The organism is Paenibacillus sp. V4I7, from assembly GCF_030817275.1.
In the GTDB taxonomy this organism is placed as follows: domain Bacteria; phylum Bacillota; class Bacilli; order Paenibacillales; family NBRC-103111; genus Paenibacillus_E.
Genome location: NZ_JAUSZD010000002.1, coordinates 6,990,001 through 7,105,343, shown reverse-complemented (window position 1 = coordinate 7,105,343; position 115,343 = coordinate 6,990,001). Strand labels below are relative to the sequence as shown.

The window sequence follows — 115,343 nt, the reverse complement described above, 5'->3', positions numbered from 1 at the left end:
TCCGACTTGATGTCACCGCGGTTGGCGGCGATGAGAGTAGGGACTGGCGAATACTGATCCTTCGAAATTAATTCTTTACTGACGATCGTACCATTTTCTCTTTTGATCCGATACGTCTCTACCTTGTAGCCGACCTTGCCTGTGCTGATGGGGCGGGTAACGCCGGGTTTCAGGCTGGGATTCTGCAAGTATTTAACCGGTGGTTGAATTGTTTCTACAATGTTGGAATTGATGTCATAGGTAATAGAAGGCGACATATGCCCGAAAAGCTTCACGGTGACGGCTTGTTCTGTTGTTATAGTTCGTATCAATAGATAGGCATCTGTGTTGTTGCGGAATTTGAAATTAATAAAGCCACTGGCGAAAGTTGCATCTTGGCCGAGCGTAACATAGCTAACAGGGAGAGAATGATTGCGCCGCTCAACAATGTCGAGACCGCTCCGTAAGACAGCATTGTAAAGCGTTGTCGAAACTTGGCAAATGCCACCTCCAATGCCTGGCACGAGCTTGCCGTTTAGGATGACGGGTGCTTCCTTATAGCCGAATTGGGCTTCGGTTTGTTCAATAATCTTACTATAGTCGAATGTCTCTCCCGGCGCCATTAGCAAGTCCTGAATAGAGGCGGCTGTGGAGCGTATATTGTGAATTCTCCCTTCACCTGATGGGGGGAATGAGGTCGTAAATTCCGAGATTTTGCGATCGATGCCCTGACGCTTCAATGTTTCCATCGTAACCGCGGGACCCTGCTCATATAAAGGCAAGGACAGTGTGATAGGAGCAGCATTGTGAATATAGCCAATGGATGGGGCAATTTCTTTCAAATGTTCAAGCAAATGGGCCGTATCAATTCTAAGCACTTTGCGTTCGGGCTCGAAAGCTAGTATATCTTCATTGGTTACAATGCGTTTTGCGGCAACCGGCTGAAGGTTATAGAGGTCCTTCCAAGCTTCTTTGACTACGGTGTTTAGCTGCGCTTGATTGACAGTGACCTCGAGCGGTATATCCGCGTGACGCAGGGTCCAGCGGGCTTTTATACGCTCTATCGGAGAGCCTCCGAACAGCTGCCCAAGTGAACGAGCTAGGGTTTCCTTTTGATACTGAACGCCTAGCTGTCCAAGCGCCAGTTGTTTATTCGGAATGTTCGGACGGGAGGATTGCAATTGAACGGGATAGGATGAGAGCAGCTGTAGGCGCTGTTCGTATTCTTGTTGAAATTTATCATAGGGCATTCCTCCAACCCTCCAGCCAGCAACTGTGAAATCTGCAGGGAATGTAGGCTGAGAACCATAGACGTATAGAGCAATGCTAAATGCACTTAGCATGCCTACGACGATAGACGTATAGAAGATAACTTTTCTAATTTGGCGTGACATGTATAGCGGCTCCTTTACATACGAATGATTTCGGGCTTGTACTTAATATAGGGATCTTTGAGCGGAGCTTAAAGTCTCTCTGCTTATAGGGATCTTTGAGCGGAGCTTAAAGTCTCTCTACTTAATATGTATCATCCTTTCAACCAATTTATTACTAAATCCTTATTCGGCTTAAATGTGTACAAATAATGATATAATGACGGTAATCTACAGGAATTTCAGAGCTATTTTAGAAGGAATTTCAGCTTTTGTGTCGAATGGATAAAAGCTAACTATACAGCAGAGAGACTTTGAGCTCCGCTCAAAGATCCCAAAGCAGAGAGACTTTGCTACGCAAAGATCCATATATTAGGATGTGATATTGTGATCGAAATGCAGGACGTATGGAAAACGTACTCCAACGGCACTCATGCATTGCGAGGGATTAATGTAAAAGTGGACAGCAACGAGTTCGTATATGTTGTTGGACCTTCCGGCGCAGGTAAATCTACATTTATGAAGTTGATGTATAGAGAAGAGAGGCCGACCAAGGGGCAAATCTTCGTGAATGGTTTTAATTTGGAAAAGCTGAAACAGCGTAAGATTCCTTACGTGCGTCGTAATATTGGCGTTATTTTCCAGGATTATCGACTGCTTCCTAAGCTTAATATTTTTGAAAATGTGGCTTTCGCTATGGAAGTTATCGAGGCACCTAAGAAGCAGATTAAGAAACGCACAATGGAAGTGCTTGAGCTTGTTAAGTTGAAGGATAAAGCGAATTCGCTGCCCTCTCAGCTTTCTGGAGGCGAGCAGCAGCGGGTAGCGATTGCCCGGGCAATAATTAACAACCCAGCTGTCATTATCGCCGATGAACCGACAGGAAATCTCGATCCTGAGACTTCCTGGGGAATCATGAAATTGATGGAGGAAATTAACTTCCGGGGTACCACCATAGTCATGGCTACGCATAATAAGGAAATCGTAAATACGATGCGTAAACGAGTCATTGCGATTGAGCATGGACTCATTGCTCGTGACCAGGTACGGGGGGAATACGGTTATGAAGATTAGTACGGTTTCTCGTCATTTGCGAGAAGGTACGAAGAATGTCGTTCGGAATGGTTGGATGACGTTCGCGTCGATTAGTTCGATAGCCATTTCGTTATTTATTTTAGGTATTTTCGTCCTTATTACACTTAATGTGAATGATATTGCAGGTCAGATTGAGAAACAGGTTGAGATTAATGTATATCTGGAAGTTAACACTTCGCAGGATCAAATTACTGCGCTCGAATCTCAAATCCAAGCTATTCATGAGGTAAAAACTATTAAGTTTGTTTCGAAAGAAGAGGGCCTTATTTATTTAAGGCAAAAGCTTGGTGAGAGCGGTAAAGCTTTATTAGATGGATTTGAAGGAGAAAATAATCCGCTAAACGATGCGTTTACCATCGAAGTCGATGACCCTCGCAATGTGGCCGTCGTTGCTGATCAAATCAGCGCGCTTAACATCGGCAAAGATCCAAAGCCTATCTACAAGGTGAATTATGGCAAAGGTACGGTTGAAGCCCTATTTAAGGTGACACAAATTGTTCGTTGGGTCGGGATTGGTATTGTTATTTTACTTTCATTTACCGCTGTGTTCCTGATCGCGAATACGATCAAAATTACGATTTTGGCCAGACGCAAAGAAATATCAATTATGAAACTGGTGGGTGCGACGAATTCCTTTATTCGTTGGCCGTTCTTTATAGAAGGTGCTCTGCTTGGATTCATCGGCTCTGTAGTCCCGACAGCTATTATTTTAGGTGGGTACTGGAAGCTGCTTAACACAAGTTCACTGAACTTGAATCTGCTTATGGTTGAATTAACACCTTTCGGGGATATTGCTCCTACGATGATGGCTTTGTTGTTAGGTATTGGGATGGTAATCGGAATCTGGGGGTCCCTAATCTCAGTCCGCAAATTCCTCAGAGTTTAAGGAGGCTTTAAAGCCGACTTTGTCCACATCAGAATGATAGATCCTAATAGCGCTAAAGCGTAAAGGAGGGATTCTGATTGGCGAATAAACCTACCACTAAACGCGGTCGCTCATCTTCGAATGACTTCGATATAGGTTTATCTCATAACGATGTATTTCTGGAAGCTTATTCGGCGTCGAATCTTGAACGAAAATGGGGTAGTCCGGTAATCATGTAGCTTTGCTACACTCCGTTCCTCCTACTCCCATTTTCGTCCAACCTTCTCGGTTCTGAAAGTCGGCTTTAGAAGCTTTTATTTTTATTTTTTCATTTTCAAAGATTCATAGATTAGGAATTTAAGAGATTCAAAGTATAAAAGATTTAAGAAGTTCCAGGTTTTGATGATGGGGAGGCTACGTGCTTGAAGAAGAAGATTCTACCTATGGTGTTGACTCTTGGGATTGCGGCTTCATTGGCGGTTCCTTATGCGGGGTATGCCGCTTCAACAACGGAAAAGATCGATCAGCAGTTGACTCAGCTCAAGAAAATGAAGGCGCAAGCGCAGCAGAAGGCGAATGACGCCCAGAATCAAATAACGAAGGTCCATAACGAGAAGGACCAGGCGACGAAGGATATGAACACGCTTGTCAATCAGGTCAATGAGGCTAGCAAGAAGCTCACGAAGCTGAATGAAGAAATCGACCAAGTGTCGGATACATTAGCAGAGAACGCTAAACAATTGGATGAAGCGGAAGCTCGTGTGGAGTCTCGTGATCAAATGCTGAAATCTCGAGTGCGCTTAATGTATATGAACGGTTTTGTTTCGTACATGGATGTGCTGCTTAGCGCGACCAGTTTTTCTGATTTCTTGAACCGTATTGAAGCTTTGAAATCTATTGTTAATCAAGATAAAGAGATATTAGTGGCAAATAAGAAAGATAAAGAAACGGTTGCTCAGAAGAAGATAGATACAGAAGAGCAGCTTGAGAAGGTTAAGGCGCTTTACGCTGATGCCGACGCCCTTAGGGACGATCTGCAAGCGAAAGAGAAGGCCAAGGAAGTTAAGATTGCTTCCCTTACGAAGCAAGAGAAGGTGCTAGAGGATATTTCAGAAGAAAGCGATAGACAGATTACACAATTAGCGAAGCAAGAGGCAGATTTACAGGCGAAGAAACGGGCAGCTAGTAAAGCGAAGTCGCCTTTCACTTATTCCGGTGGGAAACTGGGTTACCCATTGGCCTCTCAAGCGCCGCTCACATCCGATTTCACGAATAGAATCAATCCAGTTACAGGCAGATCAGAGAGCCATAAAGGTATTGATTTGGGAGCTCCCAAGGGAACGGGCATTCTCGCAGCTGAGAACGGCTCAGTCATCTATGCTTCATGGATGAACGGATATGGGAATTGCATCATCGTGGATCATGGGAATGGGTTATGGACGTTATATGGACATATTATGAATGATGGGATCTATGTCAAAGTTGGCGATTTGGTGAAACGCGGACAGAAGATTGCCGGTGTTGGCTCGACTGGTCAATCGACAGGGAACCATTTGCATTTTGAAGTAAGGAAGAATGAAGTTCCAACTGATCCTAAACCATTCTTACGATAGGGGAACTTGGTTATAAAACGGGAATAGCTTGTCATATACTACAAACAGGCGAACCCAAATGGGTTTTAGGAAAAAGGTGGTGAAACGCGCTTTGCAATTCAAAGGACGCACGGTCATAGTATTTGTTTTGTTAGCCATGTTTGCAAGCAGTATCGTGACACTGACGATTGTGGATTCATCCTTTTCTTGGGGGCGGAAAGAGCAGCCAGCGGGCAGTACGACCGCATCCACTGCCACTTCTTCCGGACTTTCGAGTAAGGATTTGAGCAAAATCGCTACAACGTTTCAATTGATCGAGAGCAAGTATTTGCAGCAGCCGGATCATGATAAGCTGGTCAACGGTGCAATCAATGGCATGTTGGAATCTCTGGAAGATCCGTTTACCGTGTATATGGATCAGAAGGAAGCGAAGCAGTTCGATGAGAGCATTACGTCCTCTTTTCAAGGGATAGGGGCAGAGGTTTCGATTGAGGAAGGTAAATTCGTAATCGTGTCTCCCATCAAGGGCTCTCCTGCTGAGAAAGCTGGTATTCAATCCAAAGACGTGATTGTCTCGGTCAACGGAGAGAAGTTGGACGGGCTTACACTCAACCAAGCGGTCATGAAAATCCGCGGCCCTAAAGGAACGCAGGCGAAGCTCGATTTACTTCGTCAAGGTGCCGGTGATCCGGTACAAGTCATCGTGGTCAGGGATAATATTGACGTTGAAACGGTTTATGGCGAAATGCTGCAGGACCAAATCGGGAAGATTGAGATTCGCCAATTCTCCTCGAATACAGCCGTCCGTTTCGCTGAAGAGCTGAAAAGCCTTGAAGCCAAAGGGATGAAAGGGCTAGTTATCGACGTGCGTAATGACCCAGGCGGTCTTTTGAACGTGGTCGTCGACATCGTGAATCCTTTCGTCAAGAGCGGCAAGCCGATCGTCCAGGTCGAGAATCGGGATGGGAAGCGGGAGCCGACACCTTCAACAGGCTCAGGCAAGAACTATCCGGTTACAGTGCTTGTGAACAAGGGTAGTGCGAGTGCTTCGGAGATACTGGCAGGAGCCTTCCAAGAAGCGGTTGGCAGTAAAATTGTTGGTGAAACCTCCTATGGGAAAGGAACCGTACAGGTTACTTTTGAGAAGGAAATGGGTGACGGCAGCAATATCAAAATGACGGTGTACAAATGGTTAACCCCGAACGGCAACTGGATTCACAAAACAGGGATCCAGCCGGATATCCCAGTTGAGCAGCCGGCTTATTTCAAAGCAGCTCCGCTGTCTAAGAAAAGTGTGCTTAAACAGGATATGACAAGCGATGATGTGAAGAATCTACAGCTGATGTTATCAGGCCTTGGTTTTAACCCTGAGCGTTCGGATGGTTATTTCAATGATAAGACAGTTACAGCTGTTAAAGCATTCCAAAGAACTAACGGTTTACCAATGACTGGCGAGGTAGATACGGAAACAGCGGCTAAAATCGAAAAATCAATTTTGGAGCAAATCCGTGAGCCGAAGAATGATTTGCAGTTGAAGGCAGCAATTGGGCAAATCCAAAAGCAAATCGGGAAATAATAAGGATCAGATATTGGAAATTCGTCAAGATGGGCAGGAGATAAGCTCTAATAGTCGAATTAGTGTAGGAAGGTTGCTACGGCTGCCTTCCTATTTCTTTTTCATCAAGGAGCCCAGATTCGTATGGATGTATTGATTCAACTCTTGGACAGACTGCTGCAGGCTGTAGGGCAGTTGTTTGCGAATCCTTTTTACTATATAGGTATTCTATTTATCGTGCTGCATTATCGGAAGCAGATTCAGATGGAGCGTAAGCTGTTTCACACGCGCTTGCATTCTTTATTGAATGAGACATGGCGAACCGTACTTTGGGGTTGGCTAGGCGGTATCAGTGCCTCCGTACTTATGCTCTTCGTAGGTGTTAATATTCAAGCGAGCACGGTCATTCTGTTATGGGTCCTATCGATTATCCTAGTGATGATGCGCGTTAGATTCTTGTGTTTGGCTTATGCAGTAGGTATTTTGGGAATCGCGCAAGTGATTCTTTCGTGGATACCGAACGCAGCCAGCCTCCAGGAGAGGGTTCCGGTTCTGGACATTGTAGTTGGCGCGGATATTCCTTCCTTGCTGGTCATTGTCGCCGTACTTCATCTTCTAGAAGCGATGCTCGTCGGCTTTCAAGGAGCACGCATGGCAACACCGCTGTTCCTTGAAGGAAGGCGAGGGCAAATTATCGGCGGGCAACAGCTGCAAGGCTTCTGGCCTGTCCCTTTATTCTTGCTCGTTCCTATGACAGGAGGAAGTATACAAGGTCTTCCATGGGAAACGCTGTTTGGTTCGAACCTCGCATCAGGATGGACATTTCTTGCCTTTCCGGCAATGATTGGCTTTACGGAGCTTACGATATCGAAGCTTCCCCGCAAACAAGCCCGTTTCAGTTCAAGCTTGCTCTACTTATATGGCATCATCCTATTAGTCACAGCGATTGCTGCTCATTTTTGGCCGCCGATTCTGCTTGTAGGAGCCGCATTAAGCATTGCTTTACATGAAGGATTGATTCGGTATAACCGATGGGTGGAAGATAAGCTGGTGCCGTTCTACGTTCACTCAGAGCGAGGTCTTATGGTGCTGTCGGTAGTGCCAAACAGTCCTGCCCACGAGCTAGGTATTCAAACGGGCGAACTCATTCACAAGGTGAACGGTCACAAAATCAAGACTAAAACCGATCTGCACGTTGCCATGGGGCTGAATTCCGCCTTCTGCAGGCTGGAGGTGCTGAATGAGCAGGGTGAGGTGCGTTTCTTGCAGCGAGCGATTTACTCTGGCGATCATCATCAATTAGGTATTATTTTAGCTCCGGATCAGGATGCATTGTACTTCCTAGAGCAAAGACCCTTGCATTTGTTTTCCTATTTGCGAAATAAACTGACCGGCTTGTTATCCAATGATTCGACGAAATCTATGTAATTTCAAGAAAAAGACCCTATTCTCTCGTTTGAAAGAGGAAGGGTCTTTGCTTATTTAACAGTTGTTGTTGGAGAAAGCCCATCACGCAGAACAATGATTTCAACGCGGCGATTTTTGCTGCGGTTCTCATCGCTGGTGTTGGCTACTTTTGGCATCGTATCGGCATAAGCAGTAGCTATAAATTTATGGTTATCCAGTTTGGCCGTATCGCTAAAATAGCGAAGCACCGAAAGGGAACGGGCGAATGATAATCCCCAATTATCTTTGAAAGGAGAACCAGTAGCTAGAGGCAAGTTGTCAGTATGACCTTCAATACTCACCTTGCTGTTCAGTGTAGGGAAAAATGAAGCAAGCTTCTGTAGAATAGGAAAGGAGGCCGCTTTCAGGTCCGCTTTTCCTAGGTCGAATAGGAATAAGTCATTAAGGGTGATAGCCACACCGCGTTCTGTATCGCTAGCGGACACTTGTGCATCCAGATTCTGATCCTTAATATAAGCTTGGACTTGTTTTAAAAGATCTTGAAGTTCCTTTTCGCGCTTCTCTTTTTCATTATCTTCAGGCTTTGTTTTATCTTTCTCTTCTTTCTGATCGTCTTGGCTCTGATTCTGGTTCTGCGGTGTCTGGGCATCGCCTTGCTTCGGGGTCATTTGACCGCTGACGCCAAAGCCTTTATCCAATACCGAGTCGGCTTTCTGGAATTGCATGTTTAAGGCTTGAGCTAGAACGGAATACTTTTGAACATCGACTTTACTCATTGCATACATAATAATGAAGAAAACGAGCAGAAGGGTGATTAAATCAGCGTAAGTAATGAGCCATCTCTCATGATTGACATGTTCCTCGTGCTTCTTACCTCTCCGCGCCATTATCGACATCCTCCTCTACGACTTTCTTCGTTGGTTTATCGTGGAGGAAGGAATTCAGTTTTTTCTTAATTAACTGTGGATTTTCACCAGCTTGAAGGGCGAGAATTCCTTCTAACATCAATTCCATTTCGGAAACCATTTCTTTGCCGCGAACCTTAATTTTATTAGCAATCGGAAGATAGACTAAGTTGGCGCTCATAACACCGTATAAGGTAGCTGTGAAAGCAACGGCAATGGCAGGTCCGAGACTGGAGGGATCGTCGAGATTACCGAGAACGTGAATGAGACCCATAACGGTACCGATAATGCCCATGGTTGGTGCATAGCCGCCTCCGGCTTCGAAAACCTTTGACATATTATCAACCTGGTGCTCAATTGCGTCCATCTCAAGCTCTAGAATTTGTCTAGTCAGCTCGGGATCAGTTCCATCCACCACCATAAGCAAGCCATCTTTTAGGAACGGATTTGTATGCTCTTGTGCGCGTTGCTCAAGGGCTAGTACTCCTTCTCGACGAGCGATCGAAGCCATATCCACAAGTTCATCAATCGTTGCCCTCGGATCTCTTTTTACTTCTTTGAAGGCAATGCCTAGAGCTTTAGGGATTTTGGCTAAAATAGAGAGCGGGAAGCTGATGGCTACTGCACCAAAGGTTCCGCCGAAAACGATTAGCATGGCACTCGGGATGATCAATGAACTAATATGACCGCCATCCCACATGTACCCGCCGACTAAACCTACAAGACCCAATACTAATCCTAAAACTGTTGTCAAATCCATGACTGTACCACTCCTAATTAGCATAAAAAGAATAGGAACCTTAAAGCAACCAGATAAATTCGTTGGGGCCTCTCTCCATAAAATTTATACGGCCGTAACAGATATTGCCGTTTGCATCCATGATTCAAAAAGGGTATAATGGAAAAACCAGAACAAACATTCTTATGATGGATGATTTTAGAGATTCCTTCATATTTGTGCAAAATAAGTTCCATAAACTTCTATATCGGAAATAGCATAAGGAAAGTTAATAGGATAAAAGTTCGATTTATTTCGATAAGTGTAGGTGATTATTGATGAGTGAACTAGAAATAAGTTCCAAGAAGTTTGAACTAGTATCGGATTTTTCTCCACAAGGCGATCAGCCTAAAGCGATTGAGGAAATTGTTCAAAGTATTCAAGCGGGTAATAAGCATCAGACGCTCTTAGGTGCGACGGGAACGGGAAAAACGTTCACAGCGGCGCAAGTTATTGCCAAGTTGAACCGTCCTACCCTGATTATTGCGCATAACAAAACGTTAGCCGCACAGTTGTGCAGTGAATTTAAAGAATTTTTCCCTCATAATGCCGTCTCCTACTTCGTTAGTTACTATGATTACTACCAACCAGAAGCCTACATTGCCTCCTCTGACACTTACATCGAGAAAGATTCCAGCATCAATGAAGAGATTGATAAGCTTCGTCACTCAGCGACAAGCTCGTTATTTGAACGCCGTGATGTTATTGTCGTTGCGAGCGTATCGTGTATTTACGGCTTGGGTTCGCCAATTGAATATGGGAATATGCTGCTTTCTTTACGTGTAGGTATGGAGAAATCGCGCAATGAGATTTTACACAAGCTCGTGGATATTCAATATCAGCGGAATGATATGAATTTTGTCCGCGGGACGTTTCGCGTGCGTGGAGATGTTGTTGAGATTTTTCCAGCGTCCCATGGCGAACAAGCGGTGAGAGTTGAATTGTTTGGTGACGAAATCGAACGGATAACGGAAATTAACGTGCTTACCGGCGAGATTATCGGCGAACGCGAGCATATTGCTATCTTCCCGGCGTCTCACTTTGTGACGCACGAAGATACGATGAAACGCGCGCTTGTGAATATTGAGCGTGAGCTTGAGGAACGTCTTGCCGAGCTCAAAGAGCAAGGGAAGCTACTCGAAGCACAGAGGCTGGAACAGCGGACGCGTTACGATATGGAAATGATGCAAGAGATGGGCTTTTGCAATGGTATTGAGAATTACTCAGGACCGCTGACTTTCCGCGAGCGAGGGGCTACGCCTTATACGCTTTTGGATTATTTCCCGGACGACATGCTTTTCATGGTTGATGAGTCTCATGTGACTTTGCCGCAAATTCGCGCGATGTACAATGGAGATAGGGCGAGGAAAGAAGTATTAGTTGACCACGGTTTCCGTTTGCCATCTGCACTCGATAACCGTCCTCTACGCTTTGAAGAGTTCGAGGAGAAAGTCAGCCAAATTTTATATATATCAGCAACACCTGGACCTTACGAGTTAGAACATTGTCCGGAAATGACGCAGCAAATTATTCGTCCTACGGGGCTATTGGATCCTATTATTGAGGTAAGACCAACCAAGGGACAAATCGATGATTTAATAGCCGAAATTCATGATCGAATTCGTAAAGATGAGCGCGTGCTCGTTACTACCTTAACGAAAAAGATGTCGGAGGATTTAACCGACTACTTTAAGGAAATCGGTATTAAGGTTCGGTACTTGCACTCGGATATCAAGACATTTGAGCGTATGCAGATTTTACGTGATTTGCGGTTGGGGACTTTCCATGTTCTTGTGGGGATTAACCTCCTTAGGGAAGGACTTGATTTACCTGAGGTTTCGTTGGTCGCTATTCTAGATGCGGACAAAGAAGGGTTCCTACGCTCGGAACGATCGCTGATTCAAACCATAGGCCGTGCGGCGAGAAATTCAGACGGTCGCGTCATTATGTATGGAGATAGAATTACGGATTCCATGCAGAAGGCGATCTATGAGACGAGTCGCCGCAGAAGTCTTCAAGAAGCACATAATGAGAAACTGGGGATCACGCCGCAGACGATTGCCAAGAAAATTCGCGATGTCATCGAAGCTACGAAAGTAGCTGAACAGAAAGCGGATTATCTGGCCGATGTGAAGGGTGCGAAGATGTCGAAGAAAGATCGCGCATCGCTGATCGAGCGTTTGGAAGGCGAGATGAAAGAGGCTGCGAAGAACCTACAGTTTGAACGAGCCGCGCAGCTGCGTGATGCTATTATGGAAATGAAAGCTGACGCCTAGAAGTGGCATCAGCTTCACATAGGAGAGGAAGGGTACTGTGTCTAGAGATCAAATCGTCATTAAAGGAGCTAGAGCTCATAATCTGAAAAATATCGATGTCACGATTCCACGTGATAAGTTTGTTGTTCTTACAGGCTTAAGTGGATCAGGGAAATCGTCGCTTGCCTTTGATACGATTTATGCGGAGGGGCAGCGTAGATATGTTGAATCTCTATCTGCCTATGCCAGACAATTTCTAGGGCAAATGGATAAGCCGGATGTAGATTCGATTGAAGGTCTATCACCGGCTATTTCCATTGATCAGAAGACAACAAGTCGCAATCCGCGTTCCACGGTTGGGACAGTAACGGAGATTTACGACTATTTGCGCTTACTATATGCTCGAATTGGACGTCCGCATTGTCCGACCCATGGCATTGAGATTACATCGCAAACCGTAGAACAAATGGTGGATCGCATTATGGAGTATCCGGAACGAACGAAGCTCCAGATTCTAGCTCCCCTTATTTCAGGACGCAAAGGCGAACATACGAAGCTGCTTGCTGATATTCAAAAGCAGGGATTCGTTAGGGTGCGTGTCAACGGTGAGACGGTCGACCTCGCTGAGAAGATAGAACTCGACAAAAATAAAAAGCACACGATCGAGGTCGTTGTTGACCGTATCGTGATCAAAGAGGATGTTCAAACTCGCCTTGCGGATTCCCTGGAGACAGCGCTCAAGTTGGCAAATGGCCGGGTAATTGTCGATATTATTGACAAAGAAGAGCTGCTCTTTAGCCAGAACCTAGCCTGTCCGGAGTGCGGCTTCAGTGTTGAAGAATTAGCGCCGAGAATGTTTTCGTTTAACAGTCCTTTTGGCGCTTGTCCCGATTGTGATGGACTAGGCAGTCAAATGATTGTTGATCCTGATTTACTTGTTCCAGATATGAAGCTAACGATTGAAGAGGGAGCGTTCGAAGCATGGGCCGGCAGCACTTCCAACTATTATCCGCAGTTCCTTGCGGCGGTTTGCGAACATTATTCCATCCCGCGCAATGTGCCTGTTTCTGAGATCAGCAGTGATCAGATGAAGGTTATCCTTTATGGAACAGGCGGGGAGAAGATTCGCTTCCGCTACGAGAATGATATGGGAGCGAGCAAGGAAGCGCTAGTTCCTTTCGAGGGTATCATTCGCAACTTAGAACGCCGATTCAAAGATACGTTTTCTGAGGGAATCAGGGAGCACATTCAGACATATATGAGCACGAAGCCTTGTCCGAAGTGTAAAGGACAGCGTCTGAAGCCAGAAACGTTAGCTGTGACGATCAATGGCAAAAACATTGCTCATGCAACTTCCCTTTCGATTGGTGACGCTGAGGAATGGTTCAAAGGGCTGGACTTGAATGAACGTGAGCTGACGATTTCCAATTTGATTCTCAAAGAAATCAGATCGCGCCTAGGGTTCCTAGTCAACGTAGGTCTTGATTACTTAACGATGCATCGTGCTGCAGGTACATTATCGGGTGGAGAAGCTCAGCGGATACGCTTGGCTACTCAGATCGGTTCTAGTTTGATGGGTGTCCTTTATATTTTGGATGAGCCTAGCATAGGACTGCATCAGAGAGATAATACGCGTTTGATTCAGACGCTCGAACATATGCGTGATCTTGGTAACACGTTAATCGTCGTGGAACATGATGAAGATACAATGATGGCTGCCGATTACATTATCGATATCGGTCCTGGTGCCGGTATTCATGGCGGACAAGTCATTGCGCAAGGTACGCCTTCAGAGTTGATGAAAGACGAAAACTCGCTTACAGGGCAATACCTCAGCGGCAAACGGTTTATTCCTATTCCAGCAGCGAGACGCAAGCCGAATGGGAAATGGATCGAGGTCAAAGGCGCCAAAGAAAATAACTTGCGCAACGTCTCGGCTAAAGTGCCACTCGGTGTATTCACCTGTGTAACAGGGGTATCTGGTTCAGGCAAAAGTACGTTGATTAACGAGATTTTGTTCAAAACCTTGTCGCGTGATTTAAACGGAGCTAAGGTGCGTCCAGGTGAGCACAAGGAGATTGTAGGCCTTGAACACATTGATAAAGTCATCGATATTGACCAATCACCGATTGGTCGTACGCCGCGCTCGAATCCAGCGACGTATACCGGTGTATTTGACGATATCCGTGATGTTTATGCGAATACGAACGAAGCCAAGGTTCGCGGTTACAAGAAGGGACGCTTCAGCTTTAACGTGAAAGGCGGCCGCTGTGAGGCTTGTCGTGGAGATGGCATCATCAAGATCGAGATGCACTTCTTACCAGACGTGTACGTGCCTTGTGAAGTCTGTAAAGGCAAGCGATATAACCGTGAGACGATGGAAGTGAAGTACAAAGGCAAGAGCATTTCCGAAGTGTTAGAGATGACGATTGAGGACGGCTGTGAGTTCTTCAAGAACTTGCCGCGTATTCATCGTAAGCTGACGACACTTTTGGATGTTGGACTGGGCTACATGACCCTCGGCCAGCCAGCGACTACGCTGTCCGGCGGCGAAGCCCAGCGTGTGAAGCTCGCAGCGGAGCTGTACCGCCGCAGCACAGGCAAGACGATCTACATCCTGGATGAGCCCACTACGGGGCTCCACATCCACGATATCGATCGTCTGCTGAAGGTTCTTCACCGTCTCGTTGAGAACGGTGAAACCGTGCTTGTCATCGAGCATAACCTCGATGTGATCAAGACGGCGGACCACGTCATCGATCTAGGCCCCGAGGGCGGTACCCGCGGAGGACTGATCGTGGCTGCCGGTACGCCGGAGGATGTCGTGAAGGTGGCCGGGTCCTACACCGGCCAGTACTTGAAACCGATCCTTGAAAGGGATCGGGAGCGCTCTGAGAACTACACAAAGCGTCTTGAAGTGCTAGAAGAATCAGTAGGCTAGTAAGTTACCCGAATAAGCTTGGCTCACGATACAAGAGATCGTGACGCCAAGCTTATTTTGTTCTTTTGTCACAATTCCGACTAACAAACGTTTAATTTTGTTAATACTTAATTGAATGATACAAGCTTCGACAATTTAACCCTCTATCCCAATGAAGGAGAAAAGACCTATAATTAGGTTATAAGTTGCATACGAAAATATCCCTCTTACTAACTATCCATGATCGAGGATATAAGCAGTTCTAATCTATCTACTTTATGGAGGCTTGTTATGAAACCGACGTTAGAGTTACAACAGATTGTTTCTGCTTTAGGTATTGATCCTTTTCGATTCTTAGCTTGGCAGGAAAAAGAATTAGCAGAAAAACTACAAAACGCATATATCGAGGAGCATAAAGAATTCGACCCCGTGTACGGACTAGTCGTTTAAGTGCAAATCTATGAAAACATAGAACCCGAAATGTCCCTTGATAGGGATTTCGGGTTTATTTTTTGTAGCTTGTGTATTAAGTTAAGCATTGAATCTTGGCATACCCAGAGTTATAAATAGTCGAAGAGATGGACATTTTATACTTACGAGGCAGGTTTGAGAAATCCCGGTTCATCATGAAACAATCATTGATTTGATGTTAGGGCTCTAATGAACCCATCCATTAACGGCCTTGTTATGTGGTCAAGCCCTGTAAAAGGTGACAAACTTGTTACACATCAGTGTAATCACTTGCATCTAGTGCTCAATCAAGCTAACATAGAATTAAAATAGCAGGACGTGTGCCTTGCACCGAGTTACTATAAGGAGGTTTCACCATGTTATTAGCGGAAGCAGCAGCAACAACAAGTACGTATACAAGCTTTGATATTTATGTTTTGATCTTCACGGTGATCATCGCCATTGCTTTCATCAGAGAGTTGATCAACCCTAGAAGAAATGTGTTTGCTCTAGGATTTGCGGGGGTTTCCTTGCTCGTATTCGGCTTCATGGATTACATAATGATCACCGGCTGGTAATCTGAGCAAAACAAGATAAAAGCCCACAGGACCAAGATCGTAAGATCATAGGCGCCTGCGGGCTTTTTTGTTTTATTTAAAGCGAATGCTTATACCCACCACATTTCACCAAGAGGTTCCTTGATGAGGACTTGTTGAAGATTTTGCACTGCTTTGGAGAATCCTTCTTCAACGGACATCAAACCGTCTTCGTGCTCGATGCTCACTACATAGTCATAACCAACAAGGCGCAGAGCGCTAATGATGTCAGCCCAAACCTTCATATCGTGACCATAACCAACGGAACGGAACTGCCAAGCGCGGTCAAGCATGTTGGCATAGGATTGCATGTCCGTTACACCATAGCGGTTTACATTGTTAACATCAAGCGATGTATCTTTAGCGTGGAAATGGTGAATCGCTCCGGCACGGCCAAGAATTTGCACAGCTTGAACAGGATCGATACCTTGCCACCACATGTGACTCGGGTCAAGATTCGCTCCGATTGCATCGCCTGCTGCTTCACGCAGTCGAAGGAGAGTTGCTGGCGTATGTACGGAGAAACCACCGTGCAGCTCCAGTCCTATTTTAATATTACGGTCGGAAGCGTACTTGCCTGTCTCTGTCCAGTAAGGAATAATTTTGTTCCCCCACTGCCAGTCCAGAATCTCTTGGAAATCGTTCGGCCAAGGCGCTACCGGCCAGTTCGGATACTTCGCATCCTCGTGGTCGCCAGGACAGCCAGAGAACGTATTAACTACAGGTACCTCTAGGCGTTCAGCAAGATCAATCGTTTGTATAATAGCATCATGAAACTCTTTAGCAATGTGTTTTTGCGGGTGCAGCGGGTTCCCGTGAGCGCTAAGTGCGCTGATTGTCAAACCGCGGGATTCCACCGCATGTTTAAATGCTTTTAGTTTCCCTGCGTCTGCGAGAAGTTCGCTTGGGTTGCAATGCGCTGTACCGGGATAGCCCCCTGTACCAATTTCAACAGCATCCAAGCCTTTCGCAGCAATGTAATCCAACGCTTCCTCGAAAGGTTTTCCACCGAACAGAACCATAAAAACGCCTAACTTCATTAGGTACACCTCCATAAATGGTAAACAACCACACAAATTATACCACTATCACCCAGTAAAATGAAGCAAGCCTTTATAGATTCGAAGTACCGTCTCATAATTGGAGCTGTAGATAATAACCGAGAACGTAACCAACGCTTGTGTCACGAAACAACGGAAGTAGAAATAGGTTTTGGATACTTTCTTTTTGTTAACGGTAGTGATTTTAAATATATTTTCGATGGCCAGAATGATCCCATGGTAGAGCCCGTAAAAGAAATAAAGCCATGTGAAACCATGCCATAGACCAATTAAGACCATAATCAGAACGGACAAGCTGGAGGCTACCCAACGGGATGGAGCAGTACGGGAGAAGAACATGAAGATATGATCTCGGAAAAAATCACCTAACGTCGCGTGCCAATTCCGCCAAAACTGCGTCATGGAAGGCGAGAAGAGTGGACGCTTGAAGTTCTCAGGCATCGTATAGCCCATCAATCGCCCAAAGCCGATCGCCATATCGGAATAACCAGAGAAATCGAAGTAAATGAGTGCGTAGAACCAGATCAATAGAAATAACGACTGATGAGTGTGTAGATCCTGCTTTAGCACTTGATCGAAAATGCTGGTCATCCAGGTGACGACAACGATTTTTTTAAACAATCCTAAAATGATCCGTTTCACACTGTCTTCGAAGAGCGCAGCGTCTACGCTGTAAGGCTTTTTGCTATCGGCCATGAAATCACGGAATTTTAAAATCGGCCCCGATGTAAAAGTTGGAATGAATAGCAGGTAATTCGCGTAATCTATGGCTGGAACTTGACCTTCTTTACCGAAGAAATATGCGAAATAATAAGCATCGATCACTTTAAGAACGTTATAAATGAGGCCTAAATAGATGATAGCATCGAATAAAGGATTGTGAAAAATGTCCATGACGAAAAGCCGGACACCGAGAAATACACCGACAACATTAGCGGCAATCGCGAAAATAAAGGTCGCTTTACGCCATAATGTCGTTCGGCATAGATAAACAAAGCCAGCATAATTAATGACCGTAAAAGCAGCATAGAAAATGAGCAGCTTCTCGCTGAACAGCAGCAGAAAGCAGAGGCTGAAAATAATCATCAGAATGCGTTTGTTATTAGCCCACTTGCGGGTGAGCATCAGAACGGCAACCATGCCAATCATAGCGATAATTGCGTTCATGTGCATATAAAACATAGCTATAGAACTCCTCGCTTCGAAAGCTTGATCGGAATCAACTTAGACATCTGGCCGATTTAGAAATGCTAGAATTTCTCGTAAATAAACAAGCCCTTGCCGGTAAAATAAATGAAAACCAAGTACAACATCACGAGGTAGATCAAGACTTCGATGGTTTTCCTAAGGATTTTAACCATGTGTCAACCTCCTTCGTAAATAGCGGTGCGCCCTCTTCGCGGTTCAAATGAACAAGGTCATGGAAATAGCGTGGATCGTATTTGTGCAGCAAATCCAGCGTAGGCACATTCGCAGCTTGCAGTTGGCGGTTTGCTTCTTGCATCAAGGAGGCGACATAAGGCGGATCCGCATAGCCTTTGTTCCACGGCATCCAAATCACTCGCAGAGGAAGTTGATGTTTATTCGCATACTGGATAACCCACTGCAGAGCATCCAAATTTGCCTGAAAATCCTTCAATGTCATGGCACCGAAGCGTTTGTCATAATCGGTCCATTTCGTCTTTAGGAAAGCATCGTCTTTGTGCCCGGGGTAAAGCTCTTTATCAATCCAACGTGGTTCGTAGGCAAGGCTGCCTTTACGCAAAGTACGAGCAAACTCTTCACCGGAGTCTCGGAAATAGTCGCGGTAGGTATAAACATAAGGCTGGTACCATGGTTTGAACCATTGGTAAGTTGGATCTGTTTCAAGTGAGTCCAGCATGGTGTGAACATCAATGCCAATCACAAGCTCATCCTTTACCTGGTAAAGGTTATTCGATAGGATGGCTTTCAGGTCGGTTAGCTTTCCATAGGAAAGTCCCATCTCAACCAAATGGGCTTCGGATTTCTCTTCGATATACGCACCGGTAACGGACGAATTACCGAAGAAAACCGGACCCGATTGGGACCAGCCGTGGTGGTAGAGCGTTTTGGTAAAGTCGTTTTTGTAAAAACGGCGGGAGCTAACCATCGGGTTCCACCAGGAAATGAGCAGGTCGGAGACGACGATTGCCAGCAGCAGGCCGAGTACGAAGCTATTTTTTTTGAGAAATGCAGCTACTTTCAACGGTATCACTCATTATCTTTGTATAGGATGGACGCTTCATAACGTTTGGCTTGCCATAGAGAACGCATGAAGCATTAGTTGGCCCACAGCTGACAAGGAACTGTATATCGTACAGCTAATGTCGGCGTGTGGGCCATGTGATGTTACTTTGATGAACTGACAAAGCACTTACAGCGCCTTCTCCTGCCAAGCATGGTACTGCTCACGGAATGTGGCTGGCCACTGCTGCTCGTCGAGACCGTACTGCGCTAAGAATGCGAACGCCCAGCGTTCGATTCCAAAGCCTACACAGCCTGTAACGGCGTTGCGCTTGCCCATTTTAATATTAAAAGCATTCCCAAACGTGTTGCTATGGAAATTTACAGAGGAACAGGCGATTGACTTCTTCACATGAGGAATGCTCAAGCGCAGCTCATACTTCATCTCTTGATTGCGTTGGAAGGACGCTTTCACTTGGAAATCGTTTGTGAAGAACGGGTCGTTGGCAATCTCCATCATACTGTCCACGTTCCATTCAACGGCAAGCTCTTTAAGATATTCGATCGATTTCAGGCGATTTTCTTTGACGAAATCTGGTTTGCCGACGAAAATAATTTCGCGCATCGAGAAGTCGAGCAGACGACCGAAATCGGTGTGGTTTTTGGACTCGAAGCGATGGCATTTCGCAATGGCTGTAACGACGATGCCGTCACCCTCAAGCGTTTCATTCTCTAGGCCTTCATAGCAGTGATAACAAGTAGATGGATTCATCATGAAGTTCGGCTTCACCATATTGTTATCAAGCGCGAGCGGCTGCTCTTGGCTCCAACCGCCAGCTTCGCGGATCGATTGGGAGAAAGACTCAATGACATCGAGATCTTCACGTAGATGAGTCACGAAATGAATGTGCTCCGGGAAAGAAGTGAAGTGATTCGTTTTATTCAAAGTATGACTATGAATAACAGCAGGATATGACTCTTCCTGCATGCCTTCGAACCGCTTGGCGATCTTCGTAACGAAAGAGTAATCAAAGAAACGCATTAAGCTGGAGAAAGGCTCACGGAAAATAAAAAGACCGGGCTCCAACACTTTGATTGCTTTACGCTCTACAAGCTCAGCGATTATATCGCCTTCGTAAGGGGTATCGACTTTATGCTCGAAAAGAATGTTTTCCTTGAAGCCGAAATCGCCGTGGGAGAAACGTTCAATGAGACGCTGAACCCGCTCGGTAATACCTTCGTTTCCATTGGGAGAGTTATGCGTAATGATGATGTGACCATCCACAAGGGCAATATCCTGAATATGCTCATCGGCAAAGGCGGACGCGTATTTGACTTGTCCATGCTGACTTTCAGCCAGGCCTTCTAAAGAAATTTTACATGTCAACATGAGTGGGTTACCTCGCAGTCTTCTTGGAAATAAAATCGGCAATTTCGCTTACCGTGTTCATGGAGTACAGCATTAAATCTTGATTCGTTACTTGGATACTGTACGTTTTCTCAATATGGGCGATAAGCGCTGTGGCACCGATGGAGTCAATGAACCCATAATCAAACAGATGAACATCAACATCAAAATCATCGTCATCCTCAGCAATTTCATAACGCTCGCGAATATGCTGTTCAAGCTGCGCTGCTAATTCTTCATTAGACATGTTGGAAAGCCTCCTGGTTAAAGTAAAAGTGGTAAAGGAACGTTTAGATCACTTTGAAGTGAAAGAAAGTGTCGTCAAATCACCGTATCGGGTGATGGTGTACATATGTGTTTGGGCGTCATGCTCGATTTTGACCTCGGATGATTCGTCGAAACGCAGCTCTGTAGGACTGAATACCTTCACTTGCTGCAGACCTGCTGATTTCAGGATTAATTGATGAGTGTTTCCTTGCTGGGTTAGCTCAAAAGGAATATTAGAACGAACGACATGAAACTTCTCCTTGGTCGCTCCAATACCGATGGAGGATGGCTTAGCCAAACCTAGATAAAATCGGTTATCAATTGTCGTGTAAATATCCGAATCACTTTGTAGGGAGTATAGGGCAAGTTTTTCACCCTTTTCGATGACAACACCCAGTGTCGCAGCATACTCACCAGCCAAGCTTGGCACCTTGTCGGTATTCGGTGTCAAAGTGGCATGAAAGTGTGGACTGCCGCCAGCTAATCGATCTTTGAGCTTGTCCCATAAATATGAGGCCCATGACTGACTGATACGAACCTCGCTTTTCATAGCGGTTAAGAATGACTTCGCCATCTGTGTTTCGGTCATAAAATTATAATCATGCTTCATACGAAGTTTATTAAAGTAGTCAGCAAAATTGGTTAAATCGGCAACCAAAGATGGTACGGGAAAATGGTACTCGATGTGTTCGAAATAATCAATCGGCATATCCAATTTAACCATCGATTCGAAAACATCTGTCGTCGCATAGTCTCCTGTTCGCAGCACCGGCGTCGGTGTATGAATCAGCATCGTATGATCCGTATTCCCTTGTTTATCCTGTAGTAGGAAGGGAAGCGACCAAATCTCTTCCGGGCGTGGAATAACGGGCGAATCGGGTGATAAGAATCCGAAATTGTACCATAATCCTTGCTGCTGTTCATTTTCCAGTGTTTGCTGGTGATCTATGTTATTGATGCGCCACGTGTGTTGGTTCGTTCCAAGGTGCAGCCAAGGGATGCCGAGCTTATCGAATGCTTTCTTGTGAAGGGAAAGCTCAGTGCGCTCCTGCTCAGCACTTTTGAAATTATGCACAAACACGTGCGGATCGATTTGTAAATGATTGTCACGCGCGTATTGGATGAACTCCTTCAATTCCGCTTGATAAGGAAACTGCGGGTCGTCGATCGAAACGGGGGACCCGAATTCGATACCGCCGACGACCAGGTCGTCTTTACCGTCGTGATTAAGATCTATCCAAAGCGGGACGGAGTAGTGGCCTGCAACCAAGGCGTGATCGCCGACTTGGTTCAGGGTTGCGCCCTGTAGGGGACCCTGTGGCGTCCAAGCGCCATTATCAGAGCCTTGGAGATACACTTGCAGGTCCCCGTCGCTGCTGCCGACCACGATATCGAGTCGGCCGTCGCCGTTGATGTCACGCACGGATGGTGCGGCGTGCGTAGATTTATTTGGCAGCGGGAACAGAGCGCTGCCCTGAGCTTCTAGCTCAAGGCCCACTGCGCTGCGGCCTTTGTAGAGCCATACTTGTCCATCGGCTCCGCCTAGGACAAGGTCGAGCTTGCCGTCGCCATCGACGTCGGCGACGCTCGGCGCTGCAGGCCCTCCGGGCAGCTGCAGCGCCTTCCCGCCCGCGAGCAGCGCCGCGGGCTTCGTGAACCTGCCGCTAGCGAGCTGCGGCAGAAGCAGCACGGCCCCGGACTCGTCGGAAACGACGAGGTCCGTGCGGCCAGCCCCGTTCACGTCTGCGGCGTGAACGGCACTGTAAGGGCCAAGCTGGAGCGGCAAGCCGGACTCCAGCAACAGCTTCATCGGCGCGCCGAACGTGTCCGGCAGCGCCAAGCCGTCAGGCGGCGGCTCACTCGTGTAGGCCGCCGCGTCAACGCCTTGATTCGTGTACACATACACGAATCCATCCGAACTGCCGACGACGAGGTCCGTGCGGCCGTCGCCGTTCATATCCGCGGCTGCCGGGTACGCGCGGTAAGGCAGCTCAATCGCGCTCGACAGATCGCGATACTGCGGAAACAAAGCCTGCCGCAGGGGCTTGCCGGCAGCCATCACGTGCAGTCCGCTCGCGTATCCCGAGCCGGGCAGCTCACCGACGAACTTCGGCTGCGCGTTCGTCCCCGTGTTAAGCTGTACCGTCACGCTCTCATGCCACTGCCCCCAGTAGAAGGCGTTGCGGACAAGTGTAAACGATGGAATCTCGTTATATTCCTTCAGCTTCTCCGCCCAAGCGATGCCATCCTTTTGCCCAATTGCCGGCATCGCCTCAAAATGATTCTGAAAGGCCATCGCGGGCCTTCCGTAAGGTCCAAGCATTTTTTTCACACTGTAACCAAGTGTTTCTTTCGATACATAAGCCAGTAGTTCACTGCGATACTGCATGTTCGCTGCAGCAAAAGCAAAGTTAAAGTAAGGCTCAATCGGTAACGTTTTTCTATTGAAATAAGTTGTTCCCGGAACTCGTTTCATTGCTGCTTGGTACTTTGCAGCCAGCTGAGAGAAGCCTAGGTTCGGGTCCATGCCGCTCATCATGTCGTAGCCTGTTAGGAAGTACCGGTTAGGCAGAAAGTTACTGCTGATCAGCACGGTACCTTTTCCAACGCGGTTCTGCATAACAAGTGAAACAGGCATCTTCGACTCCATTGGTTTATTCATTGCCACAATCGTTTGACCTGTGGAGGGATCGAAACCGAATCCGAGGTTAAAACCAGGTAGATCGTCCATTGTATTATGCTTAAGATAGCTTTGCGTAAATAATTGAAAGGTTTGTTGAATGCCCTGAAGATTAACTGGCACTTGCGGGTAGCTGAGAGACAGTGAATCCCCTGATAAGAAAGGCGAGCCAAATTTGTTCAGTGGTACCTTTTTTAAATCAACAATTCTGGCAGCTCCAAGAAAATCCAGCGGAAACCGGTCAGCAAACTCATTTTCCACTAATAAATGCCCGCCCTGCTTCACGAATGTTACGAGTTTCGAAGCTTGTTCCGTCCACCCGGCATCTTGCGCAAGGGCAGGATCCAGATAAATTGCATCGTACTTACGAAGCTGGCTCGTTGATAAAGAAGGCAGGTTTTGTTTATCAATGTGAACGCCTGCTTGCAAGGTTTGCTGAAAATTTCCATAGGCTGCCGCATCATAAAGATCCCCGCTTGTTGCATAGAGGAGCTTGGTTTCATCTGCTTTTGGCAAAAATAAAAGAAGGACAATGAGTAATAGGCTACTGATGACGCCTAGTCCGATCAATAACTTAAGAACACGAATTTTCGACAAAACCAAAGGTATCCCTCAATTGCTAAAAAGGTTACTATCCTTGACATTATAGCATTCATAGGAAACTTTGTTAACTTCTAAAGGGTTTCTGTTTGAGGAGGAAACGTTTGGTAACGAGGTTGTGACTGTCGGATATTGGCTAAGTTTGTAATTACCCCCCGCCCTAGATTCCTACCTATCATTTCTGTTACACTAAAGAGAAGACTTTGAGGACGATCCGAGGATCTATTATTGAAAGGATTTGCTGCCATGCGTACGATACGCAGAGAAGATATAGAATTGTTAGCCCCTGCGGGGGATTGGGATTGTTTGAGAGCAGCTGTTGCCAATGGGGCGGATGCCGTATTTTTTGGTGTGGAGAAATTTAATGCTAGAGCACGTGCGCATAACTTTACGATGGCTGAACTGCCGGATATTATGTCGTTCCTTCATTTATATGGGGTAAAAGGCTTTCTTACTTTCAACATCCTCGTATTTGAGGAAGAACTGAATGATGCGAAGCAATTGATTGATGCATGTGTCGACGCTGGTGTGGATGCAGTCATTGTACAGGATCTTGGTCTGGTTAAAATGATACGTCAGATCTCTCCGGATTTCCCGATTCACGGATCCACACAGATGACGATTACATCGCCTGAGGCGGTTGAATTTACGAAGCCGTTCGATATTGAACGCGTTGTTTTAGGGCGCGAAAATAACTTGAAGCAGATTAAGCAAATCGGCGATCAAGCGAAGCTTCCGATGGAAGTATTCGTGCATGGTGCGCTTTGCGTATCTTATTCCGGTCAGTGTCTGACTTCTGAAATGTGGGGCGGACGTTCAGCTAACCGCGGAGAATGCGCACAAGCATGCCGCTTGCCGTATGATTTGATGGTCGATGGCGTGCAAAAGCCGATGGGCGATGTCACGTATTTGCTGTCGCCAAAGGATTTGGCAGCGATAGAGATCGTGCCGGAGCTAATTGAAGCCGGCGTACGCTCTTTCAAAATTGAAGGACGTCTGAAGACTCCTGAATATGTGGCCAATGTCGTGAGCAAGTATCGCCGTGCGATTGACCGTTATTTCGATGGGGAGGATGCTCGTCCGACCAAAGAAGAGGTTCGTGAGCTTCAACAAAGCTTCTCGCGTGGATTTACAGTTGGTTTCTTGAATGGAACCAACAATAAGCAGCTTGTCGACGGCACGTTTCCGAAGAGCCGCGGGGTTTTCGTGGGCCGCATCAAGCAGATTTTGCGCGATGGCGTGATCTGTGAGCTGGAGGCGCCGCTCAAGCGCGGCGACGGGCTTGTTTTCGACGCCGGGGATCCGACGAAGAAGGAAGAAGGCGGGCGCATCTACGATTTGCGCCGCAAGGGAGAGAAGCTCGAAGGTGAAGCCGAGGGCGGACTCATCGAGATCATTATGGGACGCAATGATGTGGAGCTGGGCCGTCTGCATGTCGGGGACCGCATCTGGAAGACGAATGATCCACAGCTGGACAAGCGCCTGCGCCAGACGTTTGAGACCGACAAGCCTTACCGGACTTTCCCAGTAAGCGTGAAGGTCAGCGGTATAGAAGGTGAGCCGCTCAAGAGCTGGTGGACGGATATCCAAGGCGGACATACCGTCTTCGTACAATCCGAGCTTCCGCTGGTTCGCGCGGAGAAAAGACCAATGGACGAGCAGCTCTTTACAGAGCAGTTCGGACGCCTTGGCGGTACGATTTATGCGCTCAGTCAGCTGGATGTGCAGCTGACCGGCGAGCTGATCGTGCCGATGCGAGAACTTAACAGCATGCGCCGCATGGCTGTGGAGCTGATGGAAGACGAGCGGCAGAAACCACCGGTTTACATGAAGCGTGAAATCGGCGTGTATGACGATGTGATTCAGTCAGCTGCTGAGTCAGCTATCGCCAATGCTGCCGCGAATACTCCTGCCCTTTCCCTAGCGGAACGCAAGGCTGTGGAGCTTACTGCACTTTGCCGTAACTTGGATCAGGTGAAGGCCGTGCTTGAGACCACGGAAATCGAGTTTATTTACGCGGATTTCGAATTTATTAAGCAGTTCCCTGCGGCCGTGGAAGCCGTTCGTGCAGCCGGGCGCAAAATTGCCTTGGTGACACCGCGTATTCATATGCCTGGGGAAACGGGCTATTTTAACCATATATTAAAGCTTAATCCGGATGCGGTATTGATCCGCAATACGGGCGCAGCCTACTTTTTCTTGAAGCATCGGTTGGAAAATCCGGACGCGCCGAAACCGCAGTTAATCGGGGATTTCTCGCTCAATGTGGCCAACCACAAAACGGCTGCCTTGTTCCTAGAAGCGGGCCTATCGAAGATTACGCCTTCGTACGATTTGAACATTCAGCAAATGGTCGATTTGCTTCGCCGCGCTGAGACCTCGAAGCTTGAGGTTGTTATCCATCAGCACATGCCGATGTTCCATACGGAGCACTGCGTGTACTGTACGTTCCTGAGCGAGGGCACTGACTTTACAAACTGCGGTCGTCCTTGTGAGGATCACAGCGTTTCTTTGCAAGACCGTGTCGGTATGTCCCATCCGGTTCGTGTTGATGAAGGCTGCCGTAATACGGTGTATAACGCGGTGGATCAATCTGGTGCTGAGTACTTGAGTCATTTCATGGATTTAGGCATCCGTTCCTTCCGTGTGGAGTTCCTGGAAGAGACGCCTGACAAGGTGCGCGAAATTCTCGACTTGTACCGTCGCGCGATTGATGGTGAGATTAGCGGTACGCAAGTATGGCGTTCGTTGAAAGCGACGAACCAATTAGGTGTTACTCGCGGTCAGCTGGTGAAGTAGAAGATCTATAGTGTGAAAAAACAGACTCAGTGCCGCATAGGCACTGGGTTTTTGTTGTTTTCTGGAAGAAAAGGAAAGGCGGGCTCTTAAATGTTTCCTTCATTTGTTGTCACTTGTTTGATGTCCTGAATAATATGTTTAGAGCTAATGCCTAAGCCTAAAGGACATAAGAAGAAAGGATGACGATAGATAACAATGAAAAGGACATATAAGTTCAACGAGATCGCTGGTAGAATCGGAAAAACGCGAGAAGTTGTAAGGGGATGGTCAAATTATTATCGCGAATTTCTTCCAACTAAAGCTTTTGGCGGATCCCAAAGGTACACAGAAGAAGCCATCGAAATTTTTGAGATCATTTCCAAGTTGAGTGATGCCAATAAACCGCCTAGATTTATAAAAGAACATTTACAGGAAATGCGTCAGAAAGCAATTATCGCTCTCAATGATGAAAAGCCATTACCTCCTACATCTACTAATGTTCCTGACTCCAATTTACCTCTTTCCGTAGACAACGCAATCTTACCTTCAGTTATGAACAACTCCAGCTTGCAATTAAGTAAAGAAACAATGGAATTAAGTAGCAAGGTACAGCTCCTTACGCAAAAAATAAAAGCGAATAAATTCCCAAGAAATTTAAAGGACCATTTAGATGACCTGAATCAAAAGGTTGGAATATCGTCTACAGCAGGTGGCAGGCTTTTGTCACCTATGATGGATCACTCAAACTCTCAGTTCGTTCAATTAAGTAATGAAGTCGCGGAACTTAGCAACATCATCCATACGCTCAAGCAAAAGGTTATCGAAGTTTCGAACGTTACTGAAGAAGTAACGGAACTGCGAAACGTGATCCAAATCCTCACCCAACATATAACTGATTTGTTCGAACAGGACATTAGAAGTGAAGTTGCTACTACGCTAGAATTACTACACAGACAAATTGAGGGTGTATTTGTAGAAGTAATAGGGCTGAAGAATGTGATCCAAACCGTTCAGCAAAAGGTAACTGAAGCTTCGGGGCAAGATCTCAAAGGTGAAATACTTACTGCCACAACGGAGTTACTGAACCAACGATTTGAAGGCGTTTCGGAAGATGTAAAGAATCTGCGAAATGAGATTCATCTCAAAGCACAAAAGGTAACGGAACTGCAAAACGTGATCCAAACCGTTCAGCAAAAGGTAATGGAAGCTTCGGAGCAAGATCTCAAAGGTGAAATACTTACTGCCACAACGGAGTTACTGAACCAACGCTATGAAGGCGTTTCGGAGGATGTAAAGAATCTGCAAAATGAGATTCATCTCAAAGCACAAAAGGTAACGGAACTGCAAAACGTGATCCAAACGGTTCAGCAAAAGGTAACTGAAGCTTCGGAGCAAGATCTCAAAGGTGAAATACTTACTGCCACAACGGAGTTACTGAACCAACGATTTGAAGGCGTTTCGGAAGATGTAAAGAATCTGCGAAATGAGATTCATCTCAAAGCACAAAAGGTAACGGAACTGCAAAACGTGATCCAAACCGTTCAGCAAAAGGTAACGGAAGTTTCGGAGCAAGATCCCACGCAAAAGGTAAGTGAAAGGTTGGAACAAGAAATCCGAAGTGAAATGCTTGCTACTGCTGAATCACTAAACAAACGATATGATGACATATCTCAACAATTGACATCACAGCAACGACTACTTGAAAAAATCTCTAAAATGTTAGGCTTTTAGGCTATCATTTAATCCTCAACATGATGCCAATAAATAGAACTCCCTAGCAGCTAAGGAGTTCTATTTATTATTTACATTTCAGCCTTCTCGTTTGTTCACAATTTAGACACAATATTTTAATCTATTTTTCAGATTTGCTTAAGGTTGGTTTATTGTTCCACGGGTATAGTGATGATGGTTATATGAACGATTAGAAATGGGGGATCTTGGATGCTTGAGGTCAAACAAGTCAGCAAGCTGTACGAAAATGATCGCGGCGTACACAACATCGATTTCTCGATGCAGCGCGGTGAGATCGTCGGCTTCTTAGGGCCGAACGGTGCTGGCAAAACAACGACGATGCGCATGATTACGGGTTATTTAAACCCTACGCATGGTCAAATATGGGTAGATGGTCACTCCATGGCTGATAACCCGAAGAAAGCACGCCGCAAAATCGGTTATTTACCCGAAACGCCACCTCTCTATCCAGAGATGACGGTGCAAGCTTATTTACGATTTATCGCAAATCTTCGCGATGTGCCAGCACGGGAGCAGAAGCTGCGTGTCGGCGAAGCGATCGACAAGCTAGGTCTGCAAGGCCGCGAGAAGCAAATCATCCGCTCCTTGTCTAAGGGCTACAAGCAGCGCTTGGGCCTCGCGCAAGCGATTCTGCACCAACCGGATCTGCTTATCCTGGACGAGCCCACGTCTGGCCTCGATCCGAAGCAGATCATCGAGATTCGCCAGCTGATTCATGAGCTGGGCGAGAACCACACAGTGCTGCTGAGCACGCACATTCTCCCGGAAATTAACGCGATTTGCAATCGCGTTCTCATTATTAACCAAGGCCGCGTCGTTCTCGACGAGCGCCCTGAGCATCTCGGCCGCACGATGGGCGAGACATTCGAGGTATCGCTCGAGGTCAAGGGACCTCGCGAGCGGATCTTGACCGAGCTGCGCAGCCTAGAGGCGGTCGCAGAAGTGAAAGAAGTCGACGCGCCGAGCGACGCTGCAACTATCGCTGCCCCGGCTGCGCAGGATGTGTTCATTACCGACGATGCATCGAAAGAAGCAGCAACCACAGAACCACCAGCAGCAGCCGAAACTGTGAAGCTGCTAGTCACCTCTGCGGATCGCTCCGATATCCGCGAGGCGATGTTCTTCCGCCTGGCAGGCGCAGGCTATCCGATCCTCGAAATGAAGCGGGAAAGCCTCAGCTTAGAGGATATCTTCCTCAAGTTGACGACGGATGAACCTGTCGAAGCCGAAGGCACTCCGAAGGAGGAGGTAGACACCGATGCGTAGAATCTGGGCCATTTGCTCGAAAGAGCTGCAAATGTATTTCTTTTCGCCCGTTGCTTACGTGGCATTCGCTTTCTATGTGCTGTTATCGAGCTTTTTCTTCTACATCAACTTCGTTAACGGCCAGCCACCGATTGTGGATGCGCGTTCCGTTGTTGGAAACACCACATTCGTGTATCTGTTTATCATCCCGCTTTTAACGATGCGTCTCATCGCAGATGAGTTCCGTCAAGGCACCGACGAGCTGCTTCTGACTTCACCTGCGGGTATTGGCGAGATCGTGATGGGTAAATATTTATCCGCTTTTATTGTACAAGTGGGGCTAGTGGGGATCAGCTTGATCTACCCGCTCATAATGTCTGCCTTCGGAACGCTGGATAAGCCTGTTATGTGGTTGTCTTATCTAAGTATGTTCCTATTAGGCTGCGCGATGATGGCCATTGGCTTGTTCGCTTCCAGTTTATCCAACAATCAGATGGTTGCCGGTATTTCAGGCTTTGTTATTTTGCTTATGTTATGGCTGCTCGACTGGGTAAGCGGCGGTATGACAGGCAAGCTGAAGGATTATGTCGGTCAATTCTCATTGACGAGCCATCTGACGAACTTGCAAAAAGGCGTCCTGCATGGCGGAGACATCCTCTTTTACATCACATTAACAGCAGTGTTCCTCGTTCTTTGCATACAAGTCCTTGAAAGAAAGCGCTGGAGGTGAGCGGGATGAATAAGTGGATACGGGGAACTAATGCGACTGTTTTATCGATCGCCGTTATCGGCATTTTCATCATTTTGACCATCTTCCTTCACTCGCTGAAAGGCTTTCAGGTCGATTTGACGAAAAATAAGAGCTTTACGCTCTCCGAGCAAACAGTTGCCACACTCAAAAACTTAAATCAAGATATTCACATCGTTGCCTTTACGAATAGTGGGGACAACAACGATTTTGTGACGCGACAAGTCACCGATATGGTGACCGAATATAAGAAGCAAAGCGGCAAGATTACGTATGATGAGTACGATATGCTGAAACAGCCTTCGATGGCCAAGCAGTATGGTGTCGATCAAGGCGGAACGATTATTTTTGAAATGGGTTCTAAAAAGCAGAATATCAATTTCTATGAATTGTTTGTCGGCCAACAGGATGGTTCCTACACGTTCTCAGGGGAAGAGAAGTTTACCCAGGCCATTAAGAGCCTCACGTCGACAGAGAAGCACACGGTTTATCTGCTTTCGGGCCATCAGGAATATCCATTGAATGCCATGACTATATTGAAAAGCAGTTTGGAAGCCGCTAATTATGTCGTGAAGGACCTTAATCTATTCGTTGAGGGTAAAATACCGGACGATGCGCAGATGCTCCTGCTGCTTGGACCGCAAAATGATCTGAACGACAAAGAAGCTGAGCTGATTCAGGCTTATTTGAAAGATAAAGGCAAGATTTATATGGCATTAGGCTTTAATAAAGATATGGCGACCAAGTGGAAAAATATCGATGCCATCATGAAAACATACGGTATCCAAGATCAACATGCGATCGCGATTGAAGCGAAACAAACTTCGCTCTACGATCCGCTGACGATTATTCCGGAGTACGGCTCTCATGAGATTACCGACAAGCTGTCCAGCAATAATTTGATTACGATGTTGTCGCTGGCGGTTAGTTTGAATGCCGATGAAAGTGCACCGGACTATACGCAGTCCTTGCTTCTGAAAACAACGGACAAAGCGTATGGCGAAACGGATATTAACTTGCTTGCACAATCCAAAACAAAGCAGGATACGACAGATGTCAAAGGACCGCTTAACCTTGGCTACGCGATTTCGGGTAAGGATAACAAGCCTAAAGCCGTTATTCTAGGGGGATCGACGTTCGTACTGGATGAAGATATTCAGAATCAAGGTAATAAGGATTTTGCTCTGAACAGTATCGGCTGGCTGCAGGAACAGAAGGATCAGATTACGATCCGTCCGCGTCAAGGGGATGCCTTCCAACAAGCGATGATTACGCCTAGCCAAGCGAATACTATTTTCCTCGTAACGATCGTGTTCTTACCGCTCTTGTTCCTAGTGATTGGCGGCTTGATTTGGTGGAGGAGGAGACGAGGATGAAACGGTTTATTCCTACGATTCTGTTAGTCGTTATTTGTATCGGCGGTTTTTGGTACGCTTTGAGCAAAGACTTCTTTCAAGAGAAAAAAGATGAACCGAAATCGCTCATCACACTCAAGCAAGAAGAAGTGCAATCCATTCATGTAAAAACAGAGGTACAGCAGATCGAATTAGCCCGGAGCGGCAGCGGATGGGAGATGAAAAGCCCGGCAGCAGCGCCGATCAATACGAATCAAGTGGGTTCGTGGTTGGATGCTCTCGGTCTGGTGACATCAACGAAACTAGTTGAAGATCAGGTAAGTAATCTAGCCAACTATGGGTTGGATAAGCCGCTTGGAACTTATGAAGTAACGTTAAAAGACGGCTCGAAGAAGGGACTGCTGGTGGGTACGGCTCTTCCTATTGAAGGCTTCTCCTATGTTCAGGTGGAGGGATCTCCTGCTGTGTATCAGGTGAGTGATCAGTCGCTCTCTGCGCTCAGCAAAGAACCGGTAGACTTTGCCGATGCCAGCCCAGTCCAATTTGAAAACGACAAGGTGCAGAGCGTGAAGCTGACGTGGAAAGGTCAGACTTGGACGCTTACCAAGACAGACAAAGACAAGGTGGCTGCTGAGGCGAGCTGGAAGCTCGGTGATAAAGAGCTGAAAGGCGCGGAGGCGAATCCGCTGCTGGATGAGCTAATCTTCCTGCACAGCGCTGAACTTCCACAGCCGGCGGCTCAGAAGCCAACTGCGGGCGGTGAGCTCAAAGTGGAACTTGGATTGTCTGTAGATGGCAAAGAGGTCACAGAGATCTATGAAGGCAAGCTAAGCCAAGATCAAGTCTGGTTGGCGAAGCAAGGCGGACAGTGGGCGTATCTGCTTACTGCTGCAGATATACAGAAATTGGCGGATGCCTATGCCGGGAAACCGGCTCAGCCTGCCTCTTAACAAGGAAAACTGCTCTCTACAGCAAACATGCTGTGTTGGGGCAGTTTTTTTCGTTAACTTTTTTTTCCAATGATACATAAAACGGAATAATTTGGGAAACCTACAAAAAAGGAACGGAAAGGAGGTAACATTCACATGTACAGCAATCAAGGGAACCAAAACATCTCCACCAAAGAGCTTTTATATCTAGCGGATACGCTGAAAAATGAGGATTTGATAGCGAAGCTATGTGTACAAGGAGCAGTGAATAGCCAAAGTCAGTCCCTGAAACAAACCTTGTCTCATCTTTCTCAGGAGCGTATGCAAAACATTAGCATTCTCATCAACACCCTTCAGCAGCAATCAGGCATTACCCATTAATTCGTACATAATAGGAGGTGCAAGAAGCATGTATCAGCAAAACCCGTATCAACAACAACAGCAGCAACAGTCTCATCAGCAGCAAGTACAATTAAAAGACGAGGACCTTGCAAACTTTGTATTAAACGAGTTGAAACGCAGTGCTCGTGAATATACGACTGCAGCTTTGGAGGCCGCTAATCCCCAGATCAGGCAGGCCTTCCAGTCGTTGCTGCAAAAGACACTGCAGGATCAAGCTGCTGTATTTCAGGAAATCCAGAAGCTTGGTCAATATGAGATTCAAGCTGCTCCTCAGCAACAAATTCAACAAGAGCTGCAGAAACAAAGCCAGGTCGCAGCTCAGTTGCAGTCCTTTGTACAACAAAATTTGAGTCAAACCAACACGGCTAGCTATCAGCAGCAAGACCAGATGGCTATCGCCCAGCAACAACAACATCCGCAGCAGAGTCAACAACAGAACCAGATTGCTGCTTTATATCAAACACAGACACCTATCCAACCCATGATTAGTGCCTCTCAATATCCTAATGCGGTGCATAATAATCAAGGACAAGGTTATTCAACCCATACACAGTCTTCGCCAAACCAAACAAGTCAACAGCAAGCCTATATTAGTAACCAGCAAGGACAAAATTTTCAAGATCAGAATTATGGACAAACCGGCTACGGTCAATCGCAGAGTTACGCCGCATCATCCGGATATAGCGCATCTGAAAATGCTGGCAGTACTGGCATTACAAGCAAATCAGCAAGTTCTACCAACGCTTCCCGCAGTCAAACAGGTGCCCATACCTCGACGGCAGGAGAAAGCTCTTATCTAAGTAAACAACAACATGAGGGAAGTAGATATAGCTTCTAATTCGCATTGTTCCCTCAAGACCAAGACGTCCTAGCTTCTAGCTAAAGGGCGTCTTTTTTTTATCCAATATCCCATCACTCCAAAAATAAGTTTTATTTATTTTGTCCCACTTTTCTCATAATCATGGTATGGAACCAGCTTGTCACACATATATAAGGAACATAGGATGTCCAAACTTATGGGAAAAGGGTGCAAACACTGATGAGAAAAACGTGGATTTACGGCGCAGCTACTTTAGTTGTTTTAGGAGCATTAACAACAGCATGCGGTTCCAAAGAGGAAGTTGTTAGCAGCGGTGCAGCAGGCTTGAAAGACCCTAAGGCAGCGACTACAGTGGCCCAAGGGAACACGGAAAGCAGTGTGAAGACGGTAGCCTCGGGCGCCAAGCCAACCCTCGATGCCGAATATAAAGTAGATGGCAGAAACGTTACGATCACGTATCAGACAAGTAATTTCCAGATAGCGGATCATATGGATCAGAAAGCCGTACAGGGTGAAGGACATTTACATTTGTACGTGGACGGTAAGCAGAAAGCGATGATTGGTAAAACGGGTCCGTTAACCCTAACGAATCTAGCGGCAGGTAAACATGAGATCAGACTCGAGCTTCAGCAAAATGATCATAAGGATATCAATGTAGAGAAAATTCTTAATATTGAAGTAAAATAACTAGGAACATTTGTGCGTATTTAGCCAGAAATTAGGCTTGGGCGTAGATCAGATAACATTATGTACATATTCCTTGAAAAGGCGGGCGCTTAGCCCGTCTTTTGTCATTTGACACACCCGAATACGTAGCATAGACTGTTGATAGTATGGCAGTATTGCCGCCTAATCGGAGGGAAACAATTGATCGTCGATATACGTAAGTGGAAGCATGTTTTTAAGCTTGACCCAGATCGGGACATCTCAGATGAAGCGCTCGATCGGCTTTGCCAGTCTGGGACCGATGCAATCATGGTAGGTGGCTCAACGGGGGTAACCTTCGATAACACAGTTGACCTTCTATCTCGAATTCGTCAATATGAAGTGCCCTGTGTACTTGAGATTTCCAATCATGAGGCTATCGTTCCAGGATTCGATTTATTCTTAATTCCGGTTGTGGTGAATGCGGATGATCCGAAATGGATCGTTGGGCAGCATCATGAGGCGTTGAAGGAATATGGCACTTTGCTTAATTGGGACGAGATTATAGCCGAAGGCTATATTATTCTGAATAGCGAAGCTACAGCGGCGAAGTTAACATCGGCTCGTACGAACTTGGATGTCAAAGATGTTGCGGCGTATGCTCGCATGGCGGACAAGCTTTTTCACATGTCTATTGTTTACTTGGAATATAGCGGTGTGTTTGGTGATATGGAGCTGGTAAGGCGGACGCGACAAGTGCTGGAGAATGCCCGTTTATTCTATGGCGGAGGCATTGACAGCCTAGATAAAGCGCAGCAAGCAGCAGAGGTCGCAGATACCATCGTCGTCGGTAACATTATTTATAGTGATCTGGAGCAGGCGCTTCAGACCGTGAACTTTGATAGAACAGGAAGGTAACTTATGAACGAGACAGTCAATATTTTAGATGCGATAAAAAGGTTGAATCCCGAGCAGCGCAAAGCAGTTGAAGCTGTCGACGGCCCACTTCTGATTATGGCTGGAGCGGGAAGCGGGAAGACACGAGTGCTGACGCATCGTATTGCGTACTTGATCGGCACGCGCAAAGCGGCGCCATGGAGCATTTTGGCCCTTACATTTACGAATAAAGCGGCACGTGAGATGCAGGACCGCGTTGGCAAGCTGGTTGGCGGCAGTGGGAATGATATTTGGGTTTCCACGTTTCACTCCATGTGTGTGCGTATGCTGCGCAGAGATATTTCACGTATCGGCTTCACCTCGAATTTTACCATTCTAGATTCCGGTGATCAGTTATCCGTCATCAAAACGTGCTGCAAAGAACTGAACATTGATACCAAGAAATTCGAACCTAAGACCTTTCAAGCGGCCATTTCTACAGCCAAAAATGAACTCATCTCTCCTAAACAATTTGAAGATAAAATCGGTGACTACTTCGACGGATTGACCTCGAAAATCTATACGCTTTATCAGAAGAAGCTTAGAAGCAACAACTCCCTGGATTTTGATGATTTAATTATGGCAACCATTCATTTGTTTAATGAAGTTCCAGAGGTTCTGGATTTTTATCAAAATAAATTTCAATATATCCATGTCGATGAGTATCAGGATACGAACCGAGCGCAGTATATGCTCTGTCAAATGATTGCGGCCAAACATCAGCGCATTTGCGTTGTGGGAGATAGTGATCAGTCCATTTACCGTTGGCGTGGAGCTGACATTTCTAATATCCTTAATTTTGAAAAAGATTATCCGAATGCCACAGCTATCCTATTGGAGCAAAATTATCGCTCCACCTCTAATATTTTGCAGGCTGCCAATAAGGTCATTGCCAATAATACGGGCCGTAAGCCCAAAAACCTATGGACGGATAAAGAGGGCGGCGTAAGGATTAAGCTGTACCAAGCTGATTCCGAGCACGAAGAAGGTTATTTCGTTACAAGTGAAATTAATAAAAATAAATCGAATGGTAAAAAGTTTGGTCATCACGCCATTTTGTACCGGACGAACGCACAATCTCGGGTGATTGAGGAAATTCTCATTAAATCCGATATCCAATATACCATCGTTGGCGGCGTAAAGTTCTACGATCGGAAAGAGATCAAGGATATTTTGGCGTATCTGCGCCTCATCTCCAATCCGGACGACGATATCAGCTTGAGTCGAATCGTGAACGTGCCGAAGCGGGGTATTGGTGACACCTCAATGGACAGAGTGGCCGATATGGCGGGACGAAGAGGTATTTCACTCTATGCCATGCTGGAGGAAGTCGATTCATTGGAGATCACGACGAAGGCTAAGCACGCTTTAGCAGATTTCCGCGAAATGATTGATAACCTGAACCGTATGGTTGAATACTTATCTGTAACTGAACTGACGGAGAAAATACTGGAGATGTCGCAGTACCGTCTGGAGATGCAGCGCGAGAATACGATTGAATCCAAGGCACGTCTCGAAAATATTGAGGAGTTCCTGTCCGTGACGATGGACTTCGAGAAACGTAACGAGGACAAGTCCCTGATTTCGTTCCTGACCGATTTGGCGCTTATCGCCGATATCGATACGCTGGATAAAGAAAAAAGCGAGGAAGAGCAAGACGCCGTTGTGCTCATGACGATGCACAGCGCCAAAGGTCTAGAGTTCCCGGTTGTGTTCATCATCGGGATGGAAGAAGGCGTCTTCCCGCACAGCCGTGCTTTCGCCGATAACGAAGAGCTCGAAGAGGAGCGCCGTTTGGCCTATGTCGGCATCACGCGCGCCGAGCAAGAGCTTTTCCTTACGTGCGCCCGTATGCGCACGCTCTTCGGTCGCACCGCGGCGAACGCCCCATCGAGATTCCTTCAGGAGATTCCGAAGGAACTCCTAGAGAATGTCTCGATGGGCGGCTCCATCGGTGGAGGCTTCTCGCGAGCTGGCCGCACTAGCTCCAGCTCGTGGGGCAGCAGTGGGAGCAGCGCCACTGCCTCACAAGCGGGCCGCGGCTCCGCCGGCTCGTCCGCCTGGGGCACGCCGTCCTCCTTCGGACGGCCTAGTACAGGCGCGGCTGCGCCAAGCCCTGCAGCCGGGGCGAAGCCGGCTGCGTTCCGGGCTCCGCAGCCTGCCGCAGGCGGCGCGATGCCGGATTACAAAGCCAGCGACAAAGTGTCGCATGGCAAGTGGGGCATCGGCACCGTCGTGTCAGTGAAAGGCTCGGGTGATGACACCGAGCTGCAAATTGCTTTCCCGGCGCCTGTTGGCTTGAAGCGCCTGCTCGCGAAGTTCGCTCCTATTACGAAAGAATAGGAGCCGCTTTGCGCCTTATTTGCCGCACCAACCCTATTTCCCATTAGAGAGGAAGAGCCCGTAATGACAGATGCCATCGCGGCAATGAAAACCCTCATCCAAGAAATCAACAAGCACAACCATAACTACTACACGCTCGATGAACCGGCGATTTCCGACGCCGAGTGGGATGCTTTATACAATAAATTGACCGCGCTAGAGAAGGAGACGGGGATTACCCTGCCTTCTTCTCCAACCCAGCGCGTGGGCGGCGACATTCTTAAGGGTTTCGATCCACACAAGCATCTGGCTCGACTCTGGAGTTTGGACAAGGCGCAAAATGCCGAGGACCTGCAGACTTGGCACACACGTGTGCTGAAGCTAATTGCAGATTACAACAGCAAGAATCCAGAGAACCCGTTGCCAGACCCGACATATGTGGTGGAATTAAAGTTCGACGGGCTCACGCTGAACCTTACCTACAAGCAAGGAGAGCTTGTTCAAGCCTCCACGCGAGGAAACGGTACGGTTGGTGAGGGGATTTTAGCCCAAATCAAGACGATCAAGTCCATCCCGCTGGAAATCCCGTACACGGAGGGAACCATTGAAGTGCAAGGTGAGGGTATGATGTTCCTCTCCGTTCTTGAGGCGTACAATCAGACTGCGACGGATCCACTCAAAAATGCCCGCAACGCAGCAGCCGGAGCATTGCGCAATCTCAATCCCAAAGTGACGGCAGAGCGTAAGCTGAACGCTTTCTTCTATAATGTGGGTTACTCCGACGAGATCCAATTCGATAATCATTTCGACATGGTTCAGTTTCTTCGTGACAACCATTTTAAAGTAAGCAACCGCACACGGTATTTCAGCACGATTGAAGAAGTAAGCGCAGAGCTGGAGCAGATTGCCGAAGAGCGCCTTGGCTTTGATTTTCTGATTGACGGAAGTGTCATCAAGATTACGGACATGCGTACAAGAGAAGTGCTCGGCTACACCGAGAAATTCCCCCGTTGGGCGATTGCTTATAAGTTCGAAGCCGAAGAAGCGACAACAATCCTGCAAAGTGTATCTTGGGAAGTTGGCCGTACTGGCAAAATCACACCATTAGCCCGCGTTGAAGCCGTGGATCTCGCTGGCGTAACCGTACAGAACTGCACGCTCAATAATGTCGGTGACATCGAGCGTAAAAATCTCAAACACGCCTTAGGCAGCCTCGTCTACATCCGTCGCTCCAATGACGTTATTCCTGAGATTCTCGGCAAAGTAACCGAGGAGAATGATGGCGAGGAGATTGTAGCTCCGACGCATTGTCCTTCCTGCGGCAGTGAGCTTGAGATGCGTGGTGCGCATCTGTTCTGTTTGAACCGTCTCGGATGCAGTCCGCAGCTGGTTGGACGTATGGCGCATTTTGCTTCGCGCGATGCGATGGATATTGAATTTTTCAGCGAAATGACGGCTTCACAGCTGCATCAAGAGCTGGATGTCCGCGATCCTGCGGATCTGTACACGCTACAATTCGAGGACCTCGTCAAGCTCGATCGCTTTGGTGAGAAGAAGGCCCGCAATCTGCTTGATGCCCTAGAAAAAAGCAAATCGCGCGATCTAGCTTCGTTCCTTTATGCCCTAGGCATTCCTAACTCGGGTAAAACCACGACAAAGGTTCTGGCAGACTACTATCGCAGCTTAACGAAGATTATGGCGGCTACGCCTGAGGAGCTAATCGGGCTTCCCGATGTAGGTGGAATAGTGGCTGAGAGTATTTATTCATTCTTCCGTGACCCTGTGATGGTGTCCAGTATTGAGCGTATGCTCGCTGCAGGTGTCAACCCAATAGCTGAAGAACCGGCGGTTGTTTTGGCTAGCCCTGACAATCCGTTCTTTGGTAAAACCGTCGTCCTCACAGGTACGCTATCCACCATGGGTCGTGACGAATGTGCCAAGAAGCTGGAAGCGCTAGGGGCTAAGATTACCGGCAGCGTTTCTAAGAAAACGGACATCGTGATCGCAGGGGAAAGCGCCGGAAGCAAGCTGGCGAAAGCGCAAGAACTTGGAATTAGGATCATTGAGGATGAACAGGAGCTTTTGCAGCTTTTAGGTGAAGGCTAAATGACAAATAAGGGGACTGTGCCATGCCGAATAAACTTCATATCGTGAATGGAGACGCATTTGGAGATAAGCTGCGTGTTTCGGGTATCGATGGAGACATAATGGTGTGGCGTGAGTCATTATATGAAGGACCTATCGGCATGCAAATGTCTGATAGTGTCCTTTTATCTATAAGGGCGGCCTATATGAATCTCCAACATGGCATTCCTGAGGAATTGTTCAAGTCCATTACCCTACAGCAGGAAAAAGCGATGGACAGACTCGCTGAGGATATAGACGAAATTGTCCTGTGGTTTGAGCATGATTTATATGACCAATTGATGCTTTGTTACTTGCTGTCGAGATTATTCGCTCTTCCTAATCCATCCTTAAAACTATCTTTGTTAAGTATCAATCAGTTTCCTGGCGTTGAGTTCTTTCATGGATTAGGACAATTAAACGTGGATCAAATTACTCAGCTGCACGACAAGTGGTTGCCTGTTAATGAAGACCAACTTCTTTTGGCCTGCAAAGTCTGGACAGCCTACTCAGCTTCTGAGCCCATTCTTATGGCGACTTTATTGGAAGAGGATCTATCTGCACTGCCTTTTCTTCAAAAGGCTCTACAGGCCAATTCAGAACGCTATCCATCCTCTCAAAATGGCTTGTCAGCCAACCAGCAGCTTATTCTGGAGCTGATAGGGGAGGAGGAAATGCCGATTCTGTCATTGTTTAAACGTGTAAGCCAAACGGCCAGTCATTACGGCCTCGGTGATTTGCAATTCTGGGCTATTGTTGATAGTATCCGCAAATGTGAGATTCCGCTGGTCCGTCTTGCCGGAGGGGACAAGCTGCCAGTTTACGGCGAACCGCTACCGCCTCATTTTGAAGAATGGCGATTGCAAAGGTCGGATACGGGAAAGCTAGTTCATGCAGGTGAGCAGGATCATATATACCTGAATGGCATGAATGATTGGATTGGTGGCGTTCATCTGCTTGGAAAAAAGGGGTTATGGCGCCGAAACGCTGCAACCACAGGGTTTTTGAAGATGTAAGATAATGGATGCATAAAGTTGCTTGCAATTCGTTTTGAAACCTGATAATATATGTTCTTGTCACCGCAACAAGCGATGCATTAACGCTTTAAACGGTAACGCATTAAAGCTCCTTGAAAACTGAACAAATGAATGAAGTAAATCAGCAAATTCAGTCACGTAAGTGACTACAATTGAGATTGCAAAATCTCGCTAGCAAGTCAATGAGCATTTCAGCTTTCAGATAGTTTTACTATTATGGAGAGTTTGATCCTGGCTCAGGACGAACGCTGGCGGCGTGCCTAATACATGCAAGTCGAGCGGACTTATCCTTCGGGATAAGTTAGCGGCGGACGGGTGAGTAACACGTAGGTAACCTGCCTATAAGATCGGGATAACTATCGGAAACGATAGCTAAGACCGGATAATTGGTTTTCTCGCATGAGAGAATCATGAAACACGGAGCAATCTGTGGCTTATAGATGGGCCTGCGGCGCATTAGCTAGTTGGTAGGGTAACGGCCTACCAAGGCGACGATGCGTAGCCGACCTGAGAGGGTGAACGGCCACACTGGGACTGAGACACGGCCCAGACTCCTACGGGAGGCAGCAGTAGGGAATCTTCCGCAATGGACGCAAGTCTGACGGAGCAACGCCGCGTGAGTGATGAAGGTTTTCGGATCGTAAAGCTCTGTTGCCCTAGACGAACAGCAAGAGGAGTAACTGCCTTTTGTGTGACGGTATAGGAGAAGAAAGCCCCGGCTAACTACGTGCCAGCAGCCGCGGTAATACGTAGGGGGCAAGCGTTGTCCGGAATTATTGGGCGTAAAGCGCGCGCAGGCGGTCAATTAAGTTGGGTGTTTAAGCCCGGGGCTCAACCCCGGTTCGCATCCAAAACTGGTTGACTTGAGTGTAGGAGAGGAAAGTGGAATTCCACGTGTAGCGGTGAAATGCGTAGAGATGTGGAGGAACACCAGTGGCGAAGGCGACTTTCTGGCCTATAACTGACGCTGAGGCGCGAAAGCGTGGGGAGCAAACAGGATTAGATACCCTGGTAGTCCACGCCGTAAACGATGCATACTAGGTGTTGGGGATTCGATTCCTCGGTGCCGAAGTTAACACAGTAAGTATGCCGCCTGGGGAGTACGCTCGCAAGAGTGAAACTCAAAGGAATTGACGGGGACCCGCACAAGCAGTGGAGTATGTGGTTTAATTCGAAGCAACGCGAAGAACCTTACCAGGTCTTGACATCCCGATGTAACGCCTAGAGATAGGCGCCCTCTTCGGAGCATTGGAGACAGGTGGTGCATGGTTGTCGTCAGCTCGTGTCGTGAGATGTTGGGTTAAGTCCCGCAACGAGCGCAACCCTTGATCTTAGTTGCCAGCACTTTGGGTGGGCACTCTAAGATGACTGCCGGTGACAAACCGGAGGAAGGTGGGGATGACGTCAAATCATCATGCCCCTTATGACCTGGGCTACACACGTACTACAATGGTCGGTACAACGGGAAGCGAAGCCGCGAGGTGGAGCCAATCCTTATAAGCCGATCTCAGTTCGGATTGCAGGCTGCAACTCGCCTGCATGAAGTCGGAATTGCTAGTAATCGCGGATCAGCATGCCGCGGTGAATACGTTCCCGGGTCTTGTACACACCGCCCGTCACACCACGAGAGTTTACAACACCCGAAGTCGGTGGGGTAACCCGCAAGGGAGCCAGCCGCCGAAGGTGGGGTAGATGATTGGGGTGAAGTCGTAACAAGGTAGCCGTATCGGAAGGTGCGGCTGGATCACCTCCTTTCTATGGAGACTCGGATCTGATAGATCCAGTCAAGTGATATATAGGGATCTTTGATCGTAGATCAAAGTCTCACATATTGCACAAATCGCTGATTACTCATTTCATTTGTTCAGTTTTGATGGAGCTTGTACACTTTATTTGAAGTGTATCTCATCAATATGGGGCCATAGCTCAGCTGGGAGAGCGCCTGCCTTGCAAGCAGGAGGTCAGCGGTTCGATCCCGCTTGGCTCCACCATTAATCTAATGCATACTTCCGCCGCCGATAAGGCGGTGTTGTTGACACTAGGCTAATGAAAACCAAACCATCTATATAACTTATGATTCGTCTCGTTAACTGGTAATTATTGATTGTTGCCGATGATGAGATGGCATGATAAGATATATTTCCTGCCGCTGAGAGGCGAAGGAAAAACATTTGTTCCTTGAAAACTAGATAACGAAACAAAACGTAAAGTAAGAACTTAGGTTGTGTTAACCTTCGGGTTGCACAAAAATCTTTAACTCTTTCCAATAGGAGAGACTTTTGCTTAGCGCAAAAGATCCCTATAAATGGTTAAGCTAGAAAGAGCACACGGAGGATGCCTAGGCACTAGGAGCCGAAGAAGGACGTGGCGAACGACGAAATGCCTCGGGGAGCCGTAAGCAGGCTTTGATCCGGGGATGTCCGAATGGGGGAACCCAGCTGTGGTAATGCGCAGTTACTCTATTGTGAATACATAGCAATAGTAGAGGCATACCCAGGGAACTGAAACATCTAAGTACCTGGAGGAAAAGAAAACAAAAGTGATTCCGTCAGTAGCGGCGAGCGAAAGCGGAATAGCCCAAACCAAGGAGCTTGCTCCTTGGGGTTGTAGGACCTCGTTATGGGGTTAGTTCGGTAGGCGAAGTGATCTGGAAAGGTCCGGCATAGAAGGTAAAAGCCCTGTAGCCAAAATCGAACGAAACCCCTAGAGGTATCCTGAGTACGGCGGGTCACGTGAAACCCCGTCGGAATCCGGCAGGACCATCTGCCAAGGCTAAATACTCCCTAGTGACCGATAGTGAAGCAGTACCGTGAGGGAAAGGTGAAAAGCACCGCGGAAGCGGAGTGAAAAAGAACCTGAAACCGTGTGCTTACAAGAAGTCAGAGCCCTCTATATGGGTGATGGCGTGCCTTTTGTAGAATGAACCGGCGAGTTACGTTCCCGTGCGAGGTTAAGTTGAAAAGACGGAGCCGCAGCGAAAGCGAGTCTGAATAGGGCGCTTTAGTACGTGGACGTAGACCCGAAACCGTGTGATCTACCCCTGTCCAGGGTGAAGGTGAGGTAACACTCACTGGAGGCCCGAACCCACGCATGTTGAAAAATGCGGGGATGAGGTGGGGGTAGCGGAGAAATTCCAATCGAACTCGGAGATAGCTGGTTCTCCCCGAAATAGCTTTAGGGCTAGCCTCGGATGTTGAGTTGTGGAGGTAAAGCACTGATTGGGTGCGGGGCCCGCCAAGGGTTACCAAGTCCAGTCAAACTCTGAATGCCACAAACTTAAATCCGGGAGTCAGACAGTGAGTGCTAAGATCCATTGTCAAAAGGGAAACAGCCCAGACCATCAGCTAAGGTCCCCAAGTGTGTGTTAAGTGGGAAAGGATGTGGAGTTGCACAGACAACCAGGATGTTGGCTTAGAAGCAGCCACCATTGAAAGAGTGCGTAATAGCTCACTGGTCGAGTGACTCTGCGCCGAAAATGTAACGGGGCTAAACACGCCACCGAAGCTATGGCTTGCACGTATGTGCATGGGTAGGGGAGCGTTGTATGTACGTTGAATTCTGACCGTAAGGACAGGTGGAGCGCATACAAGTGAGAATGCCGGTATAAGTAACGAAAAGATCAGTGAGAATCTGATCCGCCGAAAACCTAAGGGTTCCTGAGGAAGGCTCGTCCGCTCAGGGTAAGTCGGGACCTAAGGCGAGGCCGAAAGGCGTAGTCGATGGACAACAGGTGGAAATTCCTGTACCACCGTAGCCGTTATGAGCGATGGAGTGACGCAGAAGGATAGTGACGCGAGCTGATGGATGCTCGTCCAAGCAGTGAGGCTGATGTGTAGGCAAATCCGCACATCGTAAGGCTGGGCTGTGATGGGGAGGGAAATTTAAGTACCGAAGGTCATGAGTTCACACTGCCAAGAAAAGCTTCTAGCCAGGCGAAGGTGCCCGTACCGCAAACCGACACAGGTGGGTGAGAAGAGAATTCTAAGGCGCGCGGAAGAACTCTCGTTAAGGAACTCGGCAAAATGACCCCGTAACTTCGGGAGAAGGGGTGCCTCGGTAGGGTGAATAGCCCGAGGGGGCCGCAGTGAAAAGGCCCAAGCGACTGTTTAGCAAAAACACAGGTCTGTGCGAAGCCGCAAGGCGAAGTATACGGGCTGACGCCTGCCCGGTGCTGGAAGGTTAAGAGGAGTGGTTAGGGCGCAAGCCCGAAGCTATGAATTGAAGCCCCAGTAAACGGCGGCCGTAACTATAACGGTCCTAAGGTAGCGAAATTCCTTGTCAGGTAAATTCTGACCCGCACGAATGGCGTAACGACTTGGGCGCTGTCTCAACGAGAGATCCGGTGAAATTTTAATACCTGTGAAGATGCAGGTTACCCGCGACAAGACGGAAAGACCCCATGGAGCTTTACTGCAGCTTGATATTGGACTTTGGTACGATCTGTACAGGATAGGTGGGAGCCTTTGAAGCCTGAGCGCCAGCTTGGGTGGAGGCATCGTTGGGATACCACCCTGATCGTATCGGAGTTCTAACCTGGTACCGTGATCCGGTATGGGGACAGTGTCAGGTGGGCAGTTTGACTGGGGCGGTCGCCTCCTAAAATGTAACGGAGGCGTTTAAAGGTTCCCTCAGAATGGTTGGAAATCATTCGCAGAGTGCAAAGGCATAAGGGAGCTTGACTGCGAGACCTACAAGTCGAGCAGGGACGAAAGTCGGACTTAGTGATCCGGTGGTACCGAATGGAAGGGCCATCGCTCAACGGATAAAAGCTACCCTGGGGATAACAGGCTTATCTCCCCCAAGAGTCCACATCGACGGGGAGGTTTGGCACCTCGATGTCGGCTCATCGCATCCTGGGGCTGAAGTAGGTCCCAAGGGTTGGGCTGTTCGCCCATTAAAGCGGTACGCGAGCTGGGTTCAGAACGTCGTGAGACAGTTCGGTCCCTATCTGTCGCGGGCGTAGGAAATTTGAGAGGAGCTGTCCTTAGTACGAGAGGACCGGGATGGACGTACCGCTGGTGTACCAGTTGTCTCGCCAGAGGCATCGCTGGGTAGCTATGTACGGAGGGGATAAGCGCTGAAAGCATCTAAGCGCGAAGCCCCCCTCAAGATGAGATTTCCCAGTATGTAAGACCCCTTGTAGACGACGAGGTTGATAGGTTCGAGGTGGAAGTGCAGCAATGCATGCAGCTGACGAATACTAATCGGTCGAGGGCTTAACCAAAAAGCTGACTAAGCAGCTAGCACCTACGTCTAACGTAGCCATGCACATGATAACTTTACGCAAGTTTCGTATCTAGTTTTCAGGGTGCAAGACAGCCTGAACAATGTTTTCGATGTTTCCTGGCAGAAGCATCCCGTTTGGTGATGATGGCGGAGGGGACCCACGCGTTCCCATCTCGAACACGACCGTTAAGCCCTCCAGCGTCGATGGTACTTGAACCGCAGGGTTCTGGGAGAGTAGAACGTTGCCAAGCAAAAGATAAAGCCTTTTTGAGAGAAATCTCAAGAAGGCTTTTTTATGTGCGCCCAGCATGGGCGCTATCTCTAGGGTTCAAGTCCCGAATGGTGAAGGCAGTAGTAGCCATAGCTTAAGGCAAGGGTGTCCATCGCGAGGTGGAATCTGAAGGAAGCCGGCGGCAAATCTCCGGTCTGAGGAACACGAACTTCATATAAGGCTAATGTACGTTGGATGAGACTGCATAACAAGTTAGAATCCTTACTGCCAAAGGCGTACGAGAGTAAATGAAGCAGATAGATGGAGAGGAAGATAGCGCTCTTACCTGGGGAGATCTGTACGGAACGCGGAGCAATCTCCATAACCCTACTTGTGAAAGTAGGCTGAGCGTACAGAAGTCAGCAGAAGCCATAGTACGCTTCGGTTGCAACACGAAGCGGAAGGGCTGAACATGAAGTTGGTATTTGTACATCAAGGCGTTCAGGATGAGTGATGAAAGCAGAAAATCTGAAAGGACCTGACTGGAGAAGGAAACGGTGAATCCCGTGTGGGGCTTCGGCAGGGCATAATTCATCTTGGCACAAGAGGAAGGTACAAATCACGTAAGGAGTTGTAGAAATGCTAGAACATTTGCTGTCACGGGAAAATCTCCTTGAAGCATTAAAACGTGTGGAGGCGAACAAAGGAAGCCACGGCGTAGATGGTATGTCCGTAAAATCCTTACGAGAACACATCAAACAAAACTGGCAGACCATACGGCAAGCGATAGAAGAAGGAACCTACCAACCTAGCCCCGTGCGTCGGGTCGAAATCCCGAAACCCAGCGGCGGAGATGTGAGGTTGTTAGGTGTACCTACCGTAACAGATCGAATGCTTCAGCAAGCCATCGCCCAGGTGTTAACACCACTGTTTGATCCACAGTTTTCCGAGCACAGCTATGGATTTCGTCCTAAAAGGCGAGGACATGATGCAGTAAGGAAAGCTAGAGAATTCATGAAAGAAGGATATCGTTTCGTAGTCGATCTGGATCTGGAGAAATTCTTTGACCGCGTCAATCATGACCGACTCATGATGAAGATTTCGGAGAAAGTAAAGGACAAGAAAGTTCTTCTGCTTATCCGCAAATACCTTCAATCGGGCGTGATGGAGGACGGAATGGTTAAACCGACATCAGAAGGAACGCCACAGGGCGGTCCGCTCAGTCCGTTACTATCCAACATCGTACTGGACGAACTGGACAAAGAACTAGAGAAGCGTGGACACCGATTCGTCCGCTATGCGGACGACTGCAACCTCTACGTGAAAACGAAAAGAGCAGGCGAGCGAGTAAAGGCATCCGTAACCCGATTCATCGAGACAAGGCTGAAACTCAAGGTAAACCAAGCTAAAAGCGCGGTGGACCGACCATGGAAACGGAAGTTTCTCGGATTTAGTTTCAGCGTGAACAAAGAGCCGAAGGTGAGGATTGCCAAGCAATCCCTACAAAAAGCGGAGGCTAAGATTCGAGAGATAACGTCTCGAAGAAAGTCGATGAAGATGGAAGAGCGAATCAAGGAACTGAACCAATACCTTATCGGATGGTGCGGGTACTTCTCGCTTGCGGATACGCCAATCGTCTTTCAAAGATTGGACTCATGGATTCGAAGAAGGCTACGAATGTGCCTTTGGAAGCAATGGAAGTTACCAAAGACCAAAGTAAAAAGGCTGTTATCTCTAGGAACTCCTAAAGATAAGGCCTTTGAATGGGGGAATACCCGTAAAGGGTACTGGCGTATTGCAAGTAGCCCAATTCTACAACGAGCATTGGATAACCAATATTGGAAGACCAATGGTTTGAATAGCCTGTTGGACAGATACAACTCTTTACGGAATATTTCATGAACCGCCGTATACCGAACGGTATGTACGGTGGTGTGAGAGGTCGGGGGCTAGCCGCCCCCTCCTACTCGATTGTTGATTTTATTGAATTGTACGTAAATGCATGATTATTGGCTTGTGTTGTGTTGTGTTGTGTTTTCGATTTTTGGTTTAAAGTAGATGTATGGTTTAGTCTTTCCTTGCCTTTAAAAGTTGTACACCGTACAATAATTTCGTTGATTTTATACCTACTATCTACTAAGTTGTTTATGTTGTATGTTGTACAACAATTTTAGCCGTATTTCAGGCTATGCTATGGAGCTAATTTTGATAATAATGTTGTATTTTTTTACACCATTTTCTTAGATAACACAGATAGCTTGCTTAAATGTTGTATAACCTACAACTTTGCCTGCATGGAACAAAACCTTATAGCCGCAAAAGTTATTTTGGGTGACACTCTTGCCTAAGATGACGAGTAAGTTGATTCATTCGTCCTTTGAACAAGCAAACAACAACAAATAAGAGCCAAAGGCTCTTATTTGCATTTTAATAACAACTACTGCATGTAGCAGGAGGTGTCCTTATCTGTGATCTTAATCAGCCCAGCTTTGCGGTACGGGCGAAACCGGAAAAGCATCCACAGTCGCGGCATGAGCATCCAGAAGTGAAAAATTGTGAGATGGATTAACCATTTGTCGGGTATCCATGGATAAAGAAGTGTAATCATAGCAAGGCCAATCCAAAATAAAGTAAGCTGTATTCTGGATACCAGTCGAATGGAGGCATTTCCTTCTGGTAAGAATCCACACCAAAAAACACCCCAACGGTAAGACCAGCCCCTCATTGCCATTCCAATTGTAAACTGAAAATAGATCCGGATGAGCAAAGAATGGAAGATAAGAAGAAGCGGATAGCTAACTAAGAGCGGCAGCCAGTTCGAAGGGTCAAATTTGTAAAAGACCGTTAGTAGCAGCAGCATAAAATAAACAATTATTTTATACAAGGAATGATATATTCGCTTCATTAAAGTATAGCTATAAATGGTAGATTGTTTGGAGAGATTTGGTTCCTGTTTAGTTGACATGCTGATGACCTCCGCAAGGCGGTTAACCTGATATAAGACTATATCGGCACATGCCTTCCAAAATATGAGCGTTTAGCTAGTTTAGGAGAATTGTGAATCGGAGATACTAATAGTAAAAGATCGTGGGGTGATCATATGGAGGAGATCCGAACAGGGGTATGTATGATCTGCGAACAGCAGCGGATTGGCGGAATTCATATTATAATGGCTTTTATCTGCGATGAGTGCAGCAGTGAAATGGTCAAAACGAATGTAAGTGATCAGAAATATCCGTTTTTTGTGAAGCAGATGAAGAAAGCATTTTATATGGGCAATTCGAAACAATATATGAACTAATGGGAGAAGCTTCTTATGGAAGCTTTTTTGTTTTTTTAGCGTCAATCCACTACTATAAGGGTATAAAATAGAAAGCTCAAGGAGTCGTGTCAACATGAGCAGCCAGCATTCAAAACAGTTACGTGCGCCGCTTTTTGAAGCAATTGTCGCCCATCACGATAAAAACCCTGCAAGTTTCCATGTACCTGGTCATAAATCCGGCCAAGGCTTGTTAGATGAAGGGACAAGCTTCTTAAAGACGGTAATGTCTATTGATTATACAGAAATTACGGGTCTAGATGATTTACACCATGCAGAGGGTGTCATTAGTGAGGCCGAGCAGCTAGCGGCGGATTGCTTTGGAGCTGAGGAAACGTATTTTCTGATAGGTGGGAGTACGGTTGGTAATTTGGCCCTGATTTCAGCCGTATGTGAGAAAGATGATATTATTCTTGTGCAGAGGAATGTACATAAATCGGTCATACATGGGCTTATGCTAGCCGGTGCCAAGGCAGTTTTCATAGCTCCTGGTATTCATACGGAAACAGGTGTGGCCACAAGTTTATATATTGAAGATGTAAAGCAAGCATTAGTGCTGTATCCGGAGGCTAAGGGGCTTTTCCTAACAAACCCGAATTACTACGGCATGGGTGTCAATCTCAAGCCTTTCGCGGAATTGATGCATGCACATGGGAAGCTGCTGCTCGTGGATGAAGCGCATGGTGCGCATTATGGATTCCATGATGAGGTGCCGGATTCCGCTTTATCACAAGGGGCTGATGCGGTGGTACAATCCACGCACAAGATGCTAACGGCAATGACCATGGGGGCTATGCTGCATGTCCAAGGGCCGCGGATAGACCGAAGGGCTATCCAACTGCTGCTTGCTATGCTGCAGAGCTCAAGCCCCTCTTATCCTATAATGGCTTCACTAGATTTGGCAAGAAAGAGGATGCATATCGAAGGCAGGGACTGGCTAGAACAGGGACTTGCTGTTGTAAAAGAGTTCAGGTCGCTTCTTGATGGGCTTACCTCATTCGGTTATCACCCAAGAGAGCTTCCGGGGAATGAGAGTCAAGAGGGTCAAACTGCAGATCCGTTTAAAATGGCCATCTATGATGTGACGAATACGTTATCTGGCACCGAACTCAAAGAGAGGCTAGAAGCTCAAGGCTGCTTTGTCGAAATGACGGACGGGCGTCAAGTACTTCTTGTATTCACCCCTGCTTCAACCAGAGTGGATATGTTAAGAGTTGTCGAAGCATTAACTAACATTTGTTTGGACGTTCCCGTACAAAAGAAGGAACTTCAAGCGCCTATCTCGAATATACTTAAATTACCCTACTATACATCAATCTCTTCTCCAGTTGCTTTTGAGATAAGAGATATCTCCAAAGCATCACGAGCAGAGGGGTCGTTTAGTCAGGTTAGTGTTCAGGAGTCAGTCGGGAAGCGTTCTGCGGATATGGTAATCCCTTATCCACCGGGAATTCCCTATTTATACCCTGGCGAAATCATCTCGGCTTCCGTGGCCGAAGCCTTATTGCAATTGGCTGCAAACGGAATCAAGTTTCAAGGAACAGAATTTGGGCAGACACAAAAGCTAAAGATATACACATAAACCATTATATGATCTGGTAAAGCAGCATGCAGGAGGAAGCGTGAACGGAATATTTATAACGTTTGAAGGGCCGGACGGCGCTGGGAAAACTACACAGCTTAAGAAATTGGCTGAGGAGCTTAAGAAACAAGGACATGATGTCCTCGTAACGAGAGAACCGGGCGGAACGGCAATCAGTGATCAAATCCGCAGTATTATTCTTGACCCTGTGAATAAGGAGATGGTGGATCAAGCGGAAGTATTGCTTTATGCAGCATCGAGAGCACAGCATGTACATCAGTTAATTCTTCCAGCACTCGCAGCTGGCAGAATTGTACTATGTGATCGTTTCATTGATGCAAGTGTCGCTTATCAGGCTTACGGGCTTGGCGTAGATGTAGATATGGTTAAAGCCATCTCGCGTTATGCCAGTTCAGGATTACAGGCTACCCGAACATACATCTTAGATGTGCCAGTAGAAGTAAGCTTGGCAAGACTTCACCATAGAGCATCGGGCACAGGCGTGAATGCCCAGCAGTTGGATCGCATTGAACAGAAAAATGTAGATTATCATAGCCGGGTTCGGGAAGGTTTTCATCAGATTGCAGCTGATCATCCTGAACGAATACGAGTTGTTAATGCAAACCGTAACGAAGAGGAGATTGCAATAGAGATAAGGACGGATTGTAATCGTTTGCTCGAGGAACATATTTCCGGCTAAAGCAAAAAATCCATTCTTAGTTTATAATAAAAAGGAGGAATCACCCATGAAACTAGTCGTAGCCGTTGTACAAGATAAGGACAGTAACCGTCTCTCAAATGCTTTAATTAAAGAAGGGTTTCGCGCTACGAAGCTGGCAAGTACCGGTGGATTTTTACGTGCGGGAAACACGACTTTTATGATTGGTACGGAAGATGAGAGGGTGCAAGAAGTCATGCAGGTCATTCGCACCAATTGCAAAATTCGGGAACAGCTTGTTACACCGGTTTCTCCAATGGGAGGAACGACGGATTCTTATATTCCATTTCCAGTGGAAGTTCAAGTGGGTGGAGCCGCAGTTTTCGTATTGCCAGTAGAGCGCTTCGAGCATTACTAGGTTCAATCAGACATACACAAGGATGGATGCGTCTTGAAAATTAATCCGGGGTGGCAGCCCATCGGTAAGAACGTCAAAGTGAATGAGAACGTCCCGCCGCCACAGATGGCCCCCCGGAATTTCTCTGACATTATGCAGCAGCAGGATGAGAAATTTACGCAGGAGCAATTATCCAAGATGGTGCAGCAAATTACGCTGCAAGGCGATCGTCTGTCGCGGGCAATGACGGTGAGAGAACTTCTGCAATACAAGCTACTGATTAAGCAGTTTTTAGAGGAAACCGCTCGCCGTGGTGTCAATTTAAGAGATACGAAGGGTTGGGATCGTCGCGGCCGTTCGAAACGATATAAGCTTTTGGAAGAAATCGATCTAGAGCTGCTTTCCTTAGCAGATGAATTGCTAGAAAATGAGCAGGGTCGAATCGAAATTTTGCACAAAATCGGAGAAATCCGAGGGATGCTGATTAACTTGTTATTTTAAAATATAAGAAAATAGTTGTTTCACGCTATATATATTTCTGGGTAAACGCACTCGTCCTGGAAGGACAGTGTAGCCGTTTATCCTCGGGATGGAGCGTATTTCTAATGTCCTTTCAAGCCATACCGGGTCAAACAGCGGCTAAGCAGCTTCTGCAGAACGGGCTGCGGCAAGACAAGCTGTCTCACGCCTATATTTTTAGTGGGCCAGTAGGAACTGGACGCTCGGAGATGGCCATTGCTTTGGCTAAAGCTATCTACTGCCAGCACGGGATCGATGAGGCATGTGGTGAATGTTTGGAATGCCGTAAGGTCGAGCATCGTAATCATCCGGATCTACATATGGTTACGCCAGATGGAGCTTCGATTAAGATCGAGCAGATTCGTGAGCTGCAAAAGGAGTTTGCTTACCGTGCCACAGCCTCCGGAACTAAAATTTATATCCTGTATCATGCAGATAAAATGACGGTGCAGGCTGCTAATAGCTTGTTGAAGTTTCTAGAAGAGCCGACCTCACGTGTGGTCGCGATTCTCATTACAGAGAATGGCAATGCCCTGCTGCCAACGATTCAATCGAGGGCACAGTGGATTAATTTCACGCCAATGCCGCGTGAGCAAATGGTCTTGACGCTTTTACAAGAGGGTCATCCTGCGTCGCTTGTGCAGCCCGCCACACATTTAACGGCAGGATTGCAAGCAGCTAGGGATTTAATTGCTGCGAATTGGTTTGCAGAAATGAGAACCGTAGTGTTACAATTAGCTAAGGAGACGCTCACACGTTTTCCTACTTCAATGATTACGGTACAGCAACGGATTGTAAAAACGGAGCTAGCGGATCATATGTCGAGTCTTTTCGATTTATTGATTCTCTGGTTTAAAGATATGGTGCAGTTGCGCCTGGAGCGCAAAGATAAGCTTGTTTATAATGATCAGCTGGACTGGATGAACTCCCTCGCGTTCAGCCGGGATGTCTCAGTATGGGTGCGTATGATGGAGCAAGCCGTAGATCTACAAAAACGACTGCGTTTCAACGCCAATTCTCAGCTGGTTATAGAGAAAATGCTCGTGGAGATGCAGGGGGTGTAAGATGTATTCGGTAGTTGGTGTCCGCTTCAAGAAAGCGGGTAAAATATATTATTTTGATCCGATTGATTTGCCAATTGAGAAAGAAAGTGCCGTAATTGTTGAAACCGCTCGCGGAGTTGAATACGGCAAGGTTGTCGTTGGAAAGAAGATTGTCAAAGAAAATGACGTCGTTCTTCCTCTCAAAAAGGTGATTCGCATTGCGGATGACTCAGATGCTGATTTAGTTGAAGAAAATAAGAAAGCAGCCAAAGATGCGTTCCAAACGTGTCACGAGAAAATTAAAGACCATAGTCTTAAGATGAAGCTCGTAGACGTAGAGTATACCTTTGATCGTAATAAAATTATTTTTTATTTTACGGCTGAAGGGCGCGTTGATTTCCGCGAACTCGTGAAGGATTTGGCGAGTATTTTCCGGACCAGAATTGAACTGCGTCAAATTGGCGTACGGGATGAAGCGAAGATGCTTGGAGGTATAGGTCCGTGTGGGCGAATTCTATGCTGTTCCTCGTTCTTAGGTGATTTCGAACCCGTATCCATTAAGATGGCGAAAGACCAGAACTTGTCACTTAACCCAACGAAAATTTCGGGATTATGCGGACGGTTAATGTGTTGTTTGAAATATGAACATGATAACTACGAGAGCGCGAAGGATTCACTGCCAACTGTAGGTAGACAAGTAATCACTTCTTTTGGGAATGGTAAAGTACTTGGATTGAATATCAAAGAACGTACAGCTAAGGTTCAATTGTTTGACCTTGGTAAAGCACTTGATTTACCTTTCGATGATGTAGTTGAACAAGAGTAGAGGCATAGTATCCAAGGAGGCGCTGGCCAGTAAGCATGCATGGCACTAGAGGTGAAAGCGTGGATAAACAAGATATTTTTGGACAAATAGATGGGATCGAAGAACGAATGGGTGCCACTTATGCCGAGTTGGGTGCCTTAAAGAAACAAATTATTAACCTCATCGAAGAAAATAAGAGATTAAGCATAGAAAATCAGCAGCTCCGCAAACTGATCCGACAAGAGGAAACAATTGTCGAGCAGCCTGTAGGAGAGGCGGAGGAACCACTTCCGTTACCTGGAGCAGGTTATGATAATTTGACTCGCTTGTATAATGAAGGTTTTCATATTTGCAATGTATATTATGGACACCTTCGGACCGAGGGAGATTGTTTGTTTTGCTTATCCTTTTTAAATAAATAAGTGATTTTGACCGTAGGGGTGTATGCCTTACGGTTTTTTTCCATAATAAGCAGACCCGAAAGGAAATGACGGAGAATACGTATGAAGCAAGTACAGTTACGACCTACCGAACGAATTGATGATTTATTGACGTATGATTTGAAAATAATTCAAAGTGATGAAGTGTTCAGCTTTTCACTAGATGCCGTCCTGCTAGGCCGGTTCTGCAGTGTGGCTCCCAAGGGGCGCATGATTGATTTATGTACTGGCAATGGGGTCGTCCCCCTGCTCTTAACAACGCGGACACGCGCTGAGATTTGGGGTGTTGAAATTCAAGAGCGGCTCGCGGATATGGCGGTTCGCAATGCAGAGATTAATGGATTAGAGGACCAGTTACATATGCTCCAGGGGGATCTGAAGAACATTCACGAAACCTTAGGTCATGGCCAATTTGATGCCGTAACGGTGAACCCTCCCTATCTGCCTGTGCCTAACGGTGAGCAGAACGCCAATGAGCATTTCGCTGCGGCTCGTCATGAAATATATTGCAACTTGGAAGATGTCATTGCGGCGAGCGCAAAGCTGGTGAAGGCTGGCGGTAAGGTGGCGATGGTCCACAGGGCTACGCGTTTAATCGATATCTGCTGCTTAATGAGGCAATATCGTCTTGAACCGAAACGCATTCGCTATGTGCACGCACGTGCTGGGGAAGAAGCAATGATGGTGTTGATCGAGGGAATGAAGGATGGAAAGCCAGAGATCCGTACCTTACCGCCGCTTATTGTTTATGATGAGAATCAAGAGTACAGTAAAGAACTGAAAGAAATTTACTACGGGGGCAGAAGCTCCTTAGAGTTTTCGTAAGAAATCTAGCTACGTAAGCATAATCTTAGAATTTTCGTAGAAAAAAATAACAACATATGCGTAAGTATTATTTAATTATCGTAACTTCGTAAGATAATCATAAAAAGTGAAGAGGGAACTAACAGTGAGCTTGAATGTGCAAAAGAGCTATCGCGAGGATGGAAGCGGCGTTGGCACGCTATACCTGGTTGCCACACCGATAGGCAACCTAGAAGATATGACCTTCCGTGCGATTCGCACCCTGAAGGAAGTGAGCATGATTGCCGCTGAGGACACGCGGCAAACACGCAAACTGCTGACGCACTTCGAGGTCGCTACGCGACTCGTCAGCTATCACGAACACAACAAGCAAGCAAGCGGACCCGAACTCGTCCGCTTGCTGCTTGAAGGGCAGAGCATCGCGCTAGTCAGCGATGCAGGGCTGCCGGCCATCTCCGATCCAGGTTATGACCTGGTGAGGATGGCCGTAGAGCAGAGCGTGCCGGTGGTGCCTATCCCCGGCGCGAATGCGGCCCTGTCGGCGCTGATTGCATCAGGCTTGCCGACAGAGCGTTTCGCCTTCGTCGGGTTTCTCCCCCGGGAGAAAAAGGATCAGACGAAGGTGCTTGAAGGGCTGCAGCATGCGCAGGATACGCTGCTGTTCTATGAATCGCCGCACCGTGTAGAGAAAACACTTACCCGCATGGCGGAAGTGTGGGGGGTGGAGCGCCGGGTATGTCTCGCCCGCGAGCTGACGAAGCGGTACGAGGAGTTCCTGCGGGGTACTATCGCAGAGTGCCTCGCGCACTTAGAGCAGTACCCGCCTCAGGGCGAGTACTGCGTGATCGCCGAAGGCGCCTCGGAGAAGGCAGTCCGCGAAGCAGCTGATGGCTGGTGGGAGGCGATGACGCTAGGGGAGCATGTTGAGCACTACGAGCAAAGCGGAAGTGATCGTAAGGATGCACTGAAGTTGGTCGCGAGCGATCGTGGGCTTTCCAAGCGCGATGTTTACAATGCACTGCTCGAGCGCTAAAGCCGCGGGAAGTGCAGCGTTCCCGCCACACTCTCCGTTATATCATTCTCCGGACAAAAAAAGATCTCTAATTCGTGGCCGAAGCCAACAAATTAGAGATTAAAGGAGATATGAAAAAGGTTAGAATTACCAATAGGATAAGTGCTACTTCTATTATATACTACTTTTCTTATTTTGTCACAGGTGTTGGCATTTCTGCTAAACAAATATGACAAACAATTTTTCCTTTGAAGTAAGATACGTTTTCAGCATTACCACAGAAGATACAAGCAGGCTCATATTTCTTCAACATGATGCGCTCGCCATCTACATAAATCTCCAAAGCGTCTTTTTCACCAATACCCAATGTGCGGCGCAACTCGATTGGAATAACAACGCGACCCAATTCGTCAACTTTTCTTACAATTCCCGTAGATTTCATCATATATATAAACCCCTTTCGATTTTATCAAAAATTTATCAATATCGTCATGTTTCGACATATCTTCTTGCTTTATGATACCAACGATTCCCAAAATAGTCAACCATATTTTCGACTATTAAAGTAAGTTATTCAAAAAAAATTTAAATGTAGTTTCTGTTTAAAATATCAGAAAAACCAAGCAGAATAAGGAGATGTAAGGAATATATTACGTGTGTCTTCCTAAAAAAGTTTAAAATTACGAAGATAAAGGTTAGCCTAGTAAGACTGATAAATTGGAATTTGCAATTCGACATAATGCGACAAACGTGTCGAAGTAACGAAGAGAACTGTCGAAATAATTTAAATTTGCTAAAGAGAGAGGTTGTGAATGGATGAAGGAAGAGAAGGTTTTTAAAGATCCGGTTCATAAATATATTTATGTGCAGGACAATACGATTTGGGATTTAATTAATACGCGAGAGTTTCAGAGATTGCGCCGCATAAGGCAATTAGGCACCTCTTATTTAACTTTTCATGGTGCTGAGCATAGTAGATTCTCTCATTCACTCGGTGTGTATGAAATCACTCGGAAAATCATTTCACAATTCGAACGCAATCACTATGAGGATTGGCCACAAGAGGAACGTTTACTCTGCCTTTGTGCGGCATTGCTACATGATCTTGGTCACGGACCCTTCTCGCATTCCATTGAAAAAGCTTTTGGAACGAGACATGAAGATTGGTCGTGCAGAATTGTCCTTGGAGATACCGATGTGAACAAAGTCCTCAGTCGAGTGTCACCTGATTTTCCGAAAAAAGTGGCGGGCGTTATTTGTAAATCGTATAGTGAAGAAATTGTGGTTAGTCTTGTATCGAGTCAGTTGGATGCAGATCGTATGGATTATTTGCTGCGTGACGCCTATTTCACTGGTGTAAATTACGGCACATTCGATCTGGAGCGAATACTTCGTGTTATTAGGCCCTATAAGGGGCACATTGTTGTTAAGGAAAGCGGCATGCATGCTGTAGAAGACTATTTAATGTCCCGTTATCAAATGTACTGGCAGGTATATTTCCATCCTGTGACACGCAGTGCGGAAATTTTGCTGCACAAGATTTTTGCGCGTGCTAAACATTTATACGAAGAAAATTATTCGTTTGGATTTATGGTTGAGCCTATTTTGCATCTGATTCAGAATAAAATTACGTTGGAAGATTATTTACTATTGGATGAGTCTGTTATGCAGACGATGCTAGCTTTCTGGAGTAATGAGAAAGATCCTATTTTAGGCGATATGTGTAAACGGTTTTTGGACCGTAAGTTGTACAAATACAGCACCTTTGATGAATCTAGTCAACGTCAGATTAAGCTGATGGAAAAAGTGATGGCTGAGGTCGGATTCGACCCTACCTATTACATGGAAATTGATTTTCCATCGAATCAATCCTATGACGTGTACAGACCGGGTGAAACAGATGACAATTTGCCAATTTTTCTGCTGGATCATAAGGAGACATTAACGGAAATTACTCATCGATCTGAGATTGTGCAGTCCATCAGCGGATTCCAAATGGGTAAGCATCATGTTTATTATCCAGAAGAGCTGTTGGAACGCTTGAACGCAACCAATTATCCTGATTTATGGGCACTGCTAGGTGAGCAAGATTAACAAGATAAGCTAGAAAATAAGTGCAATAGAATATTTCAATTTAAGGGAGAACATAAATGCTAACGGATTCACACACACATTTAAATGCTGAACAATTTAATGAAGATCAAGATGAAGTGATAGAACGAGCGCTGGACGCCGGGGTGACAAGAATAGTAAATGTAGGCTTCAACCGGGAGACCATACCCAGTTCGATTGCCCTCGCTGAGAGGTACGATTTCATCTATTCTACGGTAGGGTGGCATCCTGTTGATGCTATTGATATGATGCCTGGGGACTTGGAATGGATTGAAGAGTTGTGCAAGCATGAGAAAGTTGTTGCCATCGGAGAAATTGGACTAGATTACTACTGGGATAAGTCGCCGAAGGATGTACAGCAGCGGGTATTTCGGGAGCAAATTCGTCTAGCGCGTAAATTGGGGATGCCCATTGTCATACATAATCGAGATGCCCATCAAGATATTTTGCATATTTTAAAAGAAGAGAAGGCCGAGGAAGTGGGGGGAATCATGCACTGCTTTTCAGGAAGCTGGGAGACGGCGAAGCAGTGTCTGGATATGAATTTTCATATTTCTTTTGGAGGTCCAGTTACGTTTAAGAACGCTAAGCAACCGAAGGAAGTGCTGGCGAAAGTTCCGTTAGATCGTTTATTAATTGAGACCGATGCTCCCTACCTGACCCCCCATCCTTTCCGCGGCAAGCGCAATGAAACCGGCTATGTTCGCTTGGTAGCTGAGACAGCCGCGGAAATTCGGGGGTTGACTTTGGAGGAAATAGCGGAAATAACAACGAACAATGCCATTCGATTGTTAGGTCTCAAGTAAAGCGTTTTTCTCGAACTTGCGACGAAGCACAATGCCGCAGCTGAAAGAGATGAAGATGAGACTGATTAGTGGAACGAGTAGATAGATTGGTGAAGAGCGAATCATAAGAGGAATTGTCAAGATACATAGCTCTAGAAGCAAGACAGACCAAATAATAAAGGCCAGCGAACCGGCTTTTGAATTCTGATTGAGCGGGTACATCTCCAGCCAGAACGTATAGCGATGGGCGCGCTCGAGAGACGATAACTGAACAAGGGAAATTAGAAGAGAAATCATGAAGATTAAACTCCTTGCAGTACCGCTGCTTGAAACGGCTATAGCTAGTACCCCTAACAAGGTGATACGCAGTACGATCGCGAACAGCTCCGTACGCAGCAATGTCTTCATATATAGGTACAAAAAGGTTGCATCTTGTCTAAAAGGTATGAACCGTGTCAGCCCGCTGATCCAACTTCGGCGGGCTATTCGCGTTCCCATTTGAGGCACATCGACGAACCAGCTGAAAAAGGCATAAAGCCGAGCTTGCTGCTGATTTTCCTTGGTGATCAAGTAGTCCCAACCGATGACGTATTTAGATACAAAATAAACGGCTGCTATCCATAAGAAAATAAGAAGCAGCGCAGCGCAACTTGCCCATAAAATGCTGGTTAGAAATTGCAGTGAAATGAGAGCGGTTGTTGCAATCCATCGAAAGCTAACCGAAGCTAATCTGGTGCGCTCATGGGCAAAGCGACTTTCCTGCCAACTCGCTAATAAATTAGCTATCTTTAATAGAAGAAGTAGTGCGAGCATCAGTAAGAAATGCTGCTCTGAAGCGCCGAGGCAGTGGTGATAAAGCGGCCATAAAATCACCCAGGCGATAAATGTCCAAAAAGCTTGCAGTGTCAAACTGTACATGAATCCACTTCGGAAATAAGCGCCCATTTGATGTTCGATCCGTAACAAAAACATGCGGTCTGCTTTCCTTACCAAGGTACGAATAGGGCTTGAAGATAGCAGAGGAACGAGCAGCAAAAGCACGATCCACAGATAGGGATAATCTGTCGGAAGACGCTGTAGTATTTTTGCATAATAATAGGAAGAAATGATGACAAGAAATAACACGAGACCGATGAAATTACTACGCGCTGCGTATTGCCAATAGCCCATGGATTCCTTCATATAATGTTCGAATCTTTGCTGCCATAAGGCACGGGTGTTGATATCCATATTGCTCATAAAGAGTCCCCTTGTACAAGCTTATAGAAAATGTCGTCTAGTGACGCTCCAGGGAGTTCGGTTTGCCCGCGTAATTCGACTAAATCACCCTGAGCAACCATACGACCTCGATGAAGGACAACGTAATTATCGCAATATTTTTCAATGGTTGACAAAATATGCGATGAGATGAGGAATGATGCTCCTTTATGTTTCATTTTCACCATTAATTCGAGTAATGAACGGATCGCTAATGGGTCGAGGCCGAGAAAGGGTTCATCGATAATATATAACGAGGGTTCGATCAGAAATGCGTTCATAATCATGACTTTCTGTTTCATTCCTTTGGATAAATGACTGGCGAAGCTGTTCAGCTTGTCCTTCATTTGAAACTGCTCCAAAAGGGAGCTGGATCGAGCCAAATAGTCGTCCTTCGACAAGCCGTAGGCCATAGCGGTTAGCTCAAGGTGTTCGCGGATCGTAAGCTCTTCGTAGAGCTCGGGGCTTTCGGGTACATAAGCGTATGTAGCACGATAGGACAAAGGATTTTCAGCTAAAGTCAGACCGTTAATTCGAATGGATCCTTTTTGCGGTTGAAGAAGGCCGAGAATGTTTTTGATCGTCGTACTTTTACCCGCGCCATTAAGTCCGATCAGACCCATCATTTCACCTTGACGGATAGAAAAGGTTAGGTCATGAAGAACGGGTTTTTTTGGTAAATATCCCCCATATAAAGAGTCAACTTGTAGAATGGAGCCCATCTCATTGCCTCCCTGATTAGCAAATTATTGGTATTTATGAATCACTTTCCTATACGAACATTATAAACAAATTTGTAATTTAAGCCTAGTTTTGGGGTGAAAAGTTGAAAAGAGTTAGTATACGTACGTTAAAGTGAGATATAAGTAGAAATAGAGCTATTTAATTGTTCATTTAAGCGAATTTTAGTCGATTTAGCCCTTTTTAGTAGGTGTTAATCCCTTTACAGGTTAAGATTAACAGCGTAATATACTTTTCATAATAACTTAATAACCAATTTGCCATTTTTCCATTCGCTGAGTTCCATTTATGGGAACGGGGGAACCACTGTAAGCTGAAGAAGCGTGCTTCTTGAGTGAACAGAGTGAGTAACAGGGGTGAATCTTTGAGTATACTTCGTATGCTCTTAGTAGGGCGACTCTCACGTCCGAATCCGTCAGCTAACCTCGTAAGCGTAAGAGAGGTAACGATTGTCGTGCGTGCTATTTGTGTATTTTACTATACAAACTAAGCCAGCGAGAAGAGTCCTCTTCTTGCTGGCTTTTTGTCTTCATAAAGGGCTATACACATTTCGGACGACTAATATTTGCCCGGAATTCATATGAATGTTGAATAGGCAAACTGGTGTGGGACGACCAGAAGGCAGCGGTTTAGCACCGTACTGCTGATGGCGAACACGTTAAGTTAAACTAAAAAACCTTAGTCGCGTCAAATCTAATCATGCTGTAACCTGGCGGCGAGGCTTTGAAGGAGGACCGAAGAAGTGGGCAGTATCTCTATTAGCGAGACCCATGTAAAACGATCATCCAGCATGTCCTTCGCATTGCGATGGAAGCATGAAAACTTGCGTTTGATTTTAAGCTTAGCCATAATTTCAATCGCAATGACTTTCATGTTTTTGGTGTTGTTGTACGGTACGGCTACCAAGAGCGTATCCGTGGTTGTGAATGGACAAGAAACCGTTGTGCATACGAAGCAATGGGTCCTGCAACGCCTACTGGATGAACAAGCCATAAAGATTGGTGAACACGATGAAATTTCTACTGCGCCAACGACAACAATCAAGGGTGGAGACAAAATTGTCATCGAACATGCCTCACCGATTCAATTGACTGCTGATGGAAAGACCACCACTGTTTACACAACTGCAAGAACGGTAGAAAGTGCATTGCAACGTTTACATATTGCACTTGGGGAGCACGATCGTTTAACTCCCGAACCGACAGCCTCTCTGAGCTCGGGCGATGAAATCAAAATCGTTCGTGTAAAAAAAGAGACGGAGGAAGTAACTGAGCCGATTGCGTTCGATACGGAAAAGAAGAGCGACGCATCGCTACTCAAAGGCAAAGAGCAAGTCGTCCAAGAAGGTAAAGAGGGCGTACTCTTGAAGAAGAAAGAAAAGACTTTCGAAGATGGTGTTTTAGTCGCGGAAGCAGTTGTGGGTGAAGAAGTACAAACAGAAAGTATTAATAAAGTTGTGTCCGTAGGTACGAAAAACCCTGTGGTTGTTCTCTCGTCTTCATCACCTAGTGTGGATGAGGTTTCGAAGAACGGTGTTACCTTTGGTTATAAACAAATCCTGAAGAATGTGAAGTTAACTGCGTATTCAGCAGGCGTTGCATCCACAGGTAAATCCGAAGGATCACCTGGTTACGGTAAAACCTATACAGGGACTACGGTGTCAGAAGGCAGAACGATTGCTGTTGATCCAAAAGTCATCCCGCTCGGATGGTGGGTATTCATCGAGGGCATTGGCTTCCGCCGTGCTGAAGATATTGGCAGCGGTGTGAAAGGTCAAATGATTGATGTCTACTTTGAAGATCATGGTTATGCCAATAAATTCGGGACGAAGCAAGGGTACACCGTGTATGTGGTAGGACCGAAAAAGCCGTCTGAAAATTAACGTGTAAACGTCTGTTTCAGAGGGAAGAATGTCATATATACGTTGCCAGGTGACGACCTGGGCGAAAGAAGAGGGGACCCCTCTTCTTTTTCTGCGTACTGGGAAGGGAACCGCTTATGATAAAAGAAGTGATTGTCGTCGAAGGCAAAGACGATACAGCTGCTATTCGCCGAGCGGTAGAGGCGGATACGATTGAAACAGGCGGCTCTGCGATCGGACAAGCGGTGCTAAAGCGTATTGCACTTGCGCAGCAGCGCAGAGGCGTTATTATATTCACGGATCCAGATCACGCAGGTGAACGGATTCGGAAGATTGTAGCAGCCAAGGTGCCTGGCTGCAAGCATGCCTTCATTACGCAGGAGCAGGCGGAGTATAAGGGTGATATTGGCGTCGAGAATGCGACGCCTGAGACGATCCGTCAGGCTCTTCAGAGCCTTCGCACGGAATATGATGGTGCGGTTTCACAGCTGACCATGGAGGATCTTATGGCCGCAGGGTTGATTGTTCATGTTGAGGCGGCTTCTCGCCGGCTGATTGTGGGTAAAGCGTTAGGGATTGGCTATTGCAATGGCAAGCAGTTTTATAAGCGCTGTGCGATGTTTCAAATCTCTCGTGAGGAATTTGAGGCGGCTTTGGAGCATTTGGAAGCTGATAAGTAGAATGGCTATTTTTCTCTATTCGTACAGACGGGAATTGAGCAGCAATTGTTGCACTTCTTGCAACAACTTCCAACTGAAAATATGTATTCATTCAGCAAGCTCTCATGAGCTTACATGACTATGCATGTAGAAATAAATTGCATGAGATTTGGGCAGAGTTTATTAAGTAATTGAATGATAATGAAGAATGTGAAATCCAGAACCTATAGATAATGAGGTCTATATCATGAATGTACCCAACAATGAAGTGATTGTAACAGCCGATGACGTGGCTACACCGAGTAAAACGAAACAAATTATTAAGAGAAATGGTCTGGTGCTCAAGAAGAGCTTGGGTCAGAACTTTCTGATTGACCAAAATATCCTAAGCAAGATTGTCATGGCGGCAGAGCTCGGGCCGAACAAGGCTGTGCTTGAGATCGGCCCTGGCATTGGGGCGCTCACGCAGCAGTTGGCCAAGCTCGCTGGCCGCGTCTTGGCCGTCGAGATCGATCAGCGTCTGCTGCCCATCCTGGACGAGACGCTAGAGCCTTATCCCCACGCTACTGTCGTCCATGGGGACATCTTGAAGACTGACCTGCCAGAACTATTCCGGCAGCACTTCGAGGGCATGGACGGCGTCAGTGTCGTCGCCAACCTGCCCTACTACATCACGACGCCGATCATCATGAAGCTTCTCGAAGAGAAGCTTCCCTTGGAGAATATCGTCGTGATGATTCAAAAAGAGGTGGCCGACCGCATGGCGGCTCGCCCGGGCACCAAAGATTACGGCAGCCTCAGCATTGCCGTGCAGTTCCACTGCGAGCCGGAGCTTGTCACGATCGTACCGCGCACCGTCTTCGTGCCGCAGCCGAATGTCGACTCCGCCGTGATCCGGCTGCGTGTGCGCAAAACCCCGCCGGTCGAGGTGGCGGACGTGGACTTCTTCTTCGCCGTCGTTGGGGCGTCCTTCGTCCAGCGGCGCAAAACCCTTTACAATAACCTAGCTGCGCGGTTCTTCACTAAGGAAAACAAGCCTGAGCTGGAAGCGCTGCTGCTCAGCATTAACATAGAGCCTTCGCGTCGCGGCGAAACGCTCAGTATGGAAGAGTTCGCGCGCTTGTCGTCTGCTCTTCGCGCGCACGGCTGCAAATAACCCGCACCAAATGCCTAGTCTCGCCATAGGATACCCCATAGGAGGGGATTTGTGCGATGAGGCAAGGAGACTTTGTAACCCGTAAATCCTATGGCGGAGACGTCATGTTTAAGATTGAGCGCATAGAGCAGCTGAAGGCTATCCTGCGAGGGGTAGATTATAGGCTGCTTGCGGATGCGCCGTTAGTTGATTTAACCATTTCAAATCCGACAGATGTTATGGATCATCCGCGATCGAGTTCACCCCGAATTTCGGGAATCACTCCGGCGTCTGGCGGTATCCCAGGTGCAGCTGCAGGAGAAGAACCAACTCTCTATAAACCATAAACAAAATACCAATAAAACCTACTTCGAAGTGCCTGGCAAAGTGCTGCACTTAGACGGCGATCCTACTTACTTACGTAAAAGTATGCAGATCTATGGAGAATTGCGTGTACCTGCCGAGGGGTTTTATATTCCTGAAGCACAAATGGCGGATGCTCTTCATAGGCTGCTTCCACAAATTAAGCCGGACATTGTTGTCATTACCGGTCATGACGGAATACTTAAACAACGTAAAGGTGGAGGTCCGAGCAATCTGACCAGCTATAAGAATTCACAAAACTTCGTGAATGCTGTTCAGATCGCTAGGCAATATGAGCGTAATCGGGACTCCATGATTATTGTGGCTGGTGCTTGTCAGTCTCATTTTGAGGCCTTACTGCGAGCTGGAGCTAATTTTGCGAGTTCTCCTGCTCGTATCCTCATTCATGCCTTAGATCCGCTTTGTATCGCTGCTAAGTTGTCGTATACTTCCGTGAAGGATACCATATCCATGCTTGATATCGTTGATTTGACGGTGACAGGTTTGGATGGATTAGGTGGGGTAGAGACGAAAGGTAGCTATCGCATGGGAGTTCCGGGTATTAAACATACGGAAGATCATGTTTAAATATTCCTATAGTACATGTAAAAACAACATGAATCGACAAAACATATGGTATACAATATCAACACTTACCTATCATTCGACTCCTTGGAGGGGGCTGACTGGGTAAGTGTTCTTTTTTTAGTGGAAAAGTGTGAATAATTTGCGAACTTTGGAGACAACCTGTAAGAGAGGGATTTCGAAAATTCAGCAAAAATGCCGTTGACAACAGGAATGTGGTGCTGATATAATATTTGACCGCGTTTGACATGCCTGTCTGAATGAGTTATAATTAACTAGGAAAGAGGTGGTAGTTGACAATGGCAAAAAATGCGCTGTTGGAGATCAAACGCAGTTTGGAGCCCCACGTTGGGCAGAAGATCATGTTAAGAGCGAATGGTGGCCGTCGAAAGACTGTCGAGCGTTCTGGTGTTTTAGAAGAAACCTACCCTTCTGTGTTTATTGTGAAATTAGATCAAGAATCCCACGCCTTTAAACGAGTGTCGTACAGCTACGCCGATATCCTTACCGAATCCGTTGAAGTTACCGTATGTAATGACGATGGACAGGTTCGTATCACCTACATCCAACATTAGCTTAATGCATTCCTATATGAGCAGACCCAGAGGGTCTGTTTTTGCATTTGAATGGACCTCATCCGGTTGGGCATACTATAGCAAAACTCTAAGGAGGTTCCAAATATGAGTCGCAGAAGAGGAATCATGTCAGAAAGCTTTAAATATGAATTAGCCAAGGATCTAGGGTTTTATGATGTGGTGCAACGTGAGGGCTGGGAGGGCATCCGAACGAAGGATGCAGGGAACATGGTGAAGAGAGCGATCCAAATTGCTCAGGAACAGCTGGTGAAACAGTATAACCCTGCGGCTTCCACAATCAACCAGACGCAATCAACGTACAGTCAGCAAAGTAACATTCAACCTAACTATAGTCAGCCTAACTTCAATCAAACTAACTACAGTCAAGCTGCTTCCAATCCGTCTAGCTACACTCCGTCGAATTTTAATCAGTCCACCTATCAAACTGTATCTTCCCAACAACCCTATTCACAGCCTCAAACGAGCTTTAATCAGAACGTATACAGTGGAACGCAGCAAACACAATCTTCCTATACACCTGCTGCCTACACGTCGAATACGACCAATGTAAATACCTATAGACCTTCTAATCCAATACAACCTAATGCGGCGGGTTTAAATCAAATAATTGCGGGATGGAAGCAAGCAACGCAAGCGGAACAGCGTCCCTTCTAAAGCTAAAGCGAATGCTTTAGCTTTTTTTTTGCGCTTTTGTTATAATATTTTAACGGCAAACGAGCAAAAGAAGGTGATCTGATGAAAATTTTTGAAAAAGCACCGGCTAAAATCAATTTATCCCTTGATGTTTTACATAAAAGATCAGACGGTTACCATGAAGTTGAGATGGTCATGACGATGGTAGATCTAGCAGATCGGATCGAAATGCAGGAGCTTTCGCGGGACACCATCATCATTTCCAGTCAGGCGGGTTATATTCCGCTCGATGAGAAGAACCTAGCCTTTCAGGCGGCACGCCTTATCAAGGATCGATACGACGTCAAACAGGGCGTGTACATCCATTTGGACAAGCAGATCCCCGTAGCGGCAGGTCTAGCAGGGGGCAGCAGCGATGCGGCAGCGACGCTTAGAGGTTTGAATCGGCTTTGGGACTTAAACATCCCTATGGAAGAGCTGCAGGTGCTTGGAGCGGAGCTTGGCTCGGATGTACCTTTCTGCGTAACGGGAGGGACGGCTGTCGCTAGAGGACGTGGAGAGAAGCTGGAACCGATCGTCTCGCCGCCTCAGTGCTGGGTCGTACTTGCGAAACCGCCTATCAATGTGTCCACATCGGAGATTTACGGGAAGCTGAATGCTCGGGAGATTAAGAATCATCCTTCGACGGAAGGTGTGCTAAACGCGATTCGGGAGAAGCGATTCGATCAGCTTTGCGGAAGCCTCGGCAATGTGCTTGAGGAAGTGACGCTGGACCTTTATCCTGAGGTGAGACATCTCAAAGAATGCATGCAGAGGCTTGGTGCGGATGGTGTATTGATGTCGGGCAGCGGACCGACGGTATTCGGTCTCGTATCCAAGGAAGCGAAGGTACCCCGGATTTATAACGGGCTGCGTGGATTTTGTAAGGATGTTTACGCAGTGCGGATGTTGACGTAGATGAAGTAGACGGTTGCAGGGCCCGCGAAGGGCTCTTTTTCATTGAATAGAGGGTGAACTATGGATCCATCCATTCCCATATGCCGTGTTAGATTGATGTTAAGTTCATGTTAATATAATTTTCATGAGAAGCTTGAATAAATACGTATAAAAATGGTATATTTTCATTATAATATTCGGATTTTTGGGGGTAGTGCGATGAAAAAGTTGAAAAGGAGCGCTAGGCTGGTGGAAATGACGCAATATTTGTTATTCCGCCCCCATTCGTTAATCCCTTTAACGACTTTTGCCGAGCGTTACAACTCTGCTAAATCCTCCATTAGTGAAGATTTAGCGATCATCAAGGAAGTATTTGAAGAAGAAGGACTAGGCGAGCTGAATACGCTTGCGGGGGCTGCCGGAGGTGTGAAATTTTCACCAAAGGTGCCTAAGGAAGTATCACTGAAATTTATACAGAACCTTTGTTTACAACTGCAGCAGCCAGAACGGATTCTTCCAGGCGGTTATTTGTATATGTCAGATATTATGGGGCAGCCCCAATATTTGAATGAAATTGGCAAGACGTTTGCATCCGCTTTCGCCGGTCGTGATATTGATGTGATTATGACGGTAGAAACGAAAGGCATTCCACTCGCTTATGCAACGGCAACTTATATGAATCTGCCTGTTGTGATTGTCCGCAGGGACAGTCGAGTGACGGAAGGTTCAGCGGTTAGCATCAACTATGTTTCAGGTTCCAATAAGCGGATCCAGACGATGTCACTCGCAAGGCGTGCTTTGAAAGAAGAGTCAAAGGTGCTTATCATTGATGATTTCATGCATGTTGGCGGTACCATCCACGGCATGATGGATTTGTTAGCGGAATTCAAAGCCTCAGTTCAAGGGGTTGGTGTATTCATGGAGTCTTGTGAGGTTGAAGAGCATTTGGTTGATCACTACGTATCGCTTGCTCGTTTATACGGCGTAGATTCCAAGACGAAACAAATCACCGTAGAGCCTGGGAACTATTTTGACAGTAAAAAAGGAGAATCGTAAAACGATGGAACTTATTTCAACAACAGCAGCACCAGCTGCTATCGGACCTTACTCGCAAGCGGTAAAGCTAGGTAACCTTCTCTTTACTTCTGGACAAATTCCACTTGGCCAGGATGGACAGATTGTAGAGGGTGGAATCAAGGAACAAACCCATCAAGTGTTCGCGAATTTGAAGGGTGTGCTTGAAGCAGCAGGTTCATCGTTTGATCAAGTTGTGAAAGCAACGGTTTTTTTGAAGGATATGAATCAGTTTGCAGAGCTGAATGAAATTTATGGATCGTACTTCGGAGATCATAAACCGGCTAGATCCACTGTCGAAGTGGCCAGATTACCACGTGATGTTTTTGTCGAAATTGAGTTAATTGCTGTGATTTCTGTCGAAATTTAACAGTAACATTAAGATTGTATAAAATTATCGAAAATTTCAAAAAAAGAAGAAGGAATTTGCACGACGATGTGGAATATTACACCCAAGTCTCAGAGATGGAAAAAGGTGGTGAACACAAGTGCAAATTACAGATGTAAGACTCCGCCGGGTCAACTCCGAGGGGAGGATGAAGGCGATTGCTTCCATTACCATTGACAACGAGTTCGTCGTTCATGACATACGTGTCATCGACGGTAATAATGGGATGTTCGTGGCTATGCCAAGCAAACGAACACCGGATGGTGAATTCCGTGATATCGCTCATCCGATTTCTTCCACAACACGTGAGAAAATTCAAGCGGCGGTATTGGCTGAATATGATCGCGCGGCTGTAGAAGAAGAGGTAATTGAAGAAGGCGCATAATTCAGATTATTGAGAGAGCCCTTGGGCTCTCTTTTCTTTTGGGTGGTATTGATGCTATATTTGGTTGAAGAACTCATCGATTATACATATAGTAGTGTGTAACTATTTATATTAAAGGGGTTGGATGTTAGTTGAAACTCATGGGGATTGTACTAGCCGCAGGACAAGGAAAACGCATGAAATCGAAGCTGTACAAGGTGCTTCATCCGGTTGTAGGTAAGCCAATGGTGGAACACGTTGTAGACACGCTGCAGCATATAGAAGTAACAAAGACACTCGTCATTGTTGGATTCGGGGCGGAAGCCGTAAAGGGACATCTGGGAGATCGAGTGGAGTACGCTTTACAGGAACAACAGTTGGGAACAGGGCATGCAGTTCTTCAAGCGAAGGATGCTCTTGGCGAAGAGGAAGGGATGACCGTTGTCATTTGCGGCGATACACCGCTGATTTCGGAAGCCACCTTGATGAGCACCATTGAGCTGCATGAACGGTCTGGAGCGTCTGCGACAATTCTGACAGCCAAACTCGATGAACCGCATGGATATGGACGTATTATTCGCGGTGAAGACGGCCGAGTAGCAAGGATTGTTGAGCAGAAGGACTGCAGCAGTGAAGAGGCAGCTGTTCAAGAGATCAACACAGGCACTTATATTTTCGATAATCAAAAACTATTCAAGGCCCTAGCATCGGTTACGAACAATAATACGCAAAATGAATACTATTTGACGGATGTCATTGGGATTATGACAAGTGGTGGAGAAGTTGTTCAAGGCTACTGCATGGAGGACAGCGCAGAGTCGATCGGTGTGAACGATCGCGTGGCACTGGCTGAAGCAGAGCGATTGTTTAAAGCGCGTATTAACCGTGGGCACATGCTGAACGGGGTTACGATTATAGATCCGTCTAATACGTATATTGAAAAAGATGTTACCATCGGTATGGATACCGTACTGCTGCCGGGTACTATTTTGCGGGGGCGCACCGTTATTGGGGAACAATGCACCATTGGACCGCAAACGGAAATTATCGACTCGACGATTAGGGATGAGGTTACGATTAAACAATCCGTCCTTCAGGATGCCTATGTGGATAATGAGGCTAGTGTGGGGCCGTTTGCTTATTTGAGACCTGGCGCTAATATTGGGAAGCAAGTGAAAATTGGCGACTTTGTTGAGATTAAGAACGCGACGCTTGGTGAGGGGTCGAAAGTTTCTCATTTAAGCTATGTAGGGGATGCGGTCGTTGGAACGAATGTAAACATCGGCTGCGGCGCCATAACCGTGAACTATGACGGATTCAATAAGAGTTTAACGGAAATTGGCGATGATGCTTTTGTGGGCAGTAATGTGAATTTGATTGCTCCTGTGAAAATTGGCAAGGGCGCTTATGTTGTTGCAGGTTCTACGATTACACATTCCGTTGATGATGGGGATCTAGCTATTGCCCGTGAGAGACAATCCAACAAGCCTGGCTATGCGGATAAAATTAGATCGCGAGCAAAAGCGAAGAAGGAAAATAAACAGAACAAAGAGTAAATTCACGGACTAGAAACGGTAAATCTCACTTTGTGAGGATGGAATTGGATGGAACTTCTTGAGGTTGGGTAGGCTATGAATTAGCTGTTACCTACTTGGCATTGCTTATTAATCGAGCGTGCTGAGCAAAACTCTTAGGAGGTTCTTTTTCTTATGGCATTTTCATTAAAAGCGGAATCCCGCAAAGAAACAACGAAATCAGATATTAAACAACTGCGTATCCAAGGTAGAATACCTGCCGTTGTATATGGCCAAAAGGTGGGCTCTGCGGTCATTACGGTTGATCAGAAAGAATTACTAGCGCTGCTGCGCCAAAATCCTCATGCTATTATTGATCTGGATATGCCAGACGGCAGTGGCAAGCAACCAGTGATGATCAACGAGATCCAGCGGGACAAACTAAAACGAGAGCGGCTGCTCCATGTCGATTTTCATCAAATTAATATGGATGAGCCTGTTAAAACGATTGTCAGCTTGGAATTTATCGGTGAAGCAGAAGGGGCCAAAGAAGGCGGCATTGTGCAGATACAAATGCATGAGCTGGAGATTCGGTGCCTGCCCAATCAGATACCAAGTTCAATCAAGGTGGACATTTCGAACGTAGGGCTTGGTGATAACTTACTTGTAAACCAACTCTCAGTACCTGCCGGGATTGAAGTGAAGTCTGACTCTAATGATTTGATTCTCACCGTTCTTTCGCCTCAGAAAGAGACTGGTGAAGAAGAGCCGGCTAATAATGAAGAGAAGGTTGGACAAGCGGAAACCTCGAACGAGGCTGCGACTGAAGGACAGCCGGTTTAGATCCAAACGAACGACAAGGAACCCTCAACAATATGTAGAGGGTATCCTTAATTACTGCGATGTAAGCGCTTAATATCCGGGGCGTGAAAGAAAAACGTGAGTATTTCGATTGTAGAATGTATTATTTACTTTGATAAAATACAAGGTATAGATTTCAATGAAGCCTATATCCTTATGTACATTTTGATAGTATACTTGGACGGGAATACAGGATTCAGCATGATCTTGAAAATGAATATCGGTTGTAAGCTGTTGACCATTTAAATACATATGACTGATTCACCCACAGCTTTAAATTTGATGGTTCGTTTTTCATATAGGTAAACAATAACCTTTAGATGATGGTTCCGCAAAGGATTTTTTAGTTTAACTTTAGGAGGATTTAGAAGAAGATGAAATGTTTTATTGGACTGGGTAATCCGGGAAAACAATATGAGATGAATCGACACAATGTTGGTTTCATGGCCATTGACCGTTTTGCTGCCAAATGGGGTATTACTTCTTTTCAAAATAAAGGTAAAGGGCTTCTGGGTGAAGGGGTAGTGAATAGTACGAAGGTATATTTACTTAAACCGATGACTTATATGAATCTTTCGGGCGAATCCATGCGAGCGTTCTTGGACTTTTATAAAGCAAAACTGGAAGACGTTACGATTGTTTATGATGATATGGATACACCATTCGGTCAAATTAGACTCCGGTATCAAGGGAGCCCTGGTGGTCACAATGGGATTAAATCCATTATTCAACACGCTGGAACGCAAAGCTTTAACCGAATTCGAGTGGGTGTGAACAGGCCTGCGCCTGGCTATAATATCGCTGATTATGTCTTATCTAACTTTTCCAAAGACGAGATGAAGTCGATAGATGAGGTACTGGACCTCACCTGCGAAGCCATGCTGTTCAGTCTGAGTGAATCATTCGAAAAGACGATGGCGAAGTTTAATAAATAAGTGAAGCCATCCACTTCAGACTCATTGTATGCAAATTGACTATTCGAAAATGACAATGGCACATTCGGCTAATTTCTCCGGAGAATGGTCATACTAGGATGTAATCGAATAGTCGAAGGAGGCATACATATATGATTAAGTATATTTGCAGACATTGTCATACCTTTGTTGGGGAAATTAATGAGAATTCGATCACGGAGCAGCAGTTAGGCTTCCATTTCTTGACCCCCGATGAGCGTAGAGATATAATATCGTATAACACGAATGGAGATGTTACGGTAAGGGTCGTTTGTGACTACTGTCGTGAGGCGTTAGAAGCAAACCCAGAATTGTCCCTGCTGGCAAGTCCGTTGCAGTAAAATTGATGAAGATAAAGAGTTAATAGCCGAGGCAAGTGTGCCGAGGCTTCTTTTTGTGAGGGGAGTGTACTTGTTTGCAAGCTTTAATTCAAGCTTTTTCTACGGATAGCGACTTTCAAACGATCGTGACAGGCCTCAGGTCCGAAATGAAAGAGCAGCTCGTTGCCGGACTTACCGGTTCCTCCAGGCAGGTGATGATTGCCACTCTTGCGCGAGAGTTAGCGCGCCCGCTGTTCATTGTTACTCACAATATGTTCGCCGCTCAGAAAATAGCGGAGGATTTACTAGAATGTCTATCACCTAATGAAGTGCTGCTCTACCCATCTCAAGAGCTTCTGACGACAGAAGAAGCGGCTTCCAGCCCAGAGATGCTAGCGCAGCGTATTGACGTTCTCACCAAGCTAGCTGGCGGTTTCCGTGGGGTTGTTATTGCGCCATTTGCTGGAGTGCGTCGATTGCTTCCGCTCAAGCAAGTATTCGAAGAATCCCGCGTTACGGTAAACGTAGGGGATACCGTGCAATTGGATGAGCTCTTAGGTGCTTTATCCAGTCTGGGTTACGAACGCGTGGAGCGGGTTGAGACCAAAGGTGAAATGAGCGTACGCGGCGGAATTCTGGATTTATTTCCTTTAACGTCAGAGAACGCTATTCGGATTGAGCTGTTCGATGTCGAAGTTGATTCTATTCGTACCTTTGATGTAAGTGACCAACGTTCAATTGATAAACTAGAGTCGATAACGATCCCCCCTTGTCGCGAGATTCAAGCGGATAGAAAGCGGTTACAATCAGCTGCGCAGCATGCCTATGAGCTGCTTCAAGCGCAGCTGGAGAAAATGACGGACCGATCAGCCAAAGATAAGCTGCTCGAAGGCATCGGACATGATATTGAACTGCTGCGTGAAGGGCAGACGTTTCCTGGTATTTATAAATATATTTCGCTTTTATATACGGAAAGACAGACCCTCATGGACTACATGCCTAAGGATACTGTGCTGATCATCGACGAACCGGCGCGATTGCTGGAGACAGCAAAGCAGCTAGAGCGCGACGAGGCAGAGTGGATGATGCATGCACTGACAGAGGGGAAGAGCTTGCCGGCTTTTGTGCTGTCCAAATCGTATGAAACTCTGCTGCATCGCAGGCCTTTCCCGACATTATATGTATCGCTATTCCTGCGCCAAGTGGCTGGGATTCAACCGCAAAATATCGTAAACTTCGTTTGCCGTGTTATGCAAAACTTCCATGGACAAATGAATCTCCTTAAAGCGGAGATGGAGCGCTGGAAGAAAAATGGAAGCAATGTCATTTTACTGGCAAACGGAGAGGACCGTGCTGAACGTGTGCGGCGTGTGCTGCACGACTACCAAATTGAAGTGCCCGAAATTGTAGATGGAAATCTACAGACAGGGTTTGAAATGCCTTCGATCCATTTGGTTGTCATCACGGAAGGGGAAATCTTCACACAGAAACAGCGTAAAGCGCGTAAGGTCGAGAAGAAGCTGGAGAACGCTGAGCGTATCAAAAGCTATCAAGAGCTTAAGGTAGGCGACTATGTTGTTCATGTGAATCATGGGATCGGGAAGTATGTTGGGATCGGCACCTTGGAAGTGGGCGGTATTCATAAGGATTACCTCCACATCATGTATGCTGGTGGCGATAAGCTGTCTGTACCGATTGACCAGATTGATTTAATCCAGAAATATGTAGGTTCCGAAGAGAAGGAACCGAAGGTTTATAAGCTCGGAGGCGCTGACTGGGCTAGAGTGAAGAGCAAGGCGCGGGCATCCGTTAAGGATATTGCTGATGAGTTGATCAAGCTCTATGCAGAACGCCAAGCTGCAACCGGCTACGGATTTAGTAAAGACAGCTCTTATCAAAATGAATTCGAAGCGATGTTTCCTTACGATGAAACTCGGGATCAGCTTCGTGCGATCGAAGAAATCAAGGTAGACATGGAGAAAGCACGTCCGATGGATCGTTTGCTTTGCGGCGATGTAGGCTATGGGAAGACGGAAGTTGCGGTGCGTGCGGCCTTCAAGGCAGCGATTGACGGCAAACAGGTTGCTGTTTTGGTGCCGACGACGATTCTGGCTCAGCAGCATTACGAAACGTTCCGTGAACGGTTCTCGGGCTATCCTTTTAATGTCAAAGTATTAAGTCGTTTCCGCTCCAAGAAGGAGCAGACCGAAGTTATGAAAGGCGTCAAGAAAGGGACGGTTGACGTCGTTATTGGTACTCACCGGCTTTTGTCGCAGGATGTGCAGTTCAAAGATCTTGGTTTGCTAATCGTCGATGAGGAGCAGCGTTTTGGCGTGTCCCACAAAGAGAAGCTGAAACGGCTCAAGACGAATGTGGACGTGCTCACACTGACGGCAACACCGATTCCGAGAACTTTACACATGTCCATGTTAGGTGTTCGTGATTTATCGGTCATCGAGACTCCGCCGGAAAATCGTTTCCCTGTACAGACCTATGTGGTCGAGTACGGACCAACGCTTGTTCGAGAAGCGATTGAGCGGGAATTAGCGCGTGAAGGCCAAGTGTATTATTTATATAACCGCGTACAAGGTATCACTCAGATTGCTGATCAGATCTCCATGATGATTCCGGATGCCCGCGTTACTGTGGCACATGGACAAATGGGCGAGCAGGAGCTGGAGAAGACGATCCTAGATTTCCTCGATGGGGAATACGATGTGCTGGTAAGCACGAGTATTATCGAGACGGGTGTCGATATTCCGAATGTCAACACACTGATTGTTCACGATGCGGATAAAATGGGGCTGTCTCAGCTCTATCAGCTGCGTGGACGTGTGGGACGTTCTAATCGCGTAGCGTATGCTTATTTCACGTATCAGCGTGATAAAGTGCTCACAGAAGTGGCGGAGAAACGTCTTCAAGCGATTAAAGAGTTTACAGAACTTGGATCAGGCTTTAAAATTGCGATGAGGGATTTATCTATTCGTGGTGCTGGTAATTTGCTTGGTGCAGAGCAGCATGGTTTCATTGCATCTGTCGGATTTGATTTATACTCCCAAATGTTAGCGGAAGAAATTGCAAAGCTGAAACTAGAAATAGATGGGGAAGCAGTCATTCCAGAGCCGGAATGGAATACTTCTATCGATATACAATTGGATGCGTACTTACCATCCGACTACATCTACGACAGCATGCAAAAAATCGAAATTTACAAAAAAGTGGCCGCCATTCGAACGTTGGAAGAAGCCGCGGATCTGCATGATGAGCTTGTTGATCGCTTCGGGGATCTGCCGCAGGCCGTGTTCAACTTACTGACAGTGGCTCGTTTGAAAGCATACGGTTCGGAGTACCGGATAGAAACGATCAGCCAAAAAGGGGATGATTACCTAATCAAAGTGCATATTGACCAGAATGGCAGGCTGGAAGGACAGAAGCTTATCGCATTGTCCAAAGGCTTTGATGGTCGAATCAAGTTGAACGCGGACCCTCAGCTTCTTATCGTTATTCGATGTAAAGGCATGAAACCAGAAGCTTCCATCGAATTGGTGGAGAAGTTTCTGGTACAATATAAGGATGTTCTGAAAACGAAAGGGGAATTACAAGATGTTGCCAAATGATACTAGTGTACAACGACGTTTTTCGAAAAAATGGATTTTAAGCATGGTAGCATTGCTCCTTGCATTTTCAGTCCTAAGTGCATGTGGAAGTAAAAAGGAAGGTGCAGCAACAGCTTCACCTTCACCGGCCTCTACTGCAGCAGCAGCTGGTAACCCGAGTGACGTAATTGCTACGTATAAAGAAGGCGGTAAAATTACGCGCGGCGAGTTTGACTCTTTCATCAATGTGAACAAAATGTTTTCACCGCAGCTAGCGCAATTCATGACAGATCCAGCTTTTCAACAAGATATGTTGAAGCAAATGGTAACTTTCCGTGTTCTATCTGCCAAAGCAGACGATAAAGTGAAAGCTGATGCAGATAAACAAGTGACGGAGCAAATGAAAGCCATCACCGATTATTTCGGTAAGCAAGAAGGCGGAATGGACAAGCAGTTGAAAGACAATGGTATCGAGCTTAAGGATATCGAGTCATTAATGAAAATGAGCTTCTACACGATGGGCAGCATGGAGAGTAAAATCACTGATCAAGCTGTTCAGGATGCCTACAAAGAACAAGCAGCTACTCATGCCTTTGATATTGCAACAGTTAGCCATATTCTGATTTCATTGAAAGATGCGGCAACTCAAGCAGATCTGCGCACCAAAGAAGAAGCTTTAACCAGAGCCAAGGATGTAAAAAGTAAACTGGATAAAGGCGGCGATTTCGCAGCGCTTGCGAAAGAATTCTCCGACGATCCAGGCTCCAAAGACGCTGGCGGTACGTATAAAGATGCAGATATCAATCAATGGGTACCTGAATTCAAAGAAGCAGCTAGTACGCTTCCTTTGAACACAATCAGTGATCCTGTTGAATCCTCTTTCGGATACCACGTGATGAAAGTGGAGTCCAGAAGCACGAAGCCACTGGATGATACGCTCAAAACACAAATCAAATCTCAGCTTGCGGAGAAATCTCTATCTGAATTTGCAGAGAAAGAATACCCGAATTTGATTCAAACCAATAATCTGCCGAAACCGGAAGCGAGCCCAGCTCCTGCTGCAAGTCCGGCAGCAAGCCCGGCGGCAAGTCCAGCTGCAAAGTAAGAACTTACCAGGATGTCCGATAACGGGCATCCTGTTTTTATTTGTTATTTTTGGACATGATAAGCGCAGCAGGATGCAAAGCTAAATAAAGTAAATTCCGTAGTAAAAGCGTCTGCATAGAAGAATGGGAAGTGAAGAATACTATGGATAGAATTCGAGTTCCCACCAAATCCCGATCTAGCATACAAGATTTCATGCTCCTGTCGTATCTAATTACTGAGCGGAAAGTGAGGCATCTAGAGGTATGAAAGCAACTGGAATTGTCCGTCGGATAGATGATTTAGGGAGAGTTGTTATTCCCAAGGAAATACGACGCACACTACGCATTCGCGAAGGTGACCCTTTGGAAATTTTCGTGGATCGAGATGGTGAAGTTATTCTTAAGAAGTATTCACCTATCGGTGAACTTGGTGATTTTGCCAAGGAATATGCGGAATCGTTATTTGAAAGCACGAATCACGTGGCCCTGATCTCAGATCGAGATAACATTATTGCGATGGCTGGGGGGTCCAAAAAGGACTATTTCGAAAAGTCGGTTGGATCGATCATTGAATCCTGTATGGAAAATCGCAAAGCGATTCTGGAAAGTGGCAGTGGTCAATTTGAGCTTATCAAGGATACAAGTGAAACATTCTCTTCTTTTGTAGCCGCTCCGATTGTAGCTGGTGGCGACCCTATTGGATGTGTCATTTTGCTCTCCAAAGATGAGAATGTGAAAATGGGGAATATGGAAGTTAAGATGGTAGAGACAGCGGCTGGATTTTTGGCCAAGCAGATGGAGCAATGAAAGAAAAATAAGACATAAAGGCTTCCTTACCGAGATGCCCCTGCATCTGTAAGTGAAGCTTTTTTTGTCTGCCATGGCTGATTTCGTTATAATATGTCTATATGCGTGAAGTCAGGGTAGAGGAGAAGTAAGATGGGGGACACCGACAAGGGGCATCAAGGTAATAAAGAGGAGCTCCAGAGGAATGTCGGTAAACAGGGTGCCAAGCTGTTAAGAGGTGCTGCTCTCCTTGGGGCTGCCGCTATTCTCTCTAAACTATTGGGAACACTGCAGAAGATTCCGCTGCAAAATGTAGCCGGTGATACGGCTTTTGGTATTTATAATGCGGTTTATCCGCTCTATATTCTAATTTTGTTTGCGGCCACAGCTGGATTTCCGGTAGCCGTATCCAAGTTCGTAGCCGAACGAGCTATTGAAGGTGATTATCAAGGGGCTAGACGTATTGTCCATGTCTCCACAGCCATTTTAATGAGCTCCGGTTTTGTAATGTTTGTTCTGTTGTACTTCGGAGCAAGTGAGATTGCCCGTTGGATTGGAATTAGCCAGACAGAGAGGGCGATCCGAAGCGTATCCTTCGCGCTGCTGCTATCCCCGATGCTTGCTGTCCTGCGCGGTTATTTCCAAGGGTATCAAAATATGGTGCCTACGGCTGTTTCACAAGTGATTGAGCAGCTTATAAGGGTGATCACCATGGTCGCGCTGCTGCTCTATATGGTGGCCTTAGCTTATGACGAGGAGTGGATTGCTGCTGGAGCAACGTTTGGCTCCGTGACAGGTGCTGCGGCTGGGCTGTTGGTGATGTATGTTTATTGGCGGAGGGCGATGAGACAGGAGCGGGAACGGATACGGGAGCATGGAGTGAATGAAGAGGATCGGTGGCAGTCTGGGGATACAGAGGGACAGAGGCAGGATGTAATGAGTGAAGGTGACGGGCTGCTGTCGAAAGAACTGAATTGGCAGGGGTCGAATGAAAAGCGAAAAGACATGATGCCGCCCAAGGAACTCTCTTCCTGGGACTGGGCGAAACGCATTACGGCTTATGCGATTCCAGTTTGTTTAGGCGCTATCGTGGTTCCTCTACTCACGCTTGTCGACACGTTTACCATGCCGCGGCTTCTCGAGGCTGCGCAAGGGAGCGAGGAGGAGGCCATGCGGCAGTTCGGGCTTTATAACCGAGGGTTTCCTCTCGTTCAGCTCGTTGTCATGATCGCTTCCTCTATGTCCGCCGTGCTAGTTCCTGCTCTAGCAGAAGCCAAGGCAAGAAGGCAGGACGAACTCATTGGCTTTAGGGCTGAGATGGCGATAAGGCTTTCCTGGCTTATCGGGCTCGGAGCCTCGTTCGGACTTGCCTTTGCAGCAGTGCCGATTAACGTGATGCTATACAAAAGTGATGAGGCCAGCTGGACGATGGCCGTGCTGGCCTTCACGGCCTTGTTTAGTACGGTGAACGCTGTCTCGGCCAGCGTTCTCCAGGGCGCCGGCGCGATCCGCACGCCGGTGAAGGCCCTGCTCGTTGCCATCGTGCTGAAAGCACTAGGCAATGTGGTGCTCATGCCCCGCTGGGGCATCGACGGCGCCGCGCTGAGCGCGGTGATCGCCTATGCCGCTGCGGCGGGGCTGAATCTGGTGCAGCTGCGCCGCTGCACCGGGGCGCGCTTCGCGCTGCGGCCGTACGCCGTCAGTCCGCTGCTTGCCGTGGGGCTGATGGGCGGCTGCCTCGCAGCGCTGCAGCTTCTGGCCATGCCTGCTGCGGCGGCGTGGCACGTACCTGAGCGATTGAGCGCTAGCGCAATCGCCTTGGTTTGCGTAGTCGGCGGTGCAGCCGTCTACGCGCTTGCGCTGCTGCGCAGCGGCAGTATCAGCCGCGAGGAGCTGCGGCTGATGCCAGAGCTGGACCGGAAGCTGGCGCCGGTCCTGGCGAAGCTATGGCCGACTAAGGCATCCGCCGGCCCTCGCGACCGAGGCTAGGGATTGCCTATGAACATGAGTGAATGCTAATCTTTTTCTACATTGAGGTGTCTTAAATCGAAATCCATTGTCATATATGCTCACTTGAGGTTGCTGGATGAGCTGAAGAATGAATTCATATTCTCGGTTGAAGATGTTGTAGAAAGTGCAACAATGTCTGCCTAGATCCCGCCTCTTTCCCTCCGATGTTGCATAATGTACAATAATTTAGGCCCTATACAGGCTATTTAGCAACAAATGGGTTCGAAATGTTGTACAAACTACAACTTGAACATGACAAATGGCCTTTTGGAGTGGGAATAGTTGCAGAAAATACAACATTGGTAACCACGGATGCTCATTTACATGTACTAGCAATGACTTTATAAACGAAAACTGGAGTTCACAACTTTGACTGACATGTAGAAGCCCCAGAAAACGGTTCAAGTGTCCTCATGTTCCCTGCAAGTGTTCAAATATTTTTTACCTTACACACAGCAGTTAACCATTAATCAGGAGGTGTTTCCTACATGTCAACTAACCTGCAAATAACCGTCCTCGGACTCGGAACGGGAGACGAAGACCAGCTTACACTAGGTGTCTGGAAAAAGCTGCAAGTGGCTGCCAAGGAGCAAGCCGTGCTATACCTGCGAACGCTGGATCACCCGATGGTTCAGATGCTGGATACGAACCAGATTCCTTACCAAACGTTTGATGAGAATTACCTAGCGCACCAAACCTTCGAACAAGTGTACGAATCGATCGCAGAGGCGCTCATCCAATCCGCCATGACGCAATCTTCTGAGGTTATTTATGCGGTGCCAGGCCATCCGATGGTGGCTGAATACACGGTGCAGCTTCTGAAACAACGCTGTCCGTCTGAGGGCATTTCGCTCCAAATCATCGGCGGGGAGAGTTTTCTGGATCAGGCGTTTCTACGTTTTGGTTTTGACCCGATTGATGGCTTTCAATTGCTTGACGCGACAAGCCTGAGCCGTTATACTCTTAATCCGCAGCTTCATACGGTTATTGGACAAGTGTATGATAGTCTTACGGCATCAGATCTTAAGATTAGCCTCATGGATGCTTATTCGGATGATTACCGTGTTGTCGTTGGTCATTCCTTGGGTGTGGCTGGAGAGGAACAGATTATCGAGGTCCCCCTGCATGAGCTTGATCATGTGAAGGGGTACGGCAATCTTTCCCTTGTCTGGGTGCCGAAAAGTGAAAAGGATGAAGATTATTACCGCACTTTTGGCCGATTGCATGAAATTGTTCAAATCCTGCGCAGCCCGGAAGGCTGCCCCTGGGATCGTGAGCAGACGCATGCCAGCCTGCGCAAAAATCTCATCGAGGAAGCGTATGAGGTTCTTGAAACAATAGACGAAGACGATCCGGAGCATATGTGTGAGGAACTCGGCGATCTGCTTTTACAAGTGATGCTGCATGCGCAGATGGAAGAGGAAATTGGCACGTTCACCGTTTATGATGTCATCGCCACATTGAATGAGAAACTCATCCGCCGTCATCCTCATGTATTCGGTGAGAACAAGGCTGAGGATGCCGACGAAGCTCTTGTGAACTGGAATGCCATGAAGGCGGAGGAGAAGCGTAAGAAAGGCATTGATGTCACGAAGCAATCCGTACTGGACGGTGTGCCACGCGAGCTGCCAGGCCTTATGAAGGCGCTGAAGCTTCAGAAGAAGGCGGCGACAGTTGGTTTTGACTGGTCAGAGCTCGAGGATGTCCTGAATAAGGTGGAAGAAGAGTTGACTGAGCTTCGCGAAGCCATCGCTAATCCATCCGATGTAGGGGCTCAAGATCGGCTCGAGGAGCTGGGAGACGTCCTTTTCTCGATCGTCAATGTCGCTAGATTTCTGAAGGTTGATCCGGAAGAGGCGATCGCGCAGACGAACCGCAAATTCATCCAAAGATTTTCGTATATTGAAGATCAGCTACGTTTAAGAGGGCTTTCTTTTGAACAAACTGAATTATCAGAGATGGAAAATTTATGGCAAGAAGCAAAAAAAGTTGCAAAACTTGGCCAGAGTTAGAAGGATTTTGCCGAAAAAAGCAGAATACTAGATTTGGTGTAAGGTTGAATATGGAAATATAAGATAGAGATCTTTGAAAAAAATTCAAAGTCTCTCAGCTTTGCAAAATGGCTACATAGTAGAAGACTAGATCTTCAAACATTTTTGGGAGGTAAAGAAACCACATGAACAAAACAGATTTGATCAACAACATTGCAGAAAAAAGCGGACTTACTAAGAAAGACGTTGAAGTTGTACTTAACGGATTCCTTGGTGAAGTAACGGACGCTCTTTCATCCGGAGATAAAGTTCAATTAATCGGTTTCGGAACATTCGAAACTCGCAAACGTTCTGGTCGTACAGGCCGTAACCCACAAACAGGCAACCCAATCGTGATCGCGGAATCCAATGTTCCTGCTTTCAAAGCGGGCAACAAGCTTAAAGACGCTGTAAAATAATGCGTATCGATAAGTTTCTCAAAGTATCTCGTCTCATTAAACGTCGCACCGTGGCGAAGGATGTGTCCGATCAAGGGCGTGTCTGGATTAACGGTAGAGATGCCAAAGCGAGTACACACGTGAAAGTCGGAGATGAGCTCTCTATTCAATTCGGTCAGAAAAAAGTGACGATTCGAGTGGAAGTTCTGTCGGAGTCGACCCGCAAGGAAGACGCTGCTCAGATGTACACGCTGCTCAAGGAAGAAGCTTTTCAATCCGAATAACCCTGCAAGTTGTTAAATAGCCTGAGATTCCTGAATAGGGGTCTTGGGCTATTTTTATATTTGATTGATAGCTATGCATGGTTCTAAAAGAGGACATCCTCCCATATCGTAATGATAGATGAAGGAGGGGTACAGGCCATGATTGAACCCGTGAAAAACACGAATAAGCGGCAAGAAATTAAAATGCTGAATCGCAAGCTCTTGGAGATCTCCGGAGTTTTGAACGTAGAAAGCTTTGACAGTGAAGAGTTCCTCCTTGAAACGGAAATGGGCTACTTGATGATTAAAGGACAAAATTTGCACATCAAGAACTTAAGTTTGGAACAAGGGTTGGTCGCCATAGAAGGAATCATTCACGAATTAGCTTATGTGGACGGAAATACCCAGGAGAAATCCAAGGGGTTCCTTGGTAAGTTATTCAAGTGACCCTAAATGTTCAGTTCCATACGATCTTCATGATGTTCCTGAGCGGAATCGCCATAGGTGCGATCTTCGATGTGTTTCGTGTGCTCTCTGGCAAGCTGAGACTGCCAAGATGGACGATTCCGTTCATTGATCTGGTTTATTGGATTGTGGCGACAATCCTCGTGTTCCGTCTGCTCATTTACAGTAATGAAGGACAAGTTCGTGTATTTATTTTTCTGGGGATGGGGATTGGCGTTTGTTTTTATTTTGCCTTCCTCAGCACTGGGGTTATCCGTCTTACACTGCTTCTCATTCGAATCACGATTGCTATCTACCGTTTCATTGCTAAAACTGTCGAAATTATCCTGATTAAACCGATTATTGGCTTATATCGTCTAACTGTGATTATTTTAGGCTTTTTACTAGCTGTAGCTATATTCCTTTATAGAATTGTGCTACAATTGCTTTATCCTGTGTGGAGATTACTCCATTGGATGACTCGGCCTGTGCATAAATATTTTGTTATCCCTGTTTGGTTGAAGAAACTAAAGGGTAATATCATATTGATCTATCGCAGGTTATTCTCAAAGTAGGAGGCATTCCTATTCATGCATGCTAAAGCAACCGTTCCATCCAAGCGCAGCAACAGTGTAGGCTCGAAACGAAGACTGCGTTTTCTTATGATTTTTGTCCTATGTTTTATGAGCTGGGCTGCTGTGAACATCTGGGGCCAGTTCGCTAAGCTGCAAGAGAAGAGTAGTGTCGTAGCGAATATGGAGCAACAGCTTGTAGAGTCACAAAAACTCAAAGAGCAAACAACGAAAGAAATCGCTCGACTTCATAATGACGAATATTTGGATCAAATTATTCGTCGAGATTTTCATTATAGTAAAACCGGAGAGACGCCACTAAGTGTCTCAAAGTCGCAATAAAAATCAACAAGAAGAAGAGGCTGTTGCCGTGTTGACCGTGGTTTCTGCATCGGTTATAATCGGCGTAGCCAGTGTTTTCAACATTTTAAGGGAGGAACATTTTACTTTATGGCAATTGAAGTTGGCACCAAGTTAGAGGGTAGAGTGACGGGGATTACTCACTTTGGAGCATTCGTCGAGCTTGCTGAAGGAGTTACCGGTCTTGTTCACATTTCGGAGATCGCAGACAATTATGTGAAAGACGTTAATGACCATTTAAAGCTGGAAGACAAAGTATTGGTCAAAGTGATTAACGTGGACAAGGATGGCAAGATCGGACTGTCGATCAAGCAGACGGTTGACAAGCCAGTTGAGGAAAGACCAGCTCGTCCTGAACGTACAGGTGGCAGCAGCTATCAAGGACGTCCAAGTGGAGATCGTCCAGGAGGCTACCAAGGTGGTCGTCCAAGTAGCGGCGGAGAACGTAGTGGTCCTCCAAGCGGTGGTCCCGGTGGTGGTGGCGGTCGTCCAGGTGGCGGCGGTGGCTTCAATCGAGGCGGCGGTGGTGGTGGTCGCGGCGGCTTTAACAAGCAGCAAGGCGGAGCTAGACCGTTTTCGTTCGAAGATAAAGTATCTCGGTTCCTTAAAGATAGTGAAGAGCGGATTTCGTCTTTGAAAAAGAACACCGAGTCCAAACGCGGTGGCCGAGGCGGAAGAAGAGATTAATAGATGCAATAACGAACCACATTCGCTTAGGCGAGTGTGGTTATTTTTTTTGTCCAAACGTCAAATAGTTAAAATAACATAAAGAACAATCGACATGGAATTACGGGTATCTCCCCCATACGCAGGGCGAAAGTTCGAGGCAATCAGACTTTTGGAAACGTTTTCTATATGGTAAAACGAGACTAGGCAAGGGCTGAGGCATGGTGACAAAGCAAACACGGCTTGTCGGAAATTTCTTTGAATCTATCAACTCATTCTGACAAACTTTCTGCTAGATTGTCTCTATACTAGAGAAACAAATAAGGAATGAATGGATGGTGTTCGAAAACATGCAGAGAAGAAGCTTAAGCACAGTGATTGGTGGCGGTTGGTCGGGATTGTGGCAGAAAGCGAAGATGGGCGCACATAGCGCTGCCGTGGAGAATCGATTCGTACAAGCCTTCGTAGCTAAGAAGTGGTCTTTACTGCTCATCGTGATGGCTTTCTTACTCGGTCGTGCGATGATTTTGGAACAGCTATCTCCGTTTGCGCTTGCGTTCATTGCTGTCATTTATTTTACAAGGAGAGATCTTTTACATTGGGTAGGTGTCGCTGCATTTGCTGGAAGCCTATTCTCGCTGAATTCGAATACTGGTTATCTTGTTACGGAAATCATCGTTTTCTTACTCATCCAAAAAGCTTTGGAGAAATTTGAACGCTCCGATATTTCCTTAGCACCGCTTCTTGTATTCAGCTCAACCTTGCTGGTTCAGCTCTTTGCAGAGCTTGTAGTCTCGAACTTAAGCTGGTATACGCTCATGATGGTCTCCGTTGAGGCACTGCTAAGTCTAGTACTGACGTTAATTTTTATTCAAGCTATTCCTGTATTTACGCTTACCCGTAAGAACTATCATTTGAAACATGAGGAAATTATTTGTTTGATTATCTTGTTAGCTTCTGTGATGACAGGAACGGTGAGCTGGGTTGTGGGTCCAATCACCGTAGAACATGTGCTGTCCCGGTATTTAATTCTATTATTTGCGCTGGTGGGAGGAGCGCCTTTCGGAGCCTCGGTAGGAGTCATTACAGGATTAATCCTAAGTCTTGCGAATAGCAATGCGGTTTATCAAATGAGTTTACTGGCTTTCTCGGGGATGTTAGCAGGGCTTCTCAAAGATGGTAATCGATTGGCTGTTGCATTCGGAATGCTGATAGGGTCATCGATACTTGCTTTCTATATGGGATCAGGGGCTAATGTAATCAACTCTACATGGGAGTCGCTTGCAGCTGTTGCACTCTTCCTGTTGACACCGCGGAGTCTGATTCTGACGCTTGCTAAATATGTACCCGGAACGCAGGAAAATTTGAAATCCCAACAGGACTATGCGAAGCGGGTTCGTGATGTTACGGCAGGACGTGTGGAACAGTTCTCTGAAGTGTTCCGCCAGCTGGCGCGCAGCTTTAAGCAGTTGACGACCGATGATGCGGTGAGCCGCAAGGAGGAGGATGTTGGCCATTTCATGAATGCGGTTGCGCAGAAGGCTTGTGATTCCTGCTGGAAAAAGAGCCAGTGCTGGGATCAGAAATTTTATCAAACCTATACGTATATGACCGATATGATGACCCAAATTGAGATGAAGGAGAGTATGACGAAGAAGAATATTCCACCGGAGTGGAGGAAGGTATGTATTCGCACGGATCAAGTGCTGGATGTGATGAAGCAGCAGTATGGCTTGTACAAGAATGATTTGCATTGGAAAAAGCAGATTATGGATAGCCGGCATCTCGTGGCTGACCAGCTTTCAGGGGTGTCCCAAGTAATGGAGGACTTGGCTAAGGAGATTAAACGGGAAGGGCAGGAACTGTTCCTTCAAGAAGAGCAAATTCGTAATGCCCTGGAGGAGCTGGGCTTATCCATCCATACCATCGATATCATTTCCTTGGATGAAGGAAATATCGAAATTGAGATCATTCATCAATACACGAAGGGCTTCGATGAATGTCGGAAAATCATTGCGCCGCTCTTGAGCGAAATTATCGGCGAGAACGTCGCCGTCATGCGCGAGGAAATGCATGCGCGCGGCGAGGGTTACAGCACGGTCGTATTCGGCTCTGCCAAGGAATACGAGGTGGAGACCGGGGTCGCTGGCGCAGCCAAGGGAGGCGACCTCTTCTCGGGCGACAGCTTCTCCACGGTGGAGCTGGGCAATGGCAAATATGCCGTGGCGCTTAGCGACGGCATGGGCAACGGCGAGCGAGCACAGGCGGAGAGCCAGACGGCTCTGAACATCCTGCAGCAGCTGCTGCAGTCAGGGATGGACGAGAAGCTGGCGATCAAATCGCTTAACTCAGTATTGATGCTGCGATCTTCGGATGAGATGTATGCAACCGTAGATATGGCCTTGATCGACATGTATAGTGCAAACACAACGTTCATGAAAATTGGTTCCACCCCTAGCTTCATTAAGCGAGGGACGGAAGTGATTTCGATCTCAGCTAATAATCTGCCTGTCGGCATCCTGAGCGAGATTGATGTTGATCTGGTCTCGATTCCACTCCAATCGGGTGATATCCTTGTCATGATGACAGACGGTATCTACGATGCACCGGGACATGCGGTAAACAAAGAGATGTGGATGAAGCGGATGATTCAGGAAATTGATACGACGATGCCGCAGGATTTTGCGGACTGTTTATTAGAAAGAATTTTCCGCCATCATCATGGCGAAATTCAAGATGATATGACCGTCGTTGTTGCACGTATTGAGAAGCGGCAGCCGGAGTGGGCTACATTCCGCTGGCCAGGAATTACGCGAATGGAGCGTCCGAAGACGGTTAGTTAATGGAGATATAGAAGCCATAACAGCTCATTTGCTGTTATGGCTTTTTATGTGCTGTTATTCCCTTAAGAGCATAGCGAATGCTGCGTATTTCTAAGATGGAAAATTTTAACTTCGTATAGGTTGCACTTAGAATTCAAAGCATGATTAACTTATGAATATGTCTGTTAACTAATTATGCTAAATCTGGCGATTTCGATAAATCTAAGTTGCCAGGGCTTTATATGATGTTAAGCATGCTCAGACAGTCCTCGGTGCATGAGATCGAAGAGAAAGGTGGTACCACTAGTGATTAGAAAAAAGCTATCACTGTTATTTATCGTTCTTGGGATTATCATTTTTCTCTATCCAACGTTAAACGATCGTTATGAGAGCTATCAGCAGAACAAAATTTTGAAACAATGGCAGGAAAATCTGCAGGATATGGATCAGACAGCCTCTGACATCGAGGAGGAGACAGATGTAGGGTTGGTCGTGCCTTCTTCCAGTCCCGCAGTGGAAGCTCTGCCGACAAGCAGCCAGCCGAGCAGCCAGCCAAGCCCTTTGGCCGCGGAAAAGACACCGAAGCCTGTAACTTTGCCGCAGAAGAATACAGAGGGTGTCCTTATTATCGATAAAATTAATCTGAAGCTCCCTATATTGACAGACGCAACCGTGAATAATTTGAAGATTTCCGTTGCCAGTATTGCCAATACAGGCAAAGCAGGCGCTATTGGCAATTATGCCATTGCGGGTCATCGAAACCTTACTTACGGGAAAAATTTTAATAGATTAGATGAGGTCACCGAAGGGGATTTCATAGAAGTGAATACAGGGAGCAAAACGCATATCTACAAAGTTGTGGACAAACAGTATGTCCTCCCAGAGGATGTCTGGGTGCTGAAAGGCAACGGCAAAGATCGGGAGATTACGCTAATAACTTGTCATCCTATGGAAAACCCGACTCATCGTATTGCCATTAAGGGAATCATGGTGCAGTCAAAGGAATAAAATGTAATATTTTGTCTATTCAGAGAGACAAGCCTATGTTAAGATTGCACTATAGTGATTATAGGGAGTCGGTGCGTTCCTCCGATAAAGGCAAATCTAGCGAAAACTAGAGACGCAAAACTAAAGGGCCTTCCTTAGCCGAACTAAGTTGGCAGCCAGTTACCGAAAGGGGATTTATTTTTGTTTAAAAAGCCAAGTATACGAACAATCATCGCAGCATTTCTATTTACACTTGCTCCGCAAGGGATATTTGCAGCTTCCAATCCATCCATGATAGATAAAGATGCTCTGAATAAAGGAATTATCTCGGTTCATTATTCAAACGATAAGAACAAGAACACCAAAGTTCTCGTTCGAATCATGAGAGAAAATATCAAATATGACTACACATTCGAAGAAGGGGGTCAGTACCCTTTGCAGCTTGGAAACGGACAGTATAAAGTACTGATTGGAGAGTCCATAGGAGCTAATAAATATAAAGTTGTTACGCAAGAACAAATAGAGTTAGAAATGGAAGACGAGAATGCCGTATTTCTGCAGTCCATTCCGTTGATCGATTGGGACAATGAATCGAAGGCGGTCGTTGAGGCTAGGCAATTAGTTGGAGATAAAGAAAAAGATATCGACAAAATAAGAGCTATTTATGGATATATCACGACACATTTTCAGTATGATTATGAAAAGCCCCAAACGGTAGCAGATAGTTACGTACCTAATCTGGATATGGTCTACGCAGCGTCCAACGGAATTTGTTATGACTTTGCAGCTACTTTTGCGGCAATGGCAAGAAGCGAGGGGATTCCTACTCGTCTGGTTATGGGGTATGAAAGTCATGCGCCAGATACTTATCATGCGTGGAATCAAGTCTTCCTAAAGGAAAGTAAGGAATGGGTGACGATCGATACCACGTATGACGCTGTTCATATACAAGCCGGTGAAACGATAGATCTCATAAAAAATGATTCTAATTATCAGATATCCAGAATATATTAAGTGAAATGATGAAACCTGATCTCATAGCTGAGAACAGGTTTTTTTGTGCTTTTCCATGTTGAAAAACAATAAATCCCAATATTTACAATACATCTTGTATCATTTATCATTGATAATGATACATTTTGTTTCAAAGTCATAGGAGGTAGCACACATAAATAATCTCTATAAAAAATTGATCCATGAATGGAGGTATGAAATGATGTTGAAGAAAAAAACGAGTGCACTGCTAATTACCTTATTAATTTTTATGCAGAGTATTTACGGGATTGGCTTTTTGCCTAAGGCCAGTGCAAACACAATTTCAAACAACATTCTCGACAGTGTGACGATGGCTGTGTACAACAGCGCAGGAGAAGTGGTGACTGGTAATGTTTACGAGCAAGGTGCCAGAGTGAAGTTGGATTATACCTGGTCTTTGCCAAACGGACATGGTTACCTTGCCGGGGATACATTTACATTCACACTGCCGCAGCAATTTTTATTATTCAATCACATCAACGGTGAACTGAGGATGGGTAATGATCTTGTGGGAACGTTCTATGCCGACAAAGACAGCCATCGGGTGTTAATTACATTTAATAAATTCATAGAAGACTATAATAATGTGCAAGGAACTCTAACCTTCAACACACAATTCAATAAGAGTCAGATTACTGGAAGCACCACGCAAATTATTACAATTCCGATTAATTCTGGAGAACAGGTGTTTAACCTCAACTTCAAACCCACAGTCACTTCTACAATAAGCAAAGCGGGTGTGTCCCAGGGTATTAATTCCAAGCAAATCGATTGGACCATTGATGTGAACAAGGCGCTGGATTCCGTTCAGGAAGCAGTTGTAACGGACCCCATACCGGTAGGGTTGTCAGTTCCGGTTACAGTAGCTGTCTATCATTTGGATGTACGTTTGGACGGCTCTGTTGTCAAGGGAGGACTGGTGGATAGCAGCAAGTATATGGTGAGTACAGCGGGGAGCGTTCTTTCAGTCCGTTTTGCAGATAGCCCTATTGAAACTGCTTACCGCATTCAATACACAACGCCAATTACTGACGATTCCAAGGAGTCATTTGTAAATACGGCAACGTTCAAAGGAAACAACAAGACGCCTGTCTATGCATCTGCAACGGTCACTGTAGAGTCCATCAGCAAATTGGCGATTGTCAAAACTCTAGGAGCTGTAGATTACGAGGCTAAGACAGTAGTGTGGAACATCACGATTAACGGTGATAGTCAGAGAATGAACAGCGTAGTTGTGACCGATACATTTCCGAACAAAGGACTTCATCTCATCCCGGGTTCATTGGTCATCAAAAAGGGTGTAACTACACTAAGTACAGCAGAGTACACGCTCGACAATTCGGTAGCTTCTGATGTAGGCTTGACAGTGACATTCACTAATGTTATTACCGAACCTGTTACGATTAGCTACAAAACCGATTTCAATTTAGATTGGATTCAATCTGTTGACAGCACAACTGATTTCAATAATTCGGCCAAAATAGACTGGATAGATCCTACTAACAAAGAGCAATCCAAAACAGTAACAGCAAAATTCGTTATAAGGACTGAAGTGAAGAACAACGGGTTTAAATACGGATCCTACGACGCATTATTAAAACAGCTGACTTGGACAGTAGGGGTCAACAACAACAAGAAAATCCTTACAGAAGCAGTCGTTGAGGATCTCCTAGAGTCCAATCAAGTGCTTGTCAAGGATTCGCTTGCCGTATACAACATGATAGTCGCACCAAATGGCAATCCTTCAATGGACCCTGTTGCTATAGACCCTAAAAACTATTATTACAATGTTGATGCTAATAACAAGCTCATTCTAACATTTAAACAAACAATTTCAGGTCCGTATTATATCACCTTTAAAACAAGTCTGAATGGTCAACTTATTGGCGGTAACATTAAGAATTCGGCTAAATTATTTGATGGTAATCTTCCTGCATCGAATGATCTCATAGCAAGTGTTAACATCCCGTATGGGGGAGAGTATGTTAGTAAAAACGGTTTGCAGAGTGGAGATAAGATTGTTTGGACAATTACGATTAATCGAAGTCAGTCAACCGTAACTGACGCGGCAATCATCGATACACCATCAGTCAATCAGATATTGATACCGGATTCTTTCCATCTGTTTGGTACGTCTGTTACTTCGAATGGAAATATAACGAAGGGCGCAGAATTAACCAAGGGGACAGACTACACATTGGTTATTCGTACGGATAATATCGGCAAGCAATCGTTTGAATTAAAGTTCGTGAATCCGATTGCGGCAGCTTACATCTTGGAATATCAATCTGTCATTGCTGCTAATGATCAAGAAACTGTTTCGAATAAAGTCAGCTTTAGCGGTAAAAATTCAACCACGGTAACTAAAGAAACGGTGAAGGATATTTTGGTAGGTGTCTCCAGTGGTTCTGGCACAGGCAGTGGCGATAGAGGTTCATTGACGATTAAGAAAGTTGATTTGGCAAACAACACCTTACTGCTTAGTGGAGCGACCTTTGAATTGTATCGCAAGATCGGTCAAGAGAAGGATATTATTCGTTCCTTGACAACAAATGAGACGGGTAAGGTTGTCTTTTCTGGCCTGCTGGCCGGCGATTATATTGTGAAAGAACAAGTAGCCCCTCAAGGTTATGTGTTAGATGCTATCGATCGCACGATAACGCTTCGTGCAGCGGAAAATTTGAATGTAACCATTACAAATGTTAAGACGCCCATACCGGATTCGCCGGAGTCAAATGATCCGCCCACGTCGACACCAACGCCACCGCCAACACCGCCAACACCAAGCCCGACACCAGGTGTGACGCCAACACCGTCTATAACACCATCGCCAAGTGTAACACCACCACCACCAACAGTTCCTACTCCATCAACGGATCCCAAACCGACGAATCCGGACATACCGATTGATACTGATAATGATGTGCCCTTGGGGGGAATTCCTCCTATCACTAAACCAGAGACCCTCCCGAAGACAGGAGAATCTAGCCATCTGTACGTGGAAATCGCAGGTATCACCTTAATCCTACTGGGTCTTATCTTAAGAAGGAGATTTACTCGATAAATCTTCAATATTGAGACAGTTCTGCCATTACCATTTGGCGGGCTGTCTTTTTATTTCGCTCAGTTGGCTAGTGATTAGACTCTCTCATAAATGGAAAAACTAGGAGTAGAACTACTAGAGAGCTAATCTTTTCTTGGGCCAGGGAGGCAAATATCATGATGAAGCAGATTCTTTTAATTACAGATGGGTGTTCAAATGTAGGGGTGAGTCCGGTAATAGCTGCAGCACAAGCACATGCCGAAGGTGTTACCGTAAATGTTATCGGTGTGATTGACCATGGGGAGCTAGGGGTGCTAGGCTCTGAGGAGATTCAAGAGATTGCTGCGGCGGGCGGCGGGATGAGCCGAATCGTGAATTCAGGCCAACTCTCCCAAACGGTTCAGATGATGACGCGCAAAACGGTCACCACAACGATTCAGCATGCCGTAGGCAAAGAGTTACAAAGTATTCTTGGCTTTAATCAATTGGAACAGTTACCTCCAGAGAAGCGTGCTGAAGTGGTTCAAGTCATCGATACCATGAGTGAAACCACCTCACTTCGCGTAGCTCTTTTAATAGATGCTAGTGCCAGTATGAAGCCTAAGCATGCAGCGGTGCGTGAAGCGATTCATGATCTTTTGCTTAGTCTTAGAGCCCGCAGCGGCAAGAGTGAGCTAGCAGTTTTCCACTTTCCGTCAACCAAAACGAGGGATCAGGAGTTAGAAATGGATCTCAGTTGGACGAATCAACTTGCAAATTTGGACAAGATGTTCTATAAAATAAACATGAAGGGTACAACTCCGACTGGTCCAGCGTTACTGCAAACTTTGCAGTTCATAACGGAGAAGCCTATCTTACCAAAGACCGAGGATGGGATGCTGAGTGACTACGTGGTATGAAGACGCCTTCCGTCCTGGGTCAGAAATCCAAGGGAAATGGAACGGCCGGATGTATGTGGTCGAACGTTTATTAGGTGCTGGTTCCAATGGTGTAGTGGCTCTCGTACGAAGAGGGACAGCTAGATTTGCGCTTAAGGCAGGTCATGAGACGGTTGATCATCAATCGGAGATTAATTCCTTGCTTGCCATATCACTGACGGAAACCTCGTTCAAGAACTTTTTAATAGATGCTGATGATATGACGATAAATGGGAAAGAAGTCTCCTTCTATGTCATGCGATATATTGAGGGTATGACGATTTCTAATTTTATACATAAACGTGGGCAGGATTGGATCTATGTGATTGGTTCTAACCTGCTTCGTAAGTTAACGGAAGTTCATAAGAGCGGCTATGTTTTCGGTGATCTGAAGATCGAGAACATGATCGTTTCCAATTATGGCGATGTGGATCTCATTGATTTTGGGGGTGTGACTCCTAAAGGCAGAGCGATTAAACAGTTAACCGAAGTGTATGACCGCGGCTTTTGGAATATGGGGGAGCGGGTTGCGGAAGAAAGCTATGATTTATTTTCATTTGCCATTTTACTATTAAAATCGCTCGATCAACGCAAACGCTTCACTGGTTTATCCAAAATGCTGCCTCAAAACCGAGATCTAGATCAACTAACAGCTATTATGCGTGAAAATTCAGTTGCCGCCCATATCGCACCTTTTCTTCATAAAGCTTTGAATAGTGAGTTTAATTCTTCGCAAGAAGCCTATCAGTACTGGAGAACGTTGGTCTCCGGTAAGAAGATTACACAGTCGACACTCCAAATGCCATGGCTAAAAATATGTTTCGCCGCTTCTATTTTTATTTTTGGAGCAACGCTCTATATGTACTGGTAGCATGACGGAAAGTGCAGGAATAGAAAGGAATACCCGATGGAAATCGATCTTGTTGCCAAGGTGGAACAACGAATTATTGAAGAAAAACTCGTCGATCCAGGAGATGTGGTGGTCGTTGCGGTTTCAGGAGGACCTGATTCTGTGGGGCTGCTTCATGTCCTTTTTGCCCTTGCTGAGCGTTATAGCTGGCAGCTCGTTGTTGCGCATGTGAATCATCAATTCCGCGGTGCAGAATCGGATGCGGAAGCCTCTTTCGTAGGGAAGCTTGCGGATGAGCTAGGGCTCCCATGTGAAATCGGTGTCATTGATGTACCTGCCTATATAGAGGAAACGTCACTCAATGGGCAAGCCGCGGCACGTGAGAAGCGCTACGAATTTCTGCATCAGATCGCAGCGAAATACAGCGCTAAGCGTATTGCCTTCGCTCATCATGCGGATGATCAAGCCGAAACCGTCATGATGCGGATTCTGAGAGGGACAGGCCCTTCAGGCCTGGTTGGCATGCCGGAACGCAGGCGCGAAAAAAAAGTGGAACTGATTCGTCCTTTTTTACGTATATACAAAGCAGATATTGTGAATTATTGCGCTCAGCATGAAATGGCGTATTGTAAGGACAGCAGCAATGAGCTGCGGAAGTATTTTCGCAATCAGATTCGGCTTGATGTGATGCCGATGCTGAAGCAGTATAATGAACAACTTCCAGAGTCGCTGAATCGATTGACGGATTTGATGCGAGCTGAGGATGATTATTTGGCCAAAGAAGCCGAGCAGGTTTTTCGCCGAATAACTACTTTCCAGCAAGCCTGCTGCCGCCTAGAAAGACGTGATTTCACTGAGTTGCACGTTGCTTTACAAAGGCGTTTGATTAAATTAATATTAAACTGTCTTTGTTTGGAAAGAGATCGGTTGGATTTTACACGAATTGAAAGTATGCGTGAGTTGATTTTACAGGATCAGGTTTCTAATCAAGTCCTTCAGGTGGATGAACAGGTTTATATTGTGAGAGAATATGAGTCTATTCAATTTCTGTCCTTCGCTCCTTCTCCGAAGCCTTATTCTTATGAGGTTGGATTAGATACAAGCGAGTTGAGCCTGCCGGAAGTGGAAGCCAAACTGATCTGCTCATGGGTGCCGGCTAGTTCGAAGGAGACAGCTGCTTATTTCTCAACTGCAACGGACGTGTTTTTGGATCTGGATCAACTTAACTTGCCGCTTGTTGTAAGGAGTCGCAGGTCAGGAGATCGGTTTGAGCCGCATGGTTTAAACGGATCCAAAAAAGTAAAGGATATGTTCATTGATGCCAAAATGCCGCTAAGCCGGCGTGATGTCATTCCACTACTGGTCGATGCTTCCGGGCAAATTCTTTGGATTGCTGGCTTTCGTAGGTCCAAGCACGCTCTGGTTGGACCAGATACAGTACGTGTACTTCATATGAAGCTAGTGCTGAAGTAATATGCGTAAATTTCGTTCTTCTAGAATGTAAATTTATAAGGATTCATAATATAAAACTAGGGGGTTCATCCTTGTACAGCGACATTCAAGAAGTTCTTTACAGTGAAGAACAGATTCAAGGCAAGATTAAAGAATTGGGGGAGAAACTCTCCATCGATTACGAAGGTAAGAATCCATTGGTTATCTGTGTGCTTAAGGGAGCTTTCATTTTCATGGCTGATCTTGTGAAGCAAATCAGAGTACCATTGGAACTCGATTTCATGGCTGTATCCAGCTATGGTCAATCCACGAAATCTTCTGGTGTTGTCAAGATTATTAAAGATCTTGATGTTCCCGTAGAAGGACGTCATATTCTTATCGTGGAGGACATTATCGATAGCGGGTTAACGTTGAGTTATCTGATAGATGTGCTAGAGCGACGCAATGCTAAGACGATTTCGGTCGTTGCGCTGTTTAATAAACCGGCACGCAGAACGGTGGATCTCGAACCTGAATATGCAGGTTATGTGCTTCCAGATGAGTTCGTAGTCGGATATGGTCTGGATTATGCAGAGAAATATCGCAACCTTCCATTTATCGGCATATTGAAACCAGAGATCTACAGTAGCTAATGTCACTTCCCGCAGACTCATCAGCGCTGTTATGTTGTAGTGCTTTACCGGGATGTGGTAAAATAATAAACGTGTGCCGTTTGAGAGGAGGCTCGGGATGAATCGAATTATCCGGAATACTGGCTTTTATTTACTTATATTTTTGGTTACAGTAGGGATCGTCCATTTCATTAGTACCCAAAACGAGCAAAAGGAGTTAATTACTTACGATAAATTCCGCCAAGCGGTTGTTAACAAAAATGTGGAATCCGTGACCTTAAAGTTTGATGGGTACACATATTTGATTAAAGGTAAGTACATTAACCCACCAAGTGGTGCTGATAAGAAGAGCTTCGAAACCCATGCTCCGTTCGAGCCTATGGTCGTCCAGCTGATTGAAGCGAATGGCGTTCCATCCGAAACGTACGAGACTATGGAACGGGATAGCGTTTGGATTAGTTTCCTAACTTCCATCATCCCATTCGTCATTATCTTCATCTTGTTTTTCTTCCTGTTAAATCAGGCTCAAGGTGGCGGCGGCAAAGTGATGAACTTCGGCAAAAGCCGTGCCCGCTTATATAATGAGGAGAAAAAACGCGTCACATTTGAAGACGTGGCAGGTGCTGACGAAGAGAAGCAAGAATTGATCGAGGTTGTCGAATTCCTCAAAGATCCACGGAAATTCGCAGCTGTCGGTGCTAGAATTCCTAAAGGGGTTCTGCTCAATGGTCCTCCGGGAACCGGTAAAACCCTTCTTGCACGAGCTGTCGCTGGTGAAGCAGGCGTACCATTCTTCAGTATTTCAGGTTCTGACTTCGTTGAGATGTTCGTCGGTGTCGGTGCTTCCCGTGTTCGTGACTTGTTCGAGAACGCGAAGAAGAACTCACCTTGTATCATTTTTATCGATGAGATCGATGCTGTAGGTCGTCAACGTGGCGCTGGTTTAGGCGGCGGACATGACGAGCGCGAACAAACACTCAATCAATTGCTAGTAGAAATGGACGGATTTGGCGCGAACGAGGGTATCATTATCGTTGCAGCGACTAACCGCCCAGATATCCTTGACCCAGCCTTACTGCGTCCAGGTCGTTTCGACCGTCAAATCACGGTAGATCGTCCAGACATCAAAGGCCGCGAAGCTGTACTGAAAGTACATGCCCGCAACAAACCACTTGCCAAAGATGTGAAGCTGGACGCCCTGTCTCGCTACACAACTGGATTCACAGGTGCTGATCTAGAGAATCTATTGAACGAAGCAGCTTTGATTGCTGCCCGTCGTAACCGTAAAGATATTTCGATGGCTGAAGTCGAGGAAGCTTTTGACCGTATTATTGTTGGTACGCAGAAGAAAAGTCGGATTATCAGCGATACAGAGAAACGCATTGTTGCTTATCATGAAGCCGGACACGCGATCATTGGTTATTACGCCGAGAATGCTGATATGGTGCACAAAGTTACGATCGTTCCGCGCGGACGCGCTGGCGGTTATGTCATGATGCTGCCCAAAGAAGGCGAAGATCGCATGATGCAGACGAAGAACGAATTGCTGGATAAAGTAACAGGACTCCTGGGAGGCCGCGTTTCCGAAGAACTATTTATCGGAGAAATTGGCACTGGGGCTTATAGTGACTTCCAGAAAGCAACGGGTATTGTTCGTCGCATGATTATGGAATATGGTATGAGCGATAAGCTTGGACCGATGCAGTTCGGCAGCTCGCAAGGCCAAGTGTTCTTAGGCCGCGATATCGGACATGAGCAAAATTACAGTGATGCGATTGCTTATGAGATTGATCAAGAGATGCAAAACTTTATTCGCACTTGTTATGAGCGTGCTCGTGCGATGCTTACGGAGCATGCGGATCAGATTCATCTCGTAGCCAAAACGCTGCTTGAGAAAGAAACACTCGATAAAGACGAAATCATCGAGCTTCTAGAGAAAGGCAGATTGAATGCAAGCGCAGATGACGAAGAGGTCAAAGTGAACATTCAAGGGCAAAGCCAATCTAGCGAAAGCAACAAATTGGAGTTAAACAAAGATAAAGATTCTAATTCGGATCATTCCGAAGAGTAACAAGCAATAGCAACTCGTAAATCCGGTGTACACGTCAGGTGTACCCGGATTTTCTGGTTTTTTCGGCATATTTGCGCATTGACAGGGGATGTGAGAATGTGTAAATTAGTTGTAAATCTCTAATTTTATTACGATTAGATCATACTACTGTTAATCCTATTTTTAGATAGACAAGAAGTACATTATACGTCCCAGATTGGGGAGGAAGCACTATGGAAGCTTTAGCATTAGAACGCAAAGCGGAGCAGAACCGCGAACTGAAAGAACGGTTGCTGCAGCTAAAGAAAGAACGGAATGCTATTATTCTTGCTCATTATTATCAACGTGACGAAGTTCAAGAGGTTGCTGATTTCCGGGGGGATTCCTTTCTGCTTGCGCAGAAGGCAGCGCAAACCGATGCTGATGTGATTGTATTCTGTGGCGTACATTTCATGGGGGAAAGTGCTAAGATTCTTGCTCCTAACAAAACAGTCATTATTCCTGACGAACGCGCAGGCTGCCCGATGGCGGATATGGTGAATGTAGAAGGTCTACGTGCTCTGAAACGCCAGCATCCTAACGCCAAAGTTGTTGCTTACATTAATACATCTGCTGATGTGAAATCAGAAACAGATATTTGCTGTACCTCGGCAAATGCCATCAATGTCATCAATTCCGTCGATTCAGATGAGATCATCTGGGTACCGGATAAAAATTTAGGTGACTATGTATCAAAATTCACAAGCAAAAAAGTGATCATTTGGGAAGGCTATTGCAATACGCATGATATGCTGACCGTTAAAGATGTGGAAGAAATGAGAGCCCAATACCCGAATGCTCAGTTCGTTGTTCATCCGGAGTGTCGTCCAGAAGTTGTTAAACTGGGAGATTTCGTCGGTAGTACGACAGCGATTATCAAATATTGCAAAGAGTCCGATTGCAAAGAGTTTATCGTTGGAACGGAAGATGGAACTGGATACCAGCTTCGTCTGGACAGTCCAGATAAACAGTTCCATTTTGCTACCAAATACTTGGTATGCCCGAATATGAAAGTAAACAATTTGAAGAAAATTGTGAAATGTCTTGAAACGATGCAGCCAGAGATTTATGTGCCAGAAGATGTAGCCGATAAAGCAAGATTGTCCTTAGAGCGCATGTTACAAGTAAAGTAGCATGCGCTACTCTCTTGTTTAATAGGTAGGGTACCCTCGCAAAGCATTCCGATATCGATTAATCCTTCGGATACGATTGCTTTGCGAGCTATTAATGGTGAAGAACAGGTGAAGCGGCATGATTCCTAGATACCTCGTAGATGTAGATTTAGATTCCATTCCTCATGTACATACAGATGTTATTGTGATTGGCGCGGGCATTGCAGGTTTATTCACTGCTCTTCGCGCTAGTGAAAATAAGAAAGTGCTGATGATTACGAAGAAATCGCTCCTCGACAGTAACACACGCTATGCGCAAGGAGGAATTGCTGCTGTTATTTCGGACGAGGATTCACCGGAATATCATATGCAGGATACCCTGATAGCAGGTGCCGGTTTATGTTCGCCGGAGGCCGTTGACGTCCTTGTTCATGAAGGTCCTAACGGCGTTCAGGACCTCATTCGGATGGGTACCCAGTTCGATCTTGAGAACGGGGAGTTTGCTTTGACCAAAGAGGGAGCGCATAGTCAACGTCGCATTTTGCATGCGCATGGCGACGCCACAGGCGCCGAAATTGTACGAGCTCTTTCGGAACGCACGAAGCAAGATCCGAATATTGAGATCTGGGACGATCACTTTGTGATCGACCTGATCACGCAGGATGGCGAGTGCTATGGCGCACTCGTACAGAAGCCTAGCGGCCAGCGGGTATTCGTCCGCGGCAATGCCACGATCCTATGCTCCGGCGGGGCAGGGCAATTGTTCCGGTACACCACAAATCCTGACATCGCCACTGGCGACGGAATAGCGATTGCTCATCGCGCGGGTGCGCAAATTCAAGACGTGGAATTTATTCAATTCCACCCTACAGCGCTTTGCTATCCTGGGGCTCCGCGATTCCTGATCTCGGAAGCGGTGCGCGGCGAGGGGGCTTATCTGCGCAATATCAAGGGGGAGCGTTTCATGGAACGTTACCATCCCCAGCTTGAGCTAGCGCCTAGGGATGTCGTGGCGCGTGCCATTGTCGACGAGATGGAGAATTGCAAATCGACCTTCGTCTATATTGACATAACGCACGAATCTGAAGAGTTAATTAAACATCGATTCCCGACGATATATGAATATTGCCTCAACTACGGTCTAGATATGAGTACCGACTGGATTCCTGTTGCTCCTGCAGCTCATTATATGATGGGCGGCGTCAAGACAGATCTCCACGGAGAAACGATCGTCCGCCGCCTTTTCGCTTGTGGCGAAGTGTCTTCTACAGGTGTACATGGCGCTAACCGATTAGCAAGTAACTCTTTATCTGAAGCTATTGTGTTCGGTAGAAGAATCATTGAACGGATTCAAGAGCTCGCTCCTTTAGAAGGTAATATTCAAATACGTGCTGAATCGAAAGCGCCAAGAACGGAAATTCCGAATCAAGCCGTTGTCGAGAAAAAGCTTAAGCTGCAAAAGGTTATGCTTCGTTACGCAGGACTGAAACGTTCAGCCAAAGGCTTGCAAAAAGGGTATGACGAATTGGCAAGACAACTTTCTATCTTCGGTTCTTTGATGACGAAACGTGAAGATTATGAGTTTGCTAATTTACTCAATTGTGCACTTCTAACGACAACTGCGGCTATAGCGCGGGAAGAAAGTCGTGGCGGTCATTACCGAGAAGATTTCCCTGAACGGGATGATCAAGCATGGAAGAAGCATATTGTTTTTAAGCGCGGGGAAGATAGCATTGAGGAGTGGATTTAACATGCTGGATTTAAATATGGAACTCATTCGTAAACATATTCGGCTTTGGCTGGAAGAGGACATTGGAACCGGCGATGTCACGACTCTGACAACGATCCCTTTGGAACATGCGTCCAAAGGGATTATCCACGTCAAAGAAGACGGAATTGTCTGTGGACTTCGAATCGCCCAAGAAGTTTTTGCTGTAGTCGATGCTTCTCTTCGTTTTGAAACAAAAGTAGTAGAAGGATCGTCTGTTTATAAAGGGACCATACTAGCTGAAGTGGAAGGCAATACGCGCAGTATTCTGCTAGGTGAACGTTTAAGTCTTAATTTGATGCAGCGATTATCAGGAATTGCGACCAAGACCCGTGAGTTTGTCGATGCTTTAGAAGGCGTGCCGACTAGACTTGTCGATACACGGAAGACGACTCCGGGACACAGATTGCTTGAAAAGTATGCTGTACGAGTGGGTGGCGGTCATAATCATCGATTCGGACTCTACGATGCTGTGATGATTAAAGATAATCATATTAAAGGTTCAGGCGGCATCACACAAGCTATACAAGCGGCTCGACAGCAGATCCCCCACACCATGAAGATTGAGGTGGAGGTCGAGAATTTTGACCAATTGCACGAAGCGTTAGCGGCTGGTGCGGATATCATCATGCTCGATAACATGATTCCTGCGAAGATGAAAGAAGCAGTTTCCATAATTAAAAGTAAAGCGCCGCATATTGTAGTAGAGGGCTCGGGTTCTGTGACACCTCAAACCATTAAAGCGATGGCAGAAACAGGCGTCGATGTGATCTCCGTTGGGCGCTTGACGTATTCGGTTGCAGCGCTTGATATCTCATTAGATCTGAATGAACAGAAGGAGACGGCGCTATGATTCTCGTTATCGATGTTGGGAATACGAACATTGTGCTCGGCCTCTATCAAGAGCGGACGCTCCTTCATCACTGGCGGGTTAGTACAAACCGTTCAGCGACAGTCGATGAGTATGGGATGCAGCTGCATAGCCTGTTTCAACACTCGGACATTTCATTTGCACAGGTGGAAGGAGTCATTGTCTCTTCCGTCGTCCCCCCGCTTATGAATGTAATGGAAAACCTTTGCTTACACTATTTGAAAAGGACGCCATTCATCGTTGGTCCTGGCATTAAGACAGGGCTGAACGTGCGTGTAGACAATCCCAAAGAGGTCGGCGCTGATCGCATTGTAAATGCTGTCGCGGCTCTTGAGCTGTACGGGGCACCTTGTATCATTGTTGATTTCGGGACGGCCACCACATACGACTACATCGATCCTTCCCAGCAGCTTGTCGGCTGTGCGATTGCACCAGGAATCGGGATCTCAACGGAAGCCTTATATCAGAAGGCGGCGAAGCTGCCGCGCATCGAGCTGGTCAAGCCGAAGAGCGTCGTTGGTCGTAATACCGTAGCCGCGATGCAGGCAGGGATTATTTTCGGCTATGTAGGCCAAGTTGATGGGATTGTCGAACGTGTCATTCAAGAATTTAATGTAAATCCAACAGTTATTGCTACAGGCGGTCTTGCAGAGTTGATTTCCAGTGAATCTCGTACCATTCAGATCGTCAATCCATTGCTAACACTGCAAGGTTTACAAATGATTTATGAGAAAAATGCATAAGCTGTTTAAGAAAGGATTTAATATGGGTGATTATTTAATTCGAGGAACGGCGCTGGAAGGAAAAGTTCGCGCTTTTGCCGTGGAAACGACTGTCCTCACAGAAGAAATTAGTCAAAGACACCAAACAACACCAACAGCCACAGCCGCTTTAGGAAGAACGGCAGCAGCGGGACTTCTCATTGCAGCCATGCTCAAGGGTGAAGAGCATCTTATTGTTCAAGTTAAAGGCGATGGACCCATCGGTCAAATTGTAGTCGATGCTAATGCGAAGGGTGAGGTACGCGGTTATGTCGATAATCCGTTGGTTGATCCTCCCCTTAAAGAGAATGGCAAGCTAGATATTGCTGCTGCGGTGGGAACTGATGGATTTTTGTACATAACGAAAGATTTAGGTATGAAAGAACCTTATAAAGGCAGTGTTCCGCTCGTTTCAGGAGAATTGGCTGAAGATTTCACCTATTATTTTGCCATGTCTGAACAAACGCCATCGGCTGTAGCTCTCGGGGTATTGGTCAATACGGATCACTCCATTCTTGCCTCAGGCGGATTCGTTATTCAATTGCTCCCAGGATTAACAAATGATGAAATTGGGGAGATTGAAGAGATGCTCGCTCGCATTCCTTCCTTCACCAGTATGCTCGGTGGGGGTTTGAATTTAGAGGAAATCCTTCAAACCGTACTCCCATCTTTCCAGAAGCTTGATCAAATGGATGTCATGTTCCGCTGTAAATGCAGTCGTGAAAGAGTTGAAACAACGCTTATTTCCTTAGGGAAGACAGAGCTGCAAGAAATTCTTGAAGATGAAGGGTTTGCTGAAGTCGTTTGTCATTTCTGCAATGAAGCTTATCGCTTTAACGAAGATGATTTGAAGCGGATGATTGAACTATAGAGCAAGCAGCATTATAGATGTAAAGAGGGAGTCAGGATGCAGAACGTGAAGCGATTGTGGGGAGTCATTATCGTGATGGCTGTAGGTAATCTCGTGCTCGCATCCTTGCTGGTCACCCATACCATAAACCAATCAGAACCAAGTCAACCACCAGAACCTGAGAAGCAGGGTGAGCAGAAGAATGATCGGGTAGTCGCCAAAGTTGGAAATCGTGAGATGACCATTCTGGAGCTTCAAACAGCTCTTGAACGTCATTATGGGGCAGAACTGCTGGGTCAAATGTTGGATCGTGAAGTGATACGTCTAGAAGGTAACGAGACGGGGATTTCGATTGGAAGCGCGGAGTTGAACCGTGAGTTGAAACGGATGCAGCAAGGTTATGAGAGTGAGCAACAATTTTATGCATCCATGCAAAATCAGTTAGGATTGTCAGAGCAAGAAATCAAGGAAGATGTAACCAATAAGCTGTTACTTGAGAAGCTCGCAACCAAACATATTCAGATAACGGATGCTCAGGTAGAAGACTATATGATGACGCATGCCGATGAATTCAAGCAAGATACCGAATATAATATCCTTCAAATTATCGTGTCAACCAAGGATCAAGCGAATAAAGTCATTGCGGAGCTGGCGAAAGGAGAGAGTTTTGCGACTCTTGCCAGAGATCGTTCCCTAGATGATGCAACCAATAACACCGGCGGTGATTTGGGCTGGATTGAAGGAGACGATCCCTTTGTTGCTGCTCCCGTTCTTGAAGCGGCGAAATTGCTGAAGGTTGGAGAAGTAAGTAAGCCAGTCCCTCTGCCACAAGGATTCGCGATTGTGAAGCTGATAAATCGGCGAGAGAAAGTAAATCCAGATCTTGTTTTCGTTCGAGAAAATGTGCGGAGAGAGCTAGCGCTTCGGGAAGCGCCACCTCTTAAGGATTATGTGCAGCAGCTTCGAGGGAAATGGAAGGTTAGCATTCTTGACCCTCAATTGCGTTGACATTCTGTGAAAATATGGTTGACAACCAGTAAGTGCATTGATAAGATGAATGTATTAATACCGACTAGTTAACTCGGAAATCATTGATTATTCAACCTGGAGGGGAAAAAAGTATGGCAAGATTAGTACAAAGCATTACAGATTTGATTGGCGATACACCACTTGTTCGTTTAAACCGCGTTGTTCCGGAAGGAAGCGCAGAGATTTATGTGAAACTCGAGTACCAAAATCCAGGTGCCAGCGTAAAAGACCGTATTGCTATCTCCATGATCGAAGTGGCTGAGCAAGAAGGTGAATTGAAGCCAGGCGATACGATTATTGAGCCAACTAGCGGTAACACAGGAATCGGAATAGCTTTAGTAGCAGCTGCAAAAGGATATAAGGCGATTCTGGTTATGCCGGAAACGATGTCTTTGGAAAGACGCAACCTGCTTCGCGCCTATGGAGCTCAGCTGGTTCTGACGCCAGGAGCAGAAGGAATGAAAGGCGCGATCAAACGTGCTGAGGAGCTTCAAGCAGAGAATCCTTCCTATTTCATCCCGCAACAATTCAAAAACCTAGCAAACGTGAAGGTTCACCGTGAAACAACAGGTCCGGAAATCGTTGAAGCCATTAATGCTCATGATGGCAAATTGGACGCTTTTATTTCGGGTATCGGTACGGGCGGAACTATTACAGGCGCAGGTGGCGTACTGAAAGAAAACTTCCCGAACATCAAGATTTATGCCATTGAACCTGCTGCATCCCCGGTACTTTCCGGCGGCAAGCCAGGTCCTCATAAAATTCAAGGGATCGGCGCAGGCTTTGTTCCAGACATTCTGAACACAAGCATCTACGACGAAATTATTGCCGTTGAAAACGAAGATGCTTTCGAAACTTCACGCCGTGTAGCCAAAGAAGAAGGTATCCTTGGTGGTATCTCCTCAGGTGCAGCGATTTTTGCAGCGCTTAAAGTTGCTAAAGAACTTGGCGCAGGCAAACGTGTAGTTGCTGTGATTCCAAGTAACGGTGAGCGTTACCTTTCTACGCCACTGTATCAATTCGAAGAGCAATAAGATTACTTGCTACGAACGAGCCTCCAGCTGCTGCAGCTGGGGGCTTTTTTTCTGTGAAAGGTTGGAGTATACTAATGGACAACTAATCATCGGATGTCACAGGAAGGAGGGATAGTATGATCCTAACAACAGTAGAGCAATGGCGTAATTGGTCCTCCACGTATACGATGCTGCCTTATGTCATTAAACTGGGACTTGCCGACGACCGGATCGCTTCTTGGCAAGAAGCGTGGAAAGAAGCCGCACCTGATTCCTTTGTTCTAGAAAGCGGCAAAGGGGGGCGTTACACGTGCTTCGGTTTACAGCCGTTTTCTACCGTTCATGGATACGGTTTGGATGCGGAAATGACGATGATCAATAAAAGTCATATCAGCAAGCCGGAAGTATCGCGTCTGCATGGTAAGCCGCTCGATATTGTGAAGCAATGGATGTCAGCTTATCATAGCCCTAAAGTCGAAGGGGCCCCTAAGTTTCTTGGCGGCTGTGTAGGTTATTGGAGCTATGACGTGATTCGCACCATTGAGAAACTCCAGGAGCAAGCGGCAAATGACTTGCCGATTCCGGATTATAGCTTCGCTATGTATGATCAAGTTTGGACCTTGGATCATATCGATAAGAGCCTGTACATTGCGGTGCATATGCCGCTTGGGCAGAGCCGAGCAGCCGATGACACTTATCTCCGGCAGCTTTACGCACAGGCGCACGCTGAGGCCGAGGCGATGCTCACTCGCTGGCATGCGATCCGTTCCAGCAGCTGGTCAGGCTCGCACCTGGGCGGTACGAAGCAACCGGCGATCGCGCGTGAGCAGCTGCACATCGACGTCGAGAACATCGCAGGCATTCAGCCTGCCTTCGGCAAAGCCGATTACATCGCGGCGGTGCAGCGCATCCAAGCCTACATCTCCCAAGGTGACGTGTTCCAAGTCAACTTGTCCGTTAGACAGAGCCGGCAGCTGCGCACGACGCCGGAGGAGATCTACGAGGCGCTGCGCATCGTCAATCCCTCGCCTTACATGGGCTTGCTGCGCTTCGCAGGCTTCGCCCTCGTCTCCGGCTCGCCGGAGCTGCTCGTGCAGCTTGAGGACGGTATCCTGCGGACGCGTCCTATCGCTGGCACGCGCCCGCGCGGCAAGGACGAGCAGGATGACCTACGCCTAGCCGGTGAGCTCATCGACAACGACAAAGAGCGTGCCGAGCACGTCATGCTGGTCGATCTCGAGCGCAACGATCTTGGCCGCATCTCGAAGTATGGCTCCGTCCATGTGAAAGACTTCATGGTCATCGAATACTACTCCCATGTGATGCATATCGTCTCGGAAGTCGTCGGCGAGCTCGCAGAGGGGAAGGACGCTTATGATGTCATTGCTGCGACCTTCCCTGGAGGCACGATAACAGGCGCTCCAAAGATTCGCACCATGGAAATTATTGAAGAATTAGAGCCGGTTCGCCGCGGACCCTATACAGGATCCATGGGGTGGATTGACTATAATGGAAATATGGAATTTAATATTATTATACGGACGCTTGTAGCCGTTCAAGGGATGGGTCATATTCAAGCAGGGGCTGGTATCGTTATTGATTCCATACCCGAACGTGAGTACATTGAATCCTTGAATAAAGCCAAAGCGATGTGGAAAGCCATAGAATATAGCGAGCGGAGCATGAGCCGAGCTTAAGCCCTAGCAGGGCTGACGAAAGGGGAGCTTAGAATGATTTTAGTGATTGATAATTATGATTCGTTTACGTACAACCTCGTCCAATATTTGGGGGAGATCGGTGAAGAAGTCATCGTTCATCGCAATGACGAAATTGATTTAGCTGGCGTTGAGGCTCTATCACCGGATCATATTTTAATATCTCCGGGTCCTTGCACACCGAATGAAGCCGGAATTAGCTTATCACTTATCGACCATTTCAAGGGTAAAGTCCCCATCTTCGGCGTCTGTCTAGGCCATCAATCCATTGGTCAAGCTTTTGGCGGCGATGTCATTCGCGCAGAGCGCTTAATGCACGGTAAAACCTCAGAGATTTTCCATGATGGTAAAACCTTGTTCGAAGGGCTACCATCCCCTTTTGTAGCGACTCGGTATCATTCCTTAATCGTCAAAACCGAGACGCTGCCTGATTGCTTAGAAGTAAGTGCACGCACTGCAGAGGGTGAAATTATGGCATTACGCCATAAGGAATATGCGATTGAAGGTGTGCAGTTCCACCCAGAATCGATCATTACTCAGCACGGTCATCAGATCCTACGGAATTTTCTTCGCCGCACGGCCAAAGCAGGAGTTTAATTTATGATTATTAGCGTCAATGGGATTCTAACGGATGATAAGGAAGCTGTGGTCTCGGTTTACGATCACGGCTTTCTTTACGGCCTCGGCCTTTTTGAGACATTTCGCACCTATAAGAAAGAACCGTTCCTGCTGCCCGAGCATCTTAGGCGTCTCACAGAGGGCTGCCGTGAGCTTGGGATTGGCTATGAGCCAGACCTTGCGCACATTCAGCGTCTGATTGATGAGCTGCTTAAAGCCAATAACCTCGAGGATGCGTATATCCGCTACTCCGTATCGGCCGGAATTGATATTCTTGGGCTGCCATCAGGCGTCTATCAAAATCCGACAGAGATCATTTACATCAAGCCGCTTACACCAAGGGACGAGAAGATCTATAAACAGGGCAAAGCGCTGCAGCTGCTGAAGCTGCCTCGTAATACACCGGAGGGTCTATACCGATTCAAGTCCTTTCACTATATGAACAATATCTTGGCCAAAAGAGAATTACAGCAGTATGCCTGGGCAGTTGGTGCAGAAGGCCTGATGCTGACCGAAGAAGGCTACGTAGCTGAAGGCATCGTGAGCAACATCTTTTTCATAAAGGATAAAGTCTGTTATACGCCATCACTGGATACAGGCATCTTACCAGGCATCACAAGGGCTTATGTGTTACAGCTGGCACAGCAGCAGCAAATTCCAACGCAGGGTGGCCTCTACAGATGGGAAGATCTCATGGAAGCCGATGAGGTTTTTCTCGTTAATTCCATACAAGAGATCGTACCCATTACGACTTTGTTCACACCCAGTGGACAATCTCACGCCGTTGGAAGTGGCATTGTAGGTCCGATAACCCGCCAACTTAGCGAGCTTTATAACTAACATCTGATAACAACAGGAAGTGAACGGTAATGAAAGTGTTATCCTGTAGAGGACATGAGCTGCCCATTGGTGATCGAACGATCATTATGGGCATATTAAACGTAACCCCGGACTCCTTCTCGGACGGCGGGAATTACGTAAGGGTAGAGGACGCGGTGCGCAGAGCTCGCCAAATGGTGGCTGAAGGTGCTGATATCATTGATATCGGGGGAGAATCGACCCGACCGGGCTTTGCCAAGGTCACACAAGAAGAAGAACTGCAAAGGGTTATTCCGGTCATTGAGGCAATAAGTAAGGAAGTAAACATTCCTATTTCTATAGATACTTACAAAGCGGAGGTCGCGAAGCAAGCATTAGAAGCGGGGGCGCATATCATCAATGATGTTTGGGGCGGCCAAGCCGACGTTCGAATGGCAGAAGTAGCGGCCAGTTACGATTGTCCATTTATCATTACGCATAACCGTGTGAACCCGACTTATTCTGATTTTCTCCGTGACGTTACTACAGACTTACAGCTCTATGCGAATCAAGCAAGAGAAGTTGGCGTTCGGGAAGAGCGTATTATTTTAGATCCAGGCATCGGATTTGCCAAAACCTACGAGCAGAATTTGTTCCTCATGAATCATCTGCGTGCGATTGTTGATCTCGGATATCCGGTCCTTTTAGGTACGTCCCGTAAAAGCGTCATTGGCCTAACGCTCAATCTGCCTCCTGAGGAACGTCTGGAAGGAACTGCATCGACCGTGGTGCTTGGAATTGCCCAAGGCTGTGGGATGATCAGAGTACACGATATTCAAGCGATGAAACGTTTAGCGGTTATGACTGATGCCATCATTCGTTCGCAGTTAACCTAAATTTTGGAGGCTCTTATATTGGATAAAATAACACTCTCCCGCATGCAGTTCTTTGGTAATCATGGTGTTTTTCCGGAAGAGAATAAGCTTGGTCAACGCTTTTATGTAGATGTAGAGCTTATACTTCCGCTGGACAAGCCGGGCAAGTCGGATCATCTGGATGATACGGTTAATTACGGGGAAGTATTTTTCAAAGTCAAAGAGGTTGTGGAAGGTCGTACTTACAAATTAATTGAGGCTTTAGCAGAAAATATTGCATCCGAGCTGCTGCATACTTATACTAGTATCAATGCAGTGACGGTTCGCGTCATTAAGCCGCATCCGCCCTTTGCCGTATTTTTTGACGGGGTAACTGTAGAGATTAACCGAAAGCGGGCAAATGAATGACAGCCGAAGAACGAGAACAAGGCACGATAGCTTATGTCGCATTGGGATCCAATATAGATGATCGTGAACACTATTTGCAGGATGCGATTACAGCGCTGAATCAGGAATCGGGCATAACGGTGACTGGATTATCCAGCATCTACGAAACCGAACCGGTTGGCTATGTTGATCAATCTGCTTTTCTTAATATGGTTATTCAAATCATCACCGTTTTACCTGCAGAAGAGTTGTTGTTCACTATGCTTGCCATCGAGAAAAGACTGGGTCGAACGCGCGACTTGCGCTGGGGCCCGAGAACGATCGACTTGGATTTACTCCTTTACGGCGACCATCAGCTTACAACCCCCGACTTGATCATTCCGCATCCGCGGATGCATGAGCGGGCTTTTGTATTAGTTCCTCTCACTGAGGTTCTCTACAAGCGACAAGATGCTGCATTTGAATTCATCTCCGCGCATTTGGAGAAACTGGAAGGAAAGGAAGGCGTCATCCTATGGAAAAAAGCTCAGTAGCTCAGCGTATACGCGCTTTTCGTAAGTTAAAAGGGTACACTCAGAACGAATTAGCTGATTTACTTGGTGTGTCTATTGCCATCTTAGGTGCTATTGAAAGAGGTACGCGTAAACCGGATACCAAAATAATAAATAAAATCTCGCAAGTTTTAAATATTGAACCGGATGAGTTAGTCGCAACGGTTGCGAGATGAGAGGAGTGGAATCTTCGGTGCTGAAAATAGGAAATGTCGAAGCTCCCAATAAAGTCGTGCTTGCCCCAATGGCGGGCGTTTGTAACCCTGCGTTCCGACTCATTGCCAAAGAATTTGGTACAGGTTTAGTCTGTGCAGAAATGGTTAGTGATAAAGCCATTGTTCACGGGAATTCCCGTTCGATGGAGATGCTTTATGTTGATGATCGAGAAAAACCGTTAAGTCTGCAAATCTTTGGTGGCGATACCGAGACGCTTGTGCAAGCGGCTAGAATCGTTGACCAACAGACGAATGCAGACATTATTGATATAAATATGGGTTGTCCAGTCCCGAAAATCACAAAGTGTGACGCGGGTGCAAGATGGCTGCTCCAACCTGAGAAAATCGAAGAAATGATCGCGACCGTTGTTGCGGCAGTAAGCAAACCAGTAACTGTGAAGATGCGTATCGGTTGGGATTCCGAACACATTTATGCCATAGAAAATGCTAAAGCTGTCGAAAGAGGCGGCGGCAGTGCAGTGAGCGTCCACGGTCGTACACGTGAGCAGCTGTATACAGGTAAAGCGGATTGGGATATCATTCGTGATGTTAAGCAAGCTCTGTCGATTCCCGTTATCGGGAACGGTGATGTTGTGACACCTGAGGATGCAAAGCGCATGTTAGACCATACGGGTGTAGATGGCGTGATGATTGGGCGCGGCGCATTAGGCAACCCTTGGATGCTTTACCGTACCGTACAATACCTTGCCAATGGTGAGTTGCCGCCTGAGCCGACACCGGAAGAGAAGATCCGTATCGCGATATTACACATGGACCGTCTTATTGCTCTTAAGGGTGAGCATGTTGCTGTGAAAGAGATGCGCAAACATTTGGCATGGTACCTCAAGGGTATGACAGGGGCGGCTCGTGTGAAGGATGCACTTATGGAGATGTTGAAGCGTGATGAAATGGTGCGAGCTTTGAATGATTATGTCGAGCATCTATATACGCATTCATCATCAACTACGATTGAAGAATCAGCTGTACTTCAATAAAAAATGCAGCTATGGTTGAGATTGACATTTTGAAACCGTTGCAATATAATCAGTCAATATTAATGTGTTCCTGCATATATTGAAAGACAAACGAGCAACTAACTTATTTAAGAAACGTGAATTCATACTACTTGAATCAGCTCTTTTAAGACCCAACTCCTAGCAGGAAGCATCGATTCAACGATATGAAAATCTTTCACATGACGGGAGATCAGTTGGAAATGGCTGAAAAAGAGGTCATTCTTACACCAGAAGGTTTAAGAAAGCTCGAAGATGAGCTTGAGCATCTGAAATCAGTAAAGCGCCGGGAAGTGGCTGAGAGAATCAAGGTTGCCATCGGATATGGCGATATCAGTGAGAACTCAGAATACGAAGACGCGAAGAACGAACAAGCTTTTATTGAAGGCAGAATCATTACATTAGAAAAATTGCTGCGCAATGCGCGTATAATTAATAACGATGATGTCGATACCAACACCGTGAGTGTTGGCTCAATCGTAACGCTGAAGGATTTGGAATTCGGCGATTTGGTTGAGTATAACATCGTAGGTACGGCGGAATCCGATCCGTTGATGAATAAGATTTCCAATGAAAGCCCTGTAGGTAGAGCTATTCTAGGTAAACAAAGGGGCGCGAACGTAGACGTTATCGTTCCTGCTGGCGTCATTCAGTATCAAATTATTGATATTAAAAAGTAGCGTGCAGCCGCATTCCTTTGGAAAGCTTCCTTTCGGAAGCTTTTTTCCGGTTTTAGCACCCTTTACTAATAAGTAGGAGATGAAAGCATGAGCCAGGAATTGGAATTGAACGAATTGCTCGTCATTCGCCGTAATAAATTGGACGAGCTTCGCGGTCTGGGAGTCGATCCGTTTGGCAGCAAGTACGTAAGGACGCATTCAACCAAAGAAATCCTTACAGCTTACCAAGATAAAACCAAAGAAGAGTTGGATGCTGAGCACCATGAGGTCAGTATCGCCGGACGAATTATGCAAAAAAGAGGCATGGGTAAAGCCAGCTTCGCACATCTTCAAGACATTACAGGCAAAATTCAAATCTATGTGCGTGAAGATGCGCTAGACGCAAACAAATACCAAGCCTTTGATCTTCTGGATCTAGGCGATATGGTTGGGGTTCAGGGTGTTGTTTTCAAAACAAAAACCGGTGAAACTTCTATTAAAGTGAAATCGCTTGAGGTTTTGACTAAATCCTTGCTTCCGCTGCCGGATAAATTCCATGGTCTTAGTGATGTAGAGCTGCGTTATCGTCAACGTTATGTTGATTTGATTATGAATCAAGATGTGCAGCAAACATTTATTCTTCGTTCCCGTATTATTCAGTCGATGCGTCGCTACTTGGACTCTCTGGGCTATTTAGAAGTGGAGACACCAACGCTGCACTCCGTTGCAGGTGGAGCGTCAGCGCGCCCTTTTAATACGCACCATAATGCATTAGATATGCAGTTGCATATGCGTATTGCGATTGAACTTCATCTGAAGCGACTGATTGTTGGTGGATTAGAGAAAGTTTACGAAATT

Annotated in this window: 98 protein-coding genes, 1 tRNA gene, 3 rRNA genes, 2 pseudogenes and 2 riboswitches (2 of these 106 only partly in view); of the genes and pseudogenes, 91 read left to right on the top strand and 13 right to left on the bottom strand. The window is 46.4% G+C overall.

Annotated features, from left to right (window positions below; all coding sequences use genetic code 11):
- On the bottom strand, positions 1-1,373 hold the 5' portion of the coding sequence (locus tag QFZ80_RS33240; RefSeq protein ID WP_307562988.1) for a VanW family protein. 70 nt of this gene lie to the left of the window's left edge; the window shows 1,373 of its 1,443 coding nt (coding positions 1-1,373); its start codon is at positions 1,371-1,373; its stop codon lies beyond the left edge, outside the window.
- 363 nt (positions 1,374-1,736) lie between these two features.
- Between QFZ80_RS33240 and ftsE the strand changes: the two genes are divergently transcribed.
- The 6 genes from ftsE to QFZ80_RS33210 all read left to right on the top strand — a co-directional run bounded on the left by ftsE (position 1,737) and on the right by QFZ80_RS33210 (position 7,884).
- Positions 1,737-2,423, top strand: coding sequence for a cell division ATP-binding protein FtsE (ftsE, locus tag QFZ80_RS33235; protein ID WP_047682153.1), 687 nt, complete (start codon positions 1,737-1,739; stop codon positions 2,421-2,423).
- Positions 2,413-3,330, top strand: a complete 918-nt coding sequence (gene ftsX / locus QFZ80_RS33230) for a permease-like cell division protein FtsX (RefSeq protein ID WP_307551199.1) — start codon at positions 2,413-2,415, stop codon at positions 3,328-3,330. The genes ftsE and ftsX overlap by 11 nt, the downstream gene beginning before the upstream one ends.
- Positions 3,331-3,407: 77 nt before the next feature.
- A complete protein-coding gene (locus QFZ80_RS33225) occupies positions 3,408-3,548 on the top strand; it encodes a hypothetical protein (RefSeq protein ID WP_307562986.1) in 141 nt (46 codons plus the stop codon).
- A gap of 183 nt (positions 3,549-3,731) precedes the next feature.
- Positions 3,732-4,922, top strand: coding sequence for a murein hydrolase activator EnvC family protein (locus tag QFZ80_RS33220; RefSeq protein WP_307551202.1), 1,191 nt, complete (start codon positions 3,732-3,734; stop codon positions 4,920-4,922).
- 91 nt (positions 4,923-5,013) lie between these two features.
- Positions 5,014-6,477 (top strand): S41 family peptidase, encoded by a 1,464-nt coding sequence (locus QFZ80_RS33215; RefSeq protein WP_307555861.1) that lies wholly within the window; start codon positions 5,014-5,016, stop codon positions 6,475-6,477.
- A 123-nt stretch (positions 6,478-6,600) separates the two neighbouring features.
- The gene (locus tag QFZ80_RS33210; RefSeq protein ID WP_307562984.1) at positions 6,601-7,884 is read left to right on the top strand and encodes a PDZ domain-containing protein; all 1,284 of its coding nucleotides are present in this window, start codon (positions 6,601-6,603) and stop codon (positions 7,882-7,884) included.
- 50 nt (positions 7,885-7,934) lie between these two features.
- On the opposite strand, the gene QFZ80_RS33205 is transcribed toward QFZ80_RS33210, so the two are convergent.
- Both QFZ80_RS33205 and QFZ80_RS33200 read right to left on the bottom strand, forming a co-directional pair.
- Complete coding sequence (locus QFZ80_RS33205) at positions 7,935-8,750, bottom strand: flagellar motor protein MotB (protein WP_307562982.1); 816 nt, start codon at positions 8,748-8,750, stop codon at positions 7,935-7,937.
- Positions 8,734-9,528 carry a flagellar motor protein gene (locus QFZ80_RS33200; protein ID WP_307551207.1) on the bottom strand — a complete coding sequence of 265 codons (795 nt, stop codon included), beginning with the start codon at positions 9,526-9,528 and terminating at the stop codon, positions 8,734-8,736. The genes QFZ80_RS33205 and QFZ80_RS33200 overlap by 17 nt, the downstream gene beginning before the upstream one ends.
- 296 nt (positions 9,529-9,824) lie before the next feature.
- On the opposite strand from QFZ80_RS33200, the gene uvrB reads away from it, so the two are divergent.
- The 4 genes from uvrB (at position 9,825) to QFZ80_RS33180 (ending at position 15,749) form a co-directional block, all read left to right on the top strand.
- Positions 9,825-11,822: an excinuclease ABC subunit UvrB gene (gene uvrB / locus QFZ80_RS33195; RefSeq protein WP_307551209.1), complete on the top strand. Its 1,998-nt coding sequence runs from the start codon at positions 9,825-9,827 to the stop codon at positions 11,820-11,822.
- A gap of 37 nt (positions 11,823-11,859) precedes the next feature.
- Positions 11,860-14,742, top strand: a complete 2,883-nt coding sequence (uvrA, locus tag QFZ80_RS33190) for an excinuclease ABC subunit UvrA (RefSeq protein WP_307551211.1) — start codon at positions 11,860-11,862, stop codon at positions 14,740-14,742.
- A gap of 270 nt (positions 14,743-15,012) precedes the next feature.
- Entirely contained in the window at positions 15,013-15,171 is a 159-nt protein-coding gene (locus QFZ80_RS33185; protein WP_307551213.1) for a hypothetical protein, read from the top strand.
- 377 nt (positions 15,172-15,548) lie between these two features.
- Positions 15,549-15,749, top strand: coding sequence for a DUF2759 family protein (locus QFZ80_RS33180; protein WP_307551214.1), 201 nt, complete (start codon positions 15,549-15,551; stop codon positions 15,747-15,749).
- 89 nt (positions 15,750-15,838) lie between these two features.
- Here the strand turns inward: QFZ80_RS33180 and QFZ80_RS33175 are convergent, their stop codons facing one another.
- The 6 genes from QFZ80_RS33175 to QFZ80_RS33150 all read right to left on the bottom strand — a co-directional run bounded on the left by QFZ80_RS33175 (position 15,839) and on the right by QFZ80_RS33150 (position 23,985).
- The gene (locus QFZ80_RS33175) at positions 15,839-16,807 is read right to left on the bottom strand and encodes a sugar phosphate isomerase/epimerase family protein (protein WP_057303263.1); all 969 of its coding nucleotides are present in this window, start codon (positions 16,805-16,807) and stop codon (positions 15,839-15,841) included.
- A gap of 48 nt (positions 16,808-16,855) precedes the next feature.
- Positions 16,856-18,010 carry an MBOAT family O-acyltransferase gene (locus QFZ80_RS33170; RefSeq protein WP_307551218.1) on the bottom strand — a complete coding sequence of 385 codons (1,155 nt, stop codon included), beginning with the start codon at positions 18,008-18,010 and terminating at the stop codon, positions 16,856-16,858.
- Between the two features lie 142 nt (positions 18,011-18,152).
- Positions 18,153-19,064, bottom strand: a complete 912-nt coding sequence (locus QFZ80_RS33165) for a hypothetical protein (RefSeq protein ID WP_307562979.1) — start codon at positions 19,062-19,064, stop codon at positions 18,153-18,155.
- 159 nt (positions 19,065-19,223) lie between these two features.
- Positions 19,224-20,423, bottom strand: a complete 1,200-nt coding sequence (locus tag QFZ80_RS33160; protein WP_307551222.1) for a hypothetical protein — start codon at positions 20,421-20,423, stop codon at positions 19,224-19,226.
- 7 nt (positions 20,424-20,430) lie between these two features.
- Positions 20,431-20,688, bottom strand: coding sequence for an acyl carrier protein (locus QFZ80_RS33155; protein ID WP_307562977.1), 258 nt, complete (start codon positions 20,686-20,688; stop codon positions 20,431-20,433).
- Positions 20,689-20,736: 48 nt separating this feature from the next.
- The gene (locus QFZ80_RS33150; RefSeq protein WP_307562976.1) at positions 20,737-23,985 is read right to left on the bottom strand and encodes an FG-GAP repeat domain-containing protein; all 3,249 of its coding nucleotides are present in this window, start codon (positions 23,983-23,985) and stop codon (positions 20,737-20,739) included.
- A gap of 249 nt (positions 23,986-24,234) precedes the next feature.
- Here QFZ80_RS33150 and QFZ80_RS33145 point away from each other — a divergent pair, with 249 nt between their 5' ends.
- The 18 genes from QFZ80_RS33145 (at position 24,235) to ltrA (ending at position 48,420) form a co-directional block, all read left to right on the top strand.
- Positions 24,235-26,787, top strand: coding sequence for a U32 family peptidase (locus QFZ80_RS33145; protein WP_307562974.1), 2,553 nt, complete (start codon positions 24,235-24,237; stop codon positions 26,785-26,787).
- Between the two features lie 195 nt (positions 26,788-26,982).
- Entirely contained in the window at positions 26,983-28,497 is a 1,515-nt protein-coding gene (locus QFZ80_RS33140; protein ID WP_307562972.1) for a coiled-coil domain-containing protein, read from the top strand.
- A 210-nt stretch (positions 28,498-28,707) separates the two neighbouring features.
- A complete protein-coding gene (locus tag QFZ80_RS33135) occupies positions 28,708-29,784 on the top strand; it encodes an ABC transporter ATP-binding protein (RefSeq protein WP_307551232.1) in 1,077 nt (358 codons plus the stop codon).
- On the top strand, positions 29,777-30,493 hold the full coding sequence (locus tag QFZ80_RS33130) for an ABC transporter permease subunit (protein WP_307551234.1): 717 nt from the start codon (positions 29,777-29,779) through the stop codon (positions 30,491-30,493). The genes QFZ80_RS33135 and QFZ80_RS33130 overlap by 8 nt, the downstream gene beginning before the upstream one ends.
- 5 nt (positions 30,494-30,498) lie before the next feature.
- Positions 30,499-31,887: a GldG family protein gene (locus QFZ80_RS33125; RefSeq protein WP_307551236.1), complete on the top strand. Its 1,389-nt coding sequence runs from the start codon at positions 30,499-30,501 to the stop codon at positions 31,885-31,887.
- Entirely contained in the window at positions 31,884-32,816 is a 933-nt protein-coding gene (locus tag QFZ80_RS33120; protein WP_307562970.1) for a DUF4340 domain-containing protein, read from the top strand. Before QFZ80_RS33125 ends, QFZ80_RS33120 begins: the two co-directional genes overlap by 4 nt.
- Positions 32,817-32,951: 135 nt before the next feature.
- Positions 32,952-33,176 (top strand): hypothetical protein, encoded by a 225-nt coding sequence (locus tag QFZ80_RS33115; protein WP_307551239.1) that lies wholly within the window; start codon positions 32,952-32,954, stop codon positions 33,174-33,176.
- A 28-nt stretch (positions 33,177-33,204) separates the two neighbouring features.
- Positions 33,205-34,035 (top strand): spore coat protein, encoded by an 831-nt coding sequence (locus QFZ80_RS33110; protein ID WP_307562969.1) that lies wholly within the window; start codon positions 33,205-33,207, stop codon positions 34,033-34,035.
- A gap of 201 nt (positions 34,036-34,236) precedes the next feature.
- Entirely contained in the window at positions 34,237-34,704 is a 468-nt protein-coding gene (locus tag QFZ80_RS33105; RefSeq protein WP_307551242.1) for a DUF6130 family protein, read from the top strand.
- A 180-nt stretch (positions 34,705-34,884) separates the two neighbouring features.
- Positions 34,885-35,580 carry a heptaprenylglyceryl phosphate synthase gene (pcrB, locus tag QFZ80_RS33100; protein ID WP_307562967.1) on the top strand — a complete coding sequence of 232 codons (696 nt, stop codon included), beginning with the start codon at positions 34,885-34,887 and terminating at the stop codon, positions 35,578-35,580.
- 3 nt (positions 35,581-35,583) lie between these two features.
- Positions 35,584-37,941, top strand: coding sequence for a DNA helicase PcrA (gene pcrA / locus QFZ80_RS33095; RefSeq protein ID WP_307562965.1), 2,358 nt, complete (start codon positions 35,584-35,586; stop codon positions 37,939-37,941).
- 63 nt (positions 37,942-38,004) lie between these two features.
- On the top strand, positions 38,005-40,026 hold the full coding sequence (gene ligA / locus QFZ80_RS33090) for an NAD-dependent DNA ligase LigA (RefSeq protein ID WP_307551247.1): 2,022 nt from the start codon (positions 38,005-38,007) through the stop codon (positions 40,024-40,026).
- 23 nt (positions 40,027-40,049) lie between these two features.
- Positions 40,050-41,060 carry a DUF1835 domain-containing protein gene (locus tag QFZ80_RS33085; protein ID WP_307562963.1) on the top strand — a complete coding sequence of 337 codons (1,011 nt, stop codon included), beginning with the start codon at positions 40,050-40,052 and terminating at the stop codon, positions 41,058-41,060.
- Positions 41,061-41,294: 234 nt separating this feature from the next.
- Positions 41,295-42,836 (top strand): 16S ribosomal RNA (locus QFZ80_RS33080).
- A gap of 160 nt (positions 42,837-42,996) precedes the next feature.
- Positions 42,997-43,072 (top strand) — tRNA-Ala (locus QFZ80_RS33075).
- Positions 43,073-43,388: 316 nt separating this feature from the next.
- Positions 43,389-46,305 (top strand): 23S ribosomal RNA (locus tag QFZ80_RS33070).
- A gap of 136 nt (positions 46,306-46,441) precedes the next feature.
- Positions 46,442-46,558 (top strand): 5S ribosomal RNA (gene rrf / locus QFZ80_RS33065).
- The 16S, 23S and 5S rRNA genes sit together here with 1 tRNA gene alongside, the layout of an rRNA operon.
- A 599-nt stretch (positions 46,559-47,157) precedes the next feature.
- On the top strand, positions 47,158-48,420 hold the full coding sequence (gene ltrA / locus QFZ80_RS33060; protein ID WP_307562961.1) for a group II intron reverse transcriptase/maturase: 1,263 nt from the start codon (positions 47,158-47,160) through the stop codon (positions 48,418-48,420).
- Between the two features lie 535 nt (positions 48,421-48,955).
- Here ltrA and QFZ80_RS33055 read toward each other — a convergent pair.
- A complete protein-coding gene (locus QFZ80_RS33055; RefSeq protein WP_307551250.1) occupies positions 48,956-49,483 on the bottom strand; it encodes a hypothetical protein in 528 nt (175 codons plus the stop codon).
- A gap of 135 nt (positions 49,484-49,618) precedes the next feature.
- Here QFZ80_RS33055 and QFZ80_RS33050 point away from each other — a divergent pair, with 135 nt between their 5' ends.
- The 10 genes from QFZ80_RS33050 (at position 49,619) to rsmI (ending at position 57,118) form a co-directional block, all read left to right on the top strand.
- Complete coding sequence (locus QFZ80_RS33050) at positions 49,619-49,819, top strand: sigma factor G inhibitor Gin (RefSeq protein ID WP_307562959.1); 201 nt, start codon at positions 49,619-49,621, stop codon at positions 49,817-49,819.
- 94 nt (positions 49,820-49,913) lie between these two features.
- Entirely contained in the window at positions 49,914-51,419 is a 1,506-nt protein-coding gene (locus QFZ80_RS33045; RefSeq protein WP_307562957.1) for an aminotransferase class I/II-fold pyridoxal phosphate-dependent enzyme, read from the top strand.
- 40 nt (positions 51,420-51,459) lie between these two features.
- Positions 51,460-52,119, top strand: a complete 660-nt coding sequence (gene tmk, locus QFZ80_RS33040; protein ID WP_307562956.1) for a dTMP kinase — start codon at positions 51,460-51,462, stop codon at positions 52,117-52,119.
- 46 nt (positions 52,120-52,165) lie between these two features.
- Complete coding sequence (locus tag QFZ80_RS33035) at positions 52,166-52,495, top strand: cyclic-di-AMP receptor (protein WP_029198490.1); 330 nt, start codon at positions 52,166-52,168, stop codon at positions 52,493-52,495.
- A gap of 33 nt (positions 52,496-52,528) precedes the next feature.
- On the top strand, positions 52,529-52,975 hold the full coding sequence (locus QFZ80_RS33030; protein WP_029198491.1) for a YaaR family protein: 447 nt from the start codon (positions 52,529-52,531) through the stop codon (positions 52,973-52,975).
- A gap of 104 nt (positions 52,976-53,079) precedes the next feature.
- The gene (gene holB / locus QFZ80_RS33025; protein WP_307562953.1) at positions 53,080-54,057 is read left to right on the top strand and encodes a DNA polymerase III subunit delta'; all 978 of its coding nucleotides are present in this window, start codon (positions 53,080-53,082) and stop codon (positions 54,055-54,057) included.
- A 1-nt stretch (position 54,058) separates the two neighbouring features.
- Positions 54,059-54,862, top strand: coding sequence for a PSP1 domain-containing protein (locus tag QFZ80_RS33020; RefSeq protein ID WP_307551260.1), 804 nt, complete (start codon positions 54,059-54,061; stop codon positions 54,860-54,862).
- A gap of 59 nt (positions 54,863-54,921) precedes the next feature.
- Complete coding sequence (gene yabA / locus QFZ80_RS33015; protein WP_029198494.1) at positions 54,922-55,263, top strand: DNA replication initiation control protein YabA; 342 nt, start codon at positions 54,922-54,924, stop codon at positions 55,261-55,263.
- Between the two features lie 81 nt (positions 55,264-55,344).
- Positions 55,345-56,106, top strand: coding sequence for a tRNA1(Val) (adenine(37)-N6)-methyltransferase (locus QFZ80_RS33010; RefSeq protein WP_307562951.1), 762 nt, complete (start codon positions 55,345-55,347; stop codon positions 56,104-56,106).
- 124 nt (positions 56,107-56,230) lie between these two features.
- Entirely contained in the window at positions 56,231-57,118 is an 888-nt protein-coding gene (gene rsmI, locus QFZ80_RS33005) for a 16S rRNA (cytidine(1402)-2'-O)-methyltransferase (RefSeq protein WP_307562949.1), read from the top strand.
- A 169-nt stretch (positions 57,119-57,287) separates the two neighbouring features.
- Here the strand turns inward: rsmI and QFZ80_RS33000 are convergent, their stop codons facing one another.
- Positions 57,288-57,542, bottom strand: coding sequence for an AbrB/MazE/SpoVT family DNA-binding domain-containing protein (locus QFZ80_RS33000; protein WP_028557356.1), 255 nt, complete (start codon positions 57,540-57,542; stop codon positions 57,288-57,290).
- Positions 57,543-57,913: 371 nt separating this feature from the next.
- Here QFZ80_RS33000 and QFZ80_RS32995 point away from each other — a divergent pair, with 371 nt between their 5' ends.
- Together QFZ80_RS32995 and QFZ80_RS32990 are read left to right on the top strand one after the other, a co-directional pair.
- A complete protein-coding gene (locus QFZ80_RS32995) occupies positions 57,914-59,191 on the top strand; it encodes an HD domain-containing protein (protein ID WP_307562946.1) in 1,278 nt (425 codons plus the stop codon).
- Between the two features lie 56 nt (positions 59,192-59,247).
- Positions 59,248-60,015: a TatD family hydrolase gene (locus QFZ80_RS32990; RefSeq protein ID WP_307551268.1), complete on the top strand. Its 768-nt coding sequence runs from the start codon at positions 59,248-59,250 to the stop codon at positions 60,013-60,015.
- Here QFZ80_RS32990 and QFZ80_RS32985 read toward each other — a convergent pair.
- Both QFZ80_RS32985 and QFZ80_RS32980 read right to left on the bottom strand, forming a co-directional pair.
- Positions 60,001-61,233 carry an ABC transporter permease gene (locus QFZ80_RS32985; RefSeq protein WP_307562944.1) on the bottom strand — a complete coding sequence of 411 codons (1,233 nt, stop codon included), beginning with the start codon at positions 61,231-61,233 and terminating at the stop codon, positions 60,001-60,003. The two genes, QFZ80_RS32990 and QFZ80_RS32985, sit on opposite strands and share 15 nt — an antisense overlap.
- Positions 61,230-61,973, bottom strand: coding sequence for an ABC transporter ATP-binding protein (locus QFZ80_RS32980; RefSeq protein ID WP_057303813.1), 744 nt, complete (start codon positions 61,971-61,973; stop codon positions 61,230-61,232). Before QFZ80_RS32980 ends, QFZ80_RS32985 begins: the two co-directional genes overlap by 4 nt.
- 282 nt (positions 61,974-62,255) lie before the next feature.
- Positions 62,256-62,441: riboswitch (cyclic di-AMP (ydaO/yuaA leader) on the top strand.
- Between the two features lie 293 nt (positions 62,442-62,734).
- Between QFZ80_RS32980 and QFZ80_RS32975 the strand changes: the two genes are divergently transcribed.
- From QFZ80_RS32975 to lysS, 51 genes and pseudogenes are all read left to right on the top strand, one after another.
- Entirely contained in the window at positions 62,735-63,874 is a 1,140-nt protein-coding gene (locus QFZ80_RS32975; RefSeq protein ID WP_307562941.1) for a resuscitation-promoting factor, read from the top strand.
- Between the two features lie 116 nt (positions 63,875-63,990).
- Positions 63,991-64,533, top strand: a complete 543-nt coding sequence (rnmV, locus tag QFZ80_RS32970; RefSeq protein WP_307551276.1) for a ribonuclease M5 — start codon at positions 63,991-63,993, stop codon at positions 64,531-64,533.
- Between the two features lie 226 nt (positions 64,534-64,759).
- On the top strand, positions 64,760-65,668 hold the full coding sequence (gene rsmA, locus QFZ80_RS32965; protein WP_307551277.1) for a 16S rRNA (adenine(1518)-N(6)/adenine(1519)-N(6))-dimethyltransferase RsmA: 909 nt from the start codon (positions 64,760-64,762) through the stop codon (positions 65,666-65,668).
- Between the two features lie 56 nt (positions 65,669-65,724).
- A pseudogene (gene yabG, locus QFZ80_RS32955) lies at positions 65,725-66,598 on the top strand (sporulation peptidase YabG).
- Positions 66,599-66,894: 296 nt separating this feature from the next.
- Positions 66,895-67,170 carry a biofilm formation stimulator Veg gene (gene veg / locus QFZ80_RS32950; protein ID WP_028557365.1) on the top strand — a complete coding sequence of 92 codons (276 nt, stop codon included), beginning with the start codon at positions 66,895-66,897 and terminating at the stop codon, positions 67,168-67,170.
- Positions 67,171-67,275: 105 nt separating this feature from the next.
- Positions 67,276-67,446 (top strand): annotated as a pseudogene (locus QFZ80_RS32945) (small, acid-soluble spore protein, alpha/beta type); the annotation flags it as partial.
- A gap of 480 nt (positions 67,447-67,926) precedes the next feature.
- A complete protein-coding gene (gene ispE, locus QFZ80_RS32940) occupies positions 67,927-68,781 on the top strand; it encodes a 4-(cytidine 5'-diphospho)-2-C-methyl-D-erythritol kinase (RefSeq protein ID WP_307551280.1) in 855 nt (284 codons plus the stop codon).
- Between the two features lie 198 nt (positions 68,782-68,979).
- Positions 68,980-69,816 (top strand): pur operon repressor, encoded by an 837-nt coding sequence (gene purR / locus QFZ80_RS32935; RefSeq protein ID WP_307551282.1) that lies wholly within the window; start codon positions 68,980-68,982, stop codon positions 69,814-69,816.
- 4 nt (positions 69,817-69,820) lie between these two features.
- Positions 69,821-70,204 carry a RidA family protein gene (locus QFZ80_RS32930; protein ID WP_307551283.1) on the top strand — a complete coding sequence of 128 codons (384 nt, stop codon included), beginning with the start codon at positions 69,821-69,823 and terminating at the stop codon, positions 70,202-70,204.
- A 118-nt stretch (positions 70,205-70,322) separates the two neighbouring features.
- Positions 70,323-70,607 carry a septation regulator SpoVG gene (gene spoVG, locus QFZ80_RS32925; protein WP_028557369.1) on the top strand — a complete coding sequence of 95 codons (285 nt, stop codon included), beginning with the start codon at positions 70,323-70,325 and terminating at the stop codon, positions 70,605-70,607.
- A gap of 131 nt (positions 70,608-70,738) precedes the next feature.
- The gene (gene glmU, locus QFZ80_RS32920) at positions 70,739-72,142 is read left to right on the top strand and encodes a bifunctional UDP-N-acetylglucosamine diphosphorylase/glucosamine-1-phosphate N-acetyltransferase GlmU (protein ID WP_307551286.1); all 1,404 of its coding nucleotides are present in this window, start codon (positions 70,739-70,741) and stop codon (positions 72,140-72,142) included.
- 153 nt (positions 72,143-72,295) lie between these two features.
- Positions 72,296-72,943 (top strand): 50S ribosomal protein L25, encoded by a 648-nt coding sequence (locus QFZ80_RS32915; protein ID WP_307551288.1) that lies wholly within the window; start codon positions 72,296-72,298, stop codon positions 72,941-72,943.
- 392 nt (positions 72,944-73,335) lie between these two features.
- Positions 73,336-73,896 (top strand): aminoacyl-tRNA hydrolase, encoded by a 561-nt coding sequence (pth, locus tag QFZ80_RS32910; RefSeq protein ID WP_307551290.1) that lies wholly within the window; start codon positions 73,336-73,338, stop codon positions 73,894-73,896.
- Between the two features lie 131 nt (positions 73,897-74,027).
- Positions 74,028-74,255, top strand: coding sequence for an anti-sigma-F factor Fin (gene fin, locus QFZ80_RS32905; RefSeq protein WP_307551292.1), 228 nt, complete (start codon positions 74,028-74,030; stop codon positions 74,253-74,255).
- A 74-nt stretch (positions 74,256-74,329) separates the two neighbouring features.
- A complete protein-coding gene (gene mfd / locus QFZ80_RS32900) occupies positions 74,330-77,851 on the top strand; it encodes a transcription-repair coupling factor (protein ID WP_307551294.1) in 3,522 nt (1,173 codons plus the stop codon).
- A complete protein-coding gene (locus QFZ80_RS32895; RefSeq protein WP_307551297.1) occupies positions 77,838-78,935 on the top strand; it encodes a peptidylprolyl isomerase in 1,098 nt (365 codons plus the stop codon). Before mfd ends, QFZ80_RS32895 begins: the two co-directional genes overlap by 14 nt.
- A gap of 244 nt (positions 78,936-79,179) precedes the next feature.
- Entirely contained in the window at positions 79,180-79,722 is a 543-nt protein-coding gene (spoVT, locus tag QFZ80_RS32890; protein WP_307551299.1) for a stage V sporulation protein T, read from the top strand.
- A 132-nt stretch (positions 79,723-79,854) separates the two neighbouring features.
- Positions 79,855-81,690: a putative polysaccharide biosynthesis protein gene (locus QFZ80_RS32885; RefSeq protein WP_307562934.1), complete on the top strand. Its 1,836-nt coding sequence runs from the start codon at positions 79,855-79,857 to the stop codon at positions 81,688-81,690.
- Positions 81,691-82,199: 509 nt separating this feature from the next.
- Positions 82,200-83,723, top strand: coding sequence for a bifunctional methyltransferase/pyrophosphohydrolase YabN (yabN, locus tag QFZ80_RS32880; protein ID WP_307562932.1), 1,524 nt, complete (start codon positions 82,200-82,202; stop codon positions 83,721-83,723).
- Positions 83,724-83,887: 164 nt separating this feature from the next.
- Complete coding sequence (locus tag QFZ80_RS32875; protein ID WP_029197991.1) at positions 83,888-84,160, top strand: HU family DNA-binding protein; 273 nt, start codon at positions 83,888-83,890, stop codon at positions 84,158-84,160.
- Positions 84,160-84,423: an RNA-binding S4 domain-containing protein gene (locus QFZ80_RS32870; protein WP_029197990.1), complete on the top strand. Its 264-nt coding sequence runs from the start codon at positions 84,160-84,162 to the stop codon at positions 84,421-84,423. The genes QFZ80_RS32875 and QFZ80_RS32870 overlap by 1 nt, the downstream gene beginning before the upstream one ends.
- A 138-nt stretch (positions 84,424-84,561) precedes the next feature.
- Complete coding sequence (gene yabP, locus QFZ80_RS32865) at positions 84,562-84,849, top strand: sporulation protein YabP (RefSeq protein WP_029197777.1); 288 nt, start codon at positions 84,562-84,564, stop codon at positions 84,847-84,849.
- Complete coding sequence (gene yabQ, locus QFZ80_RS32860; RefSeq protein ID WP_307551303.1) at positions 84,846-85,421, top strand: spore cortex biosynthesis protein YabQ; 576 nt, start codon at positions 84,846-84,848, stop codon at positions 85,419-85,421. The genes yabP and yabQ overlap by 4 nt, the downstream gene beginning before the upstream one ends.
- Positions 85,422-85,436: 15 nt before the next feature.
- Positions 85,437-85,760 carry an FtsB family cell division protein gene (locus QFZ80_RS32855; RefSeq protein WP_307551305.1) on the top strand — a complete coding sequence of 108 codons (324 nt, stop codon included), beginning with the start codon at positions 85,437-85,439 and terminating at the stop codon, positions 85,758-85,760.
- A 108-nt stretch (positions 85,761-85,868) separates the two neighbouring features.
- Positions 85,869-86,465: a S1 domain-containing RNA-binding protein gene (locus QFZ80_RS32850; protein ID WP_307551306.1), complete on the top strand. Its 597-nt coding sequence runs from the start codon at positions 85,869-85,871 to the stop codon at positions 86,463-86,465.
- A gap of 329 nt (positions 86,466-86,794) precedes the next feature.
- Entirely contained in the window at positions 86,795-89,287 is a 2,493-nt protein-coding gene (gene spoIIE / locus QFZ80_RS32845) for a stage II sporulation protein E (protein ID WP_307551309.1), read from the top strand.
- Between the two features lie 285 nt (positions 89,288-89,572).
- Positions 89,573-90,274 carry a class D sortase gene (locus QFZ80_RS32840; RefSeq protein WP_307562929.1) on the top strand — a complete coding sequence of 234 codons (702 nt, stop codon included), beginning with the start codon at positions 89,573-89,575 and terminating at the stop codon, positions 90,272-90,274.
- A 79-nt stretch (positions 90,275-90,353) separates the two neighbouring features.
- Positions 90,354-90,441, top strand: a riboswitch (cyclic di-GMP riboswitch).
- 13 nt (positions 90,442-90,454) lie between these two features.
- Complete coding sequence (locus QFZ80_RS32835; protein ID WP_307562927.1) at positions 90,455-91,267, top strand: transglutaminase-like domain-containing protein; 813 nt, start codon at positions 90,455-90,457, stop codon at positions 91,265-91,267.
- Positions 91,268-91,466: 199 nt separating this feature from the next.
- A complete protein-coding gene (locus tag QFZ80_RS32830) occupies positions 91,467-94,352 on the top strand; it encodes a collagen binding domain-containing protein (RefSeq protein WP_307562925.1) in 2,886 nt (961 codons plus the stop codon).
- A gap of 158 nt (positions 94,353-94,510) precedes the next feature.
- A complete protein-coding gene (locus tag QFZ80_RS32825; protein ID WP_307555862.1) occupies positions 94,511-95,230 on the top strand; it encodes a vWA domain-containing protein in 720 nt (239 codons plus the stop codon).
- Entirely contained in the window at positions 95,214-96,119 is a 906-nt protein-coding gene (locus QFZ80_RS32820; RefSeq protein ID WP_307551317.1) for a protein kinase domain-containing protein, read from the top strand. Before QFZ80_RS32825 ends, QFZ80_RS32820 begins: the two co-directional genes overlap by 17 nt.
- Positions 96,120-96,155: 36 nt before the next feature.
- Complete coding sequence (gene tilS, locus QFZ80_RS32815) at positions 96,156-97,571, top strand: tRNA lysidine(34) synthetase TilS (protein ID WP_307562924.1); 1,416 nt, start codon at positions 96,156-96,158, stop codon at positions 97,569-97,571.
- Positions 97,572-97,642: 71 nt separating this feature from the next.
- On the top strand, positions 97,643-98,182 hold the full coding sequence (gene hpt / locus QFZ80_RS32810; protein WP_029197788.1) for a hypoxanthine phosphoribosyltransferase: 540 nt from the start codon (positions 97,643-97,645) through the stop codon (positions 98,180-98,182).
- 97 nt (positions 98,183-98,279) lie between these two features.
- Positions 98,280-100,232, top strand: coding sequence for an ATP-dependent zinc metalloprotease FtsH (gene ftsH, locus QFZ80_RS32805; protein ID WP_307551321.1), 1,953 nt, complete (start codon positions 98,280-98,282; stop codon positions 100,230-100,232).
- 212 nt (positions 100,233-100,444) lie between these two features.
- Complete coding sequence (nadA, locus tag QFZ80_RS32800; protein WP_047682971.1) at positions 100,445-101,383, top strand: quinolinate synthase NadA; 939 nt, start codon at positions 100,445-100,447, stop codon at positions 101,381-101,383.
- Positions 101,384-101,501: 118 nt separating this feature from the next.
- Positions 101,502-103,112 (top strand): L-aspartate oxidase, encoded by a 1,611-nt coding sequence (gene nadB, locus QFZ80_RS32795; protein WP_307551323.1) that lies wholly within the window; start codon positions 101,502-101,504, stop codon positions 103,110-103,112.
- A gap of 1 nt (position 103,113) precedes the next feature.
- Positions 103,114-103,983 (top strand): carboxylating nicotinate-nucleotide diphosphorylase, encoded by an 870-nt coding sequence (gene nadC, locus QFZ80_RS32790; RefSeq protein WP_057303840.1) that lies wholly within the window; start codon positions 103,114-103,116, stop codon positions 103,981-103,983.
- Positions 103,980-104,744 carry a type III pantothenate kinase gene (locus QFZ80_RS32785; RefSeq protein WP_307551326.1) on the top strand — a complete coding sequence of 255 codons (765 nt, stop codon included), beginning with the start codon at positions 103,980-103,982 and terminating at the stop codon, positions 104,742-104,744. Before nadC ends, QFZ80_RS32785 begins: the two co-directional genes overlap by 4 nt.
- Before the next feature lie 22 nt (positions 104,745-104,766).
- Positions 104,767-105,633 carry an Hsp33 family molecular chaperone HslO gene (hslO, locus tag QFZ80_RS32780; RefSeq protein WP_307564300.1) on the top strand — a complete coding sequence of 289 codons (867 nt, stop codon included), beginning with the start codon at positions 104,767-104,769 and terminating at the stop codon, positions 105,631-105,633.
- A 36-nt stretch (positions 105,634-105,669) separates the two neighbouring features.
- Positions 105,670-106,620 carry a peptidyl-prolyl cis-trans isomerase gene (locus QFZ80_RS32775; protein WP_307562923.1) on the top strand — a complete coding sequence of 317 codons (951 nt, stop codon included), beginning with the start codon at positions 105,670-105,672 and terminating at the stop codon, positions 106,618-106,620.
- 113 nt (positions 106,621-106,733) lie between these two features.
- Complete coding sequence (gene cysK / locus QFZ80_RS32770) at positions 106,734-107,675, top strand: cysteine synthase A (RefSeq protein ID WP_307562922.1); 942 nt, start codon at positions 106,734-106,736, stop codon at positions 107,673-107,675.
- A gap of 116 nt (positions 107,676-107,791) precedes the next feature.
- The gene (locus QFZ80_RS32765) at positions 107,792-109,351 is read left to right on the top strand and encodes an anthranilate synthase component I family protein (RefSeq protein ID WP_307551333.1); all 1,560 of its coding nucleotides are present in this window, start codon (positions 107,792-107,794) and stop codon (positions 109,349-109,351) included.
- Between the two features lie 33 nt (positions 109,352-109,384).
- Positions 109,385-109,966, top strand: coding sequence for an aminodeoxychorismate/anthranilate synthase component II (pabA, locus tag QFZ80_RS32760; protein ID WP_307562920.1), 582 nt, complete (start codon positions 109,385-109,387; stop codon positions 109,964-109,966).
- A gap of 3 nt (positions 109,967-109,969) precedes the next feature.
- On the top strand, positions 109,970-110,827 hold the full coding sequence (gene pabC / locus QFZ80_RS32755) for an aminodeoxychorismate lyase (RefSeq protein ID WP_307562918.1): 858 nt from the start codon (positions 109,970-109,972) through the stop codon (positions 110,825-110,827).
- A 29-nt stretch (positions 110,828-110,856) separates the two neighbouring features.
- Positions 110,857-111,681: a dihydropteroate synthase gene (gene folP / locus QFZ80_RS32750; protein WP_307562916.1), complete on the top strand. Its 825-nt coding sequence runs from the start codon at positions 110,857-110,859 to the stop codon at positions 111,679-111,681.
- A gap of 18 nt (positions 111,682-111,699) precedes the next feature.
- The gene (gene folB, locus QFZ80_RS32745) at positions 111,700-112,068 is read left to right on the top strand and encodes a dihydroneopterin aldolase (RefSeq protein WP_307551339.1); all 369 of its coding nucleotides are present in this window, start codon (positions 111,700-111,702) and stop codon (positions 112,066-112,068) included.
- Positions 112,065-112,580: a 2-amino-4-hydroxy-6-hydroxymethyldihydropteridine diphosphokinase gene (gene folK, locus QFZ80_RS32740; protein WP_307436240.1), complete on the top strand. Its 516-nt coding sequence runs from the start codon at positions 112,065-112,067 to the stop codon at positions 112,578-112,580. The genes folB and folK overlap by 4 nt, the downstream gene beginning before the upstream one ends.
- Positions 112,562-112,774 carry a helix-turn-helix domain-containing protein gene (locus QFZ80_RS32735; protein WP_047682939.1) on the top strand — a complete coding sequence of 71 codons (213 nt, stop codon included), beginning with the start codon at positions 112,562-112,564 and terminating at the stop codon, positions 112,772-112,774. The genes folK and QFZ80_RS32735 overlap by 19 nt, the downstream gene beginning before the upstream one ends.
- 17 nt (positions 112,775-112,791) lie before the next feature.
- Positions 112,792-113,808 (top strand): tRNA dihydrouridine synthase DusB, encoded by a 1,017-nt coding sequence (dusB, locus tag QFZ80_RS32730; RefSeq protein ID WP_307551340.1) that lies wholly within the window; start codon positions 112,792-112,794, stop codon positions 113,806-113,808.
- A 221-nt stretch (positions 113,809-114,029) separates the two neighbouring features.
- On the top strand, positions 114,030-114,506 hold the full coding sequence (greA, locus tag QFZ80_RS32725) for a transcription elongation factor GreA (RefSeq protein ID WP_307551341.1): 477 nt from the start codon (positions 114,030-114,032) through the stop codon (positions 114,504-114,506).
- An 87-nt stretch (positions 114,507-114,593) separates the two neighbouring features.
- Positions 114,594-115,343 carry the 5' portion of a lysine--tRNA ligase gene (lysS, locus tag QFZ80_RS32720; RefSeq protein ID WP_307436231.1) on the top strand. 747 nt of this gene lie beyond the right edge of the window, so 750 of the gene's 1,497 nt are visible here — the first part of the coding sequence; the start codon lies at positions 114,594-114,596; the stop codon falls past the right edge of the window.

Bases quoted from the DNA above. Each gene is read 5' to 3' on its own strand.
- ftsX (WP_307551199.1), top strand. From the start codon at position 2,413: ATGAAGATTAGTACGGTTTCTCGTCATTTGCGAGAAGGTACGAAGAAT.
- QFZ80_RS33210 (WP_307562984.1), top strand. From the start codon at position 6,601: ATGGATGTATTGATTCAACTCTTGGACAGACTGCTGCAGGCTGTAGGG.
- QFZ80_RS33205 (WP_307562982.1), bottom strand. From the start codon at position 8,750: ATGGCGCGGAGAGGTAAGAAGCACGAGGAACATGTCAATCATGAGAGA.
- QFZ80_RS33200 (WP_307551207.1), bottom strand. From the start codon at position 9,528: ATGGATTTGACAACAGTTTTAGGATTAGTATTGGGTCTTGTAGGTTTA.
- uvrB (WP_307551209.1), top strand. From the start codon at position 9,825: ATGAGTGAACTAGAAATAAGTTCCAAGAAGTTTGAACTAGTATCGGAT.
- QFZ80_RS33185 (WP_307551213.1), top strand. From the start codon at position 15,013: ATGAAACCGACGTTAGAGTTACAACAGATTGTTTCTGCTTTAGGTATT.
- QFZ80_RS33180 (WP_307551214.1), top strand. From the start codon at position 15,549: ATGTTATTAGCGGAAGCAGCAGCAACAACAAGTACGTATACAAGCTTT.
- QFZ80_RS33175 (WP_057303263.1), bottom strand. From the start codon at position 16,807: ATGAAGTTAGGCGTTTTTATGGTTCTGTTCGGTGGAAAACCTTTCGAG.
- QFZ80_RS33170 (WP_307551218.1), bottom strand. From the start codon at position 18,010: ATGTTTTATATGCACATGAACGCAATTATCGCTATGATTGGCATGGTT.
- QFZ80_RS33160 (WP_307551222.1), bottom strand. From the start codon at position 20,423: ATGTTGACATGTAAAATTTCTTTAGAAGGCCTGGCTGAAAGTCAGCAT.
- QFZ80_RS33155 (WP_307562977.1), bottom strand. From the start codon at position 20,688: ATGTCTAATGAAGAATTAGCAGCGCAGCTTGAACAGCATATTCGCGAG.
- QFZ80_RS33145 (WP_307562974.1), top strand. From the start codon at position 24,235: ATGCGTACGATACGCAGAGAAGATATAGAATTGTTAGCCCCTGCGGGG.
- QFZ80_RS33140 (WP_307562972.1), top strand. From the start codon at position 26,983: ATGAAAAGGACATATAAGTTCAACGAGATCGCTGGTAGAATCGGAAAA.
- QFZ80_RS33135 (WP_307551232.1), top strand. From the start codon at position 28,708: ATGCTTGAGGTCAAACAAGTCAGCAAGCTGTACGAAAATGATCGCGGC.
- QFZ80_RS33130 (WP_307551234.1), top strand. From the start codon at position 29,777: ATGCGTAGAATCTGGGCCATTTGCTCGAAAGAGCTGCAAATGTATTTC.
- QFZ80_RS33125 (WP_307551236.1), top strand. From the start codon at position 30,499: ATGAATAAGTGGATACGGGGAACTAATGCGACTGTTTTATCGATCGCC.
- QFZ80_RS33120 (WP_307562970.1), top strand. From the start codon at position 31,884: ATGAAACGGTTTATTCCTACGATTCTGTTAGTCGTTATTTGTATCGGC.
- QFZ80_RS33115 (WP_307551239.1), top strand. From the start codon at position 32,952: ATGTACAGCAATCAAGGGAACCAAAACATCTCCACCAAAGAGCTTTTA.
- QFZ80_RS33110 (WP_307562969.1), top strand. From the start codon at position 33,205: ATGTATCAGCAAAACCCGTATCAACAACAACAGCAGCAACAGTCTCAT.
- QFZ80_RS33105 (WP_307551242.1), top strand. From the start codon at position 34,237: ATGAGAAAAACGTGGATTTACGGCGCAGCTACTTTAGTTGTTTTAGGA.
- pcrA (WP_307562965.1), top strand. From the start codon at position 35,584: ATGAACGAGACAGTCAATATTTTAGATGCGATAAAAAGGTTGAATCCC.
- ligA (WP_307551247.1), top strand. From the start codon at position 38,005: ATGACAGATGCCATCGCGGCAATGAAAACCCTCATCCAAGAAATCAAC.
- QFZ80_RS33085 (WP_307562963.1), top strand. From the start codon at position 40,050: ATGCCGAATAAACTTCATATCGTGAATGGAGACGCATTTGGAGATAAG.
- ltrA (WP_307562961.1), top strand. From the start codon at position 47,158: ATGCTAGAACATTTGCTGTCACGGGAAAATCTCCTTGAAGCATTAAAA.
- QFZ80_RS33055 (WP_307551250.1), bottom strand. From the start codon at position 49,483: ATGTCAACTAAACAGGAACCAAATCTCTCCAAACAATCTACCATTTAT.
- QFZ80_RS33050 (WP_307562959.1), top strand. From the start codon at position 49,619: ATGGAGGAGATCCGAACAGGGGTATGTATGATCTGCGAACAGCAGCGG.
- QFZ80_RS33045 (WP_307562957.1), top strand. From the start codon at position 49,914: ATGAGCAGCCAGCATTCAAAACAGTTACGTGCGCCGCTTTTTGAAGCA.
- QFZ80_RS33035 (WP_029198490.1), top strand. From the start codon at position 52,166: ATGAAACTAGTCGTAGCCGTTGTACAAGATAAGGACAGTAACCGTCTC.
- holB (WP_307562953.1), top strand. From the start codon at position 53,080: ATGTCCTTTCAAGCCATACCGGGTCAAACAGCGGCTAAGCAGCTTCTG.
- QFZ80_RS33020 (WP_307551260.1), top strand. From the start codon at position 54,059: ATGTATTCGGTAGTTGGTGTCCGCTTCAAGAAAGCGGGTAAAATATAT.
- QFZ80_RS33010 (WP_307562951.1), top strand. From the start codon at position 55,345: ATGAAGCAAGTACAGTTACGACCTACCGAACGAATTGATGATTTATTG.
- QFZ80_RS33000 (WP_028557356.1), bottom strand. From the start codon at position 57,542: ATGATGAAATCTACGGGAATTGTAAGAAAAGTTGACGAATTGGGTCGC.
- QFZ80_RS32995 (WP_307562946.1), top strand. From the start codon at position 57,914: ATGAAGGAAGAGAAGGTTTTTAAAGATCCGGTTCATAAATATATTTAT.
- QFZ80_RS32990 (WP_307551268.1), top strand. From the start codon at position 59,248: ATGCTAACGGATTCACACACACATTTAAATGCTGAACAATTTAATGAA.
- QFZ80_RS32985 (WP_307562944.1), bottom strand. From the start codon at position 61,233: ATGAGCAATATGGATATCAACACCCGTGCCTTATGGCAGCAAAGATTC.
- QFZ80_RS32980 (WP_057303813.1), bottom strand. From the start codon at position 61,973: ATGGGCTCCATTCTACAAGTTGACTCTTTATATGGGGGATATTTACCA.
- rnmV (WP_307551276.1), top strand. From the start codon at position 63,991: ATGATAAAAGAAGTGATTGTCGTCGAAGGCAAAGACGATACAGCTGCT.
- rsmA (WP_307551277.1), top strand. From the start codon at position 64,760: ATGAATGTACCCAACAATGAAGTGATTGTAACAGCCGATGACGTGGCT.
- veg (WP_028557365.1), top strand. From the start codon at position 66,895: ATGGCAAAAAATGCGCTGTTGGAGATCAAACGCAGTTTGGAGCCCCAC.
- ispE (WP_307551280.1), top strand. From the start codon at position 67,927: ATGAAAATTTTTGAAAAAGCACCGGCTAAAATCAATTTATCCCTTGAT.
- purR (WP_307551282.1), top strand. From the start codon at position 68,980: ATGAAAAAGTTGAAAAGGAGCGCTAGGCTGGTGGAAATGACGCAATAT.
- QFZ80_RS32930 (WP_307551283.1), top strand. From the start codon at position 69,821: ATGGAACTTATTTCAACAACAGCAGCACCAGCTGCTATCGGACCTTAC.
- QFZ80_RS32915 (WP_307551288.1), top strand. From the start codon at position 72,296: ATGGCATTTTCATTAAAAGCGGAATCCCGCAAAGAAACAACGAAATCA.
- pth (WP_307551290.1), top strand. From the start codon at position 73,336: ATGAAATGTTTTATTGGACTGGGTAATCCGGGAAAACAATATGAGATG.
- fin (WP_307551292.1), top strand. From the start codon at position 74,028: ATGATTAAGTATATTTGCAGACATTGTCATACCTTTGTTGGGGAAATT.
- QFZ80_RS32895 (WP_307551297.1), top strand. From the start codon at position 77,838: ATGTTGCCAAATGATACTAGTGTACAACGACGTTTTTCGAAAAAATGG.
- spoVT (WP_307551299.1), top strand. From the start codon at position 79,180: ATGAAAGCAACTGGAATTGTCCGTCGGATAGATGATTTAGGGAGAGTT.
- QFZ80_RS32885 (WP_307562934.1), top strand. From the start codon at position 79,855: ATGGGGGACACCGACAAGGGGCATCAAGGTAATAAAGAGGAGCTCCAG.
- yabN (WP_307562932.1), top strand. From the start codon at position 82,200: ATGTCAACTAACCTGCAAATAACCGTCCTCGGACTCGGAACGGGAGAC.
- QFZ80_RS32875 (WP_029197991.1), top strand. From the start codon at position 83,888: ATGAACAAAACAGATTTGATCAACAACATTGCAGAAAAAAGCGGACTT.
- QFZ80_RS32870 (WP_029197990.1), top strand. From the start codon at position 84,160: ATGCGTATCGATAAGTTTCTCAAAGTATCTCGTCTCATTAAACGTCGC.
- yabP (WP_029197777.1), top strand. From the start codon at position 84,562: ATGATTGAACCCGTGAAAAACACGAATAAGCGGCAAGAAATTAAAATG.
- QFZ80_RS32855 (WP_307551305.1), top strand. From the start codon at position 85,437: ATGCATGCTAAAGCAACCGTTCCATCCAAGCGCAGCAACAGTGTAGGC.
- QFZ80_RS32850 (WP_307551306.1), top strand. From the start codon at position 85,869: ATGGCAATTGAAGTTGGCACCAAGTTAGAGGGTAGAGTGACGGGGATT.
- spoIIE (WP_307551309.1), top strand. From the start codon at position 86,795: ATGCAGAGAAGAAGCTTAAGCACAGTGATTGGTGGCGGTTGGTCGGGA.
- QFZ80_RS32830 (WP_307562925.1), top strand. From the start codon at position 91,467: ATGATGTTGAAGAAAAAAACGAGTGCACTGCTAATTACCTTATTAATT.
- QFZ80_RS32825 (WP_307555862.1), top strand. From the start codon at position 94,511: ATGAAGCAGATTCTTTTAATTACAGATGGGTGTTCAAATGTAGGGGTG.
- tilS (WP_307562924.1), top strand. From the start codon at position 96,156: ATGGAAATCGATCTTGTTGCCAAGGTGGAACAACGAATTATTGAAGAA.
- ftsH (WP_307551321.1), top strand. From the start codon at position 98,280: ATGAATCGAATTATCCGGAATACTGGCTTTTATTTACTTATATTTTTG.
- nadA (WP_047682971.1), top strand. From the start codon at position 100,445: ATGGAAGCTTTAGCATTAGAACGCAAAGCGGAGCAGAACCGCGAACTG.
- nadB (WP_307551323.1), top strand. From the start codon at position 101,502: ATGATTCCTAGATACCTCGTAGATGTAGATTTAGATTCCATTCCTCAT.
- nadC (WP_057303840.1), top strand. From the start codon at position 103,114: ATGCTGGATTTAAATATGGAACTCATTCGTAAACATATTCGGCTTTGG.
- QFZ80_RS32785 (WP_307551326.1), top strand. From the start codon at position 103,980: ATGATTCTCGTTATCGATGTTGGGAATACGAACATTGTGCTCGGCCTC.
- hslO (WP_307564300.1), top strand. From the start codon at position 104,767: ATGGGTGATTATTTAATTCGAGGAACGGCGCTGGAAGGAAAAGTTCGC.
- QFZ80_RS32775 (WP_307562923.1), top strand. From the start codon at position 105,670: ATGCAGAACGTGAAGCGATTGTGGGGAGTCATTATCGTGATGGCTGTA.
- cysK (WP_307562922.1), top strand. From the start codon at position 106,734: ATGGCAAGATTAGTACAAAGCATTACAGATTTGATTGGCGATACACCA.
- QFZ80_RS32765 (WP_307551333.1), top strand. From the start codon at position 107,792: ATGATCCTAACAACAGTAGAGCAATGGCGTAATTGGTCCTCCACGTAT.
- pabA (WP_307562920.1), top strand. From the start codon at position 109,385: ATGATTTTAGTGATTGATAATTATGATTCGTTTACGTACAACCTCGTC.
- pabC (WP_307562918.1), top strand. From the start codon at position 109,970: ATGATTATTAGCGTCAATGGGATTCTAACGGATGATAAGGAAGCTGTG.
- folP (WP_307562916.1), top strand. From the start codon at position 110,857: ATGAAAGTGTTATCCTGTAGAGGACATGAGCTGCCCATTGGTGATCGA.
- folK (WP_307436240.1), top strand. From the start codon at position 112,065: ATGACAGCCGAAGAACGAGAACAAGGCACGATAGCTTATGTCGCATTG.
- QFZ80_RS32735 (WP_047682939.1), top strand. From the start codon at position 112,562: ATGGAAAAAAGCTCAGTAGCTCAGCGTATACGCGCTTTTCGTAAGTTA.
- greA (WP_307551341.1), top strand. From the start codon at position 114,030: ATGGCTGAAAAAGAGGTCATTCTTACACCAGAAGGTTTAAGAAAGCTC.